This window comes from Paenibacillus sp. A3M_27_13 (assembly GCF_024213315.1).
GTDB classification, from domain to species: Bacteria; Bacillota; Bacilli; order Paenibacillales; family Paenibacillaceae; genus Paenibacillus; species Paenibacillus polymyxa_B.
In genome coordinates this window covers 288358-403700 of the sequence record NZ_JANAVE010000003.1, presented here as the reverse complement: position 1 = coordinate 403700, position 115343 = coordinate 288358, and the positions used below count along the sequence as shown (strand labels likewise).

The 115343-nt window shown below is 46.8% G+C and carries 107 protein-coding genes and 1 riboswitch (2 of these 108 only partly in view); of the genes, 37 read left to right on the top strand and 70 right to left on the bottom strand.

Annotated features, from left to right (window positions below):
* The 5 genes in view from NLX82_RS14775 to NLX82_RS14755 are tightly spaced (at most 51 nt apart) and all read right to left on the bottom strand, a layout consistent with a single transcriptional unit that may run on beyond the window.
* Positions 1-344 carry the beginning of a discoidin domain-containing protein gene (locus NLX82_RS14775; RefSeq protein WP_254348599.1) on the bottom strand. Its footprint begins 1099 nt before the window's first position, so 344 of the gene's 1443 nt are visible here — the first part of the coding sequence; its start codon is at positions 342-344; its stop codon lies beyond the left edge, outside the window.
* 2 nt (positions 345-346) lie between these two features.
* Positions 347-3205 carry a contractile injection system protein, VgrG/Pvc8 family gene (locus NLX82_RS14770; RefSeq protein ID WP_068939026.1) on the bottom strand — a complete coding sequence of 953 codons (2859 nt, stop codon included), beginning with the start codon at positions 3203-3205 and terminating at the stop codon, positions 347-349.
* A gap of 51 nt (positions 3206-3256) precedes the next feature.
* Positions 3257-3634, bottom strand: coding sequence for a DUF4280 domain-containing protein (locus NLX82_RS14765; protein ID WP_068939027.1), 378 nt, complete (start codon positions 3632-3634; stop codon positions 3257-3259).
* Entirely contained in the window at positions 3631-4161 is a 531-nt protein-coding gene (locus NLX82_RS14760; protein WP_068939029.1) for a hypothetical protein, read from the bottom strand. The genes NLX82_RS14765 and NLX82_RS14760 overlap by 4 nt, the downstream gene beginning before the upstream one ends.
* Positions 4145-4750, bottom strand: a complete 606-nt coding sequence (locus tag NLX82_RS14755; RefSeq protein ID WP_068939031.1) for a hypothetical protein — start codon at positions 4748-4750, stop codon at positions 4145-4147. Before NLX82_RS14755 ends, NLX82_RS14760 begins: the two co-directional genes overlap by 17 nt.
* A 371-nt stretch (positions 4751-5121) precedes the next feature.
* On the opposite strand from NLX82_RS14755, the gene NLX82_RS14750 reads away from it, so the two are divergent.
* Positions 5122-6306, top strand: a complete 1185-nt coding sequence (locus NLX82_RS14750) for a sensor histidine kinase (RefSeq protein ID WP_076156545.1) — start codon at positions 5122-5124, stop codon at positions 6304-6306.
* Positions 6307-6444: 138 nt separating this feature from the next.
* On the opposite strand, the gene NLX82_RS14745 is transcribed toward NLX82_RS14750, so the two are convergent.
* Positions 6445-7401 carry a nucleoside hydrolase gene (locus NLX82_RS14745; RefSeq protein WP_013312477.1) on the bottom strand — a complete coding sequence of 319 codons (957 nt, stop codon included), beginning with the start codon at positions 7399-7401 and terminating at the stop codon, positions 6445-6447.
* Positions 7402-7612: 211 nt separating this feature from the next.
* Between NLX82_RS14745 and NLX82_RS14740 the strand changes: the two genes are divergently transcribed.
* Positions 7613-8206 carry a hypothetical protein gene (locus NLX82_RS14740; RefSeq protein WP_053326339.1) on the top strand — a complete coding sequence of 198 codons (594 nt, stop codon included), beginning with the start codon at positions 7613-7615 and terminating at the stop codon, positions 8204-8206.
* A gap of 80 nt (positions 8207-8286) precedes the next feature.
* Here the strand turns inward: NLX82_RS14740 and NLX82_RS14735 are convergent, their stop codons facing one another.
* Genes NLX82_RS14735 through NLX82_RS14725 form a run of 3 tightly spaced genes read right to left on the bottom strand, consistent with a single transcriptional unit; the run spans position 8287 to position 11804 of the window.
* Positions 8287-8895, bottom strand: a complete 609-nt coding sequence (locus tag NLX82_RS14735) for a pentapeptide repeat-containing protein (RefSeq protein ID WP_028540785.1) — start codon at positions 8893-8895, stop codon at positions 8287-8289.
* Between the two features lie 37 nt (positions 8896-8932).
* Entirely contained in the window at positions 8933-9442 is a 510-nt protein-coding gene (locus NLX82_RS14730) for a MarR family winged helix-turn-helix transcriptional regulator (RefSeq protein WP_013312480.1), read from the bottom strand.
* Positions 9432-11804, bottom strand: a complete 2373-nt coding sequence (locus NLX82_RS14725; RefSeq protein ID WP_254348597.1) for an ATP-dependent DNA helicase — start codon at positions 11802-11804, stop codon at positions 9432-9434. Before NLX82_RS14725 ends, NLX82_RS14730 begins: the two co-directional genes overlap by 11 nt.
* Before the next feature lie 168 nt (positions 11805-11972).
* On the opposite strand from NLX82_RS14725, the gene NLX82_RS14720 reads away from it, so the two are divergent.
* Entirely contained in the window at positions 11973-13049 is a 1077-nt protein-coding gene (locus NLX82_RS14720; RefSeq protein ID WP_076156555.1) for a diguanylate cyclase, read from the top strand.
* 134 nt (positions 13050-13183) lie between these two features.
* The gene (locus NLX82_RS14715; RefSeq protein ID WP_013312483.1) at positions 13184-13357 is read left to right on the top strand and encodes an aspartyl-phosphate phosphatase Spo0E family protein; all 174 of its coding nucleotides are present in this window, start codon (positions 13184-13186) and stop codon (positions 13355-13357) included.
* 105 nt (positions 13358-13462) lie between these two features.
* On the opposite strand, the gene cidR is transcribed toward NLX82_RS14715, so the two are convergent.
* Positions 13463-14362: a cidABC operon transcriptional activator CidR gene (gene cidR, locus NLX82_RS14710; RefSeq protein ID WP_023990853.1), complete on the bottom strand. Its 900-nt coding sequence runs from the start codon at positions 14360-14362 to the stop codon at positions 13463-13465.
* 131 nt (positions 14363-14493) lie between these two features.
* On the opposite strand from cidR, the gene NLX82_RS14705 reads away from it, so the two are divergent.
* Both NLX82_RS14705 and NLX82_RS14700 read left to right on the top strand, forming a co-directional pair.
* Complete coding sequence (locus NLX82_RS14705; protein WP_013312485.1) at positions 14494-14865, top strand: CidA/LrgA family protein; 372 nt, start codon at positions 14494-14496, stop codon at positions 14863-14865.
* A complete protein-coding gene (locus NLX82_RS14700; protein ID WP_013312486.1) occupies positions 14862-15539 on the top strand; it encodes a CidB/LrgB family autolysis modulator in 678 nt (225 codons plus the stop codon). Before NLX82_RS14705 ends, NLX82_RS14700 begins: the two co-directional genes overlap by 4 nt.
* A gap of 115 nt (positions 15540-15654) precedes the next feature.
* Here NLX82_RS14700 and NLX82_RS14695 read toward each other — a convergent pair whose 3' ends face one another.
* From NLX82_RS14695 to NLX82_RS14685, 3 genes are all read right to left on the bottom strand, one after another.
* On the bottom strand, positions 15655-17358 hold the full coding sequence (locus NLX82_RS14695; protein ID WP_302055835.1) for a glycerol-3-phosphate dehydrogenase/oxidase: 1704 nt from the start codon (positions 17356-17358) through the stop codon (positions 15655-15657).
* 228 nt (positions 17359-17586) lie between these two features.
* Complete coding sequence (glpK, locus tag NLX82_RS14690; protein WP_254348406.1) at positions 17587-19077, bottom strand: glycerol kinase GlpK; 1491 nt, start codon at positions 19075-19077, stop codon at positions 17587-17589.
* Between the two features lie 57 nt (positions 19078-19134).
* Positions 19135-19692, bottom strand: coding sequence for a glycerol-3-phosphate responsive antiterminator (locus NLX82_RS14685; RefSeq protein ID WP_076156565.1), 558 nt, complete (start codon positions 19690-19692; stop codon positions 19135-19137).
* Positions 19693-20061: 369 nt separating this feature from the next.
* Here NLX82_RS14685 and NLX82_RS14680 point away from each other — a divergent pair, with 369 nt between their 5' ends.
* Positions 20062-20559, top strand: coding sequence for a DUF1036 domain-containing protein (locus tag NLX82_RS14680; RefSeq protein ID WP_025721808.1), 498 nt, complete (start codon positions 20062-20064; stop codon positions 20557-20559).
* A 204-nt stretch (positions 20560-20763) separates the two neighbouring features.
* On the opposite strand, the gene NLX82_RS14675 is transcribed toward NLX82_RS14680, so the two are convergent.
* The gene (locus NLX82_RS14675) at positions 20764-21717 is read right to left on the bottom strand and encodes an alpha/beta hydrolase (RefSeq protein WP_053326344.1); all 954 of its coding nucleotides are present in this window, start codon (positions 21715-21717) and stop codon (positions 20764-20766) included.
* Positions 21718-21977: 260 nt separating this feature from the next.
* Here NLX82_RS14675 and NLX82_RS14670 point away from each other — a divergent pair, with 260 nt between their 5' ends.
* Positions 21978-22613 (top strand): NAD(P)-dependent oxidoreductase, encoded by a 636-nt coding sequence (locus tag NLX82_RS14670; protein WP_023990858.1) that lies wholly within the window; start codon positions 21978-21980, stop codon positions 22611-22613.
* Positions 22614-22771: 158 nt separating this feature from the next.
* On the opposite strand, the gene NLX82_RS14665 is transcribed toward NLX82_RS14670, so the two are convergent.
* From NLX82_RS14665 to kduI, 8 genes are all read right to left on the bottom strand, one after another.
* A complete protein-coding gene (locus NLX82_RS14665; RefSeq protein WP_053326345.1) occupies positions 22772-23959 on the bottom strand; it encodes a cation:proton antiporter in 1188 nt (395 codons plus the stop codon).
* Between the two features lie 313 nt (positions 23960-24272).
* Positions 24273-24863: a GNAT family N-acetyltransferase gene (locus NLX82_RS14660; RefSeq protein ID WP_053326346.1), complete on the bottom strand. Its 591-nt coding sequence runs from the start codon at positions 24861-24863 to the stop codon at positions 24273-24275.
* A 62-nt stretch (positions 24864-24925) separates the two neighbouring features.
* Positions 24926-26287, bottom strand: a complete 1362-nt coding sequence (locus tag NLX82_RS14655) for an MFS transporter (RefSeq protein ID WP_023990861.1) — start codon at positions 26285-26287, stop codon at positions 24926-24928.
* Positions 26288-26379: 92 nt separating this feature from the next.
* The gene (locus tag NLX82_RS14650) at positions 26380-27531 is read right to left on the bottom strand and encodes a winged helix-turn-helix domain-containing protein (RefSeq protein ID WP_023990862.1); all 1152 of its coding nucleotides are present in this window, start codon (positions 27529-27531) and stop codon (positions 26380-26382) included.
* Complete coding sequence (locus NLX82_RS14645) at positions 27512-28750, bottom strand: CynX/NimT family MFS transporter (protein WP_023990863.1); 1239 nt, start codon at positions 28748-28750, stop codon at positions 27512-27514. Before NLX82_RS14645 ends, NLX82_RS14650 begins: the two co-directional genes overlap by 20 nt.
* 247 nt (positions 28751-28997) lie before the next feature.
* Complete coding sequence (gene kduD, locus NLX82_RS14640; RefSeq protein ID WP_023990864.1) at positions 28998-29774, bottom strand: 2-dehydro-3-deoxy-D-gluconate 5-dehydrogenase KduD; 777 nt, start codon at positions 29772-29774, stop codon at positions 28998-29000.
* Positions 29775-29823: 49 nt separating this feature from the next.
* Positions 29824-30468 carry a bifunctional 2-keto-4-hydroxyglutarate aldolase/2-keto-3-deoxy-6-phosphogluconate aldolase gene (locus NLX82_RS14635; RefSeq protein WP_025683172.1) on the bottom strand — a complete coding sequence of 215 codons (645 nt, stop codon included), beginning with the start codon at positions 30466-30468 and terminating at the stop codon, positions 29824-29826.
* Positions 30469-30546: 78 nt separating this feature from the next.
* The gene (gene kduI / locus NLX82_RS14630) at positions 30547-31377 is read right to left on the bottom strand and encodes a 5-dehydro-4-deoxy-D-glucuronate isomerase (RefSeq protein WP_023990866.1); all 831 of its coding nucleotides are present in this window, start codon (positions 31375-31377) and stop codon (positions 30547-30549) included.
* Between the two features lie 340 nt (positions 31378-31717).
* Between kduI and NLX82_RS14625 the strand changes: the two genes are divergently transcribed.
* The gene (locus NLX82_RS14625) at positions 31718-32674 is read left to right on the top strand and encodes a sugar kinase (protein ID WP_034095119.1); all 957 of its coding nucleotides are present in this window, start codon (positions 31718-31720) and stop codon (positions 32672-32674) included.
* Here the strand turns inward: NLX82_RS14625 and NLX82_RS14620 are convergent.
* The 3 genes from NLX82_RS14620 to NLX82_RS14610 form a co-directional block, all read right to left on the bottom strand.
* Positions 32671-32847 carry a hypothetical protein gene (locus NLX82_RS14620; protein ID WP_023990868.1) on the bottom strand — a complete coding sequence of 59 codons (177 nt, stop codon included), beginning with the start codon at positions 32845-32847 and terminating at the stop codon, positions 32671-32673. The genes NLX82_RS14625 and NLX82_RS14620 overlap by 4 nt on opposite strands.
* A gap of 9 nt (positions 32848-32856) precedes the next feature.
* Positions 32857-33870, bottom strand: coding sequence for a LacI family DNA-binding transcriptional regulator (locus NLX82_RS14615; protein WP_023990869.1), 1014 nt, complete (start codon positions 33868-33870; stop codon positions 32857-32859).
* A gap of 224 nt (positions 33871-34094) precedes the next feature.
* The gene (locus NLX82_RS14610; protein WP_023990870.1) at positions 34095-35504 is read right to left on the bottom strand and encodes an MATE family efflux transporter; all 1410 of its coding nucleotides are present in this window, start codon (positions 35502-35504) and stop codon (positions 34095-34097) included.
* 356 nt (positions 35505-35860) lie between these two features.
* On the opposite strand from NLX82_RS14610, the gene NLX82_RS14605 reads away from it, so the two are divergent.
* The 3 genes from NLX82_RS14605 to NLX82_RS14595 all read left to right on the top strand — a co-directional run bounded on the left by NLX82_RS14605 (position 35861) and on the right by NLX82_RS14595 (position 39358).
* On the top strand, positions 35861-36868 hold the full coding sequence (locus tag NLX82_RS14605) for an acrylyl-CoA reductase family protein (RefSeq protein WP_071558080.1): 1008 nt from the start codon (positions 35861-35863) through the stop codon (positions 36866-36868).
* Positions 36869-37152: 284 nt separating this feature from the next.
* Complete coding sequence (locus NLX82_RS14600) at positions 37153-37713, top strand: RNA polymerase sigma factor (RefSeq protein WP_254348404.1); 561 nt, start codon at positions 37153-37155, stop codon at positions 37711-37713.
* Positions 37673-39358 (top strand): DUF4179 domain-containing protein, encoded by a 1686-nt coding sequence (locus tag NLX82_RS14595; RefSeq protein WP_254348402.1) that lies wholly within the window; start codon positions 37673-37675, stop codon positions 39356-39358. The genes NLX82_RS14600 and NLX82_RS14595 overlap by 41 nt, the downstream gene beginning before the upstream one ends.
* A 108-nt stretch (positions 39359-39466) precedes the next feature.
* On the opposite strand, the gene NLX82_RS14590 is transcribed toward NLX82_RS14595, so the two are convergent.
* The 13 genes from NLX82_RS14590 to NLX82_RS14530 all read right to left on the bottom strand — a co-directional run bounded on the left by NLX82_RS14590 (position 39467) and on the right by NLX82_RS14530 (position 53430).
* Positions 39467-40291 carry a carbohydrate ABC transporter permease gene (locus NLX82_RS14590; protein WP_023990874.1) on the bottom strand — a complete coding sequence of 275 codons (825 nt, stop codon included), beginning with the start codon at positions 40289-40291 and terminating at the stop codon, positions 39467-39469.
* Positions 40291-41157, bottom strand: a complete 867-nt coding sequence (locus NLX82_RS14585) for a carbohydrate ABC transporter permease (RefSeq protein WP_053326352.1) — start codon at positions 41155-41157, stop codon at positions 40291-40293. The genes NLX82_RS14590 and NLX82_RS14585 overlap by 1 nt, the downstream gene beginning before the upstream one ends.
* Positions 41158-41173: 16 nt before the next feature.
* On the bottom strand, positions 41174-42406 hold the full coding sequence (locus NLX82_RS14580; RefSeq protein WP_254348400.1) for an ABC transporter substrate-binding protein: 1233 nt from the start codon (positions 42404-42406) through the stop codon (positions 41174-41176).
* Between the two features lie 154 nt (positions 42407-42560).
* The gene (locus tag NLX82_RS14575) at positions 42561-43361 is read right to left on the bottom strand and encodes an ABC transporter permease (RefSeq protein ID WP_254348394.1); all 801 of its coding nucleotides are present in this window, start codon (positions 43359-43361) and stop codon (positions 42561-42563) included.
* Complete coding sequence (locus NLX82_RS14570; protein ID WP_023990878.1) at positions 43358-44086, bottom strand: ABC transporter ATP-binding protein; 729 nt, start codon at positions 44084-44086, stop codon at positions 43358-43360. The genes NLX82_RS14575 and NLX82_RS14570 overlap by 4 nt, the downstream gene beginning before the upstream one ends.
* 342 nt (positions 44087-44428) lie before the next feature.
* Positions 44429-46507, bottom strand: a complete 2079-nt coding sequence (gene abc-f / locus NLX82_RS14565; RefSeq protein WP_254348392.1) for a ribosomal protection-like ABC-F family protein — start codon at positions 46505-46507, stop codon at positions 44429-44431.
* 103 nt (positions 46508-46610) lie between these two features.
* Positions 46611-46754 (bottom strand): RAxF-45 family protein, encoded by a 144-nt coding sequence (locus NLX82_RS14560; protein ID WP_016822706.1) that lies wholly within the window; start codon positions 46752-46754, stop codon positions 46611-46613.
* A gap of 80 nt (positions 46755-46834) precedes the next feature.
* Positions 46835-48013 (bottom strand): MFS transporter, encoded by a 1179-nt coding sequence (locus NLX82_RS14555; protein ID WP_023990880.1) that lies wholly within the window; start codon positions 48011-48013, stop codon positions 46835-46837.
* 69 nt (positions 48014-48082) lie between these two features.
* Positions 48083-48182: riboswitch (purine riboswitch) on the bottom strand.
* 57 nt (positions 48183-48239) lie between these two features.
* Positions 48240-49199 (bottom strand): acetylxylan esterase, encoded by a 960-nt coding sequence (locus NLX82_RS14550; RefSeq protein WP_071558075.1) that lies wholly within the window; start codon positions 49197-49199, stop codon positions 48240-48242.
* 11 nt (positions 49200-49210) lie between these two features.
* On the bottom strand, positions 49211-50260 hold the full coding sequence (locus NLX82_RS14545; RefSeq protein WP_028540809.1) for a glycoside hydrolase family 130 protein: 1050 nt from the start codon (positions 50258-50260) through the stop codon (positions 49211-49213).
* A 60-nt stretch (positions 50261-50320) separates the two neighbouring features.
* A complete protein-coding gene (locus NLX82_RS14540; protein ID WP_254348390.1) occupies positions 50321-51154 on the bottom strand; it encodes a carbohydrate ABC transporter permease in 834 nt (277 codons plus the stop codon).
* Positions 51155-51156: 2 nt separating this feature from the next.
* Positions 51157-52041 (bottom strand): carbohydrate ABC transporter permease, encoded by an 885-nt coding sequence (locus NLX82_RS14535; protein ID WP_053326360.1) that lies wholly within the window; start codon positions 52039-52041, stop codon positions 51157-51159.
* Positions 52042-52107: 66 nt separating this feature from the next.
* Positions 52108-53430, bottom strand: a complete 1323-nt coding sequence (locus NLX82_RS14530) for an ABC transporter substrate-binding protein (RefSeq protein WP_254348388.1) — start codon at positions 53428-53430, stop codon at positions 52108-52110.
* Positions 53431-53665: 235 nt separating this feature from the next.
* Between NLX82_RS14530 and NLX82_RS14525 the strand changes: the two genes are divergently transcribed.
* The 3 genes from NLX82_RS14525 to NLX82_RS14515 all read left to right on the top strand — a co-directional run bounded on the left by NLX82_RS14525 (position 53666) and on the right by NLX82_RS14515 (position 57298).
* Entirely contained in the window at positions 53666-54841 is a 1176-nt protein-coding gene (locus tag NLX82_RS14525) for an AGE family epimerase/isomerase (RefSeq protein ID WP_068939073.1), read from the top strand.
* On the top strand, positions 54838-56037 hold the full coding sequence (locus tag NLX82_RS14520) for a glycoside hydrolase family 130 protein (RefSeq protein WP_028540814.1): 1200 nt from the start codon (positions 54838-54840) through the stop codon (positions 56035-56037). Before NLX82_RS14525 ends, NLX82_RS14520 begins: the two co-directional genes overlap by 4 nt.
* A 247-nt stretch (positions 56038-56284) precedes the next feature.
* Positions 56285-57298 (top strand): substrate-binding domain-containing protein, encoded by a 1014-nt coding sequence (locus NLX82_RS14515; protein ID WP_023990888.1) that lies wholly within the window; start codon positions 56285-56287, stop codon positions 57296-57298.
* Positions 57299-57453: 155 nt separating this feature from the next.
* Here the strand turns inward: NLX82_RS14515 and NLX82_RS14510 are convergent, their stop codons facing one another.
* On the bottom strand, positions 57454-57666 hold the full coding sequence (locus NLX82_RS14510; protein ID WP_023990889.1) for a cold-shock protein: 213 nt from the start codon (positions 57664-57666) through the stop codon (positions 57454-57456).
* 119 nt (positions 57667-57785) lie between these two features.
* Complete coding sequence (locus NLX82_RS14505) at positions 57786-58301, bottom strand: DUF2179 domain-containing protein (protein ID WP_023990890.1); 516 nt, start codon at positions 58299-58301, stop codon at positions 57786-57788.
* 156 nt (positions 58302-58457) lie between these two features.
* Between NLX82_RS14505 and NLX82_RS14500 the strand changes: the two genes are divergently transcribed.
* Both NLX82_RS14500 and NLX82_RS14495 read left to right on the top strand, forming a co-directional pair.
* Positions 58458-58634, top strand: a complete 177-nt coding sequence (locus NLX82_RS14500; RefSeq protein WP_068939077.1) for a CsbD family protein — start codon at positions 58458-58460, stop codon at positions 58632-58634.
* A gap of 255 nt (positions 58635-58889) precedes the next feature.
* Entirely contained in the window at positions 58890-59933 is a 1044-nt protein-coding gene (locus NLX82_RS14495) for a stalk domain-containing protein (protein WP_028540816.1), read from the top strand.
* A gap of 78 nt (positions 59934-60011) precedes the next feature.
* Here NLX82_RS14495 and NLX82_RS14490 read toward each other — a convergent pair whose 3' ends face one another.
* Both NLX82_RS14490 and NLX82_RS14485 read right to left on the bottom strand, forming a co-directional pair.
* Entirely contained in the window at positions 60012-60809 is a 798-nt protein-coding gene (locus tag NLX82_RS14490) for a copper amine oxidase N-terminal domain-containing protein (RefSeq protein WP_028540817.1), read from the bottom strand.
* A gap of 185 nt (positions 60810-60994) precedes the next feature.
* Positions 60995-62101, bottom strand: a complete 1107-nt coding sequence (locus NLX82_RS14485; protein WP_254348387.1) for a hypothetical protein — start codon at positions 62099-62101, stop codon at positions 60995-60997.
* Positions 62102-62455: 354 nt separating this feature from the next.
* Here NLX82_RS14485 and NLX82_RS14480 point away from each other — a divergent pair, with 354 nt between their 5' ends.
* Entirely contained in the window at positions 62456-65011 is a 2556-nt protein-coding gene (locus NLX82_RS14480; RefSeq protein WP_254348385.1) for a LamG-like jellyroll fold domain-containing protein, read from the top strand.
* Between the two features lie 104 nt (positions 65012-65115).
* Here NLX82_RS14480 and NLX82_RS14475 read toward each other — a convergent pair whose 3' ends face one another.
* Both NLX82_RS14475 and NLX82_RS14470 read right to left on the bottom strand, forming a co-directional pair.
* Entirely contained in the window at positions 65116-66297 is a 1182-nt protein-coding gene (locus tag NLX82_RS14475; protein ID WP_023990895.1) for an NAD(P)/FAD-dependent oxidoreductase, read from the bottom strand.
* Positions 66298-66324: 27 nt separating this feature from the next.
* Entirely contained in the window at positions 66325-66756 is a 432-nt protein-coding gene (locus tag NLX82_RS14470; RefSeq protein ID WP_013312528.1) for a DUF1641 domain-containing protein, read from the bottom strand.
* Positions 66757-67257: 501 nt separating this feature from the next.
* On the opposite strand from NLX82_RS14470, the gene NLX82_RS14465 reads away from it, so the two are divergent.
* Entirely contained in the window at positions 67258-67653 is a 396-nt protein-coding gene (locus NLX82_RS14465; protein WP_023990896.1) for a rhodanese-like domain-containing protein, read from the top strand.
* Between the two features lie 24 nt (positions 67654-67677).
* Here NLX82_RS14465 and NLX82_RS14460 read toward each other — a convergent pair whose 3' ends face one another.
* Positions 67678-68511, bottom strand: coding sequence for an HNH endonuclease (locus NLX82_RS14460; protein WP_254348383.1), 834 nt, complete (start codon positions 68509-68511; stop codon positions 67678-67680).
* A gap of 264 nt (positions 68512-68775) precedes the next feature.
* Here NLX82_RS14460 and NLX82_RS14455 point away from each other — a divergent pair, with 264 nt between their 5' ends.
* Positions 68776-70269 (top strand): alpha-amylase, encoded by a 1494-nt coding sequence (locus NLX82_RS14455; RefSeq protein ID WP_023990898.1) that lies wholly within the window; start codon positions 68776-68778, stop codon positions 70267-70269.
* A 64-nt stretch (positions 70270-70333) separates the two neighbouring features.
* On the opposite strand, the gene gpmA is transcribed toward NLX82_RS14455, so the two are convergent.
* From gpmA to NLX82_RS14430, 5 genes are all read right to left on the bottom strand, one after another.
* A complete protein-coding gene (gpmA, locus tag NLX82_RS14450) occupies positions 70334-71083 on the bottom strand; it encodes a 2,3-diphosphoglycerate-dependent phosphoglycerate mutase (protein ID WP_025721385.1) in 750 nt (249 codons plus the stop codon).
* A gap of 134 nt (positions 71084-71217) precedes the next feature.
* Positions 71218-71958 (bottom strand): Bax inhibitor-1/YccA family protein, encoded by a 741-nt coding sequence (locus NLX82_RS14445; protein ID WP_023990900.1) that lies wholly within the window; start codon positions 71956-71958, stop codon positions 71218-71220.
* Positions 71959-72105: 147 nt separating this feature from the next.
* Entirely contained in the window at positions 72106-72393 is a 288-nt protein-coding gene (locus tag NLX82_RS14440; protein ID WP_023990901.1) for a hypothetical protein, read from the bottom strand.
* Between the two features lie 243 nt (positions 72394-72636).
* Positions 72637-74931, bottom strand: coding sequence for a glycoside hydrolase family 2 protein (locus NLX82_RS14435; RefSeq protein ID WP_076264542.1), 2295 nt, complete (start codon positions 74929-74931; stop codon positions 72637-72639).
* Between the two features lie 200 nt (positions 74932-75131).
* Positions 75132-76196: a LacI family DNA-binding transcriptional regulator gene (locus tag NLX82_RS14430; protein ID WP_254348381.1), complete on the bottom strand. Its 1065-nt coding sequence runs from the start codon at positions 76194-76196 to the stop codon at positions 75132-75134.
* A gap of 179 nt (positions 76197-76375) precedes the next feature.
* Here NLX82_RS14430 and pepT point away from each other — a divergent pair, with 179 nt between their 5' ends.
* Both pepT and NLX82_RS14420 read left to right on the top strand, forming a co-directional pair.
* Complete coding sequence (gene pepT, locus NLX82_RS14425; RefSeq protein WP_075154912.1) at positions 76376-77611, top strand: peptidase T; 1236 nt, start codon at positions 76376-76378, stop codon at positions 77609-77611.
* A gap of 200 nt (positions 77612-77811) precedes the next feature.
* Positions 77812-78648, top strand: a complete 837-nt coding sequence (locus tag NLX82_RS14420) for a methyl-accepting chemotaxis protein (RefSeq protein ID WP_023990905.1) — start codon at positions 77812-77814, stop codon at positions 78646-78648.
* A gap of 188 nt (positions 78649-78836) precedes the next feature.
* On the opposite strand, the gene NLX82_RS14415 is transcribed toward NLX82_RS14420, so the two are convergent.
* Entirely contained in the window at positions 78837-79712 is an 876-nt protein-coding gene (locus NLX82_RS14415) for a hypothetical protein (RefSeq protein ID WP_023990907.1), read from the bottom strand.
* Between the two features lie 562 nt (positions 79713-80274).
* Between NLX82_RS14415 and hxlA the strand changes: the two genes are divergently transcribed.
* The gene (gene hxlA, locus NLX82_RS14410; RefSeq protein ID WP_013312540.1) at positions 80275-80910 is read left to right on the top strand and encodes a 3-hexulose-6-phosphate synthase; all 636 of its coding nucleotides are present in this window, start codon (positions 80275-80277) and stop codon (positions 80908-80910) included.
* Positions 80911-80915: 5 nt separating this feature from the next.
* On the top strand, positions 80916-81473 hold the full coding sequence (gene hxlB, locus NLX82_RS14405) for a 6-phospho-3-hexuloisomerase (protein ID WP_023990908.1): 558 nt from the start codon (positions 80916-80918) through the stop codon (positions 81471-81473).
* Positions 81474-81615: 142 nt separating this feature from the next.
* Here the strand turns inward: hxlB and NLX82_RS14400 are convergent, their stop codons facing one another.
* The 8 genes from NLX82_RS14400 to NLX82_RS14365 all read right to left on the bottom strand — a co-directional run bounded on the left by NLX82_RS14400 (position 81616) and on the right by NLX82_RS14365 (position 93132).
* Entirely contained in the window at positions 81616-83748 is a 2133-nt protein-coding gene (locus NLX82_RS14400; RefSeq protein WP_254348374.1) for an endo-1,4-beta-xylanase, read from the bottom strand.
* A gap of 61 nt (positions 83749-83809) precedes the next feature.
* Entirely contained in the window at positions 83810-84733 is a 924-nt protein-coding gene (locus NLX82_RS14395; protein ID WP_028540826.1) for a carbohydrate ABC transporter permease, read from the bottom strand.
* A gap of 631 nt (positions 84734-85364) precedes the next feature.
* A complete protein-coding gene (locus tag NLX82_RS14390) occupies positions 85365-86345 on the bottom strand; it encodes an ABC transporter permease (RefSeq protein ID WP_023990911.1) in 981 nt (326 codons plus the stop codon).
* A 14-nt stretch (positions 86346-86359) separates the two neighbouring features.
* Positions 86360-88027: an ABC transporter substrate-binding protein gene (locus NLX82_RS14385; RefSeq protein WP_023990912.1), complete on the bottom strand. Its 1668-nt coding sequence runs from the start codon at positions 88025-88027 to the stop codon at positions 86360-86362.
* Positions 88028-88238: 211 nt separating this feature from the next.
* On the bottom strand, positions 88239-90002 hold the full coding sequence (locus NLX82_RS14380; RefSeq protein ID WP_254348372.1) for a sensor histidine kinase: 1764 nt from the start codon (positions 90000-90002) through the stop codon (positions 88239-88241).
* The gene (locus NLX82_RS14375) at positions 89999-91630 is read right to left on the bottom strand and encodes a response regulator transcription factor (protein ID WP_053326371.1); all 1632 of its coding nucleotides are present in this window, start codon (positions 91628-91630) and stop codon (positions 89999-90001) included. Before NLX82_RS14375 ends, NLX82_RS14380 begins: the two co-directional genes overlap by 4 nt.
* A 273-nt stretch (positions 91631-91903) precedes the next feature.
* Positions 91904-92677, bottom strand: a complete 774-nt coding sequence (locus NLX82_RS14370; RefSeq protein WP_028540834.1) for a class I SAM-dependent methyltransferase — start codon at positions 92675-92677, stop codon at positions 91904-91906.
* Between the two features lie 113 nt (positions 92678-92790).
* Positions 92791-93132, bottom strand: a complete 342-nt coding sequence (locus NLX82_RS14365) for a cupin domain-containing protein (protein WP_076264549.1) — start codon at positions 93130-93132, stop codon at positions 92791-92793.
* A 224-nt stretch (positions 93133-93356) separates the two neighbouring features.
* Here NLX82_RS14365 and NLX82_RS14360 point away from each other — a divergent pair, with 224 nt between their 5' ends.
* From NLX82_RS14360 to NLX82_RS14345, 4 genes are all read left to right on the top strand, one after another.
* Positions 93357-94592, top strand: a complete 1236-nt coding sequence (locus tag NLX82_RS14360) for an FprA family A-type flavoprotein (RefSeq protein ID WP_254348369.1) — start codon at positions 93357-93359, stop codon at positions 94590-94592.
* 36 nt (positions 94593-94628) lie between these two features.
* On the top strand, positions 94629-95822 hold the full coding sequence (locus tag NLX82_RS14355; protein WP_254348362.1) for an NAD(P)/FAD-dependent oxidoreductase: 1194 nt from the start codon (positions 94629-94631) through the stop codon (positions 95820-95822).
* 2 nt (positions 95823-95824) lie between these two features.
* Positions 95825-95995: a rubredoxin gene (gene rd / locus NLX82_RS14350; RefSeq protein WP_254348360.1), complete on the top strand. Its 171-nt coding sequence runs from the start codon at positions 95825-95827 to the stop codon at positions 95993-95995.
* Positions 95996-96056: 61 nt separating this feature from the next.
* Complete coding sequence (locus NLX82_RS14345; RefSeq protein ID WP_048481570.1) at positions 96057-96761, top strand: Crp/Fnr family transcriptional regulator; 705 nt, start codon at positions 96057-96059, stop codon at positions 96759-96761.
* Positions 96762-96892: 131 nt separating this feature from the next.
* Here NLX82_RS14345 and NLX82_RS14340 read toward each other — a convergent pair whose 3' ends face one another.
* The 3 genes from NLX82_RS14340 to NLX82_RS14330 all read right to left on the bottom strand — a co-directional run bounded on the left by NLX82_RS14340 (position 96893) and on the right by NLX82_RS14330 (position 100213).
* Positions 96893-98653, bottom strand: a complete 1761-nt coding sequence (locus NLX82_RS14340; protein ID WP_023990920.1) for a glycosyltransferase 87 family protein — start codon at positions 98651-98653, stop codon at positions 96893-96895.
* A gap of 99 nt (positions 98654-98752) precedes the next feature.
* A complete protein-coding gene (locus NLX82_RS14335; RefSeq protein ID WP_023990921.1) occupies positions 98753-99463 on the bottom strand; it encodes an MBL fold metallo-hydrolase in 711 nt (236 codons plus the stop codon).
* 195 nt (positions 99464-99658) lie between these two features.
* Positions 99659-100213: a TetR/AcrR family transcriptional regulator gene (locus NLX82_RS14330; protein ID WP_068939100.1), complete on the bottom strand. Its 555-nt coding sequence runs from the start codon at positions 100211-100213 to the stop codon at positions 99659-99661.
* Between the two features lie 153 nt (positions 100214-100366).
* Here NLX82_RS14330 and NLX82_RS14325 point away from each other — a divergent pair, with 153 nt between their 5' ends.
* A complete protein-coding gene (locus NLX82_RS14325; protein ID WP_028540839.1) occupies positions 100367-101041 on the top strand; it encodes an SDR family NAD(P)-dependent oxidoreductase in 675 nt (224 codons plus the stop codon).
* A gap of 91 nt (positions 101042-101132) precedes the next feature.
* Here the strand turns inward: NLX82_RS14325 and NLX82_RS14320 are convergent, their stop codons facing one another.
* Positions 101133-101774, bottom strand: coding sequence for an SDR family oxidoreductase (locus tag NLX82_RS14320; protein WP_068939102.1), 642 nt, complete (start codon positions 101772-101774; stop codon positions 101133-101135).
* Between the two features lie 100 nt (positions 101775-101874).
* Complete coding sequence (locus NLX82_RS14315) at positions 101875-102474, bottom strand: TetR/AcrR family transcriptional regulator (RefSeq protein ID WP_053326378.1); 600 nt, start codon at positions 102472-102474, stop codon at positions 101875-101877.
* Between the two features lie 243 nt (positions 102475-102717).
* Here NLX82_RS14315 and NLX82_RS14310 point away from each other — a divergent pair, with 243 nt between their 5' ends.
* From NLX82_RS14310 to NLX82_RS14290, 5 genes are all read left to right on the top strand, one after another.
* Positions 102718-103458 carry an ABC transporter ATP-binding protein gene (locus NLX82_RS14310; protein WP_254348358.1) on the top strand — a complete coding sequence of 247 codons (741 nt, stop codon included), beginning with the start codon at positions 102718-102720 and terminating at the stop codon, positions 103456-103458.
* On the top strand, positions 103455-104216 hold the full coding sequence (locus tag NLX82_RS14305; protein WP_023990927.1) for an ABC transporter permease: 762 nt from the start codon (positions 103455-103457) through the stop codon (positions 104214-104216). The genes NLX82_RS14310 and NLX82_RS14305 overlap by 4 nt, the downstream gene beginning before the upstream one ends.
* Before the next feature lie 124 nt (positions 104217-104340).
* A complete protein-coding gene (locus tag NLX82_RS14300) occupies positions 104341-104628 on the top strand; it encodes a KGG domain-containing protein (RefSeq protein ID WP_068939104.1) in 288 nt (95 codons plus the stop codon).
* 234 nt (positions 104629-104862) lie between these two features.
* On the top strand, positions 104863-105159 hold the full coding sequence (locus NLX82_RS14295; RefSeq protein ID WP_023990929.1) for a hypothetical protein: 297 nt from the start codon (positions 104863-104865) through the stop codon (positions 105157-105159).
* Positions 105160-105293: 134 nt separating this feature from the next.
* Positions 105294-106196: an AraC family transcriptional regulator gene (locus NLX82_RS14290; RefSeq protein ID WP_023990930.1), complete on the top strand. Its 903-nt coding sequence runs from the start codon at positions 105294-105296 to the stop codon at positions 106194-106196.
* A 191-nt stretch (positions 106197-106387) separates the two neighbouring features.
* On the opposite strand, the gene NLX82_RS14285 is transcribed toward NLX82_RS14290, so the two are convergent.
* From NLX82_RS14285 to NLX82_RS14275, 3 genes are all read right to left on the bottom strand, one after another.
* Entirely contained in the window at positions 106388-106993 is a 606-nt protein-coding gene (locus NLX82_RS14285) for an ATPase (protein WP_028540845.1), read from the bottom strand.
* Positions 106990-107163 (bottom strand): hypothetical protein, encoded by a 174-nt coding sequence (locus tag NLX82_RS14280; RefSeq protein ID WP_023990932.1) that lies wholly within the window; start codon positions 107161-107163, stop codon positions 106990-106992. Before NLX82_RS14280 ends, NLX82_RS14285 begins: the two co-directional genes overlap by 4 nt.
* Positions 107164-107647: 484 nt before the next feature.
* Positions 107648-108151: a hypothetical protein gene (locus NLX82_RS14275; protein ID WP_023990934.1), complete on the bottom strand. Its 504-nt coding sequence runs from the start codon at positions 108149-108151 to the stop codon at positions 107648-107650.
* 257 nt (positions 108152-108408) lie between these two features.
* On the opposite strand from NLX82_RS14275, the gene NLX82_RS14270 reads away from it, so the two are divergent.
* Positions 108409-109590 carry a serine hydrolase domain-containing protein gene (locus NLX82_RS14270; RefSeq protein ID WP_075154923.1) on the top strand — a complete coding sequence of 394 codons (1182 nt, stop codon included), beginning with the start codon at positions 108409-108411 and terminating at the stop codon, positions 109588-109590.
* Here NLX82_RS14270 and NLX82_RS14265 read toward each other — a convergent pair.
* Positions 109576-110019, bottom strand: a complete 444-nt coding sequence (locus NLX82_RS14265) for an Lrp/AsnC family transcriptional regulator (RefSeq protein ID WP_028540848.1) — start codon at positions 110017-110019, stop codon at positions 109576-109578. The two genes, NLX82_RS14270 and NLX82_RS14265, sit on opposite strands and share 15 nt — an antisense overlap.
* A 147-nt stretch (positions 110020-110166) precedes the next feature.
* On the opposite strand from NLX82_RS14265, the gene NLX82_RS14260 reads away from it, so the two are divergent.
* Positions 110167-111354 carry an MFS transporter gene (locus NLX82_RS14260; protein ID WP_254348357.1) on the top strand — a complete coding sequence of 396 codons (1188 nt, stop codon included), beginning with the start codon at positions 110167-110169 and terminating at the stop codon, positions 111352-111354.
* A 101-nt stretch (positions 111355-111455) separates the two neighbouring features.
* Here the strand turns inward: NLX82_RS14260 and NLX82_RS14255 are convergent, their stop codons facing one another.
* Positions 111456-112163 carry an SDR family oxidoreductase gene (locus tag NLX82_RS14255; RefSeq protein ID WP_069081059.1) on the bottom strand — a complete coding sequence of 236 codons (708 nt, stop codon included), beginning with the start codon at positions 112161-112163 and terminating at the stop codon, positions 111456-111458.
* Between the two features lie 59 nt (positions 112164-112222).
* Positions 112223-113167: an AraC family transcriptional regulator gene (locus NLX82_RS14250; protein ID WP_069081058.1), complete on the bottom strand. Its 945-nt coding sequence runs from the start codon at positions 113165-113167 to the stop codon at positions 112223-112225.
* A 166-nt stretch (positions 113168-113333) separates the two neighbouring features.
* On the opposite strand from NLX82_RS14250, the gene NLX82_RS14245 reads away from it, so the two are divergent.
* Positions 113334-115343: the 5' portion of a glycoside hydrolase family 52 protein gene (locus NLX82_RS14245; protein ID WP_075154924.1), read on the top strand. Its footprint extends 189 nt past the window's final position; only the first 2010 of its 2199 coding nucleotides appear in the window; it begins with the start codon at positions 113334-113336; the stop codon falls past the right edge of the window.

Below are 115343 nucleotides of genomic sequence, written 5' to 3'. Positions count from 1 at the left end.
TGGATTCTCCCTACATTCACATAAGAATCTCTATATTTCTCTTTATCCTCCTTCGACTGTAGGAGACTAATCAGTTTCTCGGCACTTAAGAACCGTTCAACTTTTGAGCCTTCCAGCTGAACTAAAAATTCTGCTGGATCTTCTTTGCCTTCTTCTACGGTTAAAGCCCATTCTTTCTTGCTATTCTCTTTAACAAGCTCCGTTTTATCATTTTCATTAGCTGATTCCACCACTTCTGACGTCATATCTACCGTTTTTGAAGAAAAGGGAGTAGAGGCTTTTTGAGAAGCATTACATGCTGACAACACGATTAAAAAAAGAATGATTAATATGTTTCTGATCATCTTCACTTTGATCTATCCTTCCGATCAAGAATAGCTAGTCCTTTTACAGGATTAGGTTTTTCATTTAATGAATTCTTCACCACGCCTACTGAACTCAGAAATCTTACATACTCGTCTTTATGAACCGTTATACAAGCTGTCGAAGTTGGTTTAGGCTTTTTATCAGCATTATAGCCCTGGTGTATATTTACACCGTCTGCTGTGCAATCCTTTTTTTGACTTCCTTTGGTTGCTGGAACTGCTGCACCATCCCGAATACGCAAAGCAGGATAAGTACTCAAATGCAACCCGCCTACAAACTCGTATACTCCATCTTTAACCGTTTTATACTTGCTCTCATAATCAGGAAGTGTGCTGGCATTTTTGCTTGAATACTTAATTTCGCCATCTATCACCACAATTGCCATAGCTCCATATCGACCTTCCGGGTGATCTTCTTGTTTATAACTATACGAACCGTCTCCTTCAAAGAAAAACACGAGCGGTGCTTTACGGTTCGAAGACAGTTTCTTTTGAATGATACTGTTATTGGTATAATCGTTTACTCTGTATAGAGCTCGAGCCTGATTACCTTTTATGCCCTTACTACTTATATAGCTTTCAATCTTTTTCACCGCTACCAATCCATCTTTATAATCCTTAGGATCTAATGGCTTTGGCTCCTCCTTCGTCGGTTTTTCAGGAGTAGTCGGCGTCTTCTTGCCCGGTTCCGTTTTCGTTGTTGTCGTCGTTGCTGGAATTGTTGGCGTTGCAGCCTTGCTAACCTTAGGCCATGGAAGGATACCATTGGCTACTTGATGCAGGTACACTGCGAGCACATCACGACCATAGCCCTTATTCTCCAGGCCGTATTTTTTCGCAAAATCATGCAAAGCGGCGTTAAGCTCCTTATCCCAATCGCCTGTAGTTGGTAGCTTGTACGAGAAGCTGTCTGGATACTTCTTGGCAAGCTTGTTCAAATTATCTCTGGCAAGCAGGCTGTTCACGCCATACTTACTCCGCAAGGCGGCAGCTTCCTTAGCAATAGCCTTTTGATCGGCGATGGTCAGCTTATGGGCCGCATCTGCGTATTGTCCGGACAGCTCCTCCAGCCGATTCGCATCTAGATAGGATTTGGCTGAATGACCACGAATCAGCTCGTTGATTAGCACGTTGTCACGCAGTTGGTTCGCGAGAAGATGCATCTGCTTTTGCTTGGCTTTGTCGTTGGCTCCATGCGCTTCCCACCACTGGGACGTGTATTCATGCATTTGTGCTCTGGCCCAGGCAGGCATACGATCTATTTCTGCCACCTGTTGACGCAATTGCTTGGCCTTGGTTGCTGCTTCCTTGGCCCCCTTTTTGTCCCCTGCTGCCACGGCTTTGTAGTAGTCCGTTTTATATTGAAGCAGCAAATCCTGTACCCATTGCGGATATCCCTTCCCCTTTAATTCTTGAATCAGGGATTTATAGGCTTTCAGCTCTGCATCAGGCACCTGATTTTTCATGAACTTACTAGCCTTGATATGAAGCGTTCCATCGGTTCGGATATAGCTGGTTTTGCACGTCAGAGTTATTTCGCGAGTAGCGGTCATCTGTACCTTTTTGCCATGCAGCACCAAGTCTGTATCAGCGTGAAAGGTAAGATCGTGATGACTATACACGTGAATACCGGAAGCAGGATTTAAGCGTACAAGTATCTTTTCTTTTTGGGTGGAAAGTGCCACTTCTTTGTCGTCGAATCTCGCCACTTTTTGAGTTTTGGTATGAAACAGCTTTCTTGACGGCTTGCTGATTTCATCTTCTTTGTAGTCTCTCTTACGCAGGGATTGAACTACACGAGCTTCCTTTTCTTTGTTAGATGGAAAATACAAATGGACATGATCCCCTAGCTCAGGCATGCAATGCCAACCGATCCCCTCCCCGGTATACATGGTGGGGTATGAAAACCAGCAACCCTCAACTTTGGACTGCATAGAATCCACGGACAAGTGAAGTTTAACGGATTCGTTTTCACCATCTAACTCTATGACTTTCCCTTCAATAGAGGTACCTTTGATTAACGGGTTATATATAAGCTCCCTCGGAATACCTGCTTCCGGAACGAGAATGTAGCCATATGTCATAATACCTTGCTTCATCTCTGCATGAATCTGCTCAATAACCCAATGCTTTCGTTGAAACACGGCGACATCCCCAAGTTCAAAACGCTTCGTATCCTCCACTTCAGCATATGTATATTCTGGACCTGACTTTGTTTTTTGGAGGGAAAAGTTAATGCTGCGCAGTTCACCTTTCACCTGTTCTTTCGAGGTACCTAACCATAATCTCGGGAATACGGATGTAATCTCGGCAATCAGTCCAGTTTGTAGATGAGAGGCCATTCTTTTCAGAAACTCCCAGTCACTCTCCCCATACTGAATAGTAAAGCCGCCCAGCTTTTGATCGCTGTCCGTCAGGTCAATAAAATCCCCGTGTGGATAGGTATCGATGAGTTTGCGGAACAGTTGATAATACGTCAAGTTGCTATTTTGAAACGAACGATTTTTCCGTTGTTGATCCATCAGATATGTAAAAGAGGCAGCCTCTATGTACATGTGATATACGCCATTTTTGAATGCAATTCTAATATTGGTGACGATTCCTTTAAAAATGCTAACTGTCCCTCGCTCTTTATCCGTCTCATATACCTCTAGCACATCTTCATCATGCGCTAAACCGTCATACTTCGCATGATCCTCATCCGGTATGAGAGCAGTGATGTACACCTTGCCGTGCTCATTTATCTTCTGTGTCAATTCAAAATCAAGCAGCCTGATAATTTCATACGGTGCATTCACTCTAATATTTCCATAATTCAGCACAGTTCCTGCCAGTCCCATCTTACTCCCCCCGTTTGCTTTTCATGTGATGCAAATCCTACAATCTGTTAACTATTCCTGCCCGTCTGTGGTGAACGAGATTTTTCCACACCACATGCATAAGTTCGTGGAGCAGCTCATAAGAGCCGGAGATTGATCTACGTATACATCCTTTTTTCCATTCAACCAAGGCATAGAAACGCTCGGTTTGCAGGGCTGCGGAATGATTTTTCCGGAATTTCCTTTGTTAGCAGAAGAAACTGTAGGATTATGCATACTACGGCACATTCCGAAAGAAGGGATATGCGTCTGCGGGTGAAAATCCTGAATATTCCCTTGCAGTTTGTCGCCAATACTAATCCCTCTGTTAGCTGAAACACTAAATCTTCCCGTATGACTTCCATAGCTGCAATGTATCTGTGCCCCATCCACTACATAGCTCTCACTCATTCTTGGACTCTCCTTTGTATAATTGGCCCCTCTGTATCAACCTTTTGTAATTTCAAGCCTGCCAGATTGAACTTCAAAATACATTCAGCCACATCGAGGTCTACAATGATATGATGATTGGCATCCTGAACCCTGAATATTTTATGATTCTCCACTGCATATTCATCTAGAATGATTTTCTTCAGTGTACCGTCCCTATGATATTCACTACATGGTGATAAACACATCAGGCTAGGCGGATTTACCAGCCAATACCTTGTTTGCTGCATTCGCTGCATATCGGCAAAAACAACCAACTTCCAGCTTAATCCGGCCTGATATATATCAAATATTTCCTTTAGTTGTTCAGAAACGATGGATACCGGATGCTCTATAAAATCAATATAGTCCGAATCACCTGATACATAAAATTGTAAAATGGATTCTTCATCAGTACATGATGAGCTTTCTGCCCATTCCAATAACTGCCTGCGATTCGTCTCTACTGGATACATATACTCCGTAATACGATTATCCTGTTGAATCATGTAGTACTCCATAAGCTGTTGAATACACCACCTCACTGATTCCTTTATACTCCCCTATTCTTACTTCCAAATCGTCCTCGCATTTCAACGCCTTGAATTCAGGTAAATGTACAGCTTGCTGAATAGCATCTTTCGCTAATTTCAGAATATATTGATGAAATTCCCCTGTAGCCTGGAGTACAAATCGCTCGACATCAGGCTGAAAAATCTTATTCATATAGGGTTTTCGAAGCTGATTCAATTCATCCTCCACTTCTGCTAAAAAGCTGAATGCCCAGCCTGCATCATAGATTCCATAACAAGGTTGAGGATCAAAGAACCAATTTTTATCATAGGCTTCGACGACATAGTTATAGTTGCGATCCATCAGATACGTGCGCCTCATAGAATAAGTAATGTATCCGATCCTTGTCTTGGCCACTTCTCCGGAATGGGCTTGCAGACAGATCGATTGAAAGGATTGAATAAAAGAAAAAATGAGCTCATCTTTTCTTTGTTCATACAAATACGCTGCTTGATGTAATTTCTGGTTCAATACATCTTCCGCATAGGTCTTATGGAAGTGTTCTAGGGCTTCCAGTCTATTCATAATTCCACCTCTGAACCTATTATATAGAATATTTACATGATATTACTGGTCCTATCCTCCTATTTTATTACACAATTTTCATATCATGAGATTACATATGAATTTATGAAAATAGAATGAAAATAATCACATTTTTTCGTGAATATGTAATGATATAAACAAAAACTCTCCAAGAAAGGCTAGCATTAGACCTAAGAAATGAAGGTTTGCGCAAGTGAATAGGTAAATGGAAGTAGAAAGATCGGTTTATAATGAAATAATCATGTATAATTAATGATACGCTCCAAAAACACATTCAGAGGATCGGGAATGGGATACACAAACTGCTAGAGTTTTGGATAACCACCACTTTGCATCAGGATTGGAGATACATGATTACTTCACCTACAGGTTTTTATAATAGTATTCAAGAGGCTACCGCGCATGTCATTGATGTGCTAAGTGGTATTTTATATGTAAACACCATTTTTATTGCCGCTAATGACGGCATTACGAATGTGATTGTAGATTCATTTAACCGGGAAGAGGTGCTGGTTAAGGAAGGGGATGTGCTCCCTTTTGAGCTTAGCTATTGTAGTCTGGTGTTGGACCATCCTGCCGATCACCTCACGATTTCAGAAACAACTATTCACCCGCACACATGTGATTTAGATGTGACTAAAACCATTGGAAACCACTCATTTACAGGAATCCCTATTCGCATGAAAAATGGTCAGGCTTACGGAACCATTTGTATCTTGGACGCGCCATCTGTACATTTGACAGAATCCGAACTGAAGGCCCTTCAGGCTATGGCTGTGTTTCTGGGTTATGTGGTAGAACTGGAGAAAGACAAGATAGATGCTGAAATCTCTTCTATGAGCAAGCTGGATTTGATATCTTCCCTGAGTAATAAAATTCGGTTTTCGCTAACCGAAATATGGGGAGCCACCGATCTCATGCTGACGACGGAGTTAACAGAGGAACAACAGCAATATATGAGCATCATGGAGTCGAGCAGTCGCTCGCTCATGACGTTATTGAGTAATATTTTGGATTACAGCACTATGGAATCCAGGCAGATTGATGATATTGAAGATCCGTTTGATCTGAGAACGATGATGGAAAATGTATTGAGCCTGTATACAGAGGTAGCCGCGCAGCGGAATCTCGAGTTGAAGCTCGACTGGAATCTCACCAGCTCGCCTATTTTTATCGGGGATGAAGCTAAAATTCGCCGTATGCTGATTAATTTGGTAGATAATGCAGTGAAGTTTACAAGCACAGGAGCTGTCACTTTATCTGCAACCACCCAATCCGTGACCGATGCACCTGAGATTGAACTGGAATTAAAGGTGAAGGATACCGGAATCGGTATATCTCCGAATAAATTGAATTTGTTGCTTGAACATGACCGTGGGTACTCTCTCTCATATGGAAATCCAGGCTTGGGTTGGCAGATTACCAAACATCTATTAAAACGAATGAACGGTAAGATGACAGGGAGCAGTGAACCTGGTAGCGGGACGGAGATAACGCTCCAGTTCACCCTGAAAATATACCAGGAGTCTGCCTAAAACAGAGATTAGCTTGTGATGATATGGCATATCCTATAATAGAAGCCCGTGACGCATAACGTCACGGGCTTTATGTTATCGGTACGTGTCACTAGGCAGTATTATCACCCTATGCCGCACGTTTGTGCATAGCCAGACTTAGTAACGTTTGGGAGCAGCCAGCTTAGCCAAATCCGCCATATACGTAAAAAAGGCCTCTGGATCTGTATCATATACCAGGTTCACAGGACGTCCATCTGCCTGTTCCACCGTTCTGCCCTGACTTGGTCCTTCTGCGATAACGCTGCAATGCACCGTCTTTTTCTTGACAATGTCCGGGCGTCCTACGGATGCAGTGGTCAGTACATCCCACAAGTAATAGGTTGAGTTCGTTTCGCTATAAACAAGCGGAGGACATCCTGCATAGCAATTGCCCAAGAAATCCACGCCTTCATATCGGCGCTCCGCAGCCCAACGATTGCGTACTGCTGGAGTTAATGGCACTTTGCTTGTGCTTTCCAGCGCTACCAGATCAATCGTAATGCCACTTTGCCACACCCGATATGCCGCTTCCGGGTCCCAGAACACATTCCACTCTGCTGTACCGTCATGCTCCGGCTCTTCTACATTCCCTTTTTCAAAGGTGCCACCCATCCATACCAGCTTTTCAATCTTTGCTTCAATATCCGGTGCTTCATCCAGCGCTCGCGCCAGATCGGTTAGCGGTCCAGTGAATAGCAACAGCGTCTTACCTTCAGCTCCGCGTACCTTTTCGATCAGATGCTGATGAGCTGGCAGGGATGAAAGCGGTGCTTCCATACGCCCCGATTCATTCAGTACGGGTAATGCATCCACATAGAAGGAATGTAAACGCCAAGCGGCAGGAAACGGATTTTTACCGCGTGAATTAGACTTTGCGACTTCCACAGGCCCTTTATTTTGTCCAAAACGATCAATAATTTTACGACTGGCATCCGTCGCAGGCTCCAGGTAACCATCTGCTGGAATCACCGATACTCCGGTCAAATGAACCTGCTCCATCTGAAGCAGCATAAAAAGGGATACTAGATCATCCACTCCACCATCATGATTAAAATAAACGTTTGTCTGACTCATCTGTCTCTTCCTTCCTTTATCCCCGTAAAACAGGCTTGTTCTTATCGGCAACCATCCTTCATTATGCCTGATCGCTTCACAGGAGTAAATGTGGGATAGTGCGTGAATCAGGGATTTTTTGCTTACTCCATGCTTAAGAAAGGTAGAAATGTGTGTAATAACAGGGTAGAATCATGGGTCCTAATCGGAAGCGTATGAAGGAGAGATGCATATGACAGCCCGAACAATAGAAGAGTTGGAGCAGATCCGTAAAGAATGTAAATCCATGGTGACGAAAAGGGCTGCGGCTTCAGGTGGGGCGGTATTAGTTCCAGTTCCAGGGGCTGACGTTCTTGCTGATGTTGGCATTTTGATGCAGCTACTGCCAGCTATTAATGGAAAATTCGGATTATCTGAGAAGCAGCTGGAAGGTCTGGACGCAGAAACAAAATCCATGGTGTATGGTTTTATCACCTCAATTGGCAGCAAGCTGATCGGGCGACTCATTACCCGTGAAGCCATCGTGCAGATTTTGCAAAAAATGGGCATTCGCATCGCTACCAAGCAGGTTAGCAAGTTTGTCCCCCTTCTGGGGCAAGGGCTAGCCGCGGCAATTGGCTTTACTGCTATGCGAACCATTGGTAATCGGCACGTCGATCAATGTTATGAAGTGGCCAAGCGCTTGCTGGAGCAGCGAACTGCGGCAGATATCGCGCGCAACTGGACGGTTCCACAGCAGCCGCTAGAGCCTGTGGGAGTTGATCATTTGCCAAACCGGGACCCGGAAGCAGCAATTCCACTACTGCCAGCATCCACTAAAGATTAAGTCCTTCAAATTCAAGTCAATCATCCATTTCACCCACACGGGGTACTGCAGATCGAGACAGCTCCTGTATCCCGTGCTTTTTAGCCTTCCACCTTGGCTCCATAGGAGCGAGCTACCGCTACTGCCTGCTCGATATCCAGCTTGGCTCCAGTGATGTCCAGATCTTTAAAATTCACACCATCCATTTTCGCACCGCGCAGGTCTGTTCCTTGAAGATGGGCTTTGTGCAGTCTTACTCGGGTAAGATCCGCCTCCCGCAAATCTGCTTTTTCCAAATTGCATTCGGATAAGTCAGCTTCCTTGAATCGTATTTTTCGCAAATCTTGTTTTCTTAAATCTGCATGACGCAAATTCGTATAAGACCAGTCTCCGCCCGTAATTGTGATACCATCCATATTCGCCCCTGCAAAATCTGAACCTACTAGCTTGCAGTTATCAAACCGGACTACAAACAGATTGGCGCTGGTGAACAAACAATTGGTAAAAGCCGACTCCTTGTAGTGAGATGCATTCAGAATGGCTCCGGTAAAATCACAGTCCACAAAAGTACAGCCCTCCACGAGGGACTCATTCATCTCCACACCCCGAAAGCGACATCGGGTAAACTCGCAATTTCTCCACTCGCCTTCTCTGGCATCCATTGATCCAAAATCACGGGCTTCATAGACCTCATCTGTATAAAAGAACATGTTCTCTCTCCTATTCCTTATTCCTTATATTAGGAATTCAGCATTTCGGCAAGGACCGCTCAAAACCGCCTTTCATTTTTCCCAGTAAACCCTTCATCATCTTATGATCCTGCGGCGTAAACTCAGACATACACGACCGAATCAACTTCGTATAATAAGGGACTATCTTACTTAACAGCTCTCGTCCTGCCTCCTTTAATCCGACAGTCACCATCCGCCCGTCACTCTCATGAGCCACACGTTCAATCATGCCATCTCGCTCTAATCCGTCGATCAGCCCCGTCATGGTTCCACGCGTCACATCAGCTTTTTCCGCCAACTCTGATGGTGTCATGCGATGCGGCGAATGGCAATGCAACAGGCTAAGAACAATAATCCGGCCCTGAGAAGCCCCCAACTTGCTAAAATCGGTATCCATTTCTCTGAAAATACCGTTAGCCAAGCGCGCAAATGTCACAAAAGTCTCTATATTATCCACTTCGGCATCTTCATGTCCAAAGCTACGCAGCACCCCGCGTATGGAGTCATTATGAAAATTAAAGTTCATAGTCTATCCATTCCTTCCTTAATCCCGCTTGTTCCGTCAGACGGTAGCTTTTCCATTCGTCTGGCAGCAAAGAAGCATACGGTTCCTTGGCAAAACGATCATCTACCAGGACCAACAATCCTTCGTCGTGCTCTGTGCGAATAAGTCTGCCACCTGCCTGAAGAACCTTGTTCATCCCTGGATATACATACGCATAGTTGAAACCATTCCGTCCCTGTTCGGAAAAATAATCCCGCAGCACATCCCGCTCTGCTCCAATTTGCGGCAAGCCGACGCCGACAATCACTACCCCATTTAAGCGATCCCCAGGTAAATCGACACCTTCAGCAAACACACCACCCAGTACGGCAAAGCCAAGCAAGGTGTGCTCTTGCCCAGGCTGGAAAGCCTCTAGAAATCGATCCCGCTCTGGTTCGGTCATCCCCGGACTTTGTACCAACGTATTTGCGGACACGTCCCGAAGCATGAACTCCTCATACACCTCACGCAGATATGGATAGGACGGGAAAAATACAAGGATATTTCCTTTCCGTTCTACAACCAATGCAGCCAGCATATCCGCAATCGCCCCTTTGGAATGCTCACGATCCCGATAACGGATGGAGAGCGGCAGCAGACGTACATCCCACTGCTCCTGATGGAAGGGGGAAGGAACCTGTAACGTATAATCTTCCTCGTTTGCTCCGAGCATGTCCCGGTAATAAGCAAGCGGTGTCAACGTTGCGGAAAAATAAATGGCTGAGCGGTAGCCCTTAATAGCTTGTCCCAGCAAGTGAGAAGGATCGAGGCAGAACAGCTTGACCCTCACTTCACTGCGCCCCGCTTCCACATAAGTAACGTATCGTTCATCGTATAAAGCAGCAATGCGCAGCATATTCTGAGCGGTAAAATACGTATCTAGAAGCAATGCATAAGCCGTACCCTCCCCGCTTGCGTGGCTTGTACTGCCCCCCGTCACCAGTTCACGTTCAGCTGCTTCCACAAAAGGCACCAACAGCTCCAGCACCTCTTGCGGTGCTACTGTCTCCACTGCTTTTCCTGTATCTGCATATTGCTTGCGCAGCGTAATCATATGTGCGTTCACTGCACTCGCAGCCGCAGCAATCTCTGGGCTTAGCAACTTAAATTCTCGTTTCAGTTCTAAAAAAGAAGATTTCAAAATTTCCGCCGAAAACATGTCCCGACCGCGTTCTACCAGATTATGCGCCTCATCCACCAGTACGACACCTTTTCGCTTGTGCTCCTCCAGCAATCTTTTCAAAGAAATCCGTGGATCGAAAACATAATTATAATCACTGATTATACCATCCGAGGCATACGCCACATCCAGCGAAAATTCAAAGGGACATACCTTATGCTTGCGCGCATAATGCTCAATCACCGCCCGGGTCATTAACGTCTCATTCGCCAAAATATCGGATACCGCACCGTTGATCCGGTCGTAATAGCCCTCGCACATGCTGCATGATCCAGCATCACAATCATTTTCATCCTTAAAGCAAATTTTATCCTTCGCAGTCAAAGTCACCACATGCATGTGCAGCCCTTGGGCCTGCATTCTAGCGTAAGCTTCTTCGGCTGCTGCCCGAGTCGTGGTACGAGCCGTCACATAATATACTCGCCTAACCTGGCCCTCACCGATAGCCTTGATCGCAGGAAACAAGGTGGATACCGTTTTACCAATACCTGTAGGTGCTTTGGCAAACAGGTTAACCCCTTCGGCAATCGTCTTGTACACCGAACCCGCGAGAGTTCGCTGACCCGAACGATACGTATCAAAGGGAAAGTTCAACATAGCAATGCTGGCATCCCGCTTTTCCGCATGTGCTCTCAGCAGGAATGCATACGGTGCATAACCAGCAATCATCTCTTGTGCGAAAGCTTCTAGCTCAGCAAAGGATAGCTCGCGCCTAAATCGGCGAATGTCTTCACTGTGTGCCTGTACATAAGTAAGCTGGACCTGCATGGAATGATGTTGTTCCTCACGAGCAATCATATAGGCATACAGAAATGCTTGTGCCCAGTGTACGGGTTGACCGTCACCCTGAATATCTTCGAGGGGCAAAGAGATCGATTTAATTTCATCAACCGTCCATACGCCATCCAGCTCAATCAGTCCGTCACAGCGACCTTCAATGATAAACAATTCGTCCTTATACGAAATTTCTGTACGTAAATGTACCTCTTTGCGGTCATGCTCCTTGTAACCTTTCTGGATAACCTGATGCACGCGAGTTCCTTCGAGCATACTGCTATTCGAGCGAAAGCCGCTATGAATGCTGCCGCTCCGATGCACATACTCCACAAGAGGACGCACCGATATGTGAATTGGTTCCTTCATACGATCACCCGTTCCGGTCATAGTCCTTTCACTGTACCACGTAGATAAACGAAACGTAAGGGACATAAGAATCGTTTGTGGTCGATTGGTATTCACTCATGCCTACTTTTTACCGAAATATAGAAACGAGGCCTTTTGCTTTATTCCCCACGATACTACAACTCTCATTTCAGCATAAAGGATAGGGATATGTTAAAAGAATTAATTAACAATTTTGCGTTATTAACAAGCTTCTTATTCTTTGGAAATTTATTTTTCCGGAAATATGAGCGTTACCTAAAAAAACATGTATTCATTTATCGGGTAATGAACGGTTTAATGCTGGGTCTGTTTGGCATTCTGTTAATGATGACCGGTTTATGGATCCGTGGGCACTTTGTGGTCGATCTGCGCCAATTGGCGATTATCATTTCTGTTTATATGGGAGGATCGGTATCCGGTCTGCTGACTACCTTGATCATAAGCCTGTACCGTATTTACATCACAGGTGGTTGGACAGATGTTTCTCTGACTGCTACCGTCAATTGCTTCATGACACTGGGCATTTCACTTATCTTTATTCGAGAAAAAAGCCTAACACTCCGCAAGTGGATGTCGGCCGTGCTTGGAGCTGCTATAGTGTCGCTGTTATCTACTTTCTATGTGGTTAATCCTCCTGATAATGAATCTATGATAATAATCACAACCGTTAAGTTACTTGGCGGCCTGTTCACTTATTTTATGATGTCCCATATCAAAAAAACAGAACGGGCTGTTCATCTGCTGGAAGAAGCTGCAAATCGGGATCATTTAACCGGACTCTACAGTCCGCGTGCTTTCGATGCGCTATTTGAAGAGGTCTTCCATACTTCCAAGACTACAAAACAACCCTTTGGACTCGTGATGCTGGATATTGACCACTTTAAAAATATTAATGATACGTATGGTCATTTGAACGGAGATACCGTCTTAAGCCAATTAGGAATGCTGTTAATCCGGGAATCTACAACGAGGGCGTACCCCTCCCGTAAAGGCGGAGAGGAATTTGCCATTCTGATTGGAAATTGTGATAGTCAGAAAGCAGCAAGCTTTGCCGAAAAGATTCGGAAAGCTGTGGAAAATGAACGTTTTCTTTTGAATGACGGAACCTCGATCTCTCTAACCGTATCCATCGGAGCAGGCAGTTCACCTGTCATTGCATCGAGGCACTTACTGGAAAAGTCAGATGAGGCATTATATGAAGCTAAGCGTTCAGGACGCAATCAGGTGAAACTGGCAAAACCATAAATATTAGTCGCTAAATGTCAGGAAAGCTGGATTATTGTTAATAAAAAGTGGTAAAATGGAAATAACATCGTTATCAAAAAAACTTCTGCCGCTAGTGGAGACATGCCTTACAATCGACATGGGGGGTGGGCTTTGTGAACCTCGAACAATTGGAAAAACTCATGGAAAAAGAACGCCGTGAACTGAATCGCATGGCTGACTTACACGGATTAAAAGATGAACGTGTATTGGACAAATCCTCCAGACTTGACCGTATTATGGACAAGTACCTTCACACCAAGCGTGCAATAAACCAAACACACTCATAGAAGCAAGCTACATCGCTGCCCCTCAGGGCAGCTTTTTTATGATGTAAGCAGTATTCGTCCTCCTTCGGTGCACCTCTGCATCGTACTCACCTTCTTGTTGACTGACTATTTTCCGCCATATTCCGTCCGCAACAATTGTTGTGTGAACGATATCCATTCTCTGGCGGCAAAGGACAGATAACGATCGTTCCGCCAGATCATCCCCAAATGCCAAGGGATGACGGGGTCCACCAATGGAAGAACACGCAAGCGCTCGGAATCCAGATCTCGGCATATAGCCTCCGGCAACAGTGCTACTCCCAGGTTTGCAGCAACCATTTCGCTAATCAGATCCCATTGTGAGCTTTCGTAGACTACACGCGGCTGAAAGCCAGCACGAACACATTCCGCAATGATACGGTCATGCAGCGTAAAATCCTCACGGAACAGTACAAACGCCTCCTCCGCCAACGCAGATAATGGTACCTCCTTGCACTCTGCCAGTGCATGCGTAGGATGAACGAGCAAATTCAGCTTTTCCTCCACAAACAGAAATGTCTCAAACATATCTCCAACCGCAGGCAGCACAATCACCCCGATATCCAATGCCCCGGCTTCTACGTCCTGTTCCACTTTCTTCGCTCCGTCCTCAAATAATTGAATAGTCACATCAGGATATGCCTTATGGAATTCTCCAATGACACGCGGGAAAAAGCTCGATCCGACCATAGGGGGCAGGCCAATACGGATATGTCCCTTTTTCAGGTTCATCAAATCACTCAGCTCCGAGGACAGGCTCTGAAAGGACTTTACAATCGCTTGTGCTTGAAGCTCAATTACCTTTCCCGCGTCCGTCAGTTCGATTCTTTTGCCAATTCGGTCGAACAAAGCGACCCCCAATTCATCTTCCAGACTTTTAATCGTCTTACTGATCGTCGGCTGGGTAATAAACATGCTCTGGGCTGCCTTTGTAAAGCTACGCAACCGCGCGACTTCCAAAAAGTATTGTAAATGTCGGATATCCAAAGCTACACCTTCTCCCATAGACAAACGGAATAGATTACATTCTTTATATGCATTTTACTCATGAAAGCTTGTGATGTAAAATTTCATTACAGTTTGAAAATAACCGATCCCAAAGATAGGAGCCATTATATATGAAAAGCTTCATACGCGGTGTCCTCCAGATCGCCGTCCTGATGGCCTTTTCGCTCATCCTGAACGCGGTAGTCTCTTGGCTCCACCTGCCTGTACCCGGTAGTATCATTGGTATGCTGATCCTTTTTATTCTGCTGCAAACCGGCTTGGTCCGGCTAAGCTGGATTGAAGTTGGTGCAAATTGGTTGCTGGCCGAGCTGCTATTATTCTTTATCCCCTCCGCTGTCGGCGTTATGAATTATTGGCCGATGCTGGAACACGATGGTATGAGCATTATGCTGGTCGTGTTGCTCGGCACCTTTCTGGTGATGGCCTGCACAGGTATGGTCGCTAGTCTGCTTGGTAAACGAAAGGAGCATAAATCATCATGACCGGTCTTCTATGTATTGTATTGACACTCGCTATTTACTGGATGGCCAAACGCATGTACCGCACACTACCCAAGGTGTATTTGTCTCCATTGCTCATTACACCTATTGTTATCATTTTGATTTTGACGCTGACGGGTGTGAACTACCGTTCTTATAATTCGGGCGCTCACTTGCTGTCCATGCTGCTACAGCCAGCTACGATTGCATTTGCTGTCCCTTTGTACCGATATTTCCCTGTGTTAAAAAAACACGCGACCCAAATCGTGCTTAGCGTGCTGTCTGGGTCTGTTGTAGCCGTGTTGTCCTCCATGGCGCTTGCCAAGTGGATGCACCTGAATTCTTCGCTGCTGAGCAGCCTGATTCCTCGCTCCATTACGACGCCCATTGCGATGAATGTATCGCAAACGATTGGCGGCAATCCGACGGTCACGGCTGTATTCGTTATTCTGACCGGATTGAGCGGTCTTATTATCGGTCCGATGATTGTAAAGCTGTTCCGTATCGAAAATGAAGTCTCACGTGGGGTGCTGCTCGGTACCGGTGCTCATGGTACAGGCACTTCCAAAGCATTCGAGTTCAGTTCGCTGACGGGGACGATATCCAGCATCTCGATGGTGCTCGCCGCTCTCTTTACCTTGGCGGCTGCCCCGTTCCTGTTCCACTTGATGCTGTAAGCCATCTGTATACAAAAAAGCAGCGATTCTCTTGTTATGAAGAATCGCTGCTTCTTTGCTTTCAGTCCATGTCTCAAAGCAATGGATAGCTCAAGGATATATATCCCTCGCGGCCTCAAATAGCTTTAACGTCACCGGGTTTCACCTCTACCTCTACAGGCGTTACAGCTTCATACAGGTAATCATCCAGCTCAGCCGTATATTGTCGTTCTTGCGCGGCGCTCCAGCCTGCATGTTCAGACATCCATGCGATGGCGGGCTGTTTCCAGCGCTTCACCTCGTCAATCTGGAAGAACAGAGCCCCAGTTCGGCGTATAAAAAAATCAGACGGTGTCACTGTCATTTCCTGTTCCATCGCATACAGGAGCGGGACACGCACTTCCACAGGCAGCGCCGCTTCCTTCTCGTTAGCCTCCTTCATGCTCTGTGCCGCTATGGCAAACAATCGCTCTGTGTTGGAGCCATAGCGGGTAGCCCATGCTCTAGCTATATCCGGCGACAGGCCGAGCGCAACACCTGCTGCGGTTTGCTTACCTACGTACGCGTCCCAGCCCGCTGAGCCTCCTACGCTGCCACCCGAAATCGGGATATGTCTGGTGCGGCATGCCAGGAAGCTCTGCCCATGCAAGCGCCCCAGCTCCCGTACCGCACGATCCACGACGAGTTCGGACATTTTCCGGTAGCCCGTCAGCTTGCCGCCTGCAATCGTGATCAGACCTGAACGGGATTCCCAAATTTCGTCCTTGCGTGAAATTTCCGAAGGGCTTTTACCGTCTTCATAAATGAGCGGCCGTACCCCTGCCCAACTGGATTCTACATCCGTAACAGTCAGCTTTACATCCGGAAACATTCCGTTGATCGCTTGAAGCACATAGGCCCGATCTTCGGCGGTCATCCGGGGATGCGCCGTATCCCCCTCATACACCGTGTCGGTCGTACCTGCATAGGTTTTTCCATCACGTGGGATGGCAAATACCATGCGTCCATCCGGTGTATCGAAGTACACTGCCTGTTTGAGCGGAAAGCGCTCAGCATCGAACACCAGGTGAATACCTTTCGTCAGGCGAAGCACCTTGCCCTCTTTGGAGCGATCCATTTCCCGTAACGTGTCTACCCATGGTCCGGCTGCATTAATAACCAGCGAAGCTCGAATTTCGTATGGCTTTCCCGTTACCCGGTCCGTTACGCTTGCACCGCTTATTCGTCCTTCGTCATACAGCAGCTTGTCAGCCTTGGCATAGTTCACCGCCAGCGCCCCTCGTGTAACAGCTTCCTTCATGACCTCAATCGTCAGGCGAGCGTCATCTGTGCGGTACTCTACATAGCTGCCGCTTCCCTTCAGTCCATCACGCTTCAGCAAAGGCTCGCGCTCTAGTGTAGCTTGGATGTCCAGCATGCGGCGGCGCTCACTACGCTTAACACCAGCAAGGAAATCATATACCAGCAGCCCGACAGAGGTGGTGAATGCGTTAAACGTGCCGCCCTTGTGAAAAGGAAGTAGCATACGCTCGGGTATGGTCACATGTGGACCATTTTCGAATACGATTGCCCGCTCCTTCCCGACCTCGGCTACCATCTTAACTTCAAACTGCTTCAAATAACGAAGACCACCATGCACTAGCTTGGTCGAGCGACTGGACGTACCCGCTGCGAAATCCTGCATCTCCACCAATGCTGTCTTCAAACCACGATCCGCCGCATCCAGCGCAATACCCGCCCCTGTAATGCCGCCGCCAATGATTAAAATATCCAAATGCTCATGTCCCATACGTTCCAAAACAGCGGTTCTCTCCTGCGCAGCAAATCCCTGTTCTCCCATCATTTATCCCTCCAGCTTTGTATATATTCACGATGCAATCTGCCAACCGAATCATCATAAGGTACAAAAAAAGACCACGAACATCGCTGCGGCGGATGCCGAGCGGTTCATGGTCTCTCCAAGTCTCCTGACGAGTATTAACTTATCTATATCGTAGCACACACGGTACGCTATGAAAAGGGAAATCTGCCTGTTGCCAGATGGCTGCCTTCTATCGCATAACCGTCTCTACTTGAACGCCATTGCGGCATAAACTGCCTTTTTCCAACCACCATAAAGCTCAGTCCGCATGTCCTCACTCATGGACGGAGTAAAGGTATGATCACTCTGCGCATATCCCCGGACTTCATCCAGACTGCTCCAAAACCCAACTGCCAGCCCTGCTAAATACGCCGCACCGAGTGCAGTTGTCTCGTTCACAGCAGGTCGTTCTACAGGCAGATCGAGAATATCGCTCTGGAACTGCATCAGGAACTCGTTCATCACTGCACCTCCATCTACACGCAATGAACGCACAGGTACACCCGAATCGCTCGCCATGGCAGTTAGGACATCTTTAGTCTGGTAGGCCAGCGATTCCAGTACCGCTCGTATAAAGTGCTCCTTGGTCGTTCCCCGCGTCAAACCAAATGTCGCGCCGCGCACGTCACTGTCCCAATACGGGCTGCCTAGACCTACAAAGGCCGGGACAAAATATACCCCTTCCGTCGAGGTCACACGCGCCGCATACGCTTCACTATCTTTGGCCTCGCGGAACATGCGCAGCCCATCACGCAACCACTGAATAGCAGACCCAGCTACAAAAATGCTGCCCTCCAGCGCATACTTTACCTGACCATTCAGCCCCCATGCAATGGTCGTAATCAGTCCATGTTCCGAGTCACAGGGTTCATCTCCGGTATTCATCAGCATAAAGCATCCCGTACCGTATGTATTTTTAATCATGCCCTTGTCAAAGCATCCCTGACCGAACAGAGCTGCTTGCTGATCGCCCGCCGCTCCGGCAATAGGAATTTCCTGCCCAAAAAAGTGATAATCCACCGTATGCGCATATATCTCAGAAGATGATTTCACCTCTGGTAGCATAGACGCAGGAACGCCGAGAATATCCAGCAGCTCCTCATCCCATTTTAGCTCATAAATGTTGTACATGAGTGTGCGGGCCGCATTGGAGTAGTCCGTTACATGTGCTTTACCACCGGACAATCTCCAGATTAGCCAGGTATCAATCGTACCAAACAGCAAATCCCCACGCTCCGCTTGAGCTCGTGCCCCTTCGACGTTGTCGAGTATCCATTTGACCTTGGTGCCAGAAAAGTAGGGATCAATGAGTAGTCCCGTTTTGCTATGAAAAATATGATCAAATCCACGGCTTTTCAATTCCTCGCAGATCCCGGCTGTTTGCCGTGACTGCCATACCAGCGCATGATATACAGGAAGACCCGTATGTTTATCCCACACCACTACGGTTTCCCGTTGATTCGTAATACCAATCCCGGCAATTTGGTTAGCTTTCACACCTGATTCCGACAGGCAGGAGGCGATGACGGCCAAAATAGAGCTCCATATTTCATTTGCGTTTTGCTCTACCCACCCCGGCTGGGGAAAATACTGTGGGAACTCCCGTTGTGCCTTGTATACCACTTTTCCCTGCCGATCAAACAAGATGGCCCGCGAACTGGTTGTGCCCTGATCCAAGGCAAGAATGTATTGCTCCATCGTTTCCCAGCCTCCTTGCATATTTATGTATGGTTGCCCACTTGATTCAAATAAAAGCTATTGCTTATAATACTCGAACAGTTGTTTATTGGAGGTCGTAACTGCTGTAGCTCCCGCAGCCAACGCCGCTTCCACATCCTCTGGGGTGCGAATAAGTCCGCCCGCCAAAATAGGGATGCCCGTGCGTTCGCTAACTTCCTTAATCATCGGTGGAACAACACCAGGCAGCACCTCAATATAATCAGGCCGTGTTTTTTCCACCAGCGCGTAGCTTTTTTCCAGCGCAATCGTATCGAGCAGGAACACGCGCTGTACAGCAAGAATCCCCTTCTTTTTAGCGGTTGCAATCACCCCGGATCGGGTCGAAATAATCCCAAACGGCTTGATTTCCTGACACAAATATTCAGCCGCATACTCGTCATTCTTCAAGCCTTGCACCAGGTCGGCATGCAGAAGCATTTGCTTGTTGCGACTCCTAGCCATCTGGTACAGGTTGCGCAGCTGCGCTACATGCGTATCCAGAAAAACCGCATACTCATAAGAGCTGTCCAAAATACCCTCCAGCTGCTTCATATGCTTAGCTGCAGGTAAAATGCGTTGTCCCTGAAATGGCATGGATATCCCCCTTAAAGCTGAATGTCGGTCAAACTCGTTCAAATTTTATATTATCACTCTGTTCGACGAAGGTGAAGCGGTTTCATAAGAATACCCCTTTATACTCCATATGTGCCTTTATTTCTAAACAACATCCATGGATCATCTCTATTGACTGCCACATCTGCCAGGTTCCTGGGATATTGTGGTTGGAACTCCCCATCATCCCCAACTGTGCGCTCGATTACTCCCGCCTCTTTTACTTCCCTACCACAAAAACATTGAGATATTGCTTTCTTTTTTGTGCTTTTTAATCATCCATATGTCTATTTCATTTTCGAAAAACTCGCATAAATTAATATTAATCTTTCAAAGAATGGAGTGAATAGAATGGGTTTTTATGTTCGTAACAGTACACCTAACCCTATTTCGGTTGCTGTTGGATACTATGATTCTGGTTGTAGTCCTATCACCTATGCTAAGAGAGGGTGGTACCGTATAGAACCCGGTAGACGCGCACTTCTTGTAGCTGGATCAGCAGCAAACCAATTTTTTTATGTCTATGGACATGACAGTTTTGGTAATTGGTGGGGGGGTGGTTTCTATACAGATGTTCCTAGAGAGGCTTTCACAAGATGCTGGATAGCAGGTTGCCAAGGTCAAGGCTGTAGAAGTGTGGGGTTCGATGAGATTAATGTTGGTAATTTCGAAAACTACACACTAAACCTTGTAGATAGTACCCAAGGTGCCTCTAAGTCAAGACGTACTCTAGTGGCGAAAAAAAGAAAGGCCAATTTTAAATTAGGGAAGTTCAGCTTTATAAAATCACCTGGAAAATTAGGTAAGTTAGGCAAGAATAGAAAACCACTATATGGTAAACGCAACTAGAATTATATATACAGAACCAAAAGAAGCACCTCCAGACATGAACTGGGAGGCGCTTCCTTACATACTCGCTTCGTATTCCTTCGCTCGTCTGTAAAGCGTGTTTGGCTTCATGCAGATCCGATTTATTTCTGCCCTTACTGTTATGCTCTAACTGTACCCCTTTACCCAGCACGATCGCTGCTATCCTCTCAGCCTGAAGCTAATCTAGCCCTCAAACCCTTGGCGCAGCCATGAGGTAGCGAGCGTGATCGCACCGCGCTTGGCCGCTGTTTCCGACAATGGGTTCAGCATCACAAAGTCGTGGATGATGCCCTGAAAACGTGCAGCGGTCACATCTATCCCCGCTTCACGCAGCTTGTTCGCATAGGCCTCACCTTCATCGCGCAGCACATCGGCCTCGCCTGTAATGACCAGCGCACGCGGTAGCCCTTTGAGCTGTTCTGTAGTGGCACGTAACGGGGACGCCGTGATCTGCGCTCGTTCGTTGGGATCCGTCGTATATTGATCCCAAAACCATTGCATTCCTTCGCGGCTCAGGAAATATCCTGTGGCGAACTCCTGGTATGATTCCGTGTCAAAGGAAGCGTCCGTCACCGGATAAAATAACAACTGCTGCCGGATGGAAGGACCACTGCGTTCTTTGGCCAGCAGCGTTACGGCCGCGGTCATGTTACCGCCGACACTGTCTCCGGCTATCGTCAGCGTATCGGGCTTCAATCCATGCTCGCGCCCATGCTGCGCCACCCATTGAACGACCGCGTAAATTTCCTCAATTGCCGTCGGATATTTAGCTTCAGGTGACAAGCTGTATTCCGGGAATACAACTGCTGCCTGTGAGCCGACTGCCAATTCACGAATCAGACGATCATGCGTATGGGCATTACCGAATACCCAGCCTGCTCCATGAATATATACAATGACCGGGAGATCGCTTGTCACTTGTTGTGGGCGAACAATTCTGACCTTCACCTCGCCGCCAGGCCCACCTGGAATAGTTAGATCCTCTAAATCTGCGGCAGGTTTGACTGCTGGACCGGATTGGACCTCATTGACCGTTTCACGTCCTTTTTCAGGACCCAAATCATATAGAAACGGAGGCTTGGCATTATCATCTGCAAATTTCTGTGCTGCGGGTTCAAGCTGTACTTTTTTAATCATATCAGTTCACTCTTCCTTTCTTATCTGTGCTCTACATATATCCAATATGGCTTAAGTTTGCTCATTCAGTTTCACCTTATATATTTAAACGAGTTCCTCTCTTTCCAATCGGAGGACTTTAGTTTGCCCAACAGAAGAGCTTGACTTTTATTTTATATTGTAACTATAATAGTTACATGTTAAAGTTCGTAAATGTACCAGGTACACTTACGATCAAACTAATGAATCATCCACATCATATTTATAGGAGGCTATCTATTATGAAAATTGCAGTTATTGGTGCAACCGGTAAAGCAGGAAGTAATATCGTAAAAGAAGCATTAGACAGAGGACATGAAGTAACCGCAATCGTCCGTGACTTGGCTAAAGTAACGGAAAGCCGTGCTACTGTAGTACAAAAAGACGTTTTTGATCTAAAAACAGATGATCTGAAAGGTTTTGACGTAGTCGTTAATGCTTTTGCCGCTCCACTCGGACAAGAGCATCTGCATGTCGATGCAGGTAACGTACTGATTGAAGCCCTGCGTAATGTATCCGGTACTCGCCTAATTGTCGTAGGTGGTGCAGGCAGCTTGTTCACTGACGAATCCCAAACACTTTTGGTAAAAGATACTCCTGGCTTCCCGGATTTCGTATACCCTACAGCAAATAACCAAGGAAAAAACCTGGAAATTCTGCGTGGTACCCGCGACCTGAACTGGACTTTCATTAGTCCTTCCGCTGAATTTGCACTGGGCAAACGTACAGGCTCTTACCAAGTGGGAAAAGACACTCTGTTGGTTAATTCCAAAGGTGCAAGCTATGTCAGCTATGAAGATTATGCAGTTGCCGTAGTGGACGAAATCGAAAAACCGCAACATCTGAACCAACGTTTCACAGTGGTGTCCGAGTCTTAATTTTTCTATTCTTGCAGCGTTTATAGCATAAAAGAGACCCTTCGCCCATTTTCTCATGCTGCATGGAAAGTCCGCTTTACTCTAAATCAGACTTTCCATGCACGCTATGAGAAGCTGAACCCGAAGGGTCTTTTTGTTATGACCTGTTGATACTCTCGTTATGACTTGTCAGTGCTGACCTTCTTTTCTATATCGTGAGCGGAAGTCTCCCTTTTATTGCTAAAACACAGCTTGAGAATCGGAGGCGAAGCCAAGGTCGTCAGAATGATGGCAATGATCACCGATGTAAAATATTGCTGTGCCAACAGACCCGTCTGTAGACCGGTAGCTGCAATAATAAGTGCGACCTCGCCGCGAGATATCATCCCGGAGCCGATCGCAAGGGCAGAACGGTTATCGAAGCCCGTCAGCCGCGCCCCGAGACCTCCCCCGATTAGCTTTGTCACCAGCGCAATCAGTGTCAAAACAACAACAAATCCGAGCTGCTGCCCTACTCCCTCAAAGGAAACATTTAATCCGATGCTGACAAAAAATACAGGAACAAAGATGGAATAAGCGATGGGCTCCACCTTTTCTTCTACGACGTGCTTAAAGCTGGTTTGTGCAATGGCAATCCCGGCCGCAAAAGCCCCGATAATACCTGCCATCCCCAACATATCCGCAAAATACGCAAACCCAAAGCAAATAATCAACGCAGTCGTGATGACTGCTTCAGTCACCTTGAGTGGAGCAAGTATTTTCATAATCCACGGAACAACGAACCAGCCACCCAGAATAGCTACTACGAAGAAAACTAGCTTTTTGCCAACAAGAAGTCCCAGCGAAGTTTCTCCACCCATACCGAATATACTCATTACTACCGCTAGTAGCACCACGACAAGCACATCATCCAGCACTGCCGCACCCAAAATGGTCGAGCCTTCCCGGGTATTCAGCTTATTCATATCCTTGAGTACCTGTACCGTAATGCTTACAGAGGTAGCACTCAGAATAATTCCTAGAAACCAGCCTTCATGCACCGAGAATCCAAAGGCTTCCCCTACACCAAAGCCGCAAATTAGCGGTAAAATAATACCTCCAACCGCCACAGCTACCGCAGGCTTCCAGTTACGTCGAAGTTGATCCAGGTCCGTCTCCAGTCCAGCAATGAACATCAGCAGCAGCACGCCGATTTCAGATATATTATGAATCAGCGAATCATTCTGAACCCATCCTAATACGGCTGGACCCAGCACAATTCCTGCGATCAGCTTTCCCAGCACTGCTGGTTGACCGAGTCTGACAGACACATGACCCGCGACTTTTGTGAACAACAGAATCAGCAGAAGATATAGTATAAATTGCATAGGCTGATAACCTCCTTTGGTTTAATCCTTGAACTTATTTGCGCATAATTCACGATATTGAAGAAAACTGATAATCATAAAGTGTAAAACAAACGTGCAAAATATGTGTCTGACCTTAACGGACAACTCGCAAAATAAAAAGGGGAACCCGAGATACAGCACAGGTTCCCCTAAAAAAGACATAAAGGAGCCTTGGTGACAGACTCCTCCGGTAATTCATATATTCATTTGATGTTGTCGGTCATACTTGCGCAAACAAGCAACTTTATCCTTTAATTATATCTCTTCTGTAAACCCGTGTAAACGTGTTGAATTAACTTTCTGCTTTTTTCACATAGCGGTCGCGGTATTCGTGGTCCAGCATACTCATCAGAATCGAATCATGGTATTCATGATTGTAGAATAAAGCATCCCGTTGTACACCTTCACGCTGAAAGCCTACTTTTTCATAGCAACGAATGGCACGTTCATTAAAATCAAATACATTCAGCTCAATCCGATGCAGATTACAGATACCAAATCCGTAACCCAGCATGAGTACAAGCGCTTCGGTGCCGTAGCCTTTCCCCTGATTTCCCTGCTCATTGATTGCAATACGGATGTTGGCGCTGCGGTTCAAGCTGTCCATATCCTGCAAGGCTATATCCCCAATGACACGATCACCTTCGCGAAGCGCAATCAACAGAAGCAGGCTTGAGGCTTCCTGTCCTTTAGCTTCAATATAACGGGCAATTTGATCCTTGGTAAAGCTGCGTTGTGTGCCTGTCAGCCGCCGCACATCCTGATCGAACAATGTATTATAGTATAGCTCGGTGTCCTCTACGTTAACGGGACGCAAGTATACCCGTGATCCTTCAAGTAACCGTGCCACAGGCTCTGAGGATGAAGTTTGTTGAGTCATCATGATCTCTCCCATGCTAAAAATATAAATGACGAAAATCAAAGCAAATTATTGCGCAAGATCGACTACGCAAGGTCTGCATTTTGCTCCGTAGTCAGGCTAGAATCGGCGAGGGACTCGCGCCAAATTACAGATTGAAGCAACAGTCCCGTCAAACCCAGGATTCCAACAGTCATTCCGATCCAGACAAAAGCCGTGCCCGCCCCTGCTATTCGGATCAATACTCCTCCGGCAAGCGGTGAAACGACCATGATTGCTCCAATCACGGTACTTTGGATACCAAAGACGCGTCCTACCATATCAGCAGGGGTTTTGGCTTGTAATATATAGTTCTGGGTGATAATGTACAGGCCGTTGCCCACGCCCAGCACAGCCCCGATCATAAGCAGTACAGGCAATCCAGTTCCAGGTTGCGCCCAGCCTAAAGCAGCAATAGCTCCGCCAACCAGCACATATCCACCACCGAGCCCCCAGCCTGCGCTTATGCGATTCAAGCGATTAAGCACAAGCATGCAGCCGACGGCGCCAGCCCCAATGGCTGAAACCAGCCAGCCAAGCAGCGATTCATTACCTGGAGCGAGCACTCGCAGCAATGTAGGGAACTGGTAGTCGATCATGAGAATGGCGATTAAGCCGAAAAGTCCGAATATGAGCGTATGCAAAAGCATTCGACTGCGCCATAAGAACGCCCAGCCCTCACGCCATTGGTTGAAAAAACGAGATGCGCGGACATGCTCCTCCCGCATTTTAGCTTCATCAGCCTCAGGCGCTGTATGCGCAGCCGACTTTCCTTGCTTCTCGGCTGCAACAGCTTGTTGGTCTGCGCTGACCAGCGCCGGACCGATTCCGCGCAGCGGCCACAGCAGCAGGCCGGAACAGAGACGCAGCAATGCATTGAGAATAATGCATGCCTGGGGGGACAACACAGTCAAGGTCATAGCGCCCAGTAATGGCCCTGCCACTTTGGAGGCCTGATTGACCAACCCATTCAGCGAGGTTGCCCGAAATAGGTCGTCGCTGGTGACTACCGTGCGGGTCAAGCCTTGCTGTGAAGGCATTTGGAATACGCCAGCCGCCGCGCGCAGACCAAGCAAAGGCAGCAGCCACGCCGGGCCCGGGACGGCGAGGATGGCCAGCGTCAATAAGGCAATAGCTGCATCGCAGACGATCATCAGCCTGGCCTTGTGTACCCGGTCGGCTAACGTGCCCGCGATGGAACCCAGCAGCAGACCCGGTAGCGCCATCACTACCGGAATCAGTGCAATCATCATAGGGTCGGCTTCCCAGCGATAGGCAACAAGCACTTGAATGGCGATAGCATCAAACCAATCGCCAAAGGAAGCAGCCGTGTGCGCTGCAAACATCCGCCGAAAACGGCCATTGCGCCAAATGCTAGGCGTGGATTGCAGTTCTTTCTTTTCCTTCATTATCTACTCACCCTGCTCTCATTTTCAGCTTCTTTAGCAATAAGAACATTCTAGCGGGTCTATATCAGAGGAAAATCAGACAGCTAAAAACATCAGACGACAGAAAGTGTTTGTTCCAACCAGCGCCTTAGCGCTGGACGATGCAGTGTTAAACTGTTATCCCGGTCAAGCCGATCATATTGAGCCGCATATTTCTCTTCCAGCATGGGATAGGAGCCGCAAAGCTTCAAAAAACTGCGGATTTGGCAGATCGCCTTGATTTTTAGCAATTCCTGTTTAGCCATATCAAGGGTGTCCAGCCCTTCATCCATGAGCCGCTCGGCGTTGCCCACATCTCCAGTACGTAAAAGCATAAGTCCGCGCATCATGCGATAACGGCCCAGTTCGCGTAAATACGGAGCCTCCGATAGCATGCCTTCCAGACGATCAGACAGTTCCGCAGCCTTTTCCATATGATTGGAAGCCAGATGCATGTACATCTCCATCAGTGCAACAGGCATCACAAATTTATCGAGATCATCCCGCTCCATGACCATCAAGGTCAGTGGTAGACCTTCCTGTGCGCGTTCAGGTTTTCCATTTTCCACATAAGCCTCCAGGATGTTGAGAATGCGTAATTCCCGTTCCTGATCACTGGACAGCAGCCTGCTGGAAAGCGCACACTCACATAGAGCAAGCCCCTCATCCGTCACCCCTGCTGTGCACATATATAGCAGCAGCATCCAATACAGTCGGTCTGCGCGTGTAAAGTCCTCCCGCTCCAAGAACCAGGACACATCCGCCTGTACAAAACGGGTATACATTTGATAAAAGACAGACAATTCAAAACCCATCTGCTCCTGCTGGGCAGCCAACGCTACGATGGAGTTCCCCTGCCCCAACAGCTGGTATTTCCGGAATAGTCCATGTACGGCGTCCTGCACCTCCTGATCGTGCAAGGACGGATGATTCTGTGGCTGCACGTCAGTCAAGGTCAAGCTGTAGCCATACCCTCTGACCGTATGAATACGGAGCACATCCCATGATTTAAGTTTTTTGCGCAATCTGTAGATATGATCATCCACCGTACGCTCCACCGGATACTCCAGCGGCCACACACGATCCAGCAGTTGTTCCCGGGTGAACACCTGATTCCGGTTATCGTACAGAAAGCGCAACAGCGCAAACTCTTTAGCCAACAACATAACACGACCTGCACTACAGATCACACTGTAACCGTCTGCATCAAATTGCAGTCTGATCATCCACCTCGCCTCCGACATATCGTTTCTTGGCTGCACCTAGCCCTATAAACATAAGCAGAACACTCAGGCACAAGAGCAGCAGCAGCGGAATTGTCCAGCCTTGTGTCGCATCATGCAAATAACCGAACAGTGTCGGCCCGGTCGCTGCTAGCAAATAACCAAAGGATTGCGCCATACCAGACAGCTCTGCTGCCTGCTGTGGTGTCCGCGTCCGCAAATTAAAGAACATCATCACTAACGGGAAAGCAAAACCACCCGCTATACCGATACAAATGACCCAAATCACACTCCACTGTGTAGCTCCAAGCAGAAATCCACCCAGACCGATAAAATACAGCACAGCCATAATCAGAACCAATACCCGCTGATCCTTCACCCGTGCCGCCCAAATAGGCACAATAAAGGTAAATGGCATTTGCGAAAACTGCAGCACAGACAGCATCCATCCCGCAGTCTCTGAATCCATTCCCTGTCCGCTCATCATTTCTGGAAACCAGGCGGCAGGAACATAGAACAGAGCAGATTGCAGCCCCATAAACAGCGTCACCTTCCAAGCCAAAGACGATGTATATACATTCACGGTTCGGGCAGACACTGCCGCTTTATTGGCTGTTTTGCGTGCCTTAAGGAGCTGGGGCACCCAGAGTAAAATACCTACGACACCCACAATCCCCCATATTCCCAAAGCACCTCGCCAGCCCATACCTCCATTTATAGCCAGCGGTATACTCAAGCCAGATGCGGTTGCTGCGACCACATTCATGGATACTGAGTATACGCCGGTCATCAGTCCGCTGTTGCGAGGAAACTCCTCTTTGATCAGACTGGGCAGCAACACATTACACACGGCAATAGCCAGTCCCAGCATGGCGGTCCCGACAAATAATGCGGTCACCCCCAGCGTTGAGCGCACCACAATACCTGCGGTCAACAGCAGCAAGGCTGCAAAAATAATAAGAGACGACCCGAAGCGGCGCGACAGTTTGGCTACAAAAGGCGACAACAGGGCAAAAGCCAGCAGCGGCAATGTCGTTAATAGGCCACTCAGTGTATTCGAAATATGCAAAGAATCCTTAATCAAACCGATAAGAGGTCCTACCGAGGTAATCGAGGCGCGCAGATTGGCACCTACCAGAATGATCCCTACGGCAAGCACCCAAGGACCGGCATGCCACAAAGATTTGTATACCAAAGCTCGTTGGTGTTGCTGTGAACTCATCTCTCCATTCTCCAATCCATCTGTATTATGCTCAAAGGCTCCAACCAAGTGTACGGCTGGAGCCTAGCAATTTTTATCTCATTAAATTATAAAGGCATTCGTGCCATATGCATAGGACGGATCGACACAGCGCCCCAAGTCTTCAAGTTCACCATATAGCTTCATTGAAAAAATAAAAGCTGCCTGAAAGGATAGTTTCCTTTGGAGGCAGCTTTCAGTTCATAAACTTCGATGCGACCAGCGCTGCTTAACGTACCAACCAGCCGCCGTCCACCGCCAAGATATGACCGTTCATGTAGTCGGAACCCTGACTGGCGAGGAAAACCACAACTCCCATCAAATCAGACGGATCGCCCCAACGACCCGCAGGAATACGCGACAAGATTTCTTGATTGCGACTTTCATCCGCACGGATTGGAGCTGTATTTGCCGTAGCAATATAACCCGGCGCAATCGCATTAATCTGAACGTTATGAACTGCCAGCTCGTTCGCAAATGCCTTGGTCAAACCAGCTACCGCATGCTTGCTCGCTGTATACGGCGGAACGAATTTGCCACCCTGAAAAGCAAGCATAGAAGCGACATTGATAATCTTCCCGCTTTTTTGCTCTACCATCACCTTTGCCACTCCCTGGCTCAGATGATATACGGCATTGAGGTTGATCTCCATGACAGCATCCCAATCCTCATCTTTATACTCCAGCAGAGGGGCGCGACGAATCGTACCTGCATTGTTTACAAGGATATCAATTTTACCGAATTCATTGACGCATTCTTCTACAATTTTTTTAATGGATTCTTTTTGCGTCAGATCCGCCTCATGAAAGACAACCTTCACACCTGTAGGTTCGAGCAGACGTCTTGTTTCTTCATAATCATCATTGTTAGCTACAATGAACAGGTCTGCACCCGCTTTGGCCAAAGCTACGGAATACCCTTGACCCAAACCACTGTTGCCTCCTGTTACAATCGCCGTTTTACCTTTTAGACTGAAAAAATCCAATGAAAAATTGTCCAGACCCATGTCTACGCCTCCATCACAAATTAGTATAAAAACCTATATTTCCTGAAGCCTACAGCGCTGCGCGTACTTCCTTATATTTAGCTACATAACGTGCTGCATTTTCTGTGATCAAGTCGTAGCGACCTTCCTTGGCTGGAGCCGTCAAATTACCCCCAATTCCCACGGCTACACATCCATTACGCAGCCAGGTTTCCATATTGTCCAGATCAACGCCACCGGTTGGCATAATCTGTACATGAGGCATTGGACCTCTGACGGCCTTAACAAAGTCCGCTCCCATTGCACTTCCTGGGAACAACTTCACGACATCGCTACCCAATTTCATGGCTTCCTTAATCTCATTCAGCGTCATACAGCCGGGCATATAAGGAATCGCGTACAAATTGCATAGCTTCGCTGTTTCTTCTTCAAAAGAAGGACTCACAACAAACTCTGCTCCGGCCAGAATAGCAATTCTCGCCGTCAGTGACTCCAATACTGTTCCTGCACCAATCACTGCCCGATCTTTAAATTCGTCTCTCAATCTTCGAATGACCTGATCCGCATCCGGCGTCGTAAATGTAAGCTCAATATTATCCAAGCCGCCTTCAATGCAGGCTTTAGACATGAGATATGCTTCCTCCGCCGTGTTTCCCCGAATGACTGCGACGACACCTACTGAAGTGATATGTTCCAAAACTTTCTTTTTCGTCATGTTCCTGATCCTTTCCACGAATGGGATGACCATGTACCTCAGCCGCTTGCAGGTCTACGCTCCAATACACTGATCGGATTAACGCAACTCGCTCATGGCAACCTGATCCATGTCTTTGTATGTTTTATTTTCACCGGCCATGCCCCAAATGAAGGTATAGCTGCCCGTAGCCGCACCGCAGTGGATAGACCAAGGTGGAGAAATAACGGCTTCATCATTCTTCATTACCAGATGGCGCGTTTCGTTCGGTTCACCCATCAGGTGGAACATTCTCGCATTCTCATCCAGTTCAAAGTAGAAATACACTTCCATACGACGGTCATGAACATGTGTCGGCATGGAGTTCCACACACTGCCGTTCTCCAACGTCGTCATCCCCATAACCAATTGGCAACTTTGAATGCCTTCATCATGGATAAAGCGACGCAACGTACGGTTGTTGGCTGTTTCCTGCGAACCCAGACTTTCAGACGGTACATCGGCAAAAGACTGCTTTGTCGTCGGATACGTGGTATGAGCCAGGGCCGAAACGATATAAAATTTTGCAGGCTTTTCACTGGAATCGCTTTCAAAGATCAACTCCTTACCACCTTTACCTACGTAGAGACAGTCTTTTGTGGCCAGCTCGTAAGTTTCACCGTCCACCTTGACCGTACCGCTGCCCCCGACATTAAAAATACCCAGTTCGCGGCGCTCCAGGAAAGTTTCCGCTTTGATTTGATCGTTACCTTCCAGTGCAACAGATTTATTCACGGGATAAATGCCCCCGATAATGACACGATCTTCATGCGTATAGACCAACTTTACCTCCTCAGGTACAAACAGTTCCTGGATCAGATAGTGCTGACGCAACTCTTCAGTCGTAAAATGCTTGGCATGTTCGGGATGAGTTGAATAACGCATTTCCATAAAAACATTCCTCCTGTTTAGATAAACTTTTTTATCAACGGAATTGTTATAAAAGCGGTTTCTAACTCTACTTCTTAGCTAGAATTGTAATAATTATCTAAGAGGGTGTCAACCCAAAACTTCACTATTCCTAGAAAAACCCTTAATACACACGAAGTTTTACACGATTTTCACCTTTTGATAAACAGAATCGAATTTTTTTATCTATATTACCCAAAAAGTTTTTAGCAAATATATCAACTTCATCATTGTGAAAAACCGATTTATGTGATAATTTCAATTTATTCAGTTGGTGCATGCGCTTACAGATTAAGTTTACTAAACATAAGGAGGAATACAAATGACCGCAACATTGGATGCTGTTACCTTCGGAGAACCGATGGCCATGTTTTATGCCAATGAAGCAGGCTCTCTGGATGAGGTGCGTTCATTCACCAAAGCGTTGGCCGGGGCAGAGACGAATGTTTCAGCCGGTTTGGCGCGTTTGGGTCTACGGGCGGGACTCGTGACCAAACTCGGCGAGGATACGTTCGGCAAGTTCATTGCTAGTGCGCTACGTCAAGAAGGGATCGACACCCAGAACGTCATGTTTACCAAAGACCACTCTACCGGCATGCTGATTAAATCCAAAGTTACAAGTGGGGACCCAGAGGTGGAATACTTTCGCAAACATTCCGCCGCCTCCACACTAAGCATCGCTGATTTTAACGAGGCTTACTTTTCCGGAGCTCGCCATCTGCATTTTACAGGTATTTCTGTCGCCCTCTCCCCTGAGTGCCGTGATTTCGCACGACATGCGCGGCAATTTATGAAAAAGGCTGGCAAAACCGTATCCTTTGATCCGAACCTCAGACCCAAGTTATGGCCTGACACGCAAACGATGGTGGAGGCGATTAACGAAGCATCTGAGGGGTGCGACTGGCTTCTACCCGGCATTCATGAAGGTAAAATATTGACAGGCTACACCTCACCGGAGGATATCGCTTCCTTCTATCTTGACCGAGGTACCTCGCTGGTCATCATCAAGCTGGGAACCGAAGGTGCATATTACAAATCCGCAGATGCTGAGGGATACGTCAAACGCTTCCGTGTAGAGCATGTCGTTGATACCGTAGGCGCGGGTGACGGATTTGCCGCAGGCGTTATCAGTGCGCTACTGGAGGGCTTGCCCCTGGCAGAGGCAGTCAAACGCGGTAATGCCCTTGGCGCACTGGCTGTCATGTCAGCTGGAGATATGGACGGCTATCCGACACGAGCCGAGCTGGAATCCTTTTTGCTCAGTGCCAGCACGAATTAATCCGGTTTTATTCCCCGCATAGCCTTCACCGCTATTAGCGCAAGCTCAACAAGGCCGAATCCAAAGTCAGCCTTAACTTCCAATAGCCCGTATTCGCGTTTGTACGATCTGAGCAGCATACGCATACTCAGATCGTACAAAGGAATACGGGCTATTTTTATAATATATGACACATTGCTCGTCTACAGCGTTTTGACGGATTCTCCCCGATTAATATCCGGTACAAATCGGTAGATAATCGGAACCGATTCGCCGCCCTCCTCAATGCTGGACAGCAGCGTCTTTGCCGCTTGCTTCCCCATATCCGCAATCGGTTGCGTAATAGTCGTAATCGGCGGATTGTAAATATGGGCAAACTCCGCATCGTCAATCCCGATAATAGACAACTCTACCGGAATGCGTATACGGCGGGCATTTACATATTTCAGCGCCTCTGCTAACACAATATCATTCCCGGCCAACAGCGCAGTCGGCGGCTCTGGCAGCTGGAACAACTCCTTCAGTGTCTGCTGGATTTCTTCTCTCGGCACACTGCGCATATACTCTTCTCGAAATGGCAAGCCATGCTCCTCCAGCGCCTTTTTGTATCCGCTGAGCCGCTCCACCCGTGGAGTAATCCGATTCAAGCCAAGGGGCAAAGTAATCAGCGCAATTCGCTCATGTTTGTGAGCCACAAGTTCCTGAATCGCCAGCTTAATCGCCATTTCGTTATCCAGCAGCAGGCTGCGCGTATTCACCCCGTCTACCAAACGGTCCAAAAACACTAACGGATACTTTTCACGAATGAGCTGGTTGTAAATATCTGCATGCTTGCCTGTCGGGAAGATGATCAGGCCGTCCACCTGCCGAGCCTTGAGCATCTCAATATATTGGCCCTCCTTGTCCGGGTTTTCATCGGCGTTGCAAATGATCACCTGAATGCCAAAACGCTGCAATTCCTCCTCAATCGCACGGATGGACTGGATCGAAAGGGTATAGTCAATGTTGGCTACAATGACCCCGACCATAAACGTCCGGTTTTGCTTCAAGCTGCGGGCCAGCCCGTTAGGCTGATAGTTCAGCTCTTGAATAACCTCGGCAATCCGGTCTCTGGTCTGGTCGCTCATATATTTATATCGTTTGTTCAGAAATTGCGAGACAGTGCTTTTAGACACTCCTGCCTTCTGGGCAACATCTTCAATCGTCGGCTTCTTCATCGGTACACTCCTTGTCTTTCATGTACTGCGTTAGTGCAACAAAAGTATATCTTTTTTTTAGTAAATTTACCATACTTCTATTTATGAATGCCATTATGATATAAGTCGAACTTCAAAGTTGCCTATCGTGCCACCGTGTAGAAGTATGGTTCTCCAGCAGCAAAAAGAGGCAGTTCAAGATGTTCTCTTGAACTGCCTCCACGTAACCATAAATACTGCTCGGATCAGTGTGCCGGAACGGGCGTTGCAGACTGATCTGGTGTATCGTGCTCGACCAACGCATGTTTTTCCCATAACCGGCTTTTCCAGCGGGCATACATGATGACAGCACGAGTCCATTCATCAGCAGCAATCGCCAGCCACACGCCAGCGAGCCCCATGTCCAGCTTGAACACAAGCAGATAACCAAGCGGCAAGCTCATGCAGACCATGGAGATCAGACCCATAAAGACCGGGAACTTCGCATCTCCAGCAGCACGCAACGAGTTAATAATGACGATATTCGTTGTCCGGCCAGTTTCTAGCAGAATGCTAAGTAAAATGACCTGTGCTCCCAACCGAATAATTTCAGGGTTTTCCGTGAACAAACCAAGCAAGGGAACACGGAAAAAGATGACCACCGCATCAATAATCACGGTCACGAGCAACGCCCATTTCACACTGGTCAGTACACGTTTATAGGCAGTATCCTTCTGTCTGGCTCCCACGAGCCTTCCTACCACAATAGCCGTACCCATACCGACTGCCATACTGAACAAGTAAATATAGCTTGAAATATTATTCGCATATTGACGTGTCGCCATTGCTTCTGCGCCCAGATAAGTCACGTACAGTGTGAAGATGAGCTGACACGACTGATACATAATGGACTCCAGCGCGGATGGTACACCAATGCGCAATATTTTAGAGATGAACTTTTTGGACAGTTGGACGTAATATTTCCACTCGACACGAACCTCAGTGACCCGGTACATCAGCCAGAAGAAGATCAAGAGACAAATAAAGCGGCTACCTACTGTAGAAATAGCAGCACCCTCTACTCCAAGTGCAGGCATTCCCCAATGCCCAAAAATCAAAACATAGTTGCCGACCACGTGGATCACGTTCATAAAAACCGATACATACATCGTTTCTTTGGTAAAACCATGTGTACGAATGGTCGCCGCCAGCGCATTAATCAATGCTTGAAGAAAAATGGCACCCCCGACGATGCTCATATACGACTCCGCGTAAGCCAGAATCTCACCCTGGACATTCAGCCATTGCAACATGTGCGTACCAAATACAAGAAAAATTACGCTAAGTAAAAGACCTACCATCAAATTCAACGTAATGGCCGTACCTGTAACCTGGGCCGCTTCGACTAGTTTCTTAGAACCGATATATTGAGCTACGACGATAGCAGCGCCGTTGCCGATAACCTCCAGTACAAGGATGGCAATTGAAATAATTTGATTGGACGCGCCCACACCCGACACTGCATTATCAGATACAGAACTGATCATGAACGTGTCGACGCTCCCCATTAGCATAAACAGAAACAATTCAAGGAAAATAGGCCATGTTAAACGGAACAAATTCAGTTCCTTAGCTTCGGACAATACCGAACCTTTTTTTAGTGCTCTGGTTGTCATTCATTCACCTTTCTTCATAGATTTATTTAACGATCAAAAGGTATGTTAGCACAGTCATTCTGAAAATACATCCCGTTTACGTAAAATGATTTGCAAAATGCGTAAGAATTCATTTATCACCCTCTTTATAATTGATTATCGAACTTTATTGAAACAGAATATTGCAAGAATATACCAGGAATCTGGTCTTTTCACGTAATTATGAGCTAAAGAGTATAATAGAATACGAGCCTGTGAGCATTGCCGCTGACAGGTTGTGAAGATTGTTGTATGCTTCCTAAGCATAATTTGTGAATTAAAGATGGAATATATAGGACATTCATAGGGTTAAAAGGTAATAAAGGAGGCTTTTACAGATGACTCAATCATTTCAAGCTCTTGTCGTCGATCAGACGCAGGACGGTGAAGTTCAAGCAGAGGTACGTTCTCTGGAAGCTAGCAGTTTACCTGCTGGAGAAGTATTGATTCGTGTCGCTTATTCCAGCATCAATTATAAAGATGGGCTTGCTGCCCGCAAGGATGGCAATATTGTCAAAGCCTATCCGTTCGTACCAGGCATAGATTGCTCGGGGACCGTCGTCTCTTCGGAGGACAGCCGCTTTAGCGAAGGACAAGCGGTGCTCGTTACCGGATACGGGCTGGGTGTGTCTCAATTCGGGGGATTCAGCCAATATGCACGTGTGCCTGCGGACTGGGTGGTTCCACTTCCAGACGGACTCACGCCGAGAGAGGCGATGATTTTCGGGACAGCTGGATTCACCGCAGCCCTGTCGTTATATCGGCTGGAGCAAAACGGCGTTACTCCGGAGCAGGGCAAGGTACTCGTCACCGGAGCGACGGGCGGCGTAGGCGGGGCAGCCATTGCCCTGCTGAACAAGAGAGGCTATCATGTCGTAGCCAGCAGTGGCAAGGCTGATGCTCACGATTACCTCAAGGCGCTCGGAGCAGCCGAGGTCATTTCCCGCGAGGAGGTCTACGACGGTGCGGAGAGCATCCGCCCGCTGAGCAAGCAGCTTTGGCAAGCGGCTGTTGATCCTGTAGGCGGAAAGCCGCTCGCTTCGCTGCTCAGCCAAATCGCCTACAACGGCTCTGTAGCCGTGAGCGGCCTGACGGCAGGCACCAAGCTGCCTACGACGGTGCTGCCGTTTATTTTGCGGGGCGTAAGTCTGCTGGGCATAGACTCTGTCTTCTGCCCATACGACACCCGCATAGCGATCTGGAAGCGACTCGGCAGCGAATGGAAGCCGGAACAGCTGGAGCAGCTCGTTGAGCGCGAAGTCGGATTGGCTGACCTGCCAAGCGCGCTCGAAGACATCCTTGCAGCCCGCTCGCAAGGAAGAACGCTAGTACGACTGGTTGACTAAGCGAGTAGGTCCGCAAGCTAATCCGTTGACGCGGTTTCGCGTGAAGGAATGTTCATTCCGTAAGCTCTAGCTTCGGAAAATGTAAGAAGCCTGTAAATCTGCATTTTTTGAGATTTACAGGCTTCTTTTCGTTTATTGCTACTTCCTTATCCATAGATGAGCAAACAACATAGATACATCATGGTACATTTGAAGCAGACGGTTTACTTTTCGCAACCAAATGAACCTTTTGAGGACCTCAGTTGTTATATAGATAAACTGCACGAGAAAGGAGAGCACATTCATTGGAGAGTAATCGAGAGTTGTTTGATTTGTATCAACGAGATGTATACCGAACCTGCTACTACATGGTACATAATGCATCGGATGCAGAGGATTTAACACAGGAAGTGTTTATCATCCTGTTTCGCAGCAATCGTGAACAGATCGAACAACTAAAAGCCTGGATTATGAAAATTACGGTCAATCATTGTCTGAATTTCCTTAAACGCCAGAAAAGCCTGCATTTGAAGGTATCGGCTAATCCCTATCGATTTAGCGGGGCGGAAGGTAAGCCTGTAGACAGGCTGGTGGAAGAACGCGAATCGGCAGAAGAATGGGCCGTTTATATGAATCGTCTTCCAGCCAAAATCCGCGCTGTGCTGACACTCCGCTATATGCATGATTTCACGCTGGCGGAAATATCAAAACTGCTGGAAATTCCGCTGGGAACCGTCAAATCGAGGAATCACAAAGGGCTAAAGTTAATGGAGAAAATACTGCGGGATGCAGGTGTACAAATTCCCGAGATGGAAGGAGAGAACTATGAACAACATAGAAAAGGCATTGAAGCGCAAGTTAAATGATGATTCGGAAATGGCCTATCCTGACTTCGATGAGATGTGGAACCGGATGGAACAGACAGGGCATACTGCCCCTACGCTAACCGACACTTCCGATTCATTCCCTCCGCACCGACACAGAAATTGGCGCAAAATAGCTATCGCCGCCTCTCTGAGTGCACTTCTCGTTGCCGTTCCCGTCTATGCCGCCATCCATTATAATTGGGGCGATCTGCTGCACGGAAGAAGCGGCATACAGACGGCACTAAATCAAGACCTTGGACAGCCGCTGGAGCAATCCGTAACCAGAGACGGAGTGAAGCTGACGCTGCATACCGCTATTGTCGATGAGAACCGGACCGTGATTCTGTACAGCTTGGAGGTCGGAAAACGCGCAGACAACGAGTTTTGGAATGTCAAAGGCGTATCACTTAAAAGTGCTGCGGGGAAAAGCAGTGCGGGCGAGTATAGCTTTCAACAATGGGACGAGAAAAACCAACGTTATAACGGCTACTTTGAAAGCGATTGGACACCGCAGCAAGAAACAGAGAACGTGCGACTGACCGTAGATCATATTGAGCTCACCAGCGTTCAGGAACTGGAATTGCCGCTCGATATCAAATCGCCTCAGATGCAGACGTTCAAGCTGGATCGTAACGGCTTACAAGATTTGAAGGTACAGGTATTCGAACAAGGGAAGGATAAGCTAATGCTGTCCTCGGCAATTACCTTCGATTCGTCCAAGCCGAAGGAATGGGACAATCCACAAATCATTGCCTACAAAGGTGGAGAACCTGTGCGGCCTCAGCCTGGAGGAGCTTTTGGTACACCCGGAGAGAATGGGGAATACACAGCCCAGCAGTATTTTACTAAAGCAGATATACCGGAAGGACAGACTACTTTCAAACTGCAATATGCGCAAACTGAGAAAAGTATAAATGAACCCATAAACCTTGATCTGCAGCTAAGCAAGAAGAAAATGGAAAGCGGAACGATTAAAAGCGTGCTGAACACCCCATTGGAGAACGGCAATCCGAATTTTACGCTAGAACAAATGATTGTCACACCTACACAAATCCGTGTCACGATCAGAAGCGAAAAGAAATTCGCCATGTTACCTTATCAAAAATACTTTCTTTCTGTGAACGGCACAACGCTGGAGGGTAGTCGTTGGTCTTCACCTGATCAGGAACACGATCTGAACACGATTCGTTTTGAACGACCGTCCAATCTTGTGATTACCAAGGACACTCCCATTACTTTTACAGGCAAATACAAGGTTACGACCCATTCGGATGACAAAACGTCACAGCGTTTAACTGATATTTCTGAGTCAAAGCAGACGCTAACGACACAAATCGGTGGCTATCCTGTGAAGTGGACTTACTACAAACAAGGATCAGACTTATTCATAGAAACCGAAAGCGAGGATGCTCACTTTGGAGGGATTAACCAGACGCATATTGGCCTGAGTAAAGAACGGATTATCGGCAAGCCAATCACAGCCAATTTCGCCGGAGACGGCAATAACAAGGCAGTGGATGTCTACAAGAACTTCATAGGGAAGGAAGCTTCTATCTATATGTTCTACTATACAACGGACGACCCAGAAGCAGAGACAACTGTACCCTTGCAGCCTCTGACAAGCAACAGCGAAGCAGCTAAATAGCAATGCTATAAAAAGAGGGTCCTCTATGCCTGTGTGAACCGTGGTATAGGGAACCCCTTTTTATTTTCCTAGTAAGGCACAGTCTGCCTGAAACGATTGACTCACGCCCTACTTCACAGAACCTTGCGTAACGCCATTGATAATCCATTTTTGTGCAATCAGATAGACAATAATCATCGGCAGCAAGGCCATCAGGTACGAAGCAAAAGCCAGATTAAAGTCAGTATTGAACTGCCCCTGGAACACATACTGAACGAGCGGCAGTGTATACTGCTCTGCATCGCTGATAATAATGAGCGGCAGCAGGAAGTCGTTATATGTGGACAGACAAGTGAGAATTCCCACCGTAGCACTAATCGGCGCCATCAGCGGGAATATAATGCGCCAAAAAGTACCCCATGTCGTCGCACCATCTACCGTGGCTGCCTCTTCCAATGCCACCGGAATGGAGCGAATATAACCGACATACACGAAGACATTAAACGCCAAACCATACACCGTATGCAGCATAATAAGACCCAACAGATTAGTCATATGAAGGCCCGAGGCCAGTTTTACAATCGGCAGCATGATGATCGGGAACGGTATAAACATGGCGCTCACAAAGTAAAAATATAATCCCTTAAAAAAGCGTCGCTGCATATTACGGGCAATCGCATAAGCGACCATCGAATTGGTTAGCAAAGTGAGTATGACCGTCGATGTCGTGACCATCACACTGTTCTGAAAAGCGCTGAAGAAGTTGGTCATTTCCACTGCACGACTAAAATTTTCCCAATGCAGCTCGGTCGGAAAGGCAAAGGCGGAATGCGCCATCTGCTCGGGATTTTTAAGGGCTATCGTCACCGTCATATAGAGGGGAAACAGAATAAATATTGTTCCCAACGCTACCAGAAGCAGCACAGGCCAGTTGGTACGTCTGCTTGTTTTCATCAGTTATCCATCTCCCTTCTCTGGAGGAATCGCAGCTGTAAGATGGAAATGATCGCGATCACAATAAAGTAAATAACAGAGTTAGCCGACTGATAAGCAAATTCTCCGCCTCTAAAGCCTCCGGTGTATATCAGGTGGGAAATCGACTGGGTGGCCCGTCCCGGCCCGCCATTCGTCAAAGCCACGATCTGATCGAACACCATCAGGGAATTTTTCATCGCCAATACCATATTGATCGTAAAAAATGGAGCAATTAACGGAAAGGTAATGCTCCAGAATTCGCGCCATTTACCCGCACCGTCCAAATTGGACGCCTCATACAGACTTGTCGGAATGGTTTGCAGCCCGGCCAGATAGAGAATCGTATTAAAGGCAATCCCCTGCCATACAGCTACGATGACAACCCCCACCCAAGCCAGTTGTTCGCTGCCCAAAATGTTCGTCGACAATGAGGTAATACCTAAATTTTGCCCCCAAATCGTAAACACGTTCGAGAACAAGTAGTTGAATATGTAACCCACGATTAGCACGCTCAAAATATTAGGCAGAAAATAAATACCGCGGAAAAAGTTACGAAACCGTATTTTAGCATTCAGCCCTAGCGCAATCAGCAAACTAAGGATATTAGTCGCAATGGTAACCACAATCGCAAATTTAAAAGTAAACCAGTAAGCGTTCCCCACATTGTCGTCCTGAAACAAATTAATATAGTTCTTAAACCCGACAAAGTGATACTGATGACCAAAGCCGTTCCAGTTCGTTAGCGAATAATAAAAGCCCTGCAAGGCAGGCAAGGTCAAAAATACAAAAAACAATAGCACCGCCGGCACCGTCATCCAGTAAAAAGTCGTCAGTCGCTTATTCATGTCTCCTCCTCCTCTCCTATCGGCGGTTAGCTACCTTATTCCACTCACTGTCTAGCTTGGCCAGATAAGCGTCGATGTCTCTGTTTTGCAGGAAGGCCTGCACAATAGAATTCAATTGGACCGCTTTGGGAATATAGTGATCGGCAAAATCAATGACGCGGCCCGATTTAAAATAAGGCAACAGCTCCGCCACACTCGGATCATCCTGCGTAACTCCCTTCACCGCCGAAAACAGCGTTTGCTCTGTAATGTATTGCTTGCTGTTCTCCGGCTTCAACAAGAAGGCAATGAACTCCTCGGCTTCCTTTTTATGCGGAGTGCTCTCCGATACGGCCAAGAGCGTATCTATACCGGACACCAGTTTGACCGCCTTTTCGTCATTCCCTGTCGGTAATGGGAAAAAACCAAGCTCCACTTTCGGGTTGGCTTTGCGAATTTCAGATATGGCCCACGAGCCCTGAATGTACATCAATCCCTGCCCGTTAGCGAAGGCACGATTACCGTCGGCATAGTTTTTGCCAAAATTATCACCATGTCCGTATTTCAATAGCTCCAGCTGCTTTTCAGCAACCTCGCGGTACTTGTCCTGAAAGGTGACCTGATTTTCACGCCGTTGCAGGAAAAAATCAATGCCCACCAGATTCGGGCCCAGGGCATTAAAGGGGAGGTTCGTTTGCCAATCATCTTTATATGTAAAATAGAACGGGATTTTCCCAGCAGCCTTGATCTTTTGCGCCGTTGCAATCAGCTCATCCCACGTTTTAGGCACCTGTAATCCCATTTCCTTAAAAAGCGTTTTGTTATACATCACACCATTCGCATTCGCAGCATAAGGAATTCCATACACGGGATCGGCCCCGGTCACATCCTTAAGCATTTTGAGGTAAATCGGGTCAATCGTACGTGGCAATTCTGTATTCGCCAGATCCGTAAAAATACCGCTTTGTGCCAAAATGGAGTAGGTATCTGTGGCCCCAAGCCCCACAATGTCAGGTACATCGTTTTTGACAACCCGGGTCAATAACACGGTCTCTGCCTCTGGCGGGTTGACCTGTGTCACTTCAATACTGGGATGTTCCTGATTGAATTGAGAGATTAGCTTATCGAATGAACCCTTGGCCTCCGGCTTGTTTTGAAAAAACTCAATTTTCACCTTACCCGAAGCATCGCCCTTGTTGCATGCGCTTACAAAAACAGCCAACAAAAGGATCGCCGCCAGTGTAGACAGCTTTTTGACCCAATTCCACATGCTCATACCTCCTTTTCCCCTATGTCAATCTATGCGGGACTAGACAATTAATACCCGTCCCTTATGGAAAAGAAACGATAAAAGATCCAACTGACCCTCAAGCGGTCGATTGGATCTTTCTTTTACTTTTATGCTGTTCAGGCTACGGATGCCCCTAATACAGATAATCATCAGTCACAAAACGGCGGTATGCGCCCCAAGTAAAAAAGATAAGATATAGACTAACCACGGTGATAATCGCCCCATTCACAGACGAATTCCCGATTAAGGATCTATCTAATCCTGTATGCTGCATATATGGAATAATCATAAATGCGATCACATTGTATAGGTATGGGATATGAGAAACAAAAGAGACCAATTTTAAATACAATGAATCAAACAACAAAGAGCCCAGATTGTAAACCATACAAACACCGATAGCATACGTTACACTTTTGCTATACATAGCGATAAAACAATAAAAGGAGCTTATTGCTAATAATGAGGCAAGCGCCCAACCATAGTATTTAAGCATCTGCAGTCCTTGAGATCCGGACAGCCCCGCATCACTTACATCATAGGAAAGAGTCCATACTTCAACGATCACCTGCGAAGATACTGCAAATACAATGAGAAGAAGCAAAATAGTAACATTTAAAACCAGCAGCTTACTCCAGAAAATCTGCCCGCGGGTAAATCGGCGCATAAATAACAAACGCAGTTGCCCGCTTCGAAATTCCTCTGTGTATACAGCAGCAGCTAAAGCAGCCACAGCTATGTTGCATACTAAAAACAAATTCTCACGCAGACCAGTAACGACAAAGTTTAAGGATAATACCTCTACAGGAACCTTCATCGTGCGCAAAAAATATACTCCTGTCGAACAGGCTAGAATCGGTGTACATAATACCATGAGCCAGAACCACTTCCGTCTCCACAATCGCTCGAACTCGCTGTATATTAATGATTTCATAGTCCCATCAATCCCATAAAAGCATCCTCTAGCCGTTGGCCGTCCTCTACTAATTGATCAGTAGGTCCCTGCCAAACTAGCCTGCCCTCTTTGATAACAACGAGTTCATCACACATCTGTTGCAGTTCATCCAACAAATGACTGGAGATAAAAAAGGCATAATTCGCTGAATCACGTAGCTGAAGCACAATATCTTTCAGCTCCTGCATTCCCATAGGATCCAGCCCATTGGACGGTTCATCCAGCAATAAAAGCTCAGGAGTCCCCAGCATGGACTGCGCAATACCTAGCCTTTGCTTCATTCCCAGCGAATAGGTTTTCACCTTGTCATCTCCCCGTGTTTCCAGCCTCACCTTTGTAAGCAACTCTTCAATATGTGTCTCCCGATCTGAGGACGCAATCTCAAAGTGTAACCGTGACAAATTGCGCAAAACCTGCCTGCCTGTCATATAATCAAAAAAAACCGGAGATTCAATAATAGCCCCCACCTTGGACAGCGCCTTTTCCCGATCCGTCTGTACATCATATGAGGCTATCTTTACAGAACCGCTGGTTGGCTGCATTAATCCGGTCATGATTCGCATCATTGTAGTTTTACCAGCTCCATTAGGTCCGATGAATCCATATATCTTCCCTTTCTGAAGCTTAAAAGAAACACGGTCTAACAAATGCCTTTTTCCCATTTTTTTCGTTACCTGACTGACCTCCAGTAAGGAGTCCGACATACTATTCCCTCCATCCATAACAAATCACAACATAGTTCCAACGCGTGCATTTGATATGTAAGATCATGATGGATAAAACAAACTTCATTTAACAATGACTCATATTATTTATTCAATTTAAAAATTATCATATGTTGCGAAATGCAAACAACTTTCTTTATATGTAAAATATAATAACAATAATACATCAATACCATTTATCTTAATTAATGGTCATTAATTTTTGTGATGATATCTTTGTCTTTTCACTGCAAAAAAGGTAGCCCTTCAGTAAACGTTACCTCAGGGCTACCCTCTATATAAAATAAACTGTTTTCTAGCCAGTAACTACTAGCCTGTCACCTACTCCAGCTCAACCCACTCGCCGATCAACGTGTCCAGCTCGGCTTGCAACCGCTCACGCGCATCCCACAGCTCCGCCATGTGGATCGTGTCGCCGCTTGTGCCGAGCAGCTCCAGCTCGGCATCCGCTGTCGCCAATTCTGCTTCTTTGGCGGCGATGGCCCGCTCCAACCGCTCGCTGGATGCAGCGGGCGGGCGTGATGGCTTCGCGGCCTTCGCTTCGCGTGCCCCAGACCCGGCAGCGGGGGCCCCCAAGCGACCTGCCGACTCGGTGCGAGCACGACCCTTATCGGCTCCCGAGGTCGCTCCCGTACGCGCAGCCGTCTCTGGGCCCTTGCTCGCTGCACTGGAATGCGCAGCCGTGCCCGAGCCGCCATCGGATGCGACTCTACTTGCAGATGCCAAGCGTACCCCGGCATCCCCCTCACTTAGCAAGCGGGCGTTTTCCAGCTCCCGCTTCTTCGCTCGGTACTCATCAAAGCTGCCCAGATAAAAGGTCAGCTTTCCAGCCTCCAGCTCCCACACGCGTCCTGCCAGCTTATTCACAAAATAGCGGTCATGTGAAATCGCCAGTACCGTTCCCGTGTAGGTGTCTAACGCTTCCTCCAGCGCCTCGCGTGAGTCAATGTCCAGATGGTTCGTCGGCTCATCCAGCACCAACAAATTTGGCTTTTTCATGACCAGCAACGCCAGCCGCAAGCGGGACCATTCGCCACCGGACAGCATGCTCACGGGCTTAAACACATCGGCACCGTAAAACAAATACTTCGCTAGCAGCCCGCGTGCCTCACCTTCTTCCACCCCTGCTTCCTCCTTGAAGTAAGCAAGCACAGTCGCCCGGCTATTCCGTTCTCTCTCTTGCTGCGCCAAATATCCATACTCCACGCGCGCACCCCACTGGACCGTGCCTGCATCCGCGCTTTCCTGACCAAGCAGCAACTTGAGCAGCGTCGTTTTGCCTGAACCGTTATCGCCCAGCAAGGCCACCTTTTCACCGAATTCCAGGCTGCCCGTTGCCCCGTTTAATATCTGACGCTCTCCATAGGCTTTAACGATTTCTTCAAACTGTAGCACCCGGCGACCGGAACGATCCTCCAGCTTTAAGTGAAATTCCGCCCCCTGCGGGTCCAATACAGGCCGCTTCACCAGCTCCATACGCTCCAACGCCTTACGAATGGAGGCTGCTTTTTTGAAAAACTTTTCGTTGTCGCCATTGCGCCCCCACTCTTCAAAACGCCGAATGGCCTCTTTCATCTTTTTAATCCGCTTTTGCTGTTCCTTATAATCTTCAAATTGCAGTAGCAATCGTTCTTCCTTTTCCTTAACATAGCCGCTGTAGTTCGTATAATACGTAAACGCCTCGCCATCCTCAAGCTCAATCATTTTAACGGCGACCCGATCCAGAAAATAACGATCATGGGACACAACCACACATGCACCTGTGTAGCCCTGCAAAAATTGCTCCAGCCATTCCAGCCCCTTCAAATCCAGATGGTTGGTCGGCTCATCCAGCAGCAACAAATCCGGCCGCCCGATGAGCTGTGATGCCAGCGCTATTTTTGTTTTCTCTCCACCTGACAGCGAGCCGAAGCTGCGCGTATACATTCCTTTGGGAATACGCAGACCATCCGCTACCTGATCAATATTTGCATCCATTTCATAGCCGCCGTTGCGCTCAAACCGTTCCTGCAAGGCAGCATACGATTGCAGCAGCTTCTCCAGAAGGCCTACGTCTGCTGCCACAACCGGATCTGACATTTCCCGTTCCAGTGTGCTCATCTGATTGCGGCAATCCTTCAGCTCACGATAGGCGTAAGCCAGCGTTTCGTACACAGTAAAACTCTCAAACTCCGCCGGAATTTGCGGTAAATAGCCGATTTTCGTATCCTTGGCGATGACGAGCTGCCCTTCATCCGGGCGGGACAAACGTGCGATTAGGCGTAATAGGGTGGTTTTACCGCTTCCGTTGCGGCCGATGAGTCCCACCTTTTCTCCTGTGTGGATATCAAACGATGCACCATCCAAAATCAGATTGGCAGCGTGGTATTTTTTCAATTGTTGACCGTTTACTATATACATGTTCAGGCTCTCCTTTATTTAGGAAGACCCTTACCTGGGTAACACAAAAAGAGCCGCAGGAGCAACCCCGCGACTCTTCGGAAGATACAGCAATCCGTTCGAGTTAAGGTAGGCGTCTTCTCGCGATGTTTACAACCGTATGATTAAAATTGGACAGACTTCTCCCGTTGTATGGAAAAGCATGAACAATGCCAGCCATAGCAATCGGCAGCTGGCTAATACGGTTGTTCAGCATCTCGTGATTCACCTACCTCACCTCCTTCTTCATAATTGTGTGTAGTATAACATGTTTGCTCGCATTATAAAAGAGGGCGATGGTTCAGCGAATTATGAAACAGAGTGGTGCCCTCTGACAGCCTGCGATGTCCCCGCTCTGGTAATCGAAAATACGCCGCAGACAAAAGCAACAATCACAAATGCCCCACCCACCCAAGCGTTCGTGGCAACAGATTCACTATTTTCAATCACTACTCCTCCCAAGGCAGAACCGAGAGCGATCCCGACCTGGAGTGCGGAGAAATTAAAGCTTTGCTGAATACTACCCGATTCGGGTGCATTTTCAATAAGATAACTTTGCATCGGGGGCGACAAGGCCCAACTCAGTATGCCCCAGATGATCAGTAGTGGCGCAAATACATAAATCGAGTGGATTGAGAATGGCAGCAAGAACATCACGGCGATAAACACGCCTACGACGACTAGAATACTTTTCGCTGTGCCGAACCGATCTGCCAAAGAGCCGCCAATAAATCCGCCGCTCACTGCCGCCAGCCCAAAGACAAAATAGGCCACACTAATCCACGAAGCGTTTAAGCCCATCATATTTTCTAAAAATGGAGTGAAATACGCATATAACGTGTAATGGCCCGCCAGTGTCAGCGTGGTCACCAGATGAGCACTGATGACTTTAACATTTTTTAAGGATTTCAGCTGATCGCGCATAGGCACAACATGTTCGGTCGGAATCCGCTCCATAAACAAGTTGATAACGATCATAGCAACGACCGTCAACAAGGCAATGATCAGGAAAAGCACCCGCCAGCCAAACGCATTTCCAATCAGCACCCCGGCTGGAATACCTAGAACGATGGAGGAGCTAACCCCCATGGAGATGACACCAAGGACACGGGCCTGATAAGCCTTGGACACCACTTTGACTGCAATGGTCAGTGACAATGTCACGATCAGCGACCCGCTTGCAGCGGTAACGATACGGGATACAAATAAGACCGCATAATTCGGACTCCAGAAGGCCAGTAGACTTCCCAGAATAAAGATAAACATCGACCACAGGTACAGTCGTTTTCGTTCAATTTTGGCGGTCAACGCCAATAAAGTTGGCCCAGCAATAGCATACACGAGCGCATAGATCATGATAAGCTGTCCTGCCGTGCTTACGGAGACATTCAAATCCTGTGCAATTTGGGGTAGCACGCCACCGATAATCAGCTCCACCAGCCCCACCGTAAAGGTCGCAATCGTTAAAATAACTACTTTGAAGTTCATTACATTAGCTCCTTTGCTGTCATGTAAATTCCCTCGTATTACGCAAAAAAATCCTGACCACAAGAAATGTACAAGACGTACACTTTTTGTAATCAGGATTTATCGGTTCCTGGTAGAGACCCTCAAACCATATTATTGAGGTTATACAAATGGGGCATTCATTTATTACGCATTCACGAAGGTTATAGCTATTACTATAAAGGAGCCTGTGGCTAAGTTCAACCCCCTACAGCCGCAAAAATTCGCTCATGGCACGATCCGACAGATAGGGTAGATACTCATGACCGTATTCGTGATACAGGAGTATTTCCTTGTCTGATACGATTTTATTGTACACCGCAAACTGCGTGGAGGGTGGACAGATGGTGTCCGACAGCCCTGTCACAAACAACACACGACCACGAATACGATCTGCCAAATGTTGAATATCGATGTAGCCTAGTCGGTGAAAGAGCTCCTCCTCGCGCATATGATTCGGATCAAACCAACGAAAATAATAAACCAGTTCTTCATATGCAGATGTAGTGGCATCCAGCGCCCAAGCTCTTTTATAGTCCGACAGAAATGGATATACCGGAACTGCCATACGGACACGTGGCTCCAATGCAGCGCAGGCAACCGTTAAGGCCCCTCCCTGGGAGCAGCCAAATGCGCCGATCCGTTCAGGGTCGACCTGCTCCATAGACATCAGAATGCGTACCGTCTGCACGGTATCCAAAAATACATTGCGGTAATACATCCGATCCGGGTCCGGGTCATCAATCCCCCGGATGATATGGCCGCGAACCGTCGTTCCTTGAACCTGCAAATTGTCCTCTGATAGCCCTCCTTGCCCCCGGCAATCCATAGCCAGCACGGTGAATCCGTGTGCCGCATAGCTCACCTTGTCGAACCAGTCACCACTGTCGCAGGAATATCCATGAAACATGGCCAACGCTGGACCTTGTTCCGTAAGGTGCTTAGGACGAGCCAGCTTCCCATGAACCTTCGCTCCGCCCACTCCAGTAAAATATAGATGGTAACACTCCACCATCGGAGAGACAAAATCAGCAGGCTCCAGTGTATAATCAAGCGGCTGCCGCTCCAGCTCCTGTAATGCCCGTTCCCAGTATGCGTCAAAGTCCAGCGGCTTCGGGTTACTCCCCATATATGACTGCAATTGCTGTAAAGACATATCCTCTGGCATTCAAGTTCCTCCTACATCCGGCCCGACTCGCGGTCGTCTGCGACCACTTCATCCGTTGCGATAACATACTTCATAATGTCAGTTACTGTCGTGTATGCGATACCTACATACGTGTCAGCGGCTCCATAATAAATCGCAATCCGCCCAGTGTCCGCATCATGCAGCGTAGCACACGGGAAAACCACATTCGGCACAAAGCCCCGTTCTTCGTACCATTCCTCTGGGGTCAGCACGAAATTGGAGGAACGATATTTAACTTTAGACGGATCATCCAGGTCAAGAACGGCTACGCCCATACTGTATACCAGCCCATTGCACGTGCCCGTCACCCCGTGGTAGAACATCAGCCAACCCTCGGTCGTCTCAATCGGGGCCGGTCCGCCGCCAATCTTTACCGATTGCCACCAGCCCTGTCCGCCCTTACTCATGACATGACGGTGCTTGCCCCAATAGACCAAGTCAGGACTTTCACTTAGAAAAATGTCGCCAAACGGTGTATGTCCGCTGTCGCTCGGACGGGATAGCAACATAAAGTTTCCGTTTAGCTTGCGGGGCAACAGCACACCATTGCGATTAAACGGCAGGAACGGATTTTCCAATCGTACAAAGCTTTTAAAATCCTTTGTTTGTGCTATCCCCAACGCTGCACCGTAAAAATCTGTACACCAGATGATATAATACGTATCCTCCACGCGGACCAGACGCGGATCGTAAGCATAATTAGGCTGGTAATCGCTTCCTTCCTCATCGACCAAATGCAGACGTTCTGTCTCAATGTCCCAAGCCAACCCGTCGTCACTCCAGCCTAGATGCAAATGCGGACGTCCATTAATCGTTTCAGCCCGGAATACCCCTACAAACCGTCCCTCATACGGAGCTACTGCACTGTTGAAAATACGGGCAATACCCGGCACCGGATTGCGTCCAATGACTGGGTTTTCAGTATGCCTCCACACCGGAGCCTCGCTACCTTCCGGCTTATCCTGCCACGGCATTTTCGACAGACTTTCTCCCAAAATTCGTACGTCACCTACATCCAAATCCACATTCAATTTACTCATACGTATATTCTCCTCTCACCGAGATACTTGATCTCATCATTTTTCTATTTCGCCGTTATTCTATTTCACTGAACCCTGCGCGAATCCGTTATAGATATATTTTTGTAATGATAAAAACGCAATCAGCGTCGGAATAATGGCAATGATAATGCCCGCGCTAATAACTTCCCATTGCGAGCCATATGGCCCTTTAAACTTGAACAGCGCCGTCGATATAACCTGAAGGCTTGTTTTGGGCATATACAGGAACGGGGTGTAAAAGTCGTTGTAAATATTAACGCCTTTGATAATGATCACCGTCACAATGGCAGGCTTCAGCAGGGGCAAGATAATGCGCCAGTAGATCGTCAGATAGGAGGCCCCATCCAGCATGGCTGATTCATCTAGCGCCACCGCAATGGAATCCAGAAATTGCAGAAAAATATACACTGCAATAATATCCGTTCCCAAATACAGCAAGATCGCCGCCCAAGGCGTGTTAAACAGCTCCAGTTTGTTGATAATTTGAAATGTCGATACCTGTGTCGTTACCCCCGGAATGAGGGTCGCGAGCAGGAACGCTCCGAGCATAAGACTTTTGCCCTTAAATTTAAAACGGTTCAAAATATACGCGATCATGGAACCTGTTAACGTGGCTCCGATGATCGAAATCAACAGGATAAAAGCTGTGTTCACAAATCCGGTCAGCATATTTCCGTTAATAAAAGCTTTGGTATAGTTAGCCCAATTCAGCCAGTTCACGGGGGGAGTCAGAGGACTGGTTGCCGCATATTCAGTCTTCGTCTTCAAAGATGCAAACAAAATGACGACAATCGGCAGCAGTGCAATGAACACACCTAGTAGTAGCGCCGCATACTTGATGCTGCTAGCCAGTATTCTTTTCAGCTTATACATGATTAGTCCTCCTCTCCCCGAATTAGCAACCGTTGAAGCAACGTAACAGCGATTACGATCAGCAGCAGAACAACCGCCATCGCCGAGGCCAAACCGACCTTGCTGTATTTGAATGCCACATCAAGCGTTTGAATGACGAATGTTTCGCTACCGTTGGAGCCACCGGTCATAATATACGGAATATCGAATGCACTGACCGCACCGCTAATTGCCAAGATGAGATTCAACTGCAAAATCCGCTTGATGCTCGGCAAAATAATTGAGCGGAACTGATGCCAGCGGTTGGCTCCATCGATATCGGCTGCTTCATACAAATCACTGGATATGGAAGAAATCGCACCCAGAAACACAATAAAGTTAAAGCCCATGTATCTCCAGATCGACGTACCAGCCAGCGAAATATTGATAATCTCCGGGTTGCCCAGCCACAGCTTGACATACGAACCCAGCCCCACTGCCTGAAGCAGGGTATCGAGCGTGCCGTCTGGCTTAAAAAAGAATAGAAAAATAAAACCAATGGCCACCCCGTTCATTAGGGAAGGAAAAAATAAAACGCCTTTAAAGAAATTTTTAAACCAGGTCTGAAAGCTGAGAATGGTTGCAAAATAAAGGGCCAGACCCATCTGTACAAACGTGGCTACAAAGTAATACAGACTGACCTTAAACACCGAGAAATACTCGGGGTCGGTAAAGATTTTGATATAGTTTTCAAAACCCACATATTCCAGACGCTTACTATAGCCGTTCCAGTCCGAAAAGCTGTATTTAAACATATTGATCACCGGCAAGTACGCAAAAGTGATCAGCAGCGCTAGCGGAATAAATGAAAAGGCAACAATAATCGCCAATCTTTGTTTGGAGTAGCTGAGATTCGAAAATTTTAACATGCTGCACCTCCTGGCTATCCGTCCATCGACTGCTACGTCGATCCTTTTTTTCGTCAGTTCAGATGGCTATTTTGCTTCCTTTGCAGCCACTTCAGCACGCGCCTTCACCCATGCATCGTTCAGGTCTTTCATAATGGCGTCATACGATTCCGGGCGGTTACCAACCGCTGCCTCAATAATGCGTTTCTTGAAATCAGGCTGCCACAAACCAATTTCGCCCATTTTATCTATTTTATCAACAATTCCTTCCTGTCCTTTTTGAGACGGAGTAAGCGTTTCAAAAACGACTCCCTGATCTTCGTATTGCTTCAAAATGCTAGGCATTGGAGCACCCTTCAGCGGACTAATACTGCCTGCCTGCTCTACAGCATAGTTGGACTTTTCGGTAAACCAGTCCACCCAAGCACGGGCCGCCGCTTTATTTTCACTGTTTACGTTAATACCGAGATTAAAATCACCCGCTAGCGGTACAAGTACCTTCGAGGCATTCGTCGGGAAAGGCATAAAACCGATATCTTCCTTGTTAGGAGCTGTGCTTTTGATCTGGTCAATCGCCCAAGAGCCAAGTACCATCGCACCGATTTTGCCTTGAGCGAGATCCGCCTTGGAGGTCTCCCAATCCGTAGTCGTTGGATCTTTTTCAATCAGGCCTTTTTTAGCTGCATCGTACAGGACCTTATACAGTTCATAGTGGGGCTGTCCTTTCGTGAAATTGTCATCTGTATTCGGCTGTGTGATATTCACGTATTCCTTCGTACCCGCCAATGTTGCCAGACTAGACTCCCACTGGGTCAGTGCCCAACCAGAGGCATAGTTCGTAAACAGCGGCACTGCCTTGGTTTTGTCCTTAATCTGCTGTAACGCTGTTAGGAATTGATCCGGTGTTTTGGGAAGCTGCGTGATTCCTGCGTCCTTGAACACCTTTTTGTTATAAATCACACCAGAGTAAACCATCGCAATTGGAATACCGTAGCTGTTATGATCCACCGTACGTTCTTCAAGGCCGGTATACTTGTTTTTCATCTCCTCATAAGTACCCAGCGGCTCGAAAAAGTTGGGCAGCTCTTCAACTGGAATACTGCCAGGAATCAGCAAAACATCTCCATAATCCCTGGTCCCCATACGGATTTTAATTTGACCCTCATAATCGGCCAATGCCTGAAAATTGACCTTCACGTTCGGATAAAGTTTGTTAAATTCCTTGGCGTAATCCTGAAATACGGTATCCACAATATCAGTCCGCTGTGTGATAACCGTAATTTCACCTTCCACATCCTTTGGATCAGAGCTGGCTGCTGGTGTATCCGATGCTTTTGGAGCACAGCCTGCAAACAAACCCGCTACTAGTAGCACTGACAACAATGGCATCAAAACTTTAGACAACTTCATAAAACGACCCCTCCCATTTTTTTAAATAAGGTTATCGTTAAGCTAACAAAAATTATTTTATTATGATAACGCTTACTATGTCAATTACATTATTTTTTTGTACAGTACGCTGGGCTATTATCTTGTAAATAAACACAAGACGAGAATAGTTGACAGTTTACAAACACCTAGATATGATACTTCTGTAAAGTTAACGATAACCTAATAACTTATTTTCCGAAGGAGGCTTTGTCTCTTGGAAACATTACTGGACGAAATTAGACAGGAATGGAAGGAGCACATACTCCCATTCTGGCTTGGACTGAAGGATGAGACACACGGTGGGTTTTACGGCGAGGTGGACGTGGATCTGCACACTCATAACCAAGCCGACAAAGGCGGGATTGCCACTGCACGGCTACTCTGGTCATTCTCGGCGGCTGCCCGTGTAACAGGGGAAAATACCTATGCAGAAGCCGCACGACATGCATTCACATTCCTGCGGAATCACCTGCTTGATCCATTACATGGAGGAATGTACTGGATGGTGGACTACACCGGGCAACCCGTGGACACGTGCAAGCATGTATACGCGCAGGCATTTGCGATCTATGCGATAGCAGAGTATGCACGTGCCACAGACGACCCGAATGCATTACCACTAGCTATGGAGCTGTTCCATCTGCTGGAGCAAAAAGGATATGATCGCACCCGACAGGCATACGGCGAACAATATGACCGCTTGTGGAACACGCAGCCTAATGAGCTACTCAGCGAAAATGGGGTTACCGCGCATATCACCATGAATACGCATATTCATGTTTTGGAGGCGTATACCCAATTGCTGCGCGTCTGGCCAAATGAAGAGGTTCGAAATGCGCTGACGAACGTACTGGATATTTTATATCATCGTGTTTACGATGCTTCTGCCCGGCGATTGGGGGTATTCTTCGACCGTGAATGGCGCTCTCTGCTTGACCTGACCTCATATGGTCACGACATCGAAGCCAGCTGGTTGATTGAAGACGCTATGAATGTGCTGGGTTATTACCCGTCAGAATACGTGGATATGGTGATGGATATTGCCAATGCGGTAGCTGAGCGCGCTGTTCAGCCAGACGGATCGCTCATCAACGAGCGGGAAGGAGAGCGAGTAGACACCTCACGTATCTGGTGGGTACAGGCCGAGGGGATGGTTGGTTTTTACAATGCGTTTCAACGTACAAAAGACGAACGTTTTTTGCAAATTGTGAAAAATCTATGGTCCTATACCCGGCAATATATCATCGATCCGCGCCCCGGAGGCGAATGGTTCTGGTCAGTTCAAGCGGATGGTAAGCCTGATGCGAGAGAGATTGCAGGACCCTGGAAGTGCCCTTATCACAACAGCCGATTTTGCATAGAAATGCTAGAAAGGATGGAAAACCAATGATCCATAGCAAATACAATGAGCTGCGGTTGCAGCAAGAGGAACTGATTACACGCCCCAATGAGGTTAAAACTACCTTTTATAATGGTATCTACGAACGCTACCTCTATCCAGTGCTCACACGCCATCATGTTCCACTTCACTGGCGGTTTGATCTGGATGCGCAAACTAATCCCTTTTTCATGGAGCGGCTGGGTGTAAATGCGGCATTGAATCCAGGGGCAATCTATCATGAAGGAAAATACATTCTTGTTTCGCGTACCGAGGGACTGGATCGAAAATCATTTTTCGCTTTAGCAGAGAGCGATAACGGCATTGATCAATTTCGATTCATTGACGCCCCCCTAGTATGGGAGGATATCGACCCAGAAGAAACAAATATGTACGATATGCGGCTGGTGAAGCATGAGGACGGCTGGATTTACGGTATTTATTGCTCAGAGAAAAAAGACCCTGACGCACCACCTCACGATACCTCCAGTGCTGTCGCTCAGGCCGGACTGGTCCGTACTCGTGATCTTCGTACATGGACCCGGCTTCCCAACATCACTACCCAGTCCCCACAGCAACGCAACGTTGTCCTGCACCCTGAATTTGTGGACGGTCAATACGCCTTCTATACTCGTCCCCAGGACGGATTTATTTCCACCGGCTCGGGCGGAGGCATCGCCTTCGGCCTGTGCAAAGATATTACACAACCCGTGATTGAACACGAAACCGTCATTGATGAGCGTTGTTATCATACGGTGTACGAAGCCAAGAATGGTCAGGGCCCTGCCCCGATCAAAACCAGTCGCGGCTGGATTCATATCGCTCACGGGGTACGCAATACGGCCGCTGGGCTGCGGTATGTGCTGTATACCTTTGCCACCAGTCTGGAAGACCCTACGCGCGTCATCGCCAAGCCCGGCGGGCACTTTCTGGCTCCTTATGATGAGGAACGCGTGGGTGACGTTTCGAATGTTATTTTTTGCAATGGGGCAGTCGTTAACGAACAAGATGAAGTCTTTATTTACTACGCATCCAGTGATACCCGTATCCACGTAGCGACGACCACCATCGCTCGACTGGAGGACTACACCTTCAATACACCATCCGACCCGTTGCGCTCTCTCAGCAGCGCCGCTGTTCGTCGTGAGCTAATTCATCACAATGAAGCGCTATTGCAAGCACACTCCCGTCCTTCCCAGCGGACATAAGCCGCAGGCTTTATCCTGCTTGCGGAACCATGTATACTATCCATAGAACAACTGTTACCCGCAGGCTAATAGTTGTTCTATGGGCAGCCATGCTGCCAGTCTTTGTATCTTTACAGGACAGCAACCCTGCTAAGTCTTTTGGATTTTTACAGGCGGCTAAGCTACTGATATATTCCCCAGCATTTTGCATCCATTCTCTGGATTAGGCAAAATGCTTATCTTTTTAAAATTGGAAGGCGGAACAGGAATGAAGAGCAACGTAACGATGCGGGATATTGCAGATAAGCTGGGAGTAAGCAGCGTGACCGTGTCGAAGGCGCTCAATGACAAGGATGGGGTTAGCGAGGAGCTAAAAGAGCGTATTAAGACGCTCGCAGGAGAAATGGGTTATCGTTTCAATACCGTTGCCAAGTCCATGAAGGAGGGCCTCACCTATAACATAGGTGTTGTCATCCCTGAACGTTTTACCGGCCCTGGCCAATCGTTTTATCTGCACATCTACCAGCAAATTTCACGGGCACTGGAGCCATACGGCTACTACGGTATCCTTCACATCCTCCATCGCGAAGACGAAGAACAGCTTAATCTGCCACGTATCTATTACGACCGCAAGGTGGACGGCTTCATTCTCCTGGGCCAAGTGAGCAAGCCATATATTGAGCTTGTACAAACCATGGACCTACCCAAAATGTTTCTCGATTTTTATGATGAGCATGCCGATATCGACTCCGTGGTGACGGATAATTTTTACGGAGCCTACGAGCTGACCAACTATTTGATCGCCCAGGGACACCGGGATATTGCATATGTGGGTAATATTTATTCCACCAGTAGTATTCAGGATCGTTTCCTCGGCTACTATAAATCCTTGCTGGAGCACAGGTTGCCCCTCCGTAACGAGTGGGTGCTCAGTGACCGAGACGACGAAGGTACTTATGTTGAAATGGAGCTTCCTCAGCCGCTACCAACTGCCTTTGTATGTAACTGCGATCAGGTCGCTCACAATCTGGTGCATAAGCTCATTGGTCTGGGATACCGCGTACCTGAAGACTGCTCTGTGGTCGGCTTTGACAACGATGTATACGCCACTCTTATTGTTCCGCAACTGACCACGGTCGGAGTAGACATCGAGCAGATGGCACGTACCGCGATTGATTCGATGATGAAAAAAATAAGCCATCCCGGTAGCCGCTTTGGTCGAGTCCTGGTGCAGGGACATATTGTATATCGTGATTCCGTGCAGCCCATCCAGAGACCATGATCAATGCATACCTTACTTGGGGACAGGTCACCCCTACTCTAATTTCCACAACCAAAAGCCGCTCAGCATGTCGCTGGAGCGGCTTTTGACGTTCATAAATTCTGCAGTGTGATCATCGTACTCACATTCAATTGTAGATTTTGCAAAATCCTGGATTAGGAGCGCTGGGCGACAAAGGAATTGCCCGCCCGATTGAGAATCGGCAGCATCCGCATTTCTTGCCCCATCGAGGCTTGACAAAGTGGACAAGCTGGCTCGTTCAAAAAGGTGAAATCCGTTCGCATCCAACCGTTGCAACCCTCGTTTGTACACGACCAAATAGCCGTATTTTCCTCTGGAATGATTTCCGGGGCCTGGCGTCTGTACATCTATATTCCCCCTCGGTTTTTATAGGGTAATATCCCCTGTCGGCTTACTGTTAATTTCCACCTGTCCGGGTATTAATATGCTCTAACGCCCAAAAAATATGCGCAATTTACCAAAATGTTTATTTACGGATAGCCTTGGTCCAGAAGCCGCCATGAAATTGCTTCGGCTCTACCGTAATGACAAAAGCCTTAGGGTCCAGCTCCAGAATGGACTGATACAACTTATTCTGGTTTTTCCGTTTAGCCAAAATTTCCATCACCAGGCGCTCTCCATCACGTCCACTGCCCAGCCAGGCTGTAACACCGTATCCTTTGTCCCGTAGCGCATTGGCAATTCCTCCATTGATCTCATTGCTGATCACCTTAACGGTGACATAACCAAGCGCTATTTTTTCCTCAATCCATGCTCCAATAAGAATGCCCAATGCATAGCCAATGGCGTATACTGCAAGACTTGCCACTTGATCCAGGTACTTAAGCACAACATTCAAGCCCAACACATAGACCGTAACTTCCACGGTGCTAATGAGCGCAGCAATGTACTTCTGTCCTTTCAACGTCAGAATCATGCGTAGTGTATACGCCGATACGTAAATAATTTGAATAACGAGAATAAACAATAAAATTTTGAGCATGCGCTCACTCCCCACTTCACGTTCTGATTTAACCCGTATCCAACATTATACCCCCGTCTGTGATATACAGCCTCTGGTTTCGTATTACCCTCACTCGGGTAATGACTAACTACAGCATGCTGAATGAAAGTTCGATCACATAAGGAGGGCTACAACATGAAGGATAACGGAATTAGCGATAAAATCAAAGGTAATGTGAACAAAGCCAAAGGTGAAATCAAGGACCAAATCGGGAACGCTACCGATAATAAGTCCCTTCAAGCCGAAGGTAAACTGGATAAGGCCAAAGGCCATCTTCAGGAAACAGCAGGCAAACTGAAGGACGGCAAATAATCCTGAATGGATAACCTCGACGCACTATTTTACCAACAAGTCACGCTGTCTTGTGCAGCGGGCTTGTTTTGTGTTGTTCGGATACTTTTGGAAAAACTTTTGCGCAAACAGGGCAACTTTTACGGTTGCTGTTGCGTCTAACCAATATAAGCACAACCCATAATGACTCTCCAAGCTGTTGGATTTTGTAGGCATTAATGTTACTCTAGTCTATGAACCAGGCTATAATTCTTAAATAAAGGGGTAGACCAACGAATGAAATCACTGAAATCTATCAAAAAACCTGTCATCATCACTGCCGTATCCGCCTTGGCCATATCCGGGGCTCTTTTCAGCCAATCCACATATGCCGCACAAGTGACTAAGCCGATCCAAGCAGTATATAACAATATCAAAATCATCTACAACGGAACCGAGGTTCCTTATGATGCCAAAACAGAACCGTTCCTGCTGGATGGCGTAACGTATATCCCACTGAAGCTGGCAGGTACAGCTTTGGATAAAAAGGTAACATGGGATGGTACAAACAAACGCGTAGTCATTGCCGACAACGGCGTTCCGATTGATCAATCTACAGTGACGGCGTTGAACAACCAGATTACGACGCTGACTCAAGAGCTCAACACAGCAAAAGCAGCAAACACGACGAAAGACGCTACCATCGCTCAATTGCAAAAAGACAACCAGACGCTAAAAGATGAAGCGAGTAAAAACAGCTCTAGCTCCTTGAAGGATCTCCAAAAGAAACTGAACGATGATCACAGCGATGATTACAGCACCAACTCGGATATCACGTTGGATGGTAACAAAAGCGATATTACGGTGACCATCGAAATGACAAAATCCAGATGGACTGAACTATCCGACAGTAGAAAGAGAAGCTACTTGGAGGACATCGTGGATGATATTTTGAAAGAGTACAAAGATGCCGATGTAGAGGGTACGGTTAAAAACTCCAGCAATAGGGATAAAATGGCGACCTTTACAACCAACAGTAGAGGCGATGTTACCTTGAAGGATGTAGCTTCATCTTTGGATAAAAGCAGTATCCAACGTAGTTTGTCCGATAGATATGGCACCTATGCCGGAGTCGGCTTTGATTTCACCGTAAGAGGCGACAGCAGTGAAGCTATCGTTGAAGTTTATGTAAATTCGGATGATTGGAATAAAATGTCAAATACTCAAAGAAACAACCTAACAGACGGCGTTGTTGATTATCTTAAAGACAAAGAGTCTGTATCCAAGGTCGTGGGATATATCCGCAATAAAGGGAACGGCAATCAAATCATTACCTTCTAAGATAATCTTTCAAAAAAAGCGACAAAGGCCCTTAAGCCTTTGTCGCTTTTTTATGATGTACAAGCAACATACATTCCACTACTTAATTAATCTGCCAACAGAAGTAATATATTTTATATAATCTTCATCCGCATTGGTTGTATCGATATTCATTGTATAAACCAAATTACCAGGACTGGTTATTTTAACTTTGTAAAACATATTGGGTTTAGAATAAGGATATACACTATAGGTCCCTTTGCTATAAACAATCATAGGATTAAAGTCAATTTGCTTGAAGGCGGGCGATAAGTCGCTCTTATACGTAGCATAAATATTTAATAACTCTTTTTTTTGATCCCAGTCAAAGGAAATAAGATCAAACGCATTCGCATCAATGACTTGGGCCAAGTCTTGTCCCTTAAACCTCATAAGAACTGGACTTTCCGTAAAGCTATCATGTCTTAGTTTCAATAAGCCACGTTTGGGATCCCATTCCATCTTCGCATCTGTATCCTTCAACAAAATGGATACCGGCAAAAACATTGCGTTGCTTTTCATGATGGGGACTGTGTCCATTGTCATCGGCTCACCGTTAACTGATATTTCGGGTGATCCAATCGTTGCCGTTACATTACGCCCCAACAGATCGACAGCAGCCGTCTTGTTCGCTGCATTATAAGTTACTTTGCCACCCAGTATATCCTCAGCCACTTGGAGCGGTATAAGCAGCCTTCCCTTCGTATCCACAAAGGGGGATGCAGGGTAGGTGTATAAAACGTAATGATCATTGACCTTCAAGTGTATGGGGGTATGAGCTTGAGCTGATGTCGAATTCGAGTGTGCAGTAGCAAAACTTAGTACAATCATAATACTGATTAATAACCTGATTTTCATAATGCCCTCCTAATTATTTTGTTTAGGCTCAAAACCAAAATTACGGTGGAGGAGTCCAGTTGAGTATGCTTAACATGGAAAAACATCTGCCAAGCCACATTGTTGTAAGTCCCACCCAACAACAAAGGAAATGACAGATGCTACTCAGTATATTTTAGCTTGAGCCATTGTTTAACTAATTGTTCTTATCGGTTTGGATTTCTGATCCATACACTTGGACCAAAATGAGTAATATAATCGGTGGGCCAATCAATCGTACCGAACCACTGACTTCCATCCCAAAACGAGTAATCCCGATAGTCATCCCATGGATAATAATAATCTGAATTGAATTTAGAGACTACCAATTCTGAAAACTCCCCATTGATAGCACTTCCATAGATATTGCTGCCATCAAAGTTTTTTTTCGCTATTGCTGTCACTCTCTTAACAGACATGGATGATAGGTCTGAAGAGTCAAAAGAGGTTTGCATAACGACGATTTGATTGTAGTAGGCTAACAGATAAGCGTTATAGGTACTATTATCAATATAAAATTTAACTGAATTAAATCCCTCGTAATTTACCCACGACTCTGTAGAATATCTATAATCTCCATTTTTAATGTATCCTAAGTATCTTTTTTGGCCCGTTTGAAAGGAAAATCCCCCCTCGATTTTCCGTCCATTCTTCGCATCAAAACCGTAATACGCCCATGGCTGTTCGTTTGCTCCTAGGTCCTCAGCTCTTGGCAGAATCACACGTGCATTAACCCCATCAAAACCATCATAATCCAATTGAACCCTTGAAAAAGCTCCAGTTGTTCCTCCACTCACTTGCGATGGAGTGGGATTATTTTTACTTGATATGGAAACATCATGATTGTTGCTTGGTTCACTCAAAGAGTTTGTTTTCATATAAGTAGCATCCGTTACACTATCCTCTTTTGATTCAACTTTATCCGCCATGCCTACATAACCCTTTTCTGAGCTGTATACTTCTCCATCGAGTGTAAGATATATGTATTCCGACTTGTTAAGCTTCTCCAGATTATGTTGTAGATCACTATTATTCTTACTCTTTAGTGATGTACTATCCGCTGTATTCAGCAGTTCAGCAATAGATGCTTTCGGATTAACAGCGATCTTGTGTTCTTGAAGCTCATGAACTATGGCCCGCTGTTTGAGATTTTCAAAAAATGAAGCATCGTACGTAGTGGACTTAGGTTCCGCATAGGCGAGGCTTCCCGAGAATGCGGAACACATGAGGATAGTTGCTAATCCCATGCTGAAAAACTTATTTTTCCTAAACATACACAAACCTCCTAGTTATTTTTCGAAACTAGCATACCTCCACAATTATATAACGTCAACCATAATTTATAATTTTTACCTAAAAGTAGAACGAAGTATTTTACATATCATAGTGTATAGAAGGCTCAACTACATATCAAAAAAAAGAGAGGAATAGTGGTCAAAGACATTTCAAAGCCTCTTAGCTTTTTTACTATAACCGCCTTACAGGTATACAACGGCTCTTGGGTGCCGATATCTTTCCTATCGCTATATAATTCATAAATACATTAATAATATTTATAAATAGAAAGGTATTTAGCGATGAAAGCAGAATATATCACTGTATTCCAATTTAGAAAGGGGCAAATGTGTATGATGAGAAGTTTTGTTAAACGTAAAGTCAGGAAAAGCATTGCAATAACACTAACATTATTATTAGCAATCGCAAGCGCACCATTAGGTGCAATAGACGCGGCGGCAACAGTGCCAGACCAAAACAAAAAGCAGGATGCGCCAACCTTCTCTAATGTATCGGTTCATGACCCTTCCATTGTCAAAGACGGTGACACTTATTATGTATTTGGGTCACATATCTCTGCGGCGAAGTCAAAAAATCTTACAAACTGGACTTCTTTTGCAAACGGTTACACCACGCCTGGGAACACACTTTACGGGGATTTATCGAAGAATCTGGCCGGATCTTTCGCTTGGGCGGGTGAGAATGATGCGGATAGTAAGGGAGGATTCTCGGTATGGGCGCCCGATGTATTTTGGAATGAGCATTATGTCAATGAGGATGGGACAAAAGGGGCATATATGATTTATTATAGTGCATCTTCCACCTACATTCGTTCCGCGATCGGCATTGCAGTTGCACCCAAAATCGAGGGTCCATATCAATATGTGGATACCATTATACACACTGGTTTTACGAAGGAGACTGCATTCGATAAAGATAGCAAGGTAGATAAAAAATGGACAAATACGCCGATTCAACAACTTATTAAGGAAGGCAAGCTTGAGGGGCCCAGACCGGGATGGTTTAATACCGATGGTTCTTATGCGAATCGGATGTTCCCAAATGCAATCGATGCAAGCGTTTTTTACGATGCAAACGGTCGCTTGTGGATGACGTATGGATCATGGTCCGGGGGAATATTTTTACTGGAGCTAGATAAAGCAACTGGCAAACCCATGTACCCAGGTAAAGATGGAACTACAGAAGACGGTCGGCTCATTGATCGTTATTTTGGCACCAAGATCGCAGGCGGATACGGTGAGTCAGGGGAAGGTCCGTATATTGAATACAACCAGGAGACGGGTTATTACTATTTGTATGTAACCTACGGTGGCCTTGCAGCGGACGGAGGGTATAACATGAGGTTATTCCGTTCCAAGAGTCCGACAGGACCTTATAAAGATGCCAAAGGACAGAATGCTGTTTTGCCAGCAAACACCAAAAATATAACTTATGGCAACAAGTTAATAGGTAATTTCTTGTTCGATAGTAAAATAGGTGACCCCGGTACAGGCACTGGCTACGGCTATGTTTCCCCTGGACACAATTCTGTATACACCGATCCTGCTACTGGACAAATGTTTGTCGTCTTTCATACCCGATTCCCTCATCAGGGGGAGACACATGAGCTGCGTGTACACCAAATGTTCATGAATCAGGAGGACTGGCCCGTCGTAGCTCCTTATCGTTACGGTGGCGAGACGCTTACAAAGCTAGATGAGAAACAATTCTTTGGCGATTATCAATATATTAATCATGGCAGTGATTCTTCGGCTACGATCAAGAATACGCAATTCATTCAGCTTAAAGCAGATTATACCATTGAAGGCGATGTGCAAGGAACATGGCGCAAGTCGGGGGATTCGAATATCCAATTAACACTGGATGGTGCTGTATTGGATGGGGTGTTCTTAAGACAATGGGATCAGGTTACGAATCAATACATCCTGGCGTTTACAGTTTTATCGAATAAAGGTGAGATGGCTTGGGGCAGCAAGCTCCCTGATATGACCGATACGACAGTAGTGGACAGTGTGTATCGTGAATTAGATCTTGGCGATACAAGTCGGGTGACGGCTAGCCTGAATCTTCCGAAGGAAGGCAGTCGGCAATCCCGGATTACCTGGAAAACTTCAGACCAAAGCGTCATTACGGATACAGGTGAAATCAAGCGTCCAGGAATCGGAGAAAAGGCTGCATCTGCCACTTTGACAGCTACCATTACCAAGGGAGAACGTAGTCGGGACAAAATTTTTAACATCACGGTATCCCCTTATGAGAAGGCAACATTGACTGCGTCATACACGTTTGAAAATAATCTGGAGGATCAGCAAGATGCTTTTGCTAATGGCGAAGTTATCGGTGACCGAATCGATCGCCAGGGAGGGAGTGTGTCCTACGCTGAAGGCGTAAGAGGCCAAGCTGTAGTCCTTGATGGAAAGTCGGGCATTGCTCTGCCTGAAGGACTCATATCCAGCTCAGCATATTCCGTGTCACTGTGGGTAAAACCAAGCGAATTGACTCTGCATACACCAACTTTCTTTGGAGCTATGGATAGTAATCACTGGATTAGCCTTTTGCCCAGAGGACCTGAGAAGGATAACACAATGGTCTGGTCCGGCAGCTCATCTTGGTATACTGGCAGTACCGGCCTAAAGATCAAAACAAATGAATGGACACATCTCGCCTTCACTGTAGATCGTGGAATGTTAGCCGTGTATGTGAATGGAAAGATTCAATTTACCGGCTCAGGATTTCCAGATGTCTTTACCTCTAAATCTGGATCATTCAGCTTAGGTGTCAACTGGTGGGACCCTGCGTTCAAAGGATCTATTGATGAGCTGAGTATATTTGAAGGTGCGCTCCCCCCTGCACAGGTGGCGGAGTTAGCGAAGATGAAAGTGAATTAAGACTAATGAATCGTGAGTATCGCTAGTGTCGAAAAGAAAAGCTACAAAAAAGAGAGCGCTGAATAGCGCTCTCTTCCAATGAACCATATAAAATGTAAGAAATATTAATAGGCCAATGCAAAAAGTCCTTTGATGTGGGACAAGTAACGGATGTTACTGCCTTCCTTCATCAAAGTGGCTACAGCGCCTTTCAGTTGGGTGCCATTCGCGCCTACAGTACCAATCGCGTCTGTTCTGCCCAAGCTGCCCAGTGTACCGGAGAATACTGGTGTAAAGCGTTCCATTTTCGCTCCGTTGAAATAAGCGAAGATGTTGTAACCAACTAATTCGCCCATTTGCCAAGCCAACTGTGCAGTTGGTGGGTATGGACGCTCGCCTTCACTCGGGAACACCACTGCACTGTCGCCAGCGAGGAAGATGTCTTCGTGAGAAGTCGATTGCAGCGCACCATTCACAGTTGCGCGACCACGGTTTACTTCAATACCAGATGCGCCAACCAGTGCATTACCTTGTACGCCGCCTGTCCAGATCAGTGTGTTCGTTTTGATCGAACGTCCGTCTTTCAAGAGAACTTCGTCAGCTTTCATTTCTGTAATCGGAACACCCGCTACGATTTGAACGCCACGTTTTTCAAGGCTTGTTACTGCACGATCAACCAGTGGTTGAGGGAAGCCTGCCAAAATAGATGGTCCAGCTTCTACGCAATACAAGTTGATATCTTCGTAGTTAATACCTTTTTCGCGACAAATTGCAGGCAATTTGTCAGCATATTCGCCCACCAGCTCAACGCCAGTCAGACCGCCACCACCGATAACGATTGTAGCGTCCGCTTGGTTACCGGATTGCTTGTAAGCATCCAGACGAGCTTCCACATGTGCGCGAATGCGATTGGCTTCTGCCACTGATTTCAGCGTGAAGCTATGCTCTTGCAGTCCTGGAATACCGAAGTAAGCCGTTTCACTGCCCAGGGAAATAACGAGAGCGTCATAGCTCAACGTAGCGCCACTGGCCAAGGTTACTTTTTTATCGTCAGGCTTGATTTCGGAAACAGTATCCACTTTCAGGATAATTTCCTTGTTACGCAGCAGTTTTTCCAAAGGAAGCGCAACAGCTTTTTCAGCAATTGTACCTGCCGCCAAACGGTGCAGTTCCGTAATAATTTGGTGCGACGCAAAGCGGTTAACCACTGTAATGGTTGCTTGGCTAGCGTCCATATGCTGGCGTGCTGTAAGAGCGGCCAGCAATCCGCCGTATCCGCCGCCCAAGATCAAAATTTGCTTCGACATGTCCATCCTCCGTTCTTGATCAGGTAATTATTTGCTTTCGCGTTGGCGCTCATTCAGAATATCCAGGAAAGCCTGGCTGAAACGCAGCGTTTTTTGTACATTCGGATCTTTAAGCATTTTGAGCAGGCCAAACAGACCTACGCTGCCGTCCGTAGTTTGTACACGGTCATTTGCTTCAATTGCAGCAGAAGCCAATCCTTTAGCCGAATCTGTAACAGGCTTCACAAACTCTCCCATGGAGCTTTTCATATCTCCGATAAAGACAGGGTCAGTCGCCAGACTACGAGCTACATCATAAGCATCGGTCATCAAAGTAACCATCTCAGTCAACTTGGGCAGATTTTCTACCAGCACGGTCAGCGATTGCTGAACCTCCGGTTTCATCAATTGGTCCAATACATCCCGAGACTCTTTGGTAGCTTCTTGTGTTACTGCCACCTCTTGTTGGTTTTCAGACATGCGTGAACGTCCTCCTTTACTGTGAAAATAGAAGTCCATTCCTTTCTCGTAACCTGTATCCATAAACTCTAGCAATAAAACGTGCATTGAATTCACGCCCTTAAACATGCAAGAAGCACAGCTAAAACCGGCCTATACCCTAAAGGGCAAGACTGATTTATCGCAGATGCCAATTGTATATTGCTCAGACGGTATTCTGTTGTTACTGCTGCGGAATATCCCACGAAGCGCTCCTTCGTGACTACAACAGGCCGAAACGGAACCCTATACCTCTATATTACACCTTTCACAACACAATCGTCGAAGAAATTTTAAATTTGCACAAATTTCTGCAAAATTTTTATTGTTATTTTAGATAAAAATTAGAATAAGCTCGATTTTTGTCCAAGTTTCCCTTAAAAAAAGGGTCATTTTATGCTAGAGGAGGGTAATAGAGAGCGTACGTTTCAGTTCGATAATATGAAAATAACACAAAATATATTCATACGGAGGTTTAAAACGATGGCTAAAACATTTGGAGATATGGTTCAAGAAGCGAGACAGCACGTTCAGGGCATTGATTCACAGGAGGCACGTCAGCGAATGGAGGCAAATCCTGATACATTCGTTATCGATGTACAGGACTCCCATGATGCAGGCGCTTGCGGTCTGATTCGCGGAAGCGCCAATATTTCATTGGGCATGCTGCCCATCCGCGCTGACTTGGAGGTTCCACAGGATTTGCGTGACGAACGTCTACGTGACCGCAACCGCCCGATTATCACCACTTGTGGGGCAGGCGGACAAGCTGCATTGGCAGCTTATACACTCCAGCAGATGGGCTTTACCAATGTAGCTTTTATCGAAGGCGGAACAACAGCCTGGAAGGAATCCGGCTTTGAAGTAGAACTGTACTAAGGGACCTACGCTCCAAGAATCGCCCTACGTACGTAGGGTGTCTTCAGAAGTATCAGGATTATCAGGTGCTTCGAAATCATCAGGAGACGGCTGCGGCACACCAGATTCAATGAACTCATCTACATCGCGGGCAGCCTTAACTTGATTGCATTCATTGCAAGCACATACACAATTGACCGGCGTCGTGTGCCCCCCTTTTGCCCGAGGCAGTAAATGATCAATCGTGTCACCGTAGTCTCCGCAAAAAAAGCAAGTATAGCGGTCACGCTTAAGCACATATTGACGAAATTCCTTGTTGCTATACAGTCTGCGCACGGTGTATGGATTAACAATCACCGCCATACGCTCTCTGACCAGGGTCATGGCCAGATCAAGCTCAATCTCTTGATGCCAGCGTCTCCCCTGGTCGGTTTTGCCTCTTAGCCGAATCATGCCATTGCGATTGAGCCGCAATGCCCGGGTATCCGCAGGCTTCAGCCTGCTAAGCAGATGCCGAACCCGTTGCCGGTGGCGCTCACGCGCTTTATCCGTGACCAGCTTCCTGCGGGGGCGTTGTGCCTCCATAGGTAGTGGCGCCTCCAGGCTGTGCGCAGCCGTATTTGCTTCAAGGCTATGCTGCGTCACGGGAGCAGCCGAGGGGTTCGTTTCCTCGCCGGAAGGAGCGGACGTAGCCGCACGTTCTTGCGGGGCCGGGGCCAACCCTCGGCAGGAACGGCAAGGACCACGCCGTGAATAAGGACCAGCCCGGCGACCCGTTCTGCGCTGAAAGTCCGTTAAAGGTTTCATTTCCTGACAATACGTACATTTTTTAATCAGCGGTTTGCTCTCTTCATCCTTGTTCTGCTGCGGTTCTGTCACGTCCACCCCTCCTTTCCTCTGTTGCTCGTGCTTTACGGTTTTCACCAAAACCCGAACTATTGTTAAGTTAGATTCATTTTACCGTTTTCACGTTCCCTTTTCTAGCTACCCGAGTCGTTGGGAACACTTAGGTATAACAAATTTTAATGATTTAGCATACGTTATACAGCGATCCTTGTTCTTCATTCAGCATCATATTGACCGTCTGACGTTTAGCCCCCCTCACTTGGTGGGTAACTTGTTATATATGAAGGAGGGACGCACATGAAAAGGAACCATACGATGATGCAATTTTTCGAGTGGAATGTCGAAGCTGACGGTTCTCACTGGAAGAAGCTTACCCGCCTGGCGCCGGAACTGAAGGCCAAAGGAATTGACGCGATATGGATTCCACCTGTCACCAAAGGCCAATCGCCCGAGGATACGGGATACGGCGTCTATGACCTTTATGATCTGGGCGAATTTGACCAAAAAGGTGCGGTGCGCACCAAATACGGAACCAGGGAAGACCTGCTGGAGGCTGTTGCCGCCTGCGTTCGCCACGGTGTGGCCGTCTATGTCGATCTGGTTATGAACCATAAGGCTGGCGCGGATGAAACCGAAGTGTTCAAGGTCGTCGAGGTCAATCCGGATAACCGCAATGAGGTCATTTCCGAGCCCTTTGATATCGAGGGCTGGACTAAATTTACGTTCCCCGGCCGTCAAGGTCAGTATTCCACATTTCAATGGAACTTTGAACATTTTAACGGAACCGATTACGATGCAAGCCAGGACCGGACAGGAATCTATCGTATTTTAGGTAAAAATAAAAGCTGGAGCGAAAATGTAGATGATGAATTCGGCAATTATGATTATTTAATGTTCGCCAATATTGATTATAATCATCAGGATGTGCGCAAAGAGATGATCCGCTGGGGCAAATGGCTGGTAGATACTCTGCAATGCAACGGATTCCGTCTGGATGCAATCAAGCATATTAATCATGAATTTGTACGAGAGTTTGCTACAGAAATGATTAAAAAACGCGGGCAGGATTTTTATATGGTAGGCGAGTTTTGGAAACCGGATCTGGAATCGTGTCAAAAGTTCCTGGATACCATTGATTATAAAATCGACCTATTTGACGTATCCCTCCACTACAAACTACATAGCGCTTCCTTGGGTGGCAAGGATTTCGATTTAAGCACCATTTTCGAGGATACGCTTGTTCATACCCATCCCCTGAACTCGGTTACTTTTGTCGATAATCATGATTCCCAGCCGCATGAAGCGCTTGAATCCTGGGTGGAGGACTGGTTCAAGCCCAGCGCCTATGCACTTATCTTGCTGCGCAAGGACGGTTATCCCTGCGTATTCTATGGCGATTACTACGGCATCCAGGGACAAACGCCCGTCAAAGGCAAGCAGGCTGAGCTAGACCCGCTTCTATATGCCCGATACCATAAAGCTTATGGTGAGCAAAAAGATTATTTCGATGATCCCCATACGATTGGATGGGTTCGTCAAGGCGTGCCTGAGCTGGAAGGCTCCGGATGTGCTGTGGTGATCACCAACGCAAATGACGGAGAAAAGCGCATGTTCGTAGGCAAACAACATGCAGCGGAAGAATGGATAGATTTGACCGGGCGTCACGATCATACCGTAAAGATTGAGCAGGATGGCTACGGCATATTTCCCGTTCGTGCCGGCAGTGTATCGGTGTGGGCACTTCCCGCAGAGGAAGACAGCCAGGAAACAGAAGAAGAAGCGAACGCTTAATCTATACCCAACACAAAGAGGACAGGATGCGAGGAAGCGCCCTGTCCTCTTTGTGTATGGAAAGTCACTCCGTTACCTTGCTTTGGTTGGCCACAGCCTGCTTCTTAGCCTCTACATGACTCGGATCACCGAGATAAAAGCGCCGGATGGGATCTATATGCTCATCCAGCTCGTACACCAGGGGAATGCCTGTGGGAATATTCAAATCCAGCAATGCGGTTTCGTCCAGATTCTCCATATACTTGATTAAGGCCCGCAAAGTGTTACCATGTGCAGAAATGATAACTCGATCCTTTTTGAGAATCAAAGGTACAATCCGCTGCTTCCAAAACTCACCGACCCGATGCACTGTGTCCTCCAGACTTTCCCCAAGCGGCAGCTCTTCTGGCTTAATATTGCGATAACGCTCTTCCCGATGCGGACTCCGCTCGTCCTTCTCATCCAGCATGGGTGGCCGCACTGTTAGGCTACGCCGCCAGATATGAACCTGCTCCTCGCCGTATTGCACGGCGGAATCCAGCTTGCTAAGCCCTTGAAGAGCACCGTAATGGCGTTCATTCAGCTTCCATGACTTCTGCACAGGTATCCACAGATGATCCAGCTCATCCAAGATGTGATACAGCGTGCGGATAGATCGTTTTAGCACAGAGGCAAATGCCAAATCAAACGTATATCCTGCCTCCTTGAGAATACGTCCTGCCTCAATGGCCTCATGAGTCCCTTGTTCAGTCAGGTCCACGTCCGTCCAGCCCGTAAACAGGTTTTGTCGGTTATACACGCTTTCTCCATGCCTAACCAGCACCACTTGATACATACACTCACTCCTCTCCTGTCTGTCTTTATGTTTTACCCAACTTCTATGTATTTAACGTAAAATGCAATTTTTAAACCGTCTATTTAATACAAAAAAGGACGGCATTCAGCCATCCTTTTCTTCTCACCCTGCACTTAGTCTCTCTTACTGAACTTGGCCAACAGATCCAAAATCCGTACATACAGCCACACTAGAGTCACCAGCAATGCAAAAGCACCATACCATTCCATATATTTGGGTGCACCTTGATCTGCTTGCTCTTCAATAAAATTGAAATCAACCAGCAGATTCAAAGCCGCAATGATCACGATAAATAAACTAATACCAATACCCAGCCAACCCGTTTCATGGATATACGGAACATTCATACCGAAAAAGTTCAAAATAAAATCAACTAGCGTCACCAGAAAAATCGCCATCGTACACAGGACAACGAATGAGATAAAGCCGCGTGTCACCTTGATGATTCGCTGTGTGTACATAAAGAGCATTAAGAACAAAATACCCACGGTCAGCAAAATGGCATTGGCTACAATTCCAGGGTACTCATACTCCATAAAGGCTGAAACGCCACCCAAAGCAAAACCACTCAGAATCGCATATACAGGAGAGAGTAACGGAGCGGTTTTTGGAAAAAAGGATATCGCAAGTGCTACGCCTGCCATACCAATAAAGCCTGCCGTCAGCAAGGATAGCACCTCTACGGTTCCCTCGTAGGTCATGTACCAGGTAATGCTGCCAGAGACGATGAGCAGAACCAGCAGAAGCAACGTTTTGTTCACCGTTCCTCCGATGGTCATGCGTTGTTCACTAGCTTCTCTTTCATCTTCGCGCAAAAAGATGTCATCACGTAAAACCGGATTGCTAAAGCTCATACAGGGTACTCCTTTTCGATGTTGTTGTTTGCTATGCTATATGTATATATCGGCACAATATGAAAAAAGTTTCAGAAAATTTCAAACAAAAAAACTCTAACCTTGCCATACGGCAAAGCTAGAGTTAGAGGGTCAGGTCGTTACAGGTTAAAAATCAGCCGTAGCAATTTGGATGGTGCCTGTCACAGCTCCAGCTGGAGTAGCTTGGAGAGCAGCTACCAGCAACAAAGCCACTTCTAACGTCAGACTATTGGCTGCCGGGATAACATACGTGATCACGGGAGCATTGACACGTGTAACAACCAGATCCACCGGATTGGCACCCGTGTTATTCACGGTAATTGTAGCATTATTACCGCCTTTCAAATTTTCAAAAAAGGATTTACCCACACCCGCAGCGAGATTGTAGATTTGCGAAGGTAAAAGGATCGCCATAAAACTCACCTCCCTTGCGTTTGATAGTGTATTCTATGCTTCCAATCTATGAGCGTAACGTTAAGTGACTCAGTAATAAGACACAATTTAAAAGACTGATAGATTAACATACCCTAAGCTATGCCAAAAAGGAGTTGCCCTCTCAGATCCCTTTCAGAATCTGCGGACAACTCCTTTTTTAAATAATGGAAGTCTCAAACGGTATACAAGCGGCTAGTAGGATTGTATGTTGCCTTTGCTCCCTTATTGCACGTGAATGCTCAATTCCTGCGAGCCGAAACGAGAAGGCGCGGAAACTTTCACGCGGATATTGCCAGCCTCACCCTTTGTACGAATCCAGAATGCAATGCGTCCACCAATTAAGGATAAGCTTGAAGGACCGATCAATTCACCCACTCCCTCGACCTCCACCGAAACAGGATCTGCATAGAACGGCAGGGCATTGCCGTATTCGTCCAGAGCATCCACTACTACTCGGGTTACGTCCCAATCGCCAACTTCCAGCACCATATCATCTGCAGCTACCCGCAGCTCTGTCGGCACCGGATTACGTGAATAGTATTTGCGGGTCACTTCTTGCCCATCTACGTATCCAATGAATACAGCGTCTTCCCACTTCATGCCCCAGTGGCCTGTCAGCTCGTCGATCACGACAGGGGGATGAGGAAGCGCCGGGTACTTCTCTCGGTTCGGACGATAAACACCTTTGCGCTCATGACCGTAGATGAACTCCACCTCATCACAATTGGTGAACACAACCAGCGGCACGATGCCTCCAATATTCCGCTCACCACGCGACCAGTAAGTGACCGGCTCCATAACGATTTCCTGTTCGACGTTCTTCTGGCTCCGGTACACACTCGCTGCAAATTTAGGCAGGCGGAACATATCCATGACACCGTGGTAGCAGATTTTATCACCGGAACCAAAATCAGCATGCGTGTTATAGTCAAAAGCACACCAACCAATCGCCCCGGCAATGCCCTCATCGGCATAGGAAGCATTTTGGACCCGCGTATGGCGCAGTGCATGCTCCATTACCCGTTCCTCCTGGTCAAAACGCTTGGTCGGGTACATATGCCCGTTATATTCCGTTACCAGATAAGGGACCGGATGATCCAGCTTTGTAACGAGAGACGGCTGGCGCAAGCCTGTCGTTTCGCCATCTACGCCTTCTGTATCGTCATACGTATCAAAATTGCGGATTTCCTTAGCCAAATATTTTTTGTGCCCACCATCATGAACAAAATCATTTATCGTATATACATCTTCCAATAGCTCACTGCCTACAATATAACGCACACCACCCGTAGCACGGGTCGGATCTAGCTTTCGTGCTAGCTCATTGGTACGCGTGTACAGATCATGGTCATCCTGCGACTCATTAATTCGTACCCCCCAGATTACAATGGAGGGATGATTACGATCACGGATAATCATGTCCTCTACGTCCCTCACCGCCTGCTCCTTCCACGCTTCACCGCCAATGTGCTGCCAACCCGGAATCTCTTCGAAAACGAGCAATCCGATCTCATCACAACGGTCTAGAAAATGAAGGGACTGAGGGTAGTGGGATGTCCGTACCATATTCAGCCCCAGCTCCTCCTTGAGCACATCTGCATCACGACGCTGCGCTCTTTTAGGCATAGCATAGCCAACGTACGGATAGGACTGGTGACGGTTCAAGCCAAGCAGCTTGATCTTCCGCCCATTCAAGTAAAAACCGTCCGGCTGAAATTCGGCCTCGCGGAAGCCAAAGCGCACGGTCACCTGATCCAACTCTTCTCCGCTTCGTAGCAGCGTCAGCTTCGCTTCATATAGCTTGGGATCATCTATATCCCAAAGTTGCAGGCCGCCCAGCTCTTTCAGCTCCAGCGTTACTTCCGCCGCCGTCACCGCTTCCAGCCCGGTCTCCGCCTTCACGCTCGCTCCGTCCAGCAATTGCAGCGCGACCGTCAAGTCGTCCTCCTGATCGCTGATGCCCTCCAGCTCCACGACCACGTGCACCGTCTTGCTTGCCGCAAGCGGCTCTGGTGTCTGAATGAATACCGTTCCGAGGTGTACAGGCTCCACTATTCGTAGCTGCACTTCGCGGTAAATACCGCCATAGGTCAGATAGTCAATGACTGCCCCAAAGGGAGGGATGTCGTCCCGTTCCGTGGAATCGACAATGACCGTGAGCACATTGGGGCTGCCATATTCGGCAAGTTCGGTCAATTCAACGCTGAACGGTGTATATCCACCTTTATGCTCCCCCGCTTTTACCCCGTTTAGAAATACCTGGGCATAGGTCATGACTCCTTCAAAATCAACATACACTCGCTTACCTTTGGCATCTGCCGGAATGTTCAACTCTCTTTTATACGTAGAAATAAACTGAAATGCCTTGTCGTCAAAATAATTATACGGAAGCTCTACATTGGTGTGCGGCAGCTGAATTGGCTCATACCGACTTGCATCAATGCCTGCGCTTACTTCGCTCTCGACATATTCAGGAAGATAAAACCATTGGTCATTCAACGGCAAAATGGTACGCATGGGCAGTCACCTCAACCTTTTATTTTCCACTCTTATACCATAGTAAAATATTTAAGTAAAAATAACGAGTAAAACTTAGTAAAATAAATATATGTTCAATGTAAGCATTTACAAGGTAATTGTCAATCCATTTTTGTATCTTTTTATATCAAAAAAACAACCCCGGTAAGCCGGGGCTGTCCAAATCAATAACGTCGATTTTATTGGGTATCGGTATGTAGCGGCGCACTGCTGTTGCGAATCATTAGCTCGGTCGGAATGATGACCTTGCGCCCCACCTCGTTTGCACCGTTGCGTACCGTATGCAGCAAGAGTTGAACGCCCGTCTCTCCCATCAGTTCGGTATGCGTTTTGACCGTTGACAGAGATGGGGTCAAATATTCCGCTGTCGGAATATCATTGAAGCCAACAATTGAGATACGTTCCGGCACCGCAAGGTGATGCTGCTCCAGCGCCTTTAACACCCCAATAGCCACCGAATCGCTCGCGACAAAGAAGGCTGTAGGCAGGTTTTCTGTTCCTGCCAGAATAGCCGCTTCCATCGCACGGAAGCCGTCTGCCGCCGTTCCGCCGCACACATGAATATCATCCGACGTGCACAGCCTGTGCTGTTCCTGATACCGCAAAAACGTCTCATAGCGGGCATCTAACTCGACTCGTTCGGAATCATGGGACTGCTCATCCTTGCCCATACCTACATATCCGATGTGACGATGGCCTGCGCCCATCAAATAATCCAGTGCATCAGCCGCAGCGTGAGCAAGGTCAATGACCACATAGTCTGCCCCTGTTCGCTCTACCGGATGATCCAGAAAGACGCAAGGAATGGGCAGTTCCAGCATACGTTCTACCTCTTCGCTGCTAAAATGCCCCAGCACGATCAGCCCATGTAGCCCTTCGGATGACGCCTTCAGCGCAGTCAGGTCCTCTCTTCTGAAAATACGCTCCAGCTGCGCCCCGCTTTGGCGGCACTCTTTTTCCACGCCAAACCGGATAGACAGATAATAAGGGTCTTCCAGTTCCTCGTACGCGCTAAACCAGTGCACCATACCCAACCGGATGGGTCCCTCTGCCTTCTTGCGGGGCTGACGACCAATACCGCCATTTTTACGTTTAGCAGTCGTATATTTCATGCGCTCGGCAACCTCAAAAATTTTACGTCGCGTTTCCTCTGATACAGACAGTGTTTCATCATAATTCAGCACTCGGGAGACCGTGGATATCGAAACCTCTGCCTCCTGGGCGATATCTTTTAACGTAGGCATTGCAGACTCCTTTAATGGTTTTACTCTATTTTTACTTTTATTTTACTATTATCTTACTCGTCTCCCCTGTGCAACACAACCCGTCATTCCGAAAAGGGTCAACCATTTTTTTCATATTATAAGCCTAATCATGATAAAATACGTACCATAATAGAAATGACACCAAGGAGGATACACACATGAAACAGGAACTGATTGACCGCCTAACTACATATGTTCAGGTAGATACCCAATCTGATGAAAGCAGCCACACTTGCCCCACTACACCCGGACAGCTCACATTGGGCAACCTTTTGGTGGGCGAATTGAAAGCCATTGGTATGACAGACGTAACCATTGATGATCATGGTTATGTGATGGCAACCCTTCCCTCCAATACGGATAAAGAGGTTCCCGTCATTGGTTTCCTCGCTCACCTCGATACGGCTACCGAGCTGACTGGCGCAGGGGTAAAGCCGCAATTGACGGAAAACTATGATGGGGGCGATATCACGCTGAATGCTTCGCTTGGTGTGGTTCTTTCTCCACGTGAGTTTCCCGAACTGGCTCAATATAAAGGCCACACCCTGATCACAACAGATGGTACCACCCTGCTCGGTGCAGACAACAAGGCCGGGATCGCAGAAATCATGACAGCTATCCACTACCTGATTGACCATCCAGAAATTCAACATGGCAAAATTCGCGTTGCTTTTACACCGGACGAAGAGATTGGAAGAGGACCGGAACGCTTTGATGTAGCCGCTTTTGGCGCTGAATATGCCTATACGGTAGACGGCGGACCGCTCGGAGAACTGGAGTATGAGAGCTTTAACGCCGCAGCCGCCCATATTACCATTCACGGTGTGAATGTGCATCCCGGTACGGCTAAAAACAAAATGATCCACGCTGCCAAAATCGCTATGGAGCTGCATAGTCGGTTACCTGCAAACGAAGCCCCGGAATATACAGACGGATATGATGGCTTCTATCATCTCTTGGAGTCTACAGGTACGGCAGAACAAGCTAAACTGTACTATATTATCCGTGATTTTGACCGCGAGAGCTTTGAAAACCGGAAAGCTTATTTAACAAATGTAGTCAAAGAGCTGCAGGCCGCATATGGAGAAAACCGTATTGCACTGGAGCTGAGAGATCAGTATTACAACATGAAAGAGAAAATAGAGCCAGTCAAGCATATCGTCGATGTCGCTTATGAAGCAATGACGAAGCTGAATATCGAACCCATCATCAAGCCGATTCGTGGCGGTACAGACGGTTCACAGCTATCCTACATGGGACTGCCTACACCGAATATTTTTACAGGTGGGGAGAACTACCACGGTAAGTTTGAATATGTATCGGTGGACAACATGGTACTTGCTACCAAGGTTATTGTGGAAATCGCACAACTGTTCGAGCAACGCGGCAAGTGAACTACCTATACACAGCACTGACACGTTAAGATTAAATAGAAGGCATATCGTTCCGTAATGGAAACGGTATGCCTTTTTTTCTGAATCTTTCATTTCCCTTTAAATTTTCAATATCTTTATAACTTTTATCCGTCTTTAGACCGACAACTATATACGAGACTATAAAAAATATATCTAGTAAAGAAAGGTAGGTTATCTATTTGAATACAATAGATGCATTAATTGCAGCCATTCCCTACATACAACAGATTATGCGTGAGAAAGTGACCCTTGCTCTCTTCGACCGCACTCATGTCCTTATGTATACCCAATCGGAGGGTATGGATCTCGGCTTTGAAACAGGCTCGGAGCTGCTCGAGGACTATAAAGATTTTGCCATGCTTAAAAATGGACGTGAGGCCAGCCTGACCCACATTCCTGCTGAAATTCTAGGGTTTCCTCTTGATATGATCAGTATCCCTGTATTTGACGAGAAAGGTGAAGTCATCGCAGCATTTGCGGCCTCTTATAATTTGACTAACAAAAATCAACTGGATCAAATCGTATCCGAGAATCGCTCCATCACCGAGCAGCTCATTGATATGGTACAGCATGTAGCGGCTCATTCCGAGGAGCTTCAGGCAACCAGTGAACAGATTTTGAAAAACACTCAAATCGCCGTACAAAACTCGGGTAAAATCAATCAGGTAGCTGTGTTCATCAAGGAAATTTCCGATCAGACCAACCTGCTTGGATTGAATGCAGCGATCGAAGCCGCACGTGTAGGAGAAGCAGGAGCAGGCTTTGGTATCGTCGCTCAAGAGGTGCGCAAGCTATCCGTAGAATCCAAAAAGGCAACGGTCGATATTGAAGGAGCCCTTAAGGATGTACAAAACTCCATTCGTCAAATGGAGCAGGAAATTGAGCAAATTGTTTCTTCTTCTCAGGAGCAGGCGACTCTGGTAGGCTCCTTCACTGAAGTGATGGAGCGTATGCAAAAGGCGAGTGAAACGATGCAACATCTGGCCAATGACCTGACTTCGTATGCCATAAAATAAATCTTGGGATAAAAAAGGGGAGCACACTGATCGCAAAATGCGTAAAAGTGTGCTCCCTTTATGTACAAAAGCCCTATCGGGCTTGATGGTCTAAATCTGAAACTCAAGCAGTATAAGAAAAAACACCATGATTTGAAGGAAACACTGGGTCTAACCCTCCCAAAATATTTCCCACCGGAAGAGCAATACTAAGAAACGCCAAGACCATAGTTACCGAGATTAATGCCTTTTTCATTATGAAGCCCCCTTAATAAAATGGTTTGGTATTGCTCTTGCTGTGATGGTGTTGCCAAATCTCGATAAGTTTCAAACAGAGCAACCAATGTCCTGAAATCGGCATCCGCTTCTACACTGGCAGAGAATTGCAGAGAATCAAGGACATAATTTAAGGCAACAGAGTATTGCTTCTTCTTGAAATGGTAAATGGCCAATTGGTTGACCAGTTTTAAATAATATACGCGGTTTGCTCTATCTTCATAACCTTCAAATATCTTAATATCATCAGCAAAATCGTTCAGCAGGTCGTCTATATTCCAATTATTCAAGTTAGCCGCTTCGGCAATACCAACCAATCCTGGAAGTAGCTCCTCTTCATTGTCGTGAAGAAATTGAACGTACTCAGGCAAAAGTTCCCTTCTCCCCGAAAGTAATTCAATCGTAAATAAATTGGCCTTGGCGAGGAAACGGAATCTCTCTACTTCTTCGTGACCGCTCTGATCCAGCCCCATAAACCAGCCCATTTCGCTATACTTCATAATATAGTTTCTGGCTTCCTCATACTTTCCCATATTCTGATAGTAAATAGACTTCGCCAGATAACTGTAAGCATAATAAAACACTAGCGGGTGTTTGGTGTCCAATGTCTCATACTTGCCGTCTGCAGCATTTCTCAGTTGGGTGTGATACAGGCTTTCAGCCAACGTATGCAGATAATCTGCTACTTTGTTCGCTTCATCCCAATCATTATGTGTGTAGCTGATTCTAAACAACTCACAAGCTTTATCGAGTTCGTGGCTGTCCGACAACAAATAAATGGCTTCCCTTTGGTTCAGGACCTCTTCCACTAAAACCCGCCTCCCTATCCTGAAAATTGCGATTACCCCTTAGCACAGCGGCTACTCTTCAGGGTAGTTATGCTCTTAGCCTCCATTTTTTGCATACCAGTATATTACAAATATAGTCAAAACCTAACTTGAAGTCAATTTAATCATCGCTACCTTCTTTTTTTTTGCAACCTTACATTGCTGTGTATGGTTATGGATTTTGCAAAATTCGATTCCAGTCGCTCCGAAGTGCAAGATATAGACGAACTAAACCATTTCGATCTATATCTTGTTCATTGGAAGTCGCTTATGGGATTTTTGCAAAATCCTTGGTTACGAATAATCGACTCCCCTTATAGAAATAATGCTAAAGAAGACAAAATGCAGGCTCTCTCATGAATGGTTTTTATGATGCTATAGTATCGTCGGGGTAACTACGTTACGAATTAGTGCGTACTTTTCAATCGGATATCGGGGCCTTACAATCAAACCTGTGCATGAAACCAAAGTATAGAGTAATACTCAACAGAGCATGTACCTGTTCATCAAAATATAAATTCACTTAAGGAGTGAAGTTAATAACATGGAACTTCAATTGGCTTTAGACTTAGTAGATATCCCGCAAGGTATTGCATTGGTAAAAGAAGTAGAGTCGTATATTGATATCGTAGAAATCGGTACACCGATTGTCATCAATGAAGGACTTCATGCAGTAAAAGCAATGAAAGAAGCATTCCCGAATCTGAAAGTGCTGGCTGACCTGAAGGTTATGGATGCAGGGGGCTATGAAGTGCTAAAAGCTTCCGAGGCTGGTGCAGATATCGTTACGATTTTGGCTGTAGCTGAAGATGCAACAATTAAAGGTGCAGTAGAAGAAGCGAAAAAACAAGGCGGCAAAAAAATCCTGGTGGACATGATCGGTGTTAAAAACCTGGAGCAACGTGCGAAAGAAATCGACGCTCTGGGCGTTGACTACATCTGTGTGCATACAGGCTACGATCTGCAAGCTGAAGGACAGAGCCCGTTCGAAGCACTGCAAACCGTCAAAAAAGTCGTGAAAAACTCCAAAACTGCCGTGGCTGGCGGTATTAAACTGAGCACCTTGGCTGAGGTCGTGAAGGCTCAACCGGATCTGGTTATCGTCGGCGGTGGTATCACTGGCGAGGACGACAAAAAGGCTGTAGCTTCCCAAATGCAACAGCTCATCAAACAAGGTTAATCCCAATGGAAACCTCTCAATATTTATCCGAGGTACTCAAGGAGCTGCAATTGGTTCCACAATTGATCAGTGATACAGAATCGGAGCAGCTGATCCACTCCATCGCCGCTGCGAATAAGGTATTCGTGGCAGGTGCGGGCCGCTCAGGGTTCATGATTCGCTCGCTGGCGATGCGGCTGATGCATATGGGGATTCAAGCTTACGTGGTCGGGGAAACCGTAACTCCTGGTTTGGGCGAGGGCGACCTACTCATTATTGGTTCAGGCTCTGGTGAAACCAAAAGCCTGACCTCCATGGCAGAAAAAGCAAAGAAACTTGGGGCCTCTCTGGCGCTTCTAACCACTTCCCCGGGTTCCACCATTGGCAAACTGGCCGATATCATCGTCAAGCTGCCTGGTGCGGCCAAGGACCCGTCCAACAAGGACTACCAAACGATTCAGCCTATGGGCTCATTGTTTGAGCAAACCCTGCTGTTATACGGTGACGCATTGGTACTCAGAACGATGGAGCTGCGCAAGCTGACCTCCAAATCTATGTTTGGCCAACACGCCAATTTGGAATAAAAATGTAATTCCTTTACGATAACAAAGCAGGCTGTCCTTTACATGTCACATGTGAAGGACAGCCTGCTTTTATGCTTGTATAAGGCGACGTTCGATACAGCATAGAATAAGGCAAAACAAGCCCGGCATGTATTCAAACCATTTATTCGCTGTTCCCTGCTGGCAACGACGGGACTTTGGACGGATCAGCAAGTGCCCAATAGGCATATTTGGCCTTTAACCGTTCGTCGAATAGTAGCGGCTTATCCAGCCGGGCTATCGGAAACGTGCTGAGCCACGTATTTCCATCATCCGTACCCCAAATCGTCACATTGCTGATATGATTCTGCTGCCTTGAAAACATATCGAACAGCGCCCGATAGCGGTGAGCCTGCCGGACCAGCATAGATTCTGGAATCGTTTCATAGCGATCTGTGTCATTGGAATAAAGACCCATATCCAGCTCGGTAATCTGATTGTCCAGACCAAGCGAAGCAAACTTTTCTATGGACTGCTCAATCTCGCTAATAGCGGGAAACTCCAGGCGGATATGCGATTGGTGGCCTACCCCGTCAATCGGTACACCTTTAGCGAGCAGATCACGTACCAAATTGTACAGAAAATCCCGTTTCTTCGGCTCATGTGTGTTGTAATCGTTAATGAATAGTCGTGCGTTCGGGCCCGCCGCTTCCCTCGTGACACGGAATGCTTTTTCAATATAATCAGTACCAGTAATCTGATACCACTTGCTGCGGCGCATGCCATCCGGCTGATCAGGATCAATGACCTCATTCACCACATCCCAATCGGTGATGACATTTTTATATCGGGCTGCAACAGCGCGAATATGCGTCTCCAGCCGATCCAGCAAAAGCTTTTTATTCTCAGCAGTCGGCGTCATCGGCTGTCCATTCTTATCCTTGAACATCCAATCCCCAGTTTGGTTATGCCACACCAAAGTATGGAAGCGAATTTCCAGTCCATGCTGTCTAGCAAATTGCACAATTTGGTCTGCTTCCTCCCAATGGAACTGTCCCTCGGACGGTTGTAAGGAGATTGGCTTCATCGCATTCCCTGCAACGACGCTGTTAAAATGCTTCTGTACCAACTCTCCGTAAGCCCCTTCGGTCTGGAAAGCTTCAATCGCCGTGCCAATGCTAAACTGTCCCCCATATAATCCATGCAAAGAAGGAATGTCCTTTTCAATAGCCAGCGGCGGTACAAGTGACAGCTCGAAATCATCCATATAAAAGGAAGACGTTCCTTCTGCCGTTTCCAAATACATAGAAACGGTGTCTGCATCATGCGCAAGCGTATACGTACCAGACAAATGCATCCATCCCCCTGTCGTAGTAGCCGTGTCGCCTACAACAGTTTCATACGCACTATCCCCTTGGTGATCACGCTGTATGCTGAGCCTCACCTTGGCAGGCTGCTCACCCGGCGCCAGCTTCACCCAGGCACTGACCGTATATCGGCTGCCCTTTTGCATCGTAGCAGTCACATCCAGCTTGGGGCCGGCATATGTCTTTTGTCTGCCTGTTGTCAGCAGACTGTATGAGCCGGTTCGTGCATCGGCATTCGAAACCTGCACGGTCTCGGCTCCCATACGGGACACCCATCCTTGAGCCGTACCATCTTCAAACCCGGATACGATACCATTGGCCGGCTCCGTTGGCGTCTTCGATACCTGTGTTATTTCTACCTCATCCACATAGTAGGCCTGCGCGGGATTCGAGCTTTCCACATACAGCTTCAATGCATCCATCCCCCCGGTAAAAGTATATTTCCCCTGAAGTTTGATCCACGATGTATCCGCCGTCTCCGTCTGCGCTACCGTCTTCCATGTCGTAGTCCCACCTGTCGGCTGCTGCTCCACTGTAAGTTTAACCATGCTCGGAACCGCAGAATGACCATCTAGCTTCACATAGCCACTAATTTCATACTCTACATCCGGCTGCAACAGCGACTTCACATCCAGCTCCGCCCCGTTCCAAGCCGCTGTGCGGGCGGTTGCCTTCAGACTGTGCGTGCCGCCATATGCTGCTTCCGTGACGGATGCAATTTGGGTATAAGTTCCCCGAGGCTTCCAGCCATCGCTGTTTCCTTGCTCAAATCCATACGTTCCAATGGTTTTATGGATATTACCCGCTGACAGCACCGTATCCGCAACGGGCGGGGAATGTTCTATAGACGTAGCTGCCTTCGCTACAGACGCTCCCCACCAACCAACAGGCGATAACAACAGCGCTCCAGCCAGCACCAGACAAAAAGGCTTAACCCAACATGGCCGCAAAGCAATCCCTCCCGCACTCAATTTTTTTGAATTCGTATTGGGCACCATTGGATTTCAGTTACTATCCTTTGACACCTCCCAAGGTCATACCCTTCACAAAGTATTTTTGCAAAAAAGGATAAACTAAAATAATAGGCACTGAAGCGACAATCGTCATCGTGGCCCGAATCGAGGTAGGCGTGACCGACTTCGCCAGATTTTCCGAACCAGCGAATTGGCTCGCATAGTCCTGAGTGTTAACAGACGTGTTGGAATTTTGCAGTATTTTCATCAGCTCATATTGAAGAGTGCTCCATTGCTCATATGACGAATTGTACAAAAACACATCGAACCAGGAATTCCATTGCGCGACCGCTGTAAACAGCGACACCGTCGCCAGTACGGGAACACACAGCGGCAAAACGATGCGCATAAAAGTGGCAAACTCCCCAGCCCCGTCAATACGCGCCGACTCCAAAATCCCTTCCGGCAATCCCTCAATAAAGGAGCGAATGACAATCACATTAAACACCCCGATCAATCCCGGCACGACATACACCCAGAAAGTCCCCAGCATCCCAAGCTCACGAATCAGGAGAAAGTTCGGAATCAATCCACCGCTAAAATACATTGTTAAAATAAAAGCAATCGAAACAAATTTGCGCAGCACATATTCCGGCCGGCTGATCGTATACGCCACCATCGCGCAGCAAAACACAGAGGTCACCGTACCCGCAACCGTACGTAATACAGAAATCAGCGTAGCATGGAAAATCGTCGCTTCCTTGAACACATATTCATAATTACTCCACGTGAATTCACGCGGCCACAAATAGATCCCGCCCCGAATCGAATCATTCGCTTCATTCAACGAAACCGCCAGCGTATTTAAAAACGGATACAGCGTGAACACCATCAGGCAGAGCATAAACACGATATTGCACGCATCAAAAATTCGATCCGAGGGGGCCCGAAATCGCCCGTGTACGGCCTTCCCTTTGCCCATGACTTCCGCTCCTTTCTAAAAAATAGCTTAAGCACCCAGCCTTGTAATTCATACGATTAATATTGTTGAAGCTGCTGGTGCTATTAATTGAAACGGTTATATTAGTGGCTACAATGATAGGAATTCGAGTAAAAATCTGAGTAGCTATTTGAGCAGACTCTTATTGATTATTAGTGGCAATTAGAAGTTGTAAGGCCAGCGAAGCAGCCTGCTAAAAATCCACTGACTTGCACCTGTAGTATGCATGAGCACGCCCCCTCTGTTATCGCCTCGAATAGCACTGTCCCAAAGACACCCTTCAATGGCGATAGCGAAGCTGAGCCAGCTACCATGATGCATTTACCTAAGGAAGCGCGAGTCACGCGCCTTCCTTAAGCTCTCCCCTGCCCCTACCCTCAGTTCTTAAAAAAGTGACTTTATGGCGGGTAGCAGCGGAGCGGGCGGAATTGTTCTGAAGAAGCGGAGCGTTCGGCTAAAAGCTTTCCAGAGGAAAGCTCGCATCGTAAGCATAAGCTAGCCCCGGATTCCAGCCTCTAATGTTTTATGATAAAAAGGAATACGGGGATAACAGCGATCGGAAGAACAATCCGCACGCGAAGCGGCCGTCCCCCCACCATAACTCACTCTTTTCTCAGAACAATCTCTCCTCCCCTAACCGCTTCGCAATATGATTGGCGCTAAACAGTAAGATGAAGCTGACCACCGTTTTGAACATCCCCGCAGCAATGGAAAGCGAGAAATTACCCATCTGGATACCATATTTCAGCACGAAAATATCCAGATTCTCCGAGTAATCCACGTTCATACCGTTGCCCAGTAAGTATTGCGGCTCAAAGCCGGATTCCAGTAGATTGCCGATGTTCATAATGAGCAGGATGATAAATACAGGCTTCAATCCGGGTAATGTCACATGCCAAATTCGCTGAAAACGCCCTGCTCCATCCATCTCGGCCGCTTCATACTGCGAGGGATCAATCATCGTCATCGCGGCCAAATAAATGATGGTGTTCCAGCCGACATTTTTCCATACCTCCGATGCACCGAGAATGCCCCAAAAATAGCTTCCCTCGCCCAGCCACAGAATAGGCTCCTTAATCAACCCCAGCCACATCAGCACCTCATTGATGATGCCGCCATCAGCAGACAGCGCCGTACTGATGATGCTAGCCGCGACCACCCACGAAATAAAATGCGGTAGATAGCTGATCGTCTGTACCACCCGCTTAAATACGAGCTGGCGAAGCTCATTCAGCAAAATCGCTAATGTTATAGCGGTGACAAAGCCCAGCACCAGATTAATAAAGCTCATCGCCAGCGTATTGCGCATGACCCGCAGAAAGTGTTCATCCTGAAATAGAAAATGGAAATGTTTTAATCCGACCCATTGCTGATCGAGCAACTTGCGGGCAGGCTTAAAATCCTGAAAGGCAATTGTCCAGCCCCAGATGGGCAAATACTTGAAGATAAACAGCCAGATTAAAAAAGGGACGGACATCCATACCAGTGCCCGTTGCTGATTCAGCTTGTGCATAAATCCCCTAAAGCCGGTTCGCCGCGAGGGCGGCAACTGATCCGGGGAGATCGTGACTGCTGGTGGTGACGAGTGGCCCATAGCTGGTTCCTCCTTTATTTTTTACCGGGATTCTCGATTTTTTTGGCAACCTCCTTCGTGATCAGCTCCTCATACGCCTTTACATCCAGCTTGTTAAATTCAGTAGTGTATTCACTCCAAATCGCATCAAACTGCTCCGGTGCAGACAGCACCAAACGCGGGAAATATTTGCGCTGCAGGTCCCCCTTCTTTTGCTGGAAGAGCTGCGCAGGTGAACCTTGAGCAATTGGGATACTCCAGGCCGGATACCATGGGCGCTCGTCTGGTGCGGAAAACATTTGCGAGAAGGACTCTACACCATAGACTTTTAGTAGCTTTTTATCTCCCTCGGTGTAGGACATACGCGCAACCTCCGGCTGCCGTCCGGCACCAACGGAGTTGCCGTCAGGCAGGGTAGAACCGCTACCGTATCGCGGCCAACTGTATTCAAAATATTTGAACCCGAATGATTCGCGGAACGCGTCCTGACCAGTCTGCTTAATTTGCTCCTCAGTCCGGTAAAAGCGTCCTTTTTTATCTACATCATAGGTTTCTCCCTTGATTCCCCAGTTGGATAACACCTGGTTTTCGTCGGTCAGCAGGTTGTCAAAAAATTTGATGATACGTACCGGGTCCTTGGCACTGACCGTAATTCCTATGCCTCGGTTATTAACGAATGACGACGGATCAATGTACTGATCCTTTATATTCTGGTCGTATACAACAGGCAGCCCTATATACTCCATATCATCATTGCCCGATTGCTTGGAAGCCTCCTGCAGATTATTCAGGGCCTGCCCCGCCTGCCAGCGGTAGTCGAAAAAGCCCAGCACCTTACCCGAAGTCAGCTTCGCCAGATATTGATCGTAATTGTCCACAAAGGACGATTTATCAAATAGGCCTTCTACATTGAGCTGATTTAGCTCTTTCAGATACCGCTTTGTGATTTCCATATCTCCATAATCCGTGGCCCGGTGTGTTTTCATATCAATAATCGTGCCGCCATCATTCGGATAGCCTGCCAGATGCATCGGTGCGTTCGTAAGAGCATAAAACCTATCCTGCGTGGTTAACGCCAGGTACCCAGTCAATCCCTCATCTGCATGCTTTTTCGCATAGTTACGAATCAGGGCTAAATACTCGTCAAGTGTTTTGATTTTTGGATATCCCGCTTCTTTTAATACCCTGCGTTGCACCCAAAAGGCTCCTTGCTCTAAGTTAGGTGCAGGTAAATAATCGCCTACAACCGCACTGAGCGGCAGAAAGTAAATGTTCCCATCCTCCGCCTTCATCAAGTTGTAGTACGGTCCATATACACGCTTAATATTGGGTCCATATTTGTCGATCAAATCATTCAGGGGAATAAAAGCCCCGGCATCAAGCAGCTTATCGATCGTGCCATCCGGTACTATCACATCCGGGTAATCGTTACTGGCAATAAATGTACCGATCTTCGTATTGGAATCACCCACCAAATGCTCCAGCTTCCAGTTTACCCCCGTCTGATCCTCCAGGATTTTGCCGATCCGCGTTTCTTTGGTATTAATGTCCCTCCCCGCAGTGGCATTAAAATACGTGAATGTGACCTTCTCCTTGCTATCTCCTGACGCTGGCTCCTTGCCCGAGCTCCCTGAGCAAGCAGCGATCATAGACGCCATCATAACCATTACCAGAGTGATGATTCCGAACCTTTTGCTTGTCATGCCAGACCCTCCCCTTTCGTCCTCTTTTGTCGATTGTGTGTGAATATCGTGCGCACGTACCTCAAGCACTGAAAATCCCGCACTCCCTAAATTGTAAGCACTTTCATTTTATAAAATGCCGTTCATTTCGTTCACCTGTCAATCTAAAGGTGTTACTTAGAAAACTATAGGTAAAGGTCCTTCAAAGCAAAATAGGCGTTGCTGTCTACCCTCACTCCCGATCCGCAGGAATCCTAATTCGAATCTCCGTACCTTCGCCGGGTGCGCTGCGAATGGCAAGCTCAAAGCGGCTCCCGTAGTAAAGCTTAAGACGATAGATGACATTTTGCAGACCTATACGCTCACCCATTTCCTCCTGCCTTTGCATGTAACCATATAAGCGTTGTACCTGTTCCGCAGACATGCCCACCCCGTCATCCCGAACCGTTAGAATCAGTTGTCCTTCCTCATGCTCAAAATGTATCTCAATGCGTCCCCCATGCTCTAGCGGCTCAATGCCGTGGATGCTTGCATTTTCAACCAGTGTCAGCGCGACCATTTTGGGAAGCAGATTGTCCAGGTCCTCAGAGCGCGCTTGCACTTCGTACTGTATTCGCTCACCAAAGCGATATTGCTGGATTTCCAGAAAACAACGGATCAGCTCCAGCTCCTCCCGCAAAGTAACCCGATCCTTGTTCCACACCAGCGAATTGCGGAAAATCCGTGCCATGTTATGAATAATGCGCGCTGTCTCATCCTCATGCTTCATCAAGCTCCGCATGCGAATCGTCTCCAGCGCATTGAACAGGAAATGCGGGTTGATCTGGCTGTGAAGTGCATTCAACTGGGCATGTCTGCGCTGAATTTCCAGATTTTTTCGCTGAATATCGGCCATATAAACATCGTTAATCAGTCGCTTTATTTTCAACGTCATCCGATTAAACTCACCTGTTAATTGCCCGATTTCATCTCGCGACTCTGTACCGCGAATCAGCTCAAAATGCTGGTTTTTCACCTTCTTCATGTGCTTTAAAATACGATGAATCCTCACGTTCAACGAACGTGTAATCCAAATAATGGTTAATGTAGGCAGCAGCATATTGACACAGGTTAACAAGAGCACAAAATTGCGAGATTCCTGCATTTCATACAGCACTGCATCTCTCGATACCGCAGCCACAATGCTCCAGCCATTCAGATTGCTCGTAAGCACATAATTCGTCTTGAACTCCATCGTGTCCTCGGGCAGCTTGAGAGTGTTATAGGCTACATGTTTGTGGTTTATATCCACTTTGGGGTCCGTTGTATATTCGATTCCCCCTCGTTCGTTCAGCAGAAAGAGACTTCCCTGCAAATTCAGGTTATTGAAAATCTCCCGAATGGACGACATTCGCAGTTCTATTTTCAGTATTTTTTCACGACCATTTTGGGAATAAAAGTAGTTCATCCGCCGAATTAGGCTAAAAGGGTACAGCTGTTCACCTGTGCTGTCATCGGTACGTACAAATATAGGCTTGGACTGGCGTCCAGGCGAGATTTTGGTATACCAGGGCAAACTTCTGACTCCCTCATCTATAAAGCTGATTCCCCCGGAATTCAGCAGCGTTGAATTATTGGTGTAGATCGTAATTCCACCTACGGAATGGTATGCAGGACTGTAAGTGTTGTTCAAGATATGACGTAAATAAGAGTCATAAGCGGCGATATAGTCAGCAGGGTGGGGATATGTTTCTTCCAATACCTCATTGAGCTGATGATCAGTATAAAAGATAGACGAGATTTCCATCGCATCTTCAAATTCACGGTAAAATTCAATTTTAATCTGTTCCAGTGCGCGCGAAATATCCTGCATACGCTGTTCCTTCACGTTTTGCGAGGTGACATGGTAAAAAATAAGATTGGTCAGCACTACAGGCGTAAAAACACAGAGAAAATAAAGCAGCAGCATTTTATCTCGCAGTCGTACATGATCAAGAGTCATTCTCAGCATCTTCATTCGCCGGCCCTCTCTGACTCGTCGCCAATACTCAGACTATTGCGGTATTCACTAGGCGTGGCGTGCGCCATCTTTTCAAACTGGGTAACAAAATAGTCTGAACTGCCGAAGCCCACGCGCTCAGCAATTTCATAAATCCGCAGATCCGTCTGCCGCAACAAGCGTTTCGCCTCCTGAACGCGCAATTTCAGCAGGAATTCGTTAAAGTACACACCATACGTTTTTCTGAACAATTGACCGAGGTATACCGGGTTCATGTAAAAGCGAGCCGCAATACTTTTCAGGCTTATATTCTCGGCGGCATGCTGCTCAATGTAAGCACGGATGTGCTGAATGCCTCCTTGCTGACAATCCTTGCGCAGAACCCCAATATACCTTCCACTTTCCTCTGCAAAAGCTGTAAACAATCGCTGTAGTTCACCCAGGGACAGGTTCATGTCCTGCCAGTTCATCATCGGTTCTAGTGACTGAAGTGAGCGCTCATTTCCCTGCATGTTTTGAATGACCCGAACGATACTAAGTAAGCATTGATGCAGACTCATTTTCATAGCCTCAGGTGCATAACACTCCTCCCGAAAGCTGCTAAATAAATAATCCACGGCCACACGCAGCTCATCCAACCGCAGTTCCTCAACTTGTTCCGTCAAGCGATCCAGTACGTCCTGAGGGATGGTCTTATAGTGGAGTGGTGGCATTCCCTCCTGTAGATATACAACAATACCGCTATTGTCATAAATGTATTTATGGAGCACTGCTTCCTTCGCACAGGCGTAGGACTGCTGGATATCCTGCAACCAATTCACAGGCTTTCCTGCATAAACGAAAACCCGACTTCCCAGCTGATCTTTTAGTGTTTTCATCCCCTCTATCTCTCGTTGTAGCGCTTTCATAAAAACTTCGACCTTGCCTTCAAAACACCCCAAAAAGAAGTCCGGTACGATAAGACCAATCCGGTTACGATGCTCATGAACATAGAGAGGGTACTTGCCATCCATTAAACGATGAAGCGCTTGCTCTATAAGCTCCCTGAACTGGAAAAGTGATAGCATGACACCATCGGCACCGGAGCGCCAGGGGTGTTGGTCATTCAGCTCGACGAGTACATAGTACATATACGTGGCTTCCCCAAGCCGTAGCTGCTGCTCCCACTGTGTCACCACTACATCATCCACTGGGTTCATCATCACAGTCTCTAACAGCCCACCTGCATGGTGATTCTGATATCGTTGTGCATTCTGTTGTTCACGATGCAGTCTTTCACTCAGCTTGCGCAGTGTAGCCGAAAAGTCACCCTCATCAATCGGCTTAAGCATAAAATCATGAACCCCATAGCGGATTGCCTGCTGCGCATAAGCAAAATCACTATAACCGCTTAAGATAATAAACGCGGGATGTTCTGTACTCTGTTCGAGCACAGACCGGATCAGCTCTAATCCGTCCAGCACAGGCATACGAATATCGGTAATGACCAGGTCCGGGTGAATACGGCTGATTAGCTCCAGCGCATCCTCACCGTTATCAGCTTCTCCTACGATTTCAAAACCACAGGCTTGCCAATCCATGAGTTGAAGCAGCCCTTTGCGAGTAAAGGTTTCATCATCCACCACAATGGCTCGATGCAGCTTCATAACACGCTTCCTCCTTTTGAAGTACGCCTATTTTATTATTTTGGTTAACTATTCCAATGATCTCAGTCAATATGGTAATGTAAAACATCAGAAATTGGAAATTTTCGTTATACCTATTATATGACGAATAGAGGGGTGCAAAGCATGCGCACTCCAGCAGCCAAGCCAAAGCAGCAAATATACAAAAAGGAGACGAATCCCTGAATAGGGGTTCGTCTCCTTTTTTGCTATTGCGTAAAAAGCTTTTATTATTCTCTTATTCGTGAATTCAGGCTATCGCTCAGCGATGATACTGACCGCTTGCAGATGGTCGGCGTACTTTACAAACTGCTTGCGCATACCCATAACCCTTGTCCGGGCAGCATGGTTACGCATAAGGTTAAAGGCGATTTTTCCAAATCTCAACCAGCCCTCGTCCTGAATGATACGTGGCAGATGCAATAAGTGCATGGGAACCGTATAGATTTTAACGACCTTAAAGCCTTCCTCTTTCAGCAGCTGTTCCCACTCTGACACCGTCAACGGTGTCGCATTAACTCTCATGGCTGTAGCCAAATCCTTGTAAATTTGTTTTCTGAGCGCAGGCTCAATATGGTTAGAAGCAAGGCACATCTCATGAATAGCATACTTCCCGCCCGTTTTCAAAAGCCGCCTGGCTTCCGAAATAATCTGCGCTTTCTTGGCTCTTGTGTGCATCGTCAGCATGGCTTCCCCATATACCACCGTCGCAGAGGCATCCGGCAACGGAACCTGTTCAGCATCGGCAATAATAACTTCCCGGTTTGCTCCGCTTGCATACGTTTTTACGATAGAAGCCGCCTTCTCATTCTGTTCAATCGCAATATAACGACGGGGATTAAGCCGCAGTGTGATTTGGGCAGTTATACCCAATCCGGGGGCAAACTCAATAACCTCATCCTGCCCGGTTACGTCAAGTCCCTCTATCATCCAACGTGTTGTTTTTAACCCTCCGGGCCTAAGCACGCGCTTACCGAGACTTGCTAATATCCAGTGCCCTGGCACCTGTTTGTAATCTACTGTCTGCATTGGCTATTAACACCTCTTCTTAAAATTTGATAATGATATTCATTATCAATACGAGTGAAAAAAAATAACTATTTTCTTTTTTTTTTATGAGCATGTTGCTGCTGTGTCCTCTTTTATATGTTTTGCGCATAGCTTTCACTTGGCGTTTTGGTCAACACCACATGCAGGCTGGAATTCACCTCTGCACCACCACGATAGGAAAAGTGCTCATCTCCCGTAACATGAATGATATCCCCTTGGACAACTTCCGTTGCTTCGCCGTTCACAGTTACAGTCCCGCTGCCTTCAAGAACAAGCAAATATACATTCGCTCCTGGGTGATTATGTGTTGGTAGCTCGGCATTAGGAGTAAAGTTGAGAATAAAAATTACATTGTCGGCTTCCTTATGCACAATTCGTTTTGTAAACCCAGCTTCTTTATATTCCTGAAATTGAATGAGGTTTGATTTTTTCATATTAGTTCACGCTCCTGTTTGAAATTAAATTTGCTTAAGATGGATTAATACCTTTATTGTATTGGATTATTTCGCTCGCCTTGTGATTGCAATCACAAAACTAAATTTAAGTAAAAATACTTTTAAAATATTTAAAAATTTGATTTCAATCATCTTTTTCATCGACACATCCAACTAGAATCAAATTGTGTTAGATAAACAAAACAAGCAGGAGGTTATTCCATATGAAGCCTGGATTCAAGCTGGCAAAGGATATTTATTGGGTAGGAAAAATTGATGACCGTGAGGTACCCTTTCATCGTCTTACATTATCTAAGGGTACAACCTATAATGCATATCTATTGAAAACTGGAAAACCAACCATTGTGGATACCGTAGATATGGCGTTCGGTAGAGAATTTGCCGAAGCTGTAACCGAATTGATCGATCCATTGGATATTCAATATATCATCGTCAATCACACGGAACCAGATCACTCGGGCGGATTGGCGGCACTTGCTTCCAAGGCAACGAACGCTACGATTGTCTGCACTGAGATTGCCGTTCCGGAAATTCAACAAATGTACAAGCTTCAGCATCGCAACTTCCTCGTAATCAAGGATGGGGATCAACTGGACATTGGAGGTAAAACGCTGCTATTCAAAGAAACTCCTTATCTGCATACAGAAGAAACCATGATTACGTATTGTATAGAAGATAAAATCTTGTTCCCTTGCGATATTTTCAGTACACACGTGGCTGTAGAGCATCTATTTGCTGATGAGGCTGGTTTTGATATCACCGAGGACTTTATCGGATACTATCAGGCTATTATTCATCCACATCGCAGATATGTGCGCACATTAATCGAAGCTGTTGCCGATCTGGAAATTGAGATGATTGCACCTTCCCACGGCTTCGCGATCCGACATGATATTGCCAAGTTTATTGATTTGTACGCCTCTATGAGTACCGAAACCAAGGAGGATAAAAAAGTAGCGATTGTCTATGCCACCCTCAAAAATAACACTAAAAAAATGGCAAACATCCTGAAAGACTGCTTTTTGGAGAACCAAATCAAGGTGGAGCTATGGGACGTGGATAAAGCGGATGGAACGGAAATATTGAAGAGTATTGCCTCAGCAGATGCTGTTTTCGTCGGTAGCTCTACCAAATATGCCGACATGACAGGCAAATTGGAAGACCTATTGCAACAAATGCAAAAGATGAATCTGGAAGGCAAGCTGGCTGCTGCCTTTGGTTCCTACGGCTGGAGCGGGGAAGCCATTGAAGTGGTACAGGATTACTTGAACGGTACTAATATGAAGGTCCAAAGCACTTCAGAGGTAATCAAATCAACGGGTATGACCCATGTGGAATTCCCGGTACGTATTCGTTTCTCTCCTACAGAAGTTGAAAAAGTGAAAAAAATTAAAAATGCCGCTGAATTTGTCTCAGATCTACTGCTTAGTGTTATTTAAAACACAGTAGCGTATAGCGAATAGGAGAGATACTGAATGGGTAACCAACATTACGTTATTATCGGAGGCAGTGTCGCCGCCGTCAACGCGGCAAAAGCGATTAGAGATCATGATGATCTGGCCGAAATTTCTATTTACGGGGAGGAAGCATCCTTTCCGTATAACAGAGTCAAACTTTCCAAGGGACTATTCACTGATTTGCACAGCGACAAAATCCTGATCAAAAAGGAAAAATGGTTTGCCAATCAACGAATTCATGTGTATTCCGGCATCAAGATAACCGAGATACATCCAGAGGATTGTACTATCAAAACAATAGATGGACAAACCGTTGCTTATGACAAGCTACTGCTGTGTACAGGAGCTCACAACCGTAAGCTTGTGCTAGATGGGGCTTCTCTAAGGAACGTTCACAATATCCGTTTTCGACAAGATGCGGATCGCCTTAAAGCGGAATTGCGACAGGGAGACCGGATATGTATCATCGGCGGCGGTATTCAAGGCGTGGAAACCGCCTGGTCCTTCCAGCAAGCAGGATATGCTGTAACCATACTGGAAGCTTCGCATCGGCTTATCCCCCGTCAGCTAGATGAAAAGGCCTCCGCTATTTTGACCGATCGGATGACCGAACAGGGTACTCAAGTACTCCTTGGGCAAGGCGTAAAACGTATTAAAGGCACAGATCACGTAGAAGGTGTGGAACTACAGGACGGCTCTGTTATCCCCTGCGAGCATGTCGTGTACTCTATCGGAATTGTACCGAATACGGAGCTTGCTCGCCAAATCGGCCTTGATATTGGACAAGGCATTCTGGTGAATGCGCAGATGGAGACCAGCTCCCCCAATATCTATGCAGCAGGTGATGCAGCCGAATTTCAGAGTAGAGTAGATGGGTTATGGGAAAGCGCAATGGAGCAGGGAAAAATAGCAGGCGCTAATATGGCGGGCGCATCCGTCAGCTATCAGCGTCCCCTCCCTGTAACCCTTTCGAACTGCTATGAATCTCCTCTCTTTTCCATCGGTCTAGTAGATGAACAAGTCTGCGACACCAGCCTGATTACTAAAAATCAAGCTTCTTATACACGTATGTTCATACAAAACGGCTCTATCTGCGGCGTGATTGGCTTTGGAGATGCCCTTGCTTCACTACCATACAAAACAGCCATCATGCAGGGACTCAAACCGGACGCACCAGAGCTTACAAAAATTTTGAATGACAAGGAGAACTAGAGATGAAAAAATATGTATGTCAGCCCTGTGGATACATTTATGATCCTGCTATCGGTGACCCCGATGAAGACGTTATGCTCGGTACAGCGTTTGAGGATCTTCCAGAAGACTGGGTTTGTCCAGTCTGTGGTGAGGATCAAAGTCATTTTGCCCCAATAGATGATACAGAATAACAACCATGCGCTATAACCTGTAGTTTCCGGTTTATGAATGGAGTGAATGAATGTGAATGAGATGTCCTGCCCCTGCCAGTGCGAAAAGGAGCCCTGTGCCCGCAAAGTGCCTATCTTTTCCTCTTTGTCCTGCGAAGATTTGTGTAAGGTCAGCTCCATGATCCGACACCGAAAATATCAGAAAGGCGAGGCCTTGATTGTGGAGGAGCAGGCTTCCGATACGCTGTACATTATTAAAAGCGGGCATGTCAAGCTGCTGAAGATGACGCCTCAGGGCAAGGAGCAAATTCTGCACATTCTGACAACTGGCGATTTTTTTGGCGAGTTGAACATATTTAACAGCGATGAGCTGAGTAACTTTAGTGCGTATGCCTTAAAAGATACTGATATTTGTATGCTCACCAAGGATGATATGGAGCAGTTGATCCGCAACAATCCCGATATCTCTTTGAAGCTGCTCAAAACCATTACTAAACGCTTGGCACATACCGAAAACCTGGCTCAAAGCCTAGCTACCAAAGACCCGGAAATCCGCATCGCCTATATGATTCTTGAGCTTGGACATAAATACGGCAAGCCGGATGGTTCCTACATTAAAATAAACCTCCCCCTTTCACGCGAGGAAATGGCTAATTATGTGGGTGTTACCCGCGAAACCATCAGTCGCAAATTCGGAAAATTTGAACAGCTGGGGATTATTCATAGCAAGGGTACAAGAGAGATTACCATCTGCGATGTACAGAAACTGAACGAATATATGGATTGAGACACATAGATACAATGTTACTCTAACATGAGGACAACAAAAAACCGCTTCTTTAACTTATGGATTGCAGTTGATCTATCAACCACTTCCATTTCGTTAAAGGGCGGTTTTTTAGCATATTTTATACTCCACTAACTATCAATTGTTGTGTTCACACTTGGGGAAGACGCACCCCATATAAGTTTCCCTGAAGGTGACTCCGATGGAAGCATGTCCTTGGGAGGGGCAGTCTCAATCGTGGTCGATTTGGAGCAATCCCACACTACTTTGACCAAATACCCAAACAACAACACATTCAACAATGATGTCACACACAAAATAATACCGTATTGATCCCGAGAGTTGGAGCTATAGAAAATATCGAAGGTGTTTAGGAAAATCGTAAGACTAAATCCACCCGCAAGCCACAAAAATCTGCGGTCTCGTAAATACAGATACGCCAGTACAGCTAACGCGGCCGCAGGGAACAAGTACCGTTCATGCATGCTGGAAGCGAAGGTAAATACACCTGCAATGAGCACCAGTGCAGCTGCCGCTGCAAATTGTGGTTTGCGACTGCGGATATACATCCACCACGTAAACAGAGTCACCAGCACAATGCAGATCATACCCCATGTATGGTAACTGAACAGGAACAATGTTGTAGTGTCCTGCGTATAATTGCCACCGATCAGTGCAAAGAAATTATATGCGTTCACCGAAGCATACGGATACTCGCCGACCGTTCCCTTGTATAGGTCAAGTAGCCATAACGGCTCCTGCCCCCACGAAAATGGTAATATGACCAGAATGGTCGTCACAACAGCACCGCCAATGGACAACAGCCAAGGCTGTATTTTACGTTGTCTCAGCAGCTCAAAGAACAAAACAGGCCCATAAATAATTCCCTGCGGCTTCATCAATACGGCTACCGTAAACAATACGGCTGACCAGCCGACCCGGTTTTCCACAAGCAGCACAATCATGCCCACAATCAGCATAGTAAAGAAAGAATCCACCTGCCCCCAGAAGGTCGAATTGATAAATACAGCTGGGTTAAACACGTAGAATATAGCCAATCCAAGGCTTATTCCATAGCCGACCCGTTTGCTTGCCAACCGGTACAGCATGTACGCTGTCACGATATCGGCTAATATATTGGGAAGCCGCAGCAGTACGGACATGTAGGGACTGAAAGCATCCGTAGAGCCGATTTGACCGATCACATATAAAATATAAATATAGAACGGCGGATAATCACTTGATCCATTCGTGTAAAAGCCCGATAAGCTATCCGCTGCTGTCGTAGCCCAGTTCCGGAATAGCATTAAATCCATATGACCCGAGATCCATGGGGCGATCGCCATTCTTAAAAAGAACCCCACACCCAGCACTGTCCACAGCATCAGTCCCCGATTACGTTCCCCGAGCTTCCATTCACGAGCCCGAAAACGGTATGCAATAAACACGAATGCACCGAAGAACAAAGCGGCGAAAATCGCCAGCGGAGTAGCATAAGCAGATGAGGAGTTCCCACTTCGTCCACCACCCATACCACCGCCAGGACCGCCCATACCAGATCCGTTACCAGACATGCCACCGGGGCCTCTGTGCTGTCCGTCTCTGGCAACACCACTGCCGCCCGAAGACGTATCATTCCCGGCCGTTGTACCTTTGTCACCCGATGTCGATGTTCCCTCAGTGGAGGAGTTGGTAGGTTGCCCCGGTCCTCCCATACCTCCACCAGGTCCGCTTCCTCCTCCGAACCCGCCGGATGGGCCCTGCCTAACAGCCGCAGACTGGGACGCAGAACTACCTGAATAACTCCATAACGAAACGACACTAGCGACAGCACACAATATGAGACTAAATAGAAGTATATATTTCAGACCGTTCGCTTTCCAAACGTTCAAATCCGATGCACCTCTCTCTGTTTCTATTTTCCCATATTGTATCTGCCTTAGCTTAGGACTTTGTGAGTTCTGGCTGAATGTTGGCTGAATACCGAATCATCACACTGAAGTTTGTCGTTCCAGCTCCATAATCGCCCTTTCCAGCTGAGATTGTGGATGCTTCAGCATGTTACCGTGACCGACAGCTAATAAAGATGGATTGAAACTCACCAGCTTTTTGGCGCTTTTCAGCGAAATTCCCTTGTTCCAGGTAGCCAGTGCCGGAAAAGGAAACAGCGGCTTAAGCCTTCCCGATACCGCTATACCACCTCGGGTCTGGAAGGCGTCGCCTGCAATCAACGCACGGGTACGAGTATCCAAAAATGCCATCGAGCCCGGCGTATGTCCTGGTGCGCTGATCGCCAACAGCGAACCTACATGATCCCCATCCTCCAGTAAAACGTCAGGCTGGGTAAGGATATGCTTCGGTACATCGCCTCGAATAGGAGTATCCGGTTCTCCTGCCTCCAACGATACATCGCCCTGTAGCAGCGGTGCGTCCCGCCTTGAAATGAACACTTGCGCGTCAGGATACCTTGCCTTGAGCTTATCCAACGCACCCACATGATCCCCATGGGCATGGGTAAGTACAATTCGAATAATCGGCTGCCCGATCTGCGCCGCAGCCTGCGCTATACCACGGGTACTGTATGGCAATCCGGCATCTACCAAGGTGAGCCCCTCTTTCTCCTCCACCAAATAACAGTTCACTGGGAACAGCCGGGGCATAAACGTCAATTGATACACATGCTGCACCTGAACAATACGCATTTTAGCTCATCTCCTTGTCTTAATTATAAACTAATCATATTAGTATTATAAATAATATAATTAGTTTTAAGCAAATATTTTTGCTGCTATTCAGTTGGAGTTGGAGCTGGAACTGCTACGGGGACGATCATACTGAGAAAACAGCAAAAAGCATCCCCAGGACTCTGCCCCCGGGGATGCCTCTCACAACAAGAATTAACCTTTTCCTCCTGTTATTAATAACGAAGCCTTCTTGGCTATTTCCTCTTTATCAAACGGAGTAATTCCTGATGACCATAAATAACCAGCCTCATGTATGATATTGGCATAAATAGGTACATAAAAACTCTTCTCTGAGTCTGTACATATGTTATCTAAACTTTTCACTAAATATTTTTTCAGCTCAATTAACATTTTTTCTTTCAACAGAGGCGCAAGACTTAAATAGCTACGACGACATTGAATTTTCGGTTGTTGATGAAAGTCACATACTGCTAGAACGAGTTGATTTATGGTGTCCTGATCGAACTCTACTACTCCTAATGTTCGTTTTTCAATGACGTTCGAAGCAGAGTCGTCAATCATGTAATCCAACATTTCGTACTTATCATTAAAATGTGCATAAAATGTAGCACGATTCACTTGGGCCCCTTTTGTTAGATCTGCTATTGTTATCTTTTCAAAATCCTTTCCATTCACTAAATTAACAAAAGCGTTAATCAACGATCTCTTTGTATGTGTCATTCGCATATTTTTTACTTTTGTCCCCACGTTCTGCCCTCCTTATTTGGCACATTTCAATTTTTGTTTCTATAACAACATTCTCATTTAATTGTTGGTTGTTCCATATATTAAGCGGGCTTATACTTACTAAAACAACATATGTTGCTTTAAAATATACCACAAATAAGGAGTTCATATAAGATGAAAACTATTGCAATAATTGGTGCAGGACTCGGGTTAGGTTTATCTATCGCGAAAAAATTCGGGGCGCAAGGGTTTAAGGTAGCTTTAGTTTCTCGTAATCCAGAAAAATTGGAAATCATCACAAATGAACTAAAAAGCCTGAATATTGTAGCGCGCTCTTATGTCGCGGATATTACGGATTTGAACGCTTTAAAACAAGCCTTACTGGCTGCTAAAAAAGACTTAGGCAGTATTGATGTACTCGAATTCAGTCCTTATGCAGGATGGAGTAATTTCACAGATATTTTAGAAACAACGCCCGCAAGCGTCTTGGAACAAGTCAACAGCATTGTGCTTCCTGCAGTTCTATCCGTCAATGAAGTATTGCCTGACATGATCAGCAATGGTTCAGGCGCGATTCTATTTACAACGGGCATATCTGCCATGTTCCCTTTGCCCAGTCTTGGGAATGGTGGTATCGTGATGTCCGGCCTTCGAAACTATGCGACTAACCTGCATAATGAACTGAAAGAAAAAGGAGTTTTTGTAGGACACCTTTCAATCGGCACTTTCATACAAGCTGGTACGGCAGGAGATCCAGATATCATCGCAGAAGCTTGGTACAACTTATACGAGAAAAAGCATAGCTTTGAAGAAACATTCCCAAAAGGAATTGATCCAACCAAGCTGTAAAATTATTAAAGCGAGAAGATGACCATGGATGGCCGTCTTCTCGCTTTTTTGTCATTTATAAGCGTCCTCTGTGCAACAACTTCATCCGTAATTACAGCCGGATTGCCTCAGCAATAGGCGTACTGCCAGACACCAGATTAATTGCACGTTGATACGTCTGCTGTTCCTCCAGCGCTGCTACCACCGCTGCCGCCACATCTTCACGAGAAATGGTGTGGCTGGTGAGCTCCTCACCGGTAGCAACTTTGCCGGTGCCCACATCATCCGTCAGGCCACCCGGACGAAGAATCGTGTAGTCTAGGTTGCTCGCTTCCAACAGGCGGTCAGCGTAATGCTTCGCCACATAATACGGTTTAATGGATTCGGGCCACTGCTCCCGATTCTCCGCACTTAGGGCGCTGACCATAACGAAGCGTTGGATACCTGCTTGTTCGGCGGCTTCCATCGCCTTGACCGCTCCATCCAAGTCGATAAGCAGCGTTTTATCAGCTCCTGTTTTCCCGCCGGAGCCTGCTGTGAATACGACAGCATCGCTGCCTTTTATAGCTGCGGCAATTTCACCAACCGTCCCTTCGAGGTCAGCTACCACCGTTTCTGCTCCCAAACGTTCAAGCGCTTCGGCCTGATCCGAATTTCGGATCAACGCCTTTACGCGATGCGATTCATTTTGCCCCAATAGACGGACAAGATGTCTGCCTACTTTTCCATTTGCACCAATCACCAGTACGTTCACTCATACCCCTCCTGTATTCGCAGTCTCTCATCTACATTATACAGATGTATTTTACCCTTCGGGTCTGCGACGCAATCATGTTAGCTGCATCAGGTTGAAATCAGACTTCTTTGGTAAGCTCGACATCTCGCTTTTGCCGCACACGCAGACCTGCCAAAAAGGTAGCCATCATCACCTCAATACTCCGGTCCACCTCCACAGGTAAACCAAAGCCGCCCTTTTGTTCAAGCGAGGCGAATCCATGAAGCAGACTACGGAATCCCCTCGCTGCATGAATGCAATCTTCTTCCTTGAAGCCATAACCACTGGACAGGACGGTAATGACCAGCTCGGCCACGCGATCCGCAGCCTGCCTCATTTCGGTATCATTTCGATCTGTTGCATACAGCATCGCTTCATACAAACCGGGTCGCTCCCGAGCATACCGCATATACGCCTTCCCCATAGCGGTCAGCGCATCTTCGCCCGCTCTACCCACCGCTGCGCTCATCAAAGCTTCCTCCAACTGTTCGAGGCTGTGCAATGCCAGTACTTGGCGCAGTCCGTTCAATCCGTTCACGTGGTTATACAAGGACGGAGGGCGAATGTGGAGTTTTTGAGCCAGCGTGGTGAGCGTGACATCCCCCATCCCTTGTTCATTGGCAATGTCCTCGGCAGCCCGCAGGATATCTTGCAACTTTACTCCGTTTCTAGGCGACATCATCCTGTCTCCTTTCATCGAATTTCTATGTAATCCGGTTCCTTATACCTATACAGAATTGATCCAGATTCTATTTTAACTAATCCTGTTAGTTTATACAAAGAAGATGCCGTTTACAACAGCCGGCCTGCATTGAACCTTTATAGAAGAGCATAGCAGTCATTACTGATATAATAAAAAAATAAGATCATAGAACGGACCTGATCCCTTTCTCGATCCCCTACAAAGGAGCTAGCTATATCTATGGAATCCAAGCCACTTCCAGCTATTGAATTCAATCACATTATCAAATATTTCGCCGGGTCTGGACAGCAACGTGCTGTTCTGAACGGGATTACGGCAAAAGTTTCCCCCGGCAAAATCACCACGTTGGTCGGTCCATCGGGGTCTGGTAAAAGCACGTCGCTTTCACTGTGCAACCTCCTAATGACACCGGATGAAGGGGACATCCGTGTCCTCGGCAAACCGATATCGGAGTGGGAGATCCCTGAACTAAGACGGAGAGTAGCATTGGTTTTTCAGGATGCCCCCATGCTTCAGGGAACTGTCCTGTACAATCTCCAAACCGTAGAACGGCTGCACGGTACAGTGCTGGATGATCCTGCCGGCCTGTTGGAACGCGTAGGACTCACCCACGATCTGTTGGAACAAAAGGCCCAGGAACTGTCCGGTGGACAAAGACAGCGCTTGGCCTTGGCGCGGACGCTCGCGAACCGCCCGGATATTTTACTGCTGGATGAGATTACTTCTGCACTGGACCCCGCCTCGGTCAAAGAGGTTGAGGAACTGCTGCTGCAAATGAACAAAGAAGAGGGAACAACGATGATCTGGATTACGCATCATATGGAACAAGCCCGCAGGGTAGGCCACGAGACATGGCTGATGATCGACGGAAGACTAGTAGAACAAGCGGATACGGAGACGTTTTTTAATGCTCCGCAGCATAGTGAGACCCGCAGGTTTGTAGCAGGAGAATGGGTATGACGATTGTTGCCTTGATTCTCTCTCTCGGTTTTGTATTTATCGCCATCGTCATGTCCAAATCCTTCAAACTCGGTCTGGACCGAGACATTATCATCGCCACAATCAGAGCGTCGATTCAACTGCTGGCGATTGGATATGTATTACATTTAATTTTTGGGATGCAAAGCTACGGATTTATCGTATTATTCATTCTGCTCATGATTACCGTAGCCTCACAAAATGTTGCGCGCAAAGGACGATTTATCCCCGGTCTCATGTGGAAGTCATTCCTGACGCTGCTGTGTGTGGAAATCGTTACGCAGGCGTTCCTGATTGGCCTGCATATTATTCCGGCGACAGCCCGATATATGATTCCGATTAGCGGCATGATCATTGGCAGCTCCATGATTTTGTCCAGCCTGCTGGTGTCCCGGCTCAAGTCGGAAGTTCTGCTGCGCAAGCCTGAAATCATGCTCATTCTGGCGCTAGGCGGCACGCCTAGACAAGCCATCTTCCCTATACTCAAGGATTGCATACGTTCCAGTATGATTCCAACCATCGAGGGGCAAAAAACGCTGGGGCTTGTCCAGCTTCCCGGCATGATGACCGGACAAATCATCGCAGGTGCCAATCCGATTGCCGCCGTGCGTTTGCAATTGCTAATCGTATTTACTACCATGACCTCTGCTATTTTGACCAGCGTGCTGCTCAGCTTGTTCATTTATCCGGCATTATTTACCCGCCAGCAACAATTGAACACAGAAGCATGGGAACGCTGATCGAGGCGGATATATCCAGTTATTTACCAGCTTCTATAAAAAAGTAGACATGTTTAATTCCTGACATGAAGGTTAATAGATACACGAACACGCTTTACTAAAATTCGATGAGGAGTGATTGAACATGGCTAACAACAACCAAAATGGCAAACTGAGTCGCGAAGAAGCAGGACGTTTAGGTGGAGAAGCTACTGCTAAAAATCACGACAAAGAATTTTATCAGGAGATTGGCGAAAAAGGTGGCGAAGCCACTTCCAAAAACCATGACAAGGACTTCTATCAAGAAATCGGACGCAAGGGCGGTGAAGCCCGTGGCAATTCAGACCAGAGTGATAGCGACGGGAAAATGAGCAGGGAAGAAGCAGGCCGCAAAGGCGGCGAGGCCCGCGCCCGTCAGCGTAGAAATAACTGACAATAGGGAGTATGTGGTTGGTGCAATTGCAATGTAGAGGCACAGACTGCGTATAAACACGAAGTATAGTGGACGTTTATGTTATAAAAGCCTATCTGCCGTTGTTTTGGCAGATAGGCTTTTTGTGTGAAAGTTACTTTCGTCAACCGATCATACACCTTACAATATACATAAACAGGTTAATTAACCAATCATACATAAAATGAAAGAATGGATTATAGGAGGTTTGCGCGAATGTTGATTACAAAGAATAAAACGGCTGCAACTATTTTAAGAATTATATTTTTTTCACTGATTTTCAGCTGGATTTATTATTATTCAGGTCATCACTCAGCAGAAACCGCTAAATTAGTTAAAACTACAGATGATTACTTGGTCATACAGAGAGATGCTTCTAACGGAGGTGAATATAAAGAATTATATATTTCCTCAAAGTCTGTGATCCCTCCTCTGGTTATAGGCAAACAATATTATTTCGTATCTGATCAAAGGTACTTTCAACGCCCATATATCCGTTATGTAGAGGAGTAAAATAGAACAAGACAACAAGGACTAACATAGCCCTTGACTAAAGCTTCATGAATAATACAAAAGAGTGCATGCAACTCAAGTCAAATATTCCTGTATTCCGGCTGTTAAGATGGAGTCGAAAGGAGGGAACCCTCGTGTACGAATGGAACGAAATGGTCCAGCTCATGATCGATTGGATTGATAATAATCTTACTTCAGCACCTTCGTTGTTGAGAATGTCCGATCAGTTAGGCTACTCCCCTTACTACTGTACAAAACAGTTTCATTCTCTTACAGGAATGACGTTAAGGGATTATGTGTGGATGCGCCGGATTAGCCGTGCTGCACTGGAACTCCGGGATAGCAATGTCCGCATCCTCGATGTTGCAGTAAAGTATGGGTTTTCTTCACAGGAGGCTTTTACACGGGCATTTGTAAAAGCGTTTGAGGTAACTCCGGCTGTATACCAGAAGGAGCCCCGACCTATCCCGTTAGCCATTCGCGTTGAGGTGTTCTCTCCTTATCATTACCATTTGAAGGAGCGGGATAAGATGGTTAAGGATCATTTGCAAGAAGCTGAAGTCAAAATCGAGCGTATACCAGCACACAAATTTATTGGAATTTGGGATACTTCTTCACGAAACTACGGTGATTTCTGGAGAAACGGTCACAATTGTGATGAAATTTGCGGAACATTGGAAAGCATGTCTCATCTCAAGCTTCCCGAACAATTGGGCCAAACTGCGGGCTGGTTCTATCAGGATGGTCAGAAGGGCTATCTCTATGGAATACCGGTCGCCGCTGACTACGCCGGAGAGATTCCCGCAGGAATGAAGTGCCGGGACATCCCCGAATCAGATTACCTGGTGTTTTTTCACCCGCCCTTTAATTATTTAAAAAACAATGGAGACGTTATGAGAATGGTGGAGGAGAAGGCTTGGAACTTTGACCCTAGCAGCCTGGGGTATGAATGGGATGAGGAAACGAAGCAGGATTATCAGCGACATTTCCCAGAAGGATACGGCTACGCAGTGTTACGTCCAGTGAAAAAAGTGTAGAGAAAAAGAATCCGAAGAAGCCGCTACGATCAGGATGCTGTTCATCGTCTTGCTAAAGTCTGTTGAAAAATAATAACAGTCTATTACTAACGGGTCCCATTTTGAGGTGCAATACACATCGAATTGACATTGTGGACACAATACGATGTAAATATAGAATAAACCGATCACTGAATCATACAGTTGTCGGTTTATTCTTGATCAGTATTTTTATTTTGCAAGTAACTATCAATGATTTTAACCCAATCCGGTAACAACGCCACATGGTGTTTTATCGTTTCACTATCTGATTCCAATACAATCACGCCATCTGAGCTGCTGTTGTCAATGACAATTAAATGATCGATAAGTTTAAGATGTAAGAGAAGATTGTCCAGTGAGGTCTGATGCCGTCTTATAATATCAGCGGTATCAATGTGGTGACCCCCATTTCGAACTCGTGCAGCAACTCGCTCGATATTAAGACGATAATCACCAAGGCCCACATAAAACATAATAACTTCAAAGCCCTTTTCTTTTGCCACTCGCATTTGTCGAATCACATTGCCACCAGCAAGTGTCGTCTCTACAGTAAAATCTCGTTTATTTCTTATACAATCCCGCGCTAGCTTAATCGCTTCCTTTCCTGCCGATACTTTGTGTCGATCAGGGTTTTCACGATCAATCCCTCGCGCTAACGCATCTGGATCGATATTAACACTTACACCAAGTTTATCAACGATTAGATTACGAATTGTACTCTTACCACTTCCGTTGTTTCCTGCGAATACAAACATAGTAGCAAACGGCTCACTCATGATAAAATATCCTGTTCTTTAATTCGTTCGACTTGACCATTACTGTACTCTTTAACAAATTGACCATCCGGCGTTTTGTAGACAATATATGTGCCATTTGCTTTAGCGTCCAGTTTTGCTCTATCTCCAGTTAGTTTGATTAGCTTGCCTAGATCGTGTGTACGATTCATTCAGTCATCACCATCCCATACAATTCATATATCGAGAGTATATCACAAATCGAAAAGTCTGAAAGAATCCAGCGTCACTCAAAACCACACGAATACCGTACGTCTAAAAATCGTGACAAGTAAATAGGATCGAAATATCGTTCTTTTTAATACATTTTAATAAATAAATTTGGAATAAATGCTACTTCCAGCTTTTTGATTCGTCTATAACAACAAATACACTTGCGGAGGTATAGGCAATGAAATCTTTTCGTTTTTGGCTGGTCCTACTCTCATGTCTAGTTATTACTGTAAATATTACGGGGTATGACGACTACAATATACTATTAGCTATTATTAGTCCGTTGGTTTGGATGTATGAATCATTTCGATTTGTGCGAGAGGCAGACATCCCCATAGCCATTGTTTACTTCACTACACTAGTTTTCTGGTATCTCATTGGATACGCCTTGGACCGTTTGATTAGAAAATTGAAAAATTAAAATCACTTGAAATTATCTTCCAAAATATTATCTACCTTCTCAGGCTCGTACTCGACCGTTCTGTAGTCAGGAGATGAAGGAATCATATTGATCACAACATTTCTCATTTGTAGCTTGTACTTTCCTTCCTCAAAAGCAAGAACATGCTTAATGGAAGGTAACTCCATATCCTCATACTTCGTTATCGACGAAACAACAATCTTGGAAGGGTTAGAATCATCCACAGACACGATACGATAATCAATCGGTGTTCCCTGAGCTTTTAGAAAGTTAAGCCGTGCCTGTTCTGTTTTAAAGCGATAATCATCAGACAGTGAAAGCATCTTATCGTAATCCCGACTCATAGAAGCGTTCATATATTCTGAAAATGTCGAGACAGCAGCCTCTTTGGGCTTATCGGGAAGTTTATAAGGTTCCTTATCCCCTCCAAAACCTGTAGCAATTACAGTCAAAATCCCTCCGAGGACAACCAAGCAAGCCAACTTATTACGCGATACAAGCCTCAATAAATAAAACCCCCTTTGTTGTAAATTTTACCACCTATTTTCAACGTATCTCAACTTAAAAAGCCACTGTAAAACGCAGTATAACTTTTTGTAAAACCCCATTCATTTAAATCCAAAGCCATTCTTTTAATATAATTTTATTTTAACGTTAATACTCACTGAACACCTTTGTTACCTTATGTAATGTCGCCTTCCCATCCTGTAAACTAAGTTCCATCAAGCGATAACCGCTGGATCATAGAGAGGATGAGATATTTATGAGTTTGGATAATAGAGTTTTTGCGATACAAGCTGGTCTGGACGGACGTGTAAATGCAGTTATAGATCAAACCCTTGCCAAGAAGCGCCTGGTCGGCGCAGTCGTCATGATATATATGGATGGTTCACCCGTGTATGTCCGAGCGGCGGGGCTGGCTGATCGAGAAGAACAACGTCCTATGCATGAGGAGGCTTTATTTCGGCTTTCTTCTGTATCCAAACCGATTGTATCGACTGCGGCTTTGGTTTTGGCAGCCCAAGGATTGATTAAGCTCGATGAATCTATTGAACGCTGGTTGCCCGATTTTCGCCCCCGATTAATCAGTGGTGAGCAGCCCTCCATTACAGTACGCCAATTGCTGACACATACTGCCGGGTTGACCTATGGCTTTTTAGAGGAAGAAGGTGGCGGTTTCTATCATCGTGCAGGCGTATCAGATGGCATGGATTTTTCAAATCTTACGCTGGAAGAGAACTTGCAACGTTTGGCTTCTGTGCCTCTGTTATATACACCGGGTAAAGCATGGGGATATTCGATTGCTACTGATGTGCTAGGCGCGATCATTAGCCGTGTATGTGGCACAACCCTTGATGCAGCTGTTAAAAAGCTCGTTACAGAACCTCTCGATATGCACGACACCAGTTTCGCGGTCGCGGATGCTGGACGGCTTGCGGCTCCTTATGTCAACGATATATCAGAACCCCGGCGGATGCGTGAGCTTGAGGTTGCGCAGGTTTTTGAAGGCACCGCAGGACTTCGTTTTCAGCCTGCACGAGCCTTTGATTCCACGGCTTTCCACTCTGGTGGCTCGGGTATGATTGGCAGCGCAAAAGATTTCATGCGGCTGCTGGAAACACTGCGAAACGGCGGCAATCCGTTACTTTCAGAGGAATGGGTCCGTGAAATGGGCACCATCCAGACCGGGAACCTTCCCTTGGCAGGCTGGCCGGGGCGGGGCTTTGGACTAGGATTCACCGTACTCCAAAATCCCGACGAAAGTGGAACAGCAGAATCACCCGGAACGTGGCGACTCGGAGGAGCTTATGGCCATTCGTGGTTCGTTGATCCCACACTAAGACTTAGTGTGGTCGCCTTTACCAATACAGCATTCGAAGGGATGTCAGGTCCGTTTACAACTGAGCTTTGCCAAGCCATTTACGGTAGCTCAAATAGGGTCTAATAAAGTGGGGGTTACATGTTTATGGTCTACAGGCGAGGACAGGACAATTAACGTGGTAGAGTGCCCGTGCTTTCCACACTCATCCCCGAACTGCTCCAGCTTGAGCATAGACTCAACCATGACTTTCAGTAAGTAATTTTGCTCACCGCTGATTCTATGGCATTCAATGACTTCGGGTGCAGATTGGCAAAACTCAACAAATGAATTGCATTGATTCGTATGCACGAGCACGTGAGCCATGATCGGCTTTCCAACTTTCTCATGTGAAACTATGGCACGATACCCGGCGATAATACCTTTATCCTCCATGCGCCGCACTCTTTCCGTTACGGCAGGCTGGGAAAGCCCAACCTCCTTACCCAGCTCGGTCATGGAGATACGCGCCTGGTTTTGTAGACACAACAAAATTTTATGATCCACTTGATCCATCAAATCCATCTCCTTAAGTCCAAGGTAATATTACAAAAACACAATTATTATTATGTATTATTCCGAATATTGCCTTATTATTTTATGATTTAATGAAATATTAGCACGCAAAATCAAGGACGTAAAGCAGGAAGAAGTGGAGAAGGAATGAAACTAATGAAATATAGTAAGCCCCTGCTTTTCATTGCGCTTGGCCTATTTGGTGTATACACGATCGAGTTCGGTGTGGTTGGCATTTTGCCAGTCATCATTGAACGTTTTCATATTACGGCAGCCCAGGCCGGGTTTCTTGTCAGTTCATTTGCATTGATCATCGCGCTGTTCGGTCCCTTCATGGTGCTATGGATGTCCAGGTTTAACCGCAAGCGAATCATGACAATGTCGTTGTTTGTTTTTGCCATAACAAGCTTGCTGTCAGCCTATACATCCAACTTTTATCTACTAGTCATTTTACGTATCATTCCGGCTCTGTTTCACCCGGTGTATTTCTCGCTTGCCTTTGTCGCTGCCACTGCGTTGTATCCCCCGGAAAAAGCAACGCAAGCTTCTGCCAAAGCCTTTCTCGGCACGAGCATGGGAATGGTACTCGGTATTCCAATTACAGCCTATATCGCCAATCAATTTTCATATGAGGCCTCCTTCTGGTTTACTGCGGTAGCGAATGGGATTGCAGGGATCGGTATTTTATTTATGCTGCCGGATACACGACAAGCCGAAATGTCCTCCTATCGGAAGCAGCTTGGCATTTTGCGTAAGGTATCGCTGTGGCTCAATATCGGGGCGGCTACTTTTATTTTTGCAGCCATGTTCTCGGTGTATAGCTATTCTGCCGAATATTTGGGGCAAAATACAGGGATGAGCAGCAATGTTATCAGCTTTCTGCTTATTATTTTCGGCATCGGCGGAATGCTCGGCAATCTGTTGGCTGGCAAGCTCATGGGCTTGCATAAGGTACGCACCGCTCTTTTTCATCCAGTAGCCTTGGGGGGCACCTATTTGCTGTTGTACGGGATCAGTTCCTCATTTATCCCTACGCTCTTCATCATTATCGTGTGGGGGGCCGTTCATACCAGCGGACTGATTGTCGCCCAGATTTGGGTGATTGATGAGGCCAAAGAAGCTCCCGCGTTTGCCAACAGTCTTTATATCTCGTTTATTAACCTAGGGGTCTCACTGGGCTCGCTGGTAGGGGGGTGGTTTATGGTCAGAGCGGGGATTCATGGGACGCTGTGGAGCGGTTTGCTGTTCGCCATGCTGGCGATGGTATGCATCGGGTCTAAAGTGATTTACCCACGTATTTTGCGAAAATATAAAGGGTTAGATGTGCAAAGCTAAAGAGTTGCAAGAGGCAAGCCTGTTATCATAAAAAAACCGGTTCAACACTTTGTATGGTGTTGAACCGGTTTTTGTTTAAAAATTGATTCCTGCCTGTCGGATTAGATCAGCGTATAACCGCCATCTGGGAACAGCACGCTTCCGGTGGTAAACTTGTTCGTCATCAGATACAACACAGTATGTGCGATTTCCTCATTATACCCCACTCGACGGAGCAAGGTTACTTCCTTGTATTCCTCAAAAGCCTGTGCCCGCTGCTCACCCTCAGGGCCGTCTCTCCTGATCGTTCCAGGGGATACGACATTAACCCGTACTGGGGCCAATTCTACTGCCAACGCCTTGCCCAAACTTTCAATCGCGCCGTTAGCCGCTCCATATGTAGCACCAAACCCCATCGGTCGTTGACTGAAAGCCCCGGACATAAGGACGATCGAGCCGTCCTTGGAGATATGCGGTACCGCATGCTTGGCAGCAAAATATTGCGGCCAGAATTTCCCTTCGAACGGGGTTTTAGCCTTTTCCGTATCTATCGTGATCGGACCACGCGTGTAGCTGGCACCCGGTGTAAACAGATGGTCGAATGCTCCAACTTTTTCAAAAAACGCTTGAACCTCTTCCTCTATCTGATTATTCAGTTGGAAGGTTTCCACCGATTCGGCAGGGATGACCTTCTTCGCCTGCTCCAGTTTTTCTGCGGAACGCCCAGCGATCACAATGCTTGCCCCTTGCTTTGCTGCTTCTATGGCTGTTGCCAGCCCTATACCTGCACTGCCGCCAATCACGACGACACGTTGATTATGTAAATTCATATTATTCTCAGCTCCTTTATAAGGATTATATCATAACTATTTTAAAGACATACTTATTTTTATTCGAATAGGCTTTCCTGCACCGTGCTTTTGCGATAGGATGTCGGCGATTGGCCCGACCAGCGCTTGAATTGTCTGCTAAAATGCGCAATATCCCCATAGCCGAGCATATCGGCAATTTGTTGCACCGACCATTGCGGATCAGCCAACAGCAACTTGGCCTCATGCAGCACAAGCCCGGATAGATATACACGGGGAGATACGCCGAAAACGCTACGGAATACACGATTACAATGGGACACGCTAATACCTAGCTCGGATGAAATCCCCTCGATCCCATCCTGCTTTTCCACCGAGCCGGCCTGTCCATAAGGCTGATTCACTCTGCCCTGAAGACGACTGGCAATCTGATGGGCAAGCTCTGCCTGCACATATCCACGCCCCGGCAGATGGGCCGCTTCACTGGATACAGCCTCCCATAACGTTGCGAACAGTTCAAACACAGCAGATTGAATCCGCATTCGCTTTGCCACCGAATCACTACCTACTCCTATGTCTTCCGGCGCTGAAAGATCGAGCAACTTGCCCAGCGCTGGTCCCATCTGCCCTGCCACTGTTCCTTCAGCTGGAAACAGCACCTGCTCCAGACGACTCAGGAGCGAGAGAAACAGCTTATCATCAATATCGAAATGCATACAAAAATACGTAAATCCCTCTCCGTTACTATGGCTGGAGTGGACAATCCCCGGTCGCAGCAGCACCAGATCACCCTGTCGCTGGGTATAGCTGCGACCATCCACAACCATGATCTGTTCTCCCGCAAGCACGATGTTAATCTCATATTGAGGATGCTCGTGTAGCGGATAGCTCCACTCTCTTCCGACACTTCGTGTATGAATAGCAAACAAATTGACTGTGGTTCGCACATCGGGAAAAAAGAATTCCTCTCTGGCAACTGTAAGGTCTGGATGATGGGGGCGCTTCGGTAAACGTGATGTCGACATGTTTTCCCTCCTGGCTTACTTGCATGGATATACTCCAGTATATCGCTTTCAGCGCGATTTGGATAAATAGTTGAGCGATTTGACAATGGTTCCCCACCACATGACATGCTAGGCTCTAAGTGAAGTTACTCAAAGTTAAACTTTATCATGAAAGGGGTTTCATTATATGTCGAAAAATATATTTTATAACACACAGCATGCACCTATCGGTTCTTTTTCCAGCTTTACACTTGGGTTTAAGGGTAATCGCGGCGGACTTGGTTTGGAGCTGGGCAAGCCTGCCGATGAAAATGTATATATCGGGCTGCAATCCAGAGATGGCGGAGTATACGAGGCGCTTCCCTTTTTTACATCCACACAGGATGAAAGTGCCCGCTACGACGTGGAGAAAAAGGGTAAACGAACGGAACCGCTGCTTATGGCCTTTGCCGATTCAGACATTACCCGTGAGCTAAAAGCAGGAACGGATACATGGCAGGCTGGCGATTTGACGTTCCGGCTGTACTCTCCTGTTCGCCCAGTGCCCGAGCCGGGAACCGCGGGTATGGATGAGCTGCGGGCAGCGTTGGCCCCGGCGGTATTCGCCGAGCTAACCGTCGATAACACACAGGGGACTGCAGCGCGAAGAGCTTTTTTCGGCTATCAGGGCAGTGATCCGTATAGCGGCATACGCATTATAGGAGAAGATCCGCGTAGGGACGCTACGGATTCTACCCAATTAGAGGAAAGACTCACAGGCATCGGCCAAGGACGAAGCACAGCCATTGTGACCAACAGCAGTGAAGCGGTACCTGCCAGCGGATTTGCAATGGAGAAGCTGCTTGGGGAGACCATGGCCGAGAATTTATCCTTTGGCCTGGGCGCGACGGGTGCGCTTCTGATGGACGTTCCCGCAGGTGAGAAGCGCACATATGCCTTCGCCATATGCTTCTATCGTGGCGGCATTGTGACAACAGGCATCGAAGCGTCGTATTACTATACCCAGCTGTTCAAGGATATTGAAGACGTGGGAAGCTATGCGTTGAAGCATTTTTCAGACCTGACCGCAGCCTGTGTTCAGGCTAATCGCTGGATGGAGTCGGCCGACCTGAGCCCGGATCAGGAATTTATGCTCGCTCAGGCGATCCACAGCTACTATGGCAGTACCCAACTGCTTATTCACCAAGCGGACGGAGAACCGATCTGGGTTGTGAACGAAGGCGAGTATCGGATGATGAATACACTCGATTTGACGGCAGATCAGCTCTACTATGAATTGATTTTAAATCCATGGACGGTACGCAACGAGCTGGAGTGGTTTGTCCAAAGGTACAGCTATCGGGATGAGGTACGCTTTCCAGGAGAGGAACAGACCTATACCGGTGGTATCACGTTTACGCATGATATGGGCGTCGCAAACGTGTTCTCCCGGCAGGGGTACTCCTGTTATGAGCTGGCTGGGATTGACGACTGCTTCTCTTACATGAGCCATGAGGAACTGGTGAACTGGCTTTGCTGCGCCACGGTATATATCGAGCAGACACAGGATCAGTCATTTACGACACGTATGCTGCCTGTCTTGTGTGACTGCTTCGAAAGCATGCTGCGGCGGGATCACCCCGACCCGGCACAACGAAACGGCTTGATGGGCTTGGACAGCTCTAGAACCCGGGGAGGCGCGGAAATTACGACCTACGACAGTCTGGACGTATCTCTGGGTCAGTCTCGCAACAACATTTATCTAGGCAGCAAATGCTGGGCAGTATATGTTGCACTGGAAAAGATATTTGCCTCAAAAGGGCTTAACTCCCTCTCACAGGAGGCTGGCTTACAGGCGGACAAATGCGCAGCAGCGATCACAGCACATATGACAGACAAAGGCTATATTCCTGCAGTTATTAAGGAGGGCAATGACTCGCAGATTATTCCTGCCATTGAGGGGCTGATCTTCCCTTACTTTACAGGATGTGAGGCTGCGCTTAAGCCTGATGGACGGTTCGGTGGATATATCCAAGCACTGTGGCGTCATTTGGAAACTGTACTGGTACCAGGAGTTTGTCTGTTTGAAGACGGAGGCTGGAAGCTGTCCTCGACCAGTAACAACTCCTGGCTGAGCAAAATCTATCTGTCACAGTTTATTGCCCGCGAGTTGCTGGAGCTGCCTTGGGAAGAAGCTGGGCAGGCCGCAGACGCTGCC

What these genes read in the sequence shown, in the direction of transcription:
- hxlB (WP_023990908.1), top strand. Translation starts at nt 80,916, where the DNA reads ATGGAAACCTCTCAATATTTATCCGAGGTACTCAAGGAGCTGCAATTG.
- NLX82_RS14610 (WP_023990870.1), bottom strand. Translation starts at nt 35,504, where the DNA reads ATGACAACCAGAGCACTAAAAAAAGGTTCGGTATTGTCCGAAGCTAAG.
- NLX82_RS14445 (WP_023990900.1), bottom strand. Translation starts at nt 71,958, where the DNA reads ATGAGCTTTAGCAATCCGGTTTTACGTGATGACATCTTTTTGCGCGAA.
- NLX82_RS14475 (WP_023990895.1), bottom strand. Translation starts at nt 66,297, where the DNA reads ATGTCGAAGCAAATTTTGATCTTGGGCGGCGGATACGGCGGATTGCTG.
- NLX82_RS14495 (WP_028540816.1), top strand. Translation starts at nt 58,890, where the DNA reads ATGAAATCACTGAAATCTATCAAAAAACCTGTCATCATCACTGCCGTA.
- NLX82_RS14615 (WP_023990869.1), bottom strand. Translation starts at nt 33,870, where the DNA reads ATGAAGAAGCCGACGATTGAAGATGTTGCCCAGAAGGCAGGAGTGTCT.
- hxlA (WP_013312540.1), top strand. Translation starts at nt 80,275, where the DNA reads ATGGAACTTCAATTGGCTTTAGACTTAGTAGATATCCCGCAAGGTATT.
- NLX82_RS14300 (WP_068939104.1), top strand. Translation starts at nt 104,341, where the DNA reads ATGGCTAACAACAACCAAAATGGCAAACTGAGTCGCGAAGAAGCAGGA.
- pepT (WP_075154912.1), top strand. Translation starts at nt 76,376, where the DNA reads ATGAAACAGGAACTGATTGACCGCCTAACTACATATGTTCAGGTAGAT.
- NLX82_RS14635 (WP_025683172.1), bottom strand. Translation starts at nt 30,468, where the DNA reads ATGACGAAAAAGAAAGTTTTGGAACATATCACTTCAGTAGGTGTCGTC.
- NLX82_RS14755 (WP_068939031.1), bottom strand. Translation starts at nt 4,750, where the DNA reads ATGAATAGACTGGAAGCCCTAGAACACTTCCATAAGACCTATGCGGAA.
- NLX82_RS14250 (WP_069081058.1), bottom strand. Translation starts at nt 113,167, where the DNA reads ATGTCGACATCACGTTTACCGAAGCGCCCCCATCATCCAGACCTTACA.
- NLX82_RS14440 (WP_023990901.1), bottom strand. Translation starts at nt 72,393, where the DNA reads ATGGCGATCCTTTTACCTTCGCAAATCTACAATCTCGCTGCGGGTGTG.
- NLX82_RS14570 (WP_023990878.1), bottom strand. Translation starts at nt 44,086, where the DNA reads ATGTCGGACTCCTTACTGGAGGTCAGTCAGGTAACGAAAAAAATGGGA.
- NLX82_RS14435 (WP_076264542.1), bottom strand. Translation starts at nt 74,931, where the DNA reads ATGCGTACCATTTTGCCGTTGAATGACCAATGGTTTTATCTTCCTGAA.
- NLX82_RS14510 (WP_023990889.1), bottom strand. Translation starts at nt 57,666, where the DNA reads ATGTACAGACGCCAGGCCCCGGAAATCATTCCAGAGGAAAATACGGCT.
- NLX82_RS14725 (WP_254348597.1), bottom strand. Translation starts at nt 11,804, where the DNA reads ATGACCGGAACGGGTGATCGTATGAAGGAACCAATTCACATATCGGTG.
- NLX82_RS14385 (WP_023990912.1), bottom strand. Translation starts at nt 88,027, where the DNA reads ATGACAAGCAAAAGGTTCGGAATCATCACTCTGGTAATGGTTATGATG.
- NLX82_RS14545 (WP_028540809.1), bottom strand. Translation starts at nt 50,260, where the DNA reads ATGAGTAAATTGAATGTGGATTTGGATGTAGGTGACGTACGAATTTTG.
- NLX82_RS14480 (WP_254348385.1), top strand. Translation starts at nt 62,456, where the DNA reads ATGATGAGAAGTTTTGTTAAACGTAAAGTCAGGAAAAGCATTGCAATA.
- NLX82_RS14365 (WP_076264549.1), bottom strand. Translation starts at nt 93,132, where the DNA reads ATGAAAAAATCAAACCTCATTCAATTTCAGGAATATAAAGAAGCTGGG.
- NLX82_RS14675 (WP_053326344.1), bottom strand. Translation starts at nt 21,717, where the DNA reads ATGATTAAAAAAGTACAGCTTGAACCCGCAGCACAGAAATTTGCAGAT.
- NLX82_RS14575 (WP_254348394.1), bottom strand. Translation starts at nt 43,361, where the DNA reads ATGAAATCATTAATATACAGCGAGTTCGAGCGATTGTGGAGACGGAAG.
- NLX82_RS14500 (WP_068939077.1), top strand. Translation starts at nt 58,458, where the DNA reads ATGAAGGATAACGGAATTAGCGATAAAATCAAAGGTAATGTGAACAAA.
- NLX82_RS14390 (WP_023990911.1), bottom strand. Translation starts at nt 86,345, where the DNA reads ATGGGCCACTCGTCACCACCAGCAGTCACGATCTCCCCGGATCAGTTG.
- NLX82_RS14625 (WP_034095119.1), top strand. Translation starts at nt 31,718, where the DNA reads ATGACCGCAACATTGGATGCTGTTACCTTCGGAGAACCGATGGCCATG.
- NLX82_RS14530 (WP_254348388.1), bottom strand. Translation starts at nt 53,430, where the DNA reads ATGAAGTTGTCTAAAGTTTTGATGCCATTGTTGTCAGTGCTACTAGTA.
- NLX82_RS14280 (WP_023990932.1), bottom strand. Translation starts at nt 107,163, where the DNA reads ATGAATCGTACACACGATCTAGGCAAGCTAATCAAACTAACTGGAGAT.
- NLX82_RS14680 (WP_025721808.1), top strand. Translation starts at nt 20,062, where the DNA reads ATGGGTTTTTATGTTCGTAACAGTACACCTAACCCTATTTCGGTTGCT.
- NLX82_RS14325 (WP_028540839.1), top strand. Translation starts at nt 100,367, where the DNA reads ATGAAAACTATTGCAATAATTGGTGCAGGACTCGGGTTAGGTTTATCT.
- NLX82_RS14265 (WP_028540848.1), bottom strand. Translation starts at nt 110,019, where the DNA reads ATGGATCAAGTGGATCATAAAATTTTGTTGTGTCTACAAAACCAGGCG.
- NLX82_RS14355 (WP_254348362.1), top strand. Translation starts at nt 94,629, where the DNA reads ATGGGTAACCAACATTACGTTATTATCGGAGGCAGTGTCGCCGCCGTC.
- NLX82_RS14595 (WP_254348402.1), top strand. Translation starts at nt 37,673, where the DNA reads ATGAACAACATAGAAAAGGCATTGAAGCGCAAGTTAAATGATGATTCG.
- NLX82_RS14335 (WP_023990921.1), bottom strand. Translation starts at nt 99,463, where the DNA reads ATGCGTATTGTTCAGGTGCAGCATGTGTATCAATTGACGTTTATGCCC.
- NLX82_RS14770 (WP_068939026.1), bottom strand. Translation starts at nt 3,205, where the DNA reads ATGGGACTGGCAGGAACTGTGCTGAATTATGGAAATATTAGAGTGAAT.
- NLX82_RS14520 (WP_028540814.1), top strand. Translation starts at nt 54,838, where the DNA reads ATGATCCATAGCAAATACAATGAGCTGCGGTTGCAGCAAGAGGAACTG.
- NLX82_RS14720 (WP_076156555.1), top strand. Translation starts at nt 11,973, where the DNA reads ATGTTAAAAGAATTAATTAACAATTTTGCGTTATTAACAAGCTTCTTA.
- NLX82_RS14505 (WP_023990890.1), bottom strand. Translation starts at nt 58,301, where the DNA reads ATGCTCAAAATTTTATTGTTTATTCTCGTTATTCAAATTATTTACGTA.
- NLX82_RS14745 (WP_013312477.1), bottom strand. Translation starts at nt 7,401, where the DNA reads ATGAGTCAGACAAACGTTTATTTTAATCATGATGGTGGAGTGGATGAT.
- kduI (WP_023990866.1), bottom strand. Translation starts at nt 31,377, where the DNA reads ATGGAAATGCGTTATTCAACTCATCCCGAACATGCCAAGCATTTTACG.
- NLX82_RS14260 (WP_254348357.1), top strand. Translation starts at nt 110,167, where the DNA reads ATGAAACTAATGAAATATAGTAAGCCCCTGCTTTTCATTGCGCTTGGC.
- NLX82_RS14665 (WP_053326345.1), bottom strand. Translation starts at nt 23,959, where the DNA reads ATGCAATTTATACTATATCTTCTGCTGATTCTGTTGTTCACAAAAGTC.
- abc-f (WP_254348392.1), bottom strand. Translation starts at nt 46,507, where the DNA reads ATGTATATAGTAAACGGTCAACAATTGAAAAAATACCACGCTGCCAAT.
- NLX82_RS14740 (WP_053326339.1), top strand. Translation starts at nt 7,613, where the DNA reads ATGACAGCCCGAACAATAGAAGAGTTGGAGCAGATCCGTAAAGAATGT.
- NLX82_RS14305 (WP_023990927.1), top strand. Translation starts at nt 103,455, where the DNA reads ATGACGATTGTTGCCTTGATTCTCTCTCTCGGTTTTGTATTTATCGCC.
- NLX82_RS14485 (WP_254348387.1), bottom strand. Translation starts at nt 62,101, where the DNA reads ATGTTTAGGAAAAATAAGTTTTTCAGCATGGGATTAGCAACTATCCTC.
- kduD (WP_023990864.1), bottom strand. Translation starts at nt 29,774, where the DNA reads ATGGGTCTGGACAATTTTTCATTGGATTTTTTCAGTCTAAAAGGTAAA.
- NLX82_RS14490 (WP_028540817.1), bottom strand. Translation starts at nt 60,809, where the DNA reads ATGAAAATCAGGTTATTAATCAGTATTATGATTGTACTAAGTTTTGCT.
- glpK (WP_254348406.1), bottom strand. Translation starts at nt 19,077, where the DNA reads ATGGAGCAATACATTCTTGCCTTGGATCAGGGCACAACCAGTTCGCGG.
- NLX82_RS14395 (WP_028540826.1), bottom strand. Translation starts at nt 84,733, where the DNA reads ATGGGCAAAGGGAAGGCCGTACACGGGCGATTTCGGGCCCCCTCGGAT.
- NLX82_RS14765 (WP_068939027.1), bottom strand. Translation starts at nt 3,634, where the DNA reads ATGAGTGAGAGCTATGTAGTGGATGGGGCACAGATACATTGCAGCTAT.
- NLX82_RS14515 (WP_023990888.1), top strand. Translation starts at nt 56,285, where the DNA reads ATGAAGAGCAACGTAACGATGCGGGATATTGCAGATAAGCTGGGAGTA.
- NLX82_RS14750 (WP_076156545.1), top strand. Translation starts at nt 5,122, where the DNA reads ATGATTACTTCACCTACAGGTTTTTATAATAGTATTCAAGAGGCTACC.
- NLX82_RS14360 (WP_254348369.1), top strand. Translation starts at nt 93,357, where the DNA reads ATGAAGCCTGGATTCAAGCTGGCAAAGGATATTTATTGGGTAGGAAAA.
- NLX82_RS14380 (WP_254348372.1), bottom strand. Translation starts at nt 90,002, where the DNA reads ATGAAGATGCTGAGAATGACTCTTGATCATGTACGACTGCGAGATAAA.
- NLX82_RS14535 (WP_053326360.1), bottom strand. Translation starts at nt 52,041, where the DNA reads ATGTTAAAATTTTCGAATCTCAGCTACTCCAAACAAAGATTGGCGATT.
- NLX82_RS14455 (WP_023990898.1), top strand. Translation starts at nt 68,776, where the DNA reads ATGAAAAGGAACCATACGATGATGCAATTTTTCGAGTGGAATGTCGAA.
- NLX82_RS14550 (WP_071558075.1), bottom strand. Translation starts at nt 49,199, where the DNA reads ATGCCAGAGGATATGTCTTTACAGCAATTGCAGTCATATATGGGGAGT.
- rd (WP_254348360.1), top strand. Translation starts at nt 95,825, where the DNA reads ATGAAAAAATATGTATGTCAGCCCTGTGGATACATTTATGATCCTGCT.
- NLX82_RS14375 (WP_053326371.1), bottom strand. Translation starts at nt 91,630, where the DNA reads ATGAAGCTGCATCGAGCCATTGTGGTGGATGATGAAACCTTTACTCGC.
- NLX82_RS14730 (WP_013312480.1), bottom strand. Translation starts at nt 9,442, where the DNA reads ATGAACTTTAATTTTCATAATGACTCCATACGCGGGGTGCTGCGTAGC.
- NLX82_RS14430 (WP_254348381.1), bottom strand. Translation starts at nt 76,196, where the DNA reads ATGCCTACGTTAAAAGATATCGCCCAGGAGGCAGAGGTTTCGATATCC.
- NLX82_RS14585 (WP_053326352.1), bottom strand. Translation starts at nt 41,157, where the DNA reads ATGAATAAGCGACTGACGACTTTTTACTGGATGACGGTGCCGGCGGTG.
- NLX82_RS14540 (WP_254348390.1), bottom strand. Translation starts at nt 51,154, where the DNA reads ATGTATAAGCTGAAAAGAATACTGGCTAGCAGCATCAAGTATGCGGCG.
- NLX82_RS14465 (WP_023990896.1), top strand. Translation starts at nt 67,258, where the DNA reads ATGGCTAAAACATTTGGAGATATGGTTCAAGAAGCGAGACAGCACGTT.
- NLX82_RS14705 (WP_013312485.1), top strand. Translation starts at nt 14,494, where the DNA reads ATGAAAAGCTTCATACGCGGTGTCCTCCAGATCGCCGTCCTGATGGCC.
- NLX82_RS14315 (WP_053326378.1), bottom strand. Translation starts at nt 102,474, where the DNA reads ATGTCGCCTAGAAACGGAGTAAAGTTGCAAGATATCCTGCGGGCTGCC.
- NLX82_RS14270 (WP_075154923.1), top strand. Translation starts at nt 108,409, where the DNA reads ATGAGTTTGGATAATAGAGTTTTTGCGATACAAGCTGGTCTGGACGGA.
- NLX82_RS14700 (WP_013312486.1), top strand. Translation starts at nt 14,862, where the DNA reads ATGACCGGTCTTCTATGTATTGTATTGACACTCGCTATTTACTGGATG.
- NLX82_RS14285 (WP_028540845.1), bottom strand. Translation starts at nt 106,993, where the DNA reads ATGAGTGAGCCGTTTGCTACTATGTTTGTATTCGCAGGAAACAACGGA.
- NLX82_RS14660 (WP_053326346.1), bottom strand. Translation starts at nt 24,863, where the DNA reads ATGATGACTCAACAAACTTCATCCTCAGAGCCTGTGGCACGGTTACTT.
- NLX82_RS14255 (WP_069081059.1), bottom strand. Translation starts at nt 112,163, where the DNA reads ATGAATTTACATAATCAACGTGTCGTCGTGATTGGCGGCAGTGCAGGT.
- NLX82_RS14590 (WP_023990874.1), bottom strand. Translation starts at nt 40,291, where the DNA reads ATGAAAACAAGCAGACGTACCAACTGGCCTGTGCTGCTTCTGGTAGCG.
- NLX82_RS14295 (WP_023990929.1), top strand. Translation starts at nt 104,863, where the DNA reads ATGTTGATTACAAAGAATAAAACGGCTGCAACTATTTTAAGAATTATA.
- NLX82_RS14685 (WP_076156565.1), bottom strand. Translation starts at nt 19,692, where the DNA reads ATGCCATTTCAGGGACAACGCATTTTACCTGCAGCTAAGCATATGAAG.
- NLX82_RS14670 (WP_023990858.1), top strand. Translation starts at nt 21,978, where the DNA reads ATGAAAATTGCAGTTATTGGTGCAACCGGTAAAGCAGGAAGTAATATC.
- NLX82_RS14605 (WP_071558080.1), top strand. Translation starts at nt 35,861, where the DNA reads ATGACTCAATCATTTCAAGCTCTTGTCGTCGATCAGACGCAGGACGGT.
- NLX82_RS14735 (WP_028540785.1), bottom strand. Translation starts at nt 8,895, where the DNA reads ATGTTCTTTTATACAGATGAGGTCTATGAAGCCCGTGATTTTGGATCA.
- NLX82_RS14655 (WP_023990861.1), bottom strand. Translation starts at nt 26,287, where the DNA reads ATGAAGGAAAAGAAAGAACTGCAATCCACGCCTAGCATTTGGCGCAAT.
- NLX82_RS14650 (WP_023990862.1), bottom strand. Translation starts at nt 27,531, where the DNA reads ATGATCAGACTGCAATTTGATGCAGACGGTTACAGTGTGATCTGTAGT.
- NLX82_RS14470 (WP_013312528.1), bottom strand. Translation starts at nt 66,756, where the DNA reads ATGTCTGAAAACCAACAAGAGGTGGCAGTAACACAAGAAGCTACCAAA.
- NLX82_RS14345 (WP_048481570.1), top strand. Translation starts at nt 96,057, where the DNA reads ATGTCCTGCCCCTGCCAGTGCGAAAAGGAGCCCTGTGCCCGCAAAGTG.
- NLX82_RS14310 (WP_254348358.1), top strand. Translation starts at nt 102,718, where the DNA reads ATGGAATCCAAGCCACTTCCAGCTATTGAATTCAATCACATTATCAAA.
- NLX82_RS14555 (WP_023990880.1), bottom strand. Translation starts at nt 48,013, where the DNA reads ATGAACTTCAAAGTAGTTATTTTAACGATTGCGACCTTTACGGTGGGG.
- NLX82_RS14645 (WP_023990863.1), bottom strand. Translation starts at nt 28,750, where the DNA reads ATGAGTTCACAGCAACACCAACGAGCTTTGGTATACAAATCTTTGTGG.
- NLX82_RS14760 (WP_068939029.1), bottom strand. Translation starts at nt 4,161, where the DNA reads ATGATTCAACAGGATAATCGTATTACGGAGTATATGTATCCAGTAGAG.
- gpmA (WP_025721385.1), bottom strand. Translation starts at nt 71,083, where the DNA reads ATGTATCAAGTGGTGCTGGTTAGGCATGGAGAAAGCGTGTATAACCGA.
- NLX82_RS14370 (WP_028540834.1), bottom strand. Translation starts at nt 92,677, where the DNA reads ATGCAGACAGTAGATTACAAACAGGTGCCAGGGCACTGGATATTAGCA.
- NLX82_RS14695 (WP_302055835.1), bottom strand. Translation starts at nt 17,358, where the DNA reads ATGGGAGAACAGGGATTTGCTGCGCAGGAGAGAACCGCTGTTTTGGAA.
- NLX82_RS14580 (WP_254348400.1), bottom strand. Translation starts at nt 42,406, where the DNA reads ATGTGGAATTGGGTCAAAAAGCTGTCTACACTGGCGGCGATCCTTTTG.